This window comes from Aliidiomarina maris, assembly GCF_003987335.1.
In the GTDB taxonomy this organism is placed as follows: Bacteria; Pseudomonadota; Gammaproteobacteria; order Enterobacterales; family Alteromonadaceae; genus Aliidiomarina; species Aliidiomarina maris.
In genome coordinates this window covers 57,672-173,014 of record NZ_PIPK01000003.1, presented here as the reverse complement: position 1 = coordinate 173,014, position 115,343 = coordinate 57,672, and the positions used below count along the sequence as shown (strand labels likewise).

Annotated in this window: 110 protein-coding genes (2 of these 110 cut by a window edge); 95 read left to right on the top strand and 15 right to left on the bottom strand. The window is 50.7% G+C overall.

The window, feature by feature from the left end; genetic code table 11:
* From gspD to CWE07_RS04970, 12 genes are all read left to right on the top strand, one after another.
* Window positions 1-873, top strand: partial view of a type II secretion system secretin GspD gene (gspD, locus tag CWE07_RS05025; protein WP_420836538.1) — the 3' portion only. It extends 1,290 nt beyond the left edge of the window; 873 of the gene's 2,163 nt are visible here — the last part of the coding sequence; its start codon lies off the left edge, out of view; it ends in the stop codon at window positions 871-873.
* 3 nt (window positions 874-876) lie between these two features.
* Complete coding sequence (gene gspE / locus CWE07_RS05020) at window positions 877-2,367, top strand: type II secretion system ATPase GspE (RefSeq protein WP_111568472.1); 1,491 nt, start codon at window positions 877-879, stop codon at window positions 2,365-2,367.
* Between the two features lie 2 nt (window positions 2,368-2,369).
* On the top strand, window positions 2,370-3,590 hold the full coding sequence (gene gspF, locus CWE07_RS05015) for a type II secretion system inner membrane protein GspF (protein WP_111568473.1): 1,221 nt from the start codon (window positions 2,370-2,372) through the stop codon (window positions 3,588-3,590).
* A 2-nt stretch (window positions 3,591-3,592) separates the two neighbouring features.
* A complete protein-coding gene (gene gspG, locus CWE07_RS05010; RefSeq protein ID WP_275541006.1) occupies window positions 3,593-4,033 on the top strand; it encodes a type II secretion system major pseudopilin GspG in 441 nt (146 codons plus the stop codon).
* A gap of 21 nt (window positions 4,034-4,054) precedes the next feature.
* On the top strand, window positions 4,055-4,627 hold the full coding sequence (locus CWE07_RS05005; RefSeq protein ID WP_111568474.1) for a pilus assembly FimT family protein: 573 nt from the start codon (window positions 4,055-4,057) through the stop codon (window positions 4,625-4,627).
* Window positions 4,624-4,995: a type II secretion system minor pseudopilin GspI gene (gene gspI / locus CWE07_RS05000; RefSeq protein WP_111568475.1), complete on the top strand. Its 372-nt coding sequence runs from the start codon at window positions 4,624-4,626 to the stop codon at window positions 4,993-4,995. Before CWE07_RS05005 ends, gspI begins: the two co-directional genes overlap by 4 nt.
* The gene (gspJ, locus tag CWE07_RS04995; protein WP_241974067.1) at window positions 4,992-5,618 is read left to right on the top strand and encodes a type II secretion system minor pseudopilin GspJ; all 627 of its coding nucleotides are present in this window, start codon (window positions 4,992-4,994) and stop codon (window positions 5,616-5,618) included. The genes gspI and gspJ overlap by 4 nt, the downstream gene beginning before the upstream one ends.
* On the top strand, window positions 5,615-6,625 hold the full coding sequence (gene gspK, locus CWE07_RS04990) for a type II secretion system minor pseudopilin GspK (protein WP_111568476.1): 1,011 nt from the start codon (window positions 5,615-5,617) through the stop codon (window positions 6,623-6,625). Before gspJ ends, gspK begins: the two co-directional genes overlap by 4 nt.
* Window positions 6,618-7,871, top strand: coding sequence for a type II secretion system protein GspL (gene gspL / locus CWE07_RS04985; RefSeq protein ID WP_157983223.1), 1,254 nt, complete (start codon window positions 6,618-6,620; stop codon window positions 7,869-7,871). Before gspK ends, gspL begins: the two co-directional genes overlap by 8 nt.
* Window positions 7,871-8,404 carry a type II secretion system protein GspM gene (gspM, locus tag CWE07_RS04980; protein WP_111568478.1) on the top strand — a complete coding sequence of 178 codons (534 nt, stop codon included), beginning with the start codon at window positions 7,871-7,873 and terminating at the stop codon, window positions 8,402-8,404. The genes gspL and gspM overlap by 1 nt, the downstream gene beginning before the upstream one ends.
* Window positions 8,401-9,138: a type II secretion system protein N gene (locus CWE07_RS04975; protein WP_111568479.1), complete on the top strand. Its 738-nt coding sequence runs from the start codon at window positions 8,401-8,403 to the stop codon at window positions 9,136-9,138. The genes gspM and CWE07_RS04975 overlap by 4 nt, the downstream gene beginning before the upstream one ends.
* A gap of 170 nt (window positions 9,139-9,308) precedes the next feature.
* Window positions 9,309-10,229, top strand: coding sequence for a mechanosensitive ion channel family protein (locus CWE07_RS04970; protein WP_111568480.1), 921 nt, complete (start codon window positions 9,309-9,311; stop codon window positions 10,227-10,229).
* 56 nt (window positions 10,230-10,285) lie between these two features.
* On the opposite strand, the gene xseA is transcribed toward CWE07_RS04970, so the two are convergent.
* Window positions 10,286-11,716 (bottom strand): exodeoxyribonuclease VII large subunit, encoded by a 1,431-nt coding sequence (xseA, locus tag CWE07_RS04965; RefSeq protein WP_198679882.1) that lies wholly within the window; start codon window positions 11,714-11,716, stop codon window positions 10,286-10,288.
* Window positions 11,717-11,839: 123 nt separating this feature from the next.
* On the opposite strand from xseA, the gene guaB reads away from it, so the two are divergent.
* The 4 genes from guaB to tadA all read left to right on the top strand — a co-directional run bounded on the left by guaB (window position 11,840) and on the right by tadA (window position 17,357).
* Window positions 11,840-13,306 (top strand): IMP dehydrogenase, encoded by a 1,467-nt coding sequence (gene guaB, locus CWE07_RS04960; RefSeq protein ID WP_111568481.1) that lies wholly within the window; start codon window positions 11,840-11,842, stop codon window positions 13,304-13,306.
* 80 nt (window positions 13,307-13,386) lie between these two features.
* Window positions 13,387-14,964: a glutamine-hydrolyzing GMP synthase gene (guaA, locus tag CWE07_RS04955; protein ID WP_111568482.1), complete on the top strand. Its 1,578-nt coding sequence runs from the start codon at window positions 13,387-13,389 to the stop codon at window positions 14,962-14,964.
* A gap of 15 nt (window positions 14,965-14,979) precedes the next feature.
* On the top strand, window positions 14,980-16,371 hold the full coding sequence (locus CWE07_RS04950; protein ID WP_111568483.1) for a Na+/H+ antiporter NhaC family protein: 1,392 nt from the start codon (window positions 14,980-14,982) through the stop codon (window positions 16,369-16,371).
* Window positions 16,372-16,799: 428 nt separating this feature from the next.
* Window positions 16,800-17,357 (top strand): tRNA adenosine(34) deaminase TadA, encoded by a 558-nt coding sequence (gene tadA / locus CWE07_RS04945; RefSeq protein WP_111568484.1) that lies wholly within the window; start codon window positions 16,800-16,802, stop codon window positions 17,355-17,357.
* On the opposite strand, the gene CWE07_RS14300 is transcribed toward tadA, so the two are convergent.
* Both CWE07_RS14300 and mltF read right to left on the bottom strand, forming a co-directional pair.
* On the bottom strand, window positions 17,354-17,521 hold the full coding sequence (locus CWE07_RS14300) for a hypothetical protein (protein ID WP_157983222.1): 168 nt from the start codon (window positions 17,519-17,521) through the stop codon (window positions 17,354-17,356). The two genes, tadA and CWE07_RS14300, sit on opposite strands and share 4 nt — an antisense overlap.
* Window positions 17,518-19,002 carry a membrane-bound lytic murein transglycosylase MltF gene (gene mltF / locus CWE07_RS04940; protein WP_111568485.1) on the bottom strand — a complete coding sequence of 495 codons (1,485 nt, stop codon included), beginning with the start codon at window positions 19,000-19,002 and terminating at the stop codon, window positions 17,518-17,520. Before mltF ends, CWE07_RS14300 begins: the two co-directional genes overlap by 4 nt.
* 142 nt (window positions 19,003-19,144) lie before the next feature.
* Here mltF and purL point away from each other — a divergent pair, with 142 nt between their 5' ends.
* Window positions 19,145-23,059, top strand: a complete 3,915-nt coding sequence (gene purL, locus CWE07_RS04935; protein WP_111568486.1) for a phosphoribosylformylglycinamidine synthase — start codon at window positions 19,145-19,147, stop codon at window positions 23,057-23,059.
* A 58-nt stretch (window positions 23,060-23,117) separates the two neighbouring features.
* On the opposite strand, the gene CWE07_RS04930 is transcribed toward purL, so the two are convergent.
* From CWE07_RS04930 to CWE07_RS04920, 4 genes are all read right to left on the bottom strand, one after another.
* Window positions 23,118-24,500: an alkaline phosphatase gene (locus CWE07_RS04930; protein ID WP_111568487.1), complete on the bottom strand. Its 1,383-nt coding sequence runs from the start codon at window positions 24,498-24,500 to the stop codon at window positions 23,118-23,120.
* A gap of 49 nt (window positions 24,501-24,549) precedes the next feature.
* The gene (locus CWE07_RS14735) at window positions 24,550-24,657 is read right to left on the bottom strand and encodes a hypothetical protein (RefSeq protein WP_476723713.1); all 108 of its coding nucleotides are present in this window, start codon (window positions 24,655-24,657) and stop codon (window positions 24,550-24,552) included.
* Entirely contained in the window at window positions 24,606-24,983 is a 378-nt protein-coding gene (locus CWE07_RS04925; RefSeq protein ID WP_241974066.1) for a Smr/MutS family endonuclease, read from the bottom strand. The genes CWE07_RS14735 and CWE07_RS04925 overlap by 52 nt, the downstream gene beginning before the upstream one ends.
* 235 nt (window positions 24,984-25,218) lie before the next feature.
* On the bottom strand, window positions 25,219-26,451 hold the full coding sequence (locus CWE07_RS04920; protein ID WP_111568488.1) for a DcaP family trimeric outer membrane transporter: 1,233 nt from the start codon (window positions 26,449-26,451) through the stop codon (window positions 25,219-25,221).
* A gap of 145 nt (window positions 26,452-26,596) precedes the next feature.
* Between CWE07_RS04920 and acs the strand changes: the two genes are divergently transcribed.
* The 7 genes from acs to CWE07_RS04885 all read left to right on the top strand — a co-directional run bounded on the left by acs (window position 26,597) and on the right by CWE07_RS04885 (window position 37,405).
* Window positions 26,597-28,540 carry an acetate--CoA ligase gene (acs, locus tag CWE07_RS04915; RefSeq protein ID WP_111568489.1) on the top strand — a complete coding sequence of 648 codons (1,944 nt, stop codon included), beginning with the start codon at window positions 26,597-26,599 and terminating at the stop codon, window positions 28,538-28,540.
* Between the two features lie 39 nt (window positions 28,541-28,579).
* Window positions 28,580-29,236: a response regulator transcription factor gene (locus tag CWE07_RS04910; protein WP_111568490.1), complete on the top strand. Its 657-nt coding sequence runs from the start codon at window positions 28,580-28,582 to the stop codon at window positions 29,234-29,236.
* Between the two features lie 9 nt (window positions 29,237-29,245).
* Complete coding sequence (locus CWE07_RS04905) at window positions 29,246-32,704, top strand: PAS domain-containing hybrid sensor histidine kinase/response regulator (RefSeq protein WP_111568491.1); 3,459 nt, start codon at window positions 29,246-29,248, stop codon at window positions 32,702-32,704.
* Between the two features lie 127 nt (window positions 32,705-32,831).
* Window positions 32,832-33,098, top strand: coding sequence for a DUF4212 domain-containing protein (locus CWE07_RS04900; protein WP_111568492.1), 267 nt, complete (start codon window positions 32,832-32,834; stop codon window positions 33,096-33,098).
* Between the two features lie 3 nt (window positions 33,099-33,101).
* Window positions 33,102-34,811 carry a sodium:solute symporter family protein gene (locus CWE07_RS04895; protein ID WP_111568493.1) on the top strand — a complete coding sequence of 570 codons (1,710 nt, stop codon included), beginning with the start codon at window positions 33,102-33,104 and terminating at the stop codon, window positions 34,809-34,811.
* A 72-nt stretch (window positions 34,812-34,883) separates the two neighbouring features.
* Entirely contained in the window at window positions 34,884-36,728 is a 1,845-nt protein-coding gene (locus tag CWE07_RS04890) for a DUF294 nucleotidyltransferase-like domain-containing protein (RefSeq protein WP_111568624.1), read from the top strand.
* 5 nt (window positions 36,729-36,733) lie between these two features.
* Window positions 36,734-37,405 (top strand): 3'-5' exonuclease, encoded by a 672-nt coding sequence (locus CWE07_RS04885; protein ID WP_111568494.1) that lies wholly within the window; start codon window positions 36,734-36,736, stop codon window positions 37,403-37,405.
* A gap of 24 nt (window positions 37,406-37,429) precedes the next feature.
* Here CWE07_RS04885 and CWE07_RS04880 read toward each other — a convergent pair whose 3' ends face one another.
* Window positions 37,430-38,629: a flagella assembly protein FlgT gene (locus CWE07_RS04880; protein ID WP_111568495.1), complete on the bottom strand. Its 1,200-nt coding sequence runs from the start codon at window positions 38,627-38,629 to the stop codon at window positions 37,430-37,432.
* A gap of 84 nt (window positions 38,630-38,713) precedes the next feature.
* Here CWE07_RS04880 and CWE07_RS04875 point away from each other — a divergent pair, with 84 nt between their 5' ends.
* Window positions 38,714-39,166, top strand: coding sequence for an LPP20 family lipoprotein (locus CWE07_RS04875; protein WP_111568496.1), 453 nt, complete (start codon window positions 38,714-38,716; stop codon window positions 39,164-39,166).
* Window positions 39,167-39,181: 15 nt separating this feature from the next.
* Here the strand turns inward: CWE07_RS04875 and CWE07_RS04870 are convergent, their stop codons facing one another.
* The 3 genes from CWE07_RS04870 to flgA all read right to left on the bottom strand — a co-directional run bounded on the left by CWE07_RS04870 (window position 39,182) and on the right by flgA (window position 40,749).
* Window positions 39,182-39,607: a flagella synthesis protein FlgN gene (locus tag CWE07_RS04870; protein WP_111568497.1), complete on the bottom strand. Its 426-nt coding sequence runs from the start codon at window positions 39,605-39,607 to the stop codon at window positions 39,182-39,184.
* A 3-nt stretch (window positions 39,608-39,610) separates the two neighbouring features.
* A complete protein-coding gene (gene flgM / locus CWE07_RS04865) occupies window positions 39,611-39,937 on the bottom strand; it encodes a flagellar biosynthesis anti-sigma factor FlgM (RefSeq protein ID WP_241974065.1) in 327 nt (108 codons plus the stop codon).
* Between the two features lie 119 nt (window positions 39,938-40,056).
* The gene (gene flgA, locus CWE07_RS04860) at window positions 40,057-40,749 is read right to left on the bottom strand and encodes a flagellar basal body P-ring formation chaperone FlgA (RefSeq protein ID WP_157983221.1); all 693 of its coding nucleotides are present in this window, start codon (window positions 40,747-40,749) and stop codon (window positions 40,057-40,059) included.
* A gap of 234 nt (window positions 40,750-40,983) precedes the next feature.
* Between flgA and CWE07_RS04855 the strand changes: the two genes are divergently transcribed.
* The 36 genes from CWE07_RS04855 to CWE07_RS04680 all read left to right on the top strand — a co-directional run bounded on the left by CWE07_RS04855 (window position 40,984) and on the right by CWE07_RS04680 (window position 80,266).
* Window positions 40,984-41,943 (top strand): chemotaxis protein CheV, encoded by a 960-nt coding sequence (locus tag CWE07_RS04855; RefSeq protein WP_111568499.1) that lies wholly within the window; start codon window positions 40,984-40,986, stop codon window positions 41,941-41,943.
* A 74-nt stretch (window positions 41,944-42,017) separates the two neighbouring features.
* Window positions 42,018-42,848, top strand: coding sequence for a CheR family methyltransferase (locus tag CWE07_RS04850; protein ID WP_111568500.1), 831 nt, complete (start codon window positions 42,018-42,020; stop codon window positions 42,846-42,848).
* Window positions 42,849-42,966: 118 nt separating this feature from the next.
* Window positions 42,967-45,822, top strand: coding sequence for a TonB-dependent receptor domain-containing protein (locus CWE07_RS04845; RefSeq protein ID WP_111568501.1), 2,856 nt, complete (start codon window positions 42,967-42,969; stop codon window positions 45,820-45,822).
* A 58-nt stretch (window positions 45,823-45,880) separates the two neighbouring features.
* On the top strand, window positions 45,881-47,104 hold the full coding sequence (locus CWE07_RS04840; RefSeq protein ID WP_111568502.1) for a M14 family metallopeptidase: 1,224 nt from the start codon (window positions 45,881-45,883) through the stop codon (window positions 47,102-47,104).
* A 74-nt stretch (window positions 47,105-47,178) separates the two neighbouring features.
* The gene (gene flgB / locus CWE07_RS04835; RefSeq protein WP_111568503.1) at window positions 47,179-47,577 is read left to right on the top strand and encodes a flagellar basal body rod protein FlgB; all 399 of its coding nucleotides are present in this window, start codon (window positions 47,179-47,181) and stop codon (window positions 47,575-47,577) included.
* 2 nt (window positions 47,578-47,579) lie between these two features.
* Entirely contained in the window at window positions 47,580-48,038 is a 459-nt protein-coding gene (gene flgC / locus CWE07_RS04830) for a flagellar basal body rod protein FlgC (protein ID WP_111568504.1), read from the top strand.
* A gap of 15 nt (window positions 48,039-48,053) precedes the next feature.
* The gene (locus tag CWE07_RS04825) at window positions 48,054-48,749 is read left to right on the top strand and encodes a flagellar hook assembly protein FlgD (protein WP_111568505.1); all 696 of its coding nucleotides are present in this window, start codon (window positions 48,054-48,056) and stop codon (window positions 48,747-48,749) included.
* A 33-nt stretch (window positions 48,750-48,782) separates the two neighbouring features.
* Complete coding sequence (gene flgE, locus CWE07_RS04820) at window positions 48,783-50,129, top strand: flagellar hook protein FlgE (RefSeq protein ID WP_111568506.1); 1,347 nt, start codon at window positions 48,783-48,785, stop codon at window positions 50,127-50,129.
* A 262-nt stretch (window positions 50,130-50,391) separates the two neighbouring features.
* Window positions 50,392-51,138 (top strand): flagellar basal body rod protein FlgF, encoded by a 747-nt coding sequence (locus CWE07_RS04815; protein WP_111568507.1) that lies wholly within the window; start codon window positions 50,392-50,394, stop codon window positions 51,136-51,138.
* A 23-nt stretch (window positions 51,139-51,161) separates the two neighbouring features.
* Window positions 51,162-51,950, top strand: a complete 789-nt coding sequence (gene flgG / locus CWE07_RS04810; protein WP_111568508.1) for a flagellar basal-body rod protein FlgG — start codon at window positions 51,162-51,164, stop codon at window positions 51,948-51,950.
* A 25-nt stretch (window positions 51,951-51,975) separates the two neighbouring features.
* Window positions 51,976-52,668, top strand: coding sequence for a flagellar basal body L-ring protein FlgH (gene flgH, locus CWE07_RS04805; protein WP_111568509.1), 693 nt, complete (start codon window positions 51,976-51,978; stop codon window positions 52,666-52,668).
* A gap of 204 nt (window positions 52,669-52,872) precedes the next feature.
* Window positions 52,873-53,925: a flagellar basal body P-ring protein FlgI gene (locus tag CWE07_RS04800; RefSeq protein ID WP_241974074.1), complete on the top strand. Its 1,053-nt coding sequence runs from the start codon at window positions 52,873-52,875 to the stop codon at window positions 53,923-53,925.
* A 71-nt stretch (window positions 53,926-53,996) separates the two neighbouring features.
* On the top strand, window positions 53,997-55,025 hold the full coding sequence (flgJ, locus tag CWE07_RS04795; RefSeq protein ID WP_157983220.1) for a flagellar assembly peptidoglycan hydrolase FlgJ: 1,029 nt from the start codon (window positions 53,997-53,999) through the stop codon (window positions 55,023-55,025).
* A gap of 30 nt (window positions 55,026-55,055) precedes the next feature.
* On the top strand, window positions 55,056-57,149 hold the full coding sequence (flgK, locus tag CWE07_RS04790; protein ID WP_111568512.1) for a flagellar hook-associated protein FlgK: 2,094 nt from the start codon (window positions 55,056-55,058) through the stop codon (window positions 57,147-57,149).
* Window positions 57,150-57,250: 101 nt separating this feature from the next.
* Window positions 57,251-58,474: a flagellar hook-associated protein FlgL gene (gene flgL / locus CWE07_RS04785; protein WP_111568513.1), complete on the top strand. Its 1,224-nt coding sequence runs from the start codon at window positions 57,251-57,253 to the stop codon at window positions 58,472-58,474.
* Window positions 58,475-58,482: 8 nt separating this feature from the next.
* The gene (locus CWE07_RS04780; protein ID WP_126818978.1) at window positions 58,483-58,905 is read left to right on the top strand and encodes a hypothetical protein; all 423 of its coding nucleotides are present in this window, start codon (window positions 58,483-58,485) and stop codon (window positions 58,903-58,905) included.
* Window positions 58,906-59,096: 191 nt separating this feature from the next.
* On the top strand, window positions 59,097-59,954 hold the full coding sequence (locus tag CWE07_RS04775; RefSeq protein ID WP_111568515.1) for a flagellin N-terminal helical domain-containing protein: 858 nt from the start codon (window positions 59,097-59,099) through the stop codon (window positions 59,952-59,954).
* 100 nt (window positions 59,955-60,054) lie between these two features.
* Window positions 60,055-61,245: a UDP-N-acetylglucosamine 4,6-dehydratase gene (locus CWE07_RS04770; RefSeq protein WP_111568516.1), complete on the top strand. Its 1,191-nt coding sequence runs from the start codon at window positions 60,055-60,057 to the stop codon at window positions 61,243-61,245.
* A gap of 14 nt (window positions 61,246-61,259) precedes the next feature.
* Complete coding sequence (locus CWE07_RS04765) at window positions 61,260-62,420, top strand: LegC family aminotransferase (protein ID WP_111568517.1); 1,161 nt, start codon at window positions 61,260-61,262, stop codon at window positions 62,418-62,420.
* Entirely contained in the window at window positions 62,407-63,561 is a 1,155-nt protein-coding gene (gene neuC, locus CWE07_RS04760; protein WP_111568518.1) for a UDP-N-acetylglucosamine 2-epimerase, read from the top strand. Before CWE07_RS04765 ends, neuC begins: the two co-directional genes overlap by 14 nt.
* 35 nt (window positions 63,562-63,596) lie before the next feature.
* Complete coding sequence (neuB, locus tag CWE07_RS04755) at window positions 63,597-64,670, top strand: N-acetylneuraminate synthase (RefSeq protein WP_111568519.1); 1,074 nt, start codon at window positions 63,597-63,599, stop codon at window positions 64,668-64,670.
* Window positions 64,663-65,313 (top strand): acetyltransferase, encoded by a 651-nt coding sequence (locus CWE07_RS04750; RefSeq protein ID WP_157983219.1) that lies wholly within the window; start codon window positions 64,663-64,665, stop codon window positions 65,311-65,313. Before neuB ends, CWE07_RS04750 begins: the two co-directional genes overlap by 8 nt.
* Window positions 65,303-66,355, top strand: coding sequence for a nucleotidyltransferase family protein (locus CWE07_RS04745; RefSeq protein ID WP_111568521.1), 1,053 nt, complete (start codon window positions 65,303-65,305; stop codon window positions 66,353-66,355). Before CWE07_RS04750 ends, CWE07_RS04745 begins: the two co-directional genes overlap by 11 nt.
* Window positions 66,356-66,357: 2 nt before the next feature.
* A complete protein-coding gene (locus CWE07_RS04740; protein ID WP_111568522.1) occupies window positions 66,358-67,047 on the top strand; it encodes an acylneuraminate cytidylyltransferase family protein in 690 nt (229 codons plus the stop codon).
* Between the two features lie 90 nt (window positions 67,048-67,137).
* Window positions 67,138-67,992 carry a flagellin N-terminal helical domain-containing protein gene (locus tag CWE07_RS04735; protein WP_111568523.1) on the top strand — a complete coding sequence of 285 codons (855 nt, stop codon included), beginning with the start codon at window positions 67,138-67,140 and terminating at the stop codon, window positions 67,990-67,992.
* A 217-nt stretch (window positions 67,993-68,209) separates the two neighbouring features.
* The gene (locus CWE07_RS04730; protein WP_111568525.1) at window positions 68,210-69,070 is read left to right on the top strand and encodes a flagellin N-terminal helical domain-containing protein; all 861 of its coding nucleotides are present in this window, start codon (window positions 68,210-68,212) and stop codon (window positions 69,068-69,070) included.
* Window positions 69,071-69,267: 197 nt separating this feature from the next.
* Window positions 69,268-70,125: a flagellin N-terminal helical domain-containing protein gene (locus tag CWE07_RS04725; protein ID WP_111568526.1), complete on the top strand. Its 858-nt coding sequence runs from the start codon at window positions 69,268-69,270 to the stop codon at window positions 70,123-70,125.
* 181 nt (window positions 70,126-70,306) lie between these two features.
* On the top strand, window positions 70,307-71,155 hold the full coding sequence (locus CWE07_RS04720; protein WP_111568527.1) for a flagellin N-terminal helical domain-containing protein: 849 nt from the start codon (window positions 70,307-70,309) through the stop codon (window positions 71,153-71,155).
* Between the two features lie 452 nt (window positions 71,156-71,607).
* Window positions 71,608-72,036: a flagellar protein FlaG gene (locus CWE07_RS04715; protein ID WP_157983218.1), complete on the top strand. Its 429-nt coding sequence runs from the start codon at window positions 71,608-71,610 to the stop codon at window positions 72,034-72,036.
* 13 nt (window positions 72,037-72,049) lie between these two features.
* On the top strand, window positions 72,050-73,456 hold the full coding sequence (gene fliD / locus CWE07_RS04710; protein WP_111568529.1) for a flagellar filament capping protein FliD: 1,407 nt from the start codon (window positions 72,050-72,052) through the stop codon (window positions 73,454-73,456).
* Window positions 73,457-73,507: 51 nt separating this feature from the next.
* Window positions 73,508-73,939, top strand: coding sequence for a flagellar export chaperone FliS (fliS, locus tag CWE07_RS04705; protein ID WP_111568530.1), 432 nt, complete (start codon window positions 73,508-73,510; stop codon window positions 73,937-73,939).
* Window positions 73,936-74,217 (top strand): flagellar protein FliT, encoded by a 282-nt coding sequence (gene fliT, locus CWE07_RS04700; RefSeq protein WP_111568531.1) that lies wholly within the window; start codon window positions 73,936-73,938, stop codon window positions 74,215-74,217. Before fliS ends, fliT begins: the two co-directional genes overlap by 4 nt.
* A 90-nt stretch (window positions 74,218-74,307) precedes the next feature.
* On the top strand, window positions 74,308-77,145 hold the full coding sequence (locus CWE07_RS04695; RefSeq protein WP_111568532.1) for a 6-hydroxymethylpterin diphosphokinase MptE-like protein: 2,838 nt from the start codon (window positions 74,308-74,310) through the stop codon (window positions 77,143-77,145).
* Between the two features lie 21 nt (window positions 77,146-77,166).
* Window positions 77,167-78,393 carry an acyl-CoA synthetase family protein gene (locus tag CWE07_RS04690; protein WP_111568533.1) on the top strand — a complete coding sequence of 409 codons (1,227 nt, stop codon included), beginning with the start codon at window positions 77,167-77,169 and terminating at the stop codon, window positions 78,391-78,393.
* Window positions 78,394-78,544: 151 nt separating this feature from the next.
* Window positions 78,545-79,834, top strand: a complete 1,290-nt coding sequence (locus CWE07_RS04685; RefSeq protein WP_111568534.1) for a UPF0149 family protein — start codon at window positions 78,545-78,547, stop codon at window positions 79,832-79,834.
* Window positions 79,835-79,846: 12 nt separating this feature from the next.
* Window positions 79,847-80,266 (top strand): hypothetical protein, encoded by a 420-nt coding sequence (locus CWE07_RS04680; protein ID WP_111568535.1) that lies wholly within the window; start codon window positions 79,847-79,849, stop codon window positions 80,264-80,266.
* A gap of 92 nt (window positions 80,267-80,358) precedes the next feature.
* On the opposite strand, the gene rpsT is transcribed toward CWE07_RS04680, so the two are convergent.
* Window positions 80,359-80,625, bottom strand: a complete 267-nt coding sequence (rpsT, locus tag CWE07_RS04675) for a 30S ribosomal protein S20 (RefSeq protein ID WP_111568536.1) — start codon at window positions 80,623-80,625, stop codon at window positions 80,359-80,361.
* A 462-nt stretch (window positions 80,626-81,087) separates the two neighbouring features.
* On the opposite strand from rpsT, the gene murJ reads away from it, so the two are divergent.
* The 22 genes from murJ (at window position 81,088) to CWE07_RS04565 (ending at window position 103,426) form a co-directional block, all read left to right on the top strand.
* Window positions 81,088-82,599 carry a murein biosynthesis integral membrane protein MurJ gene (gene murJ, locus CWE07_RS04670; protein WP_111568626.1) on the top strand — a complete coding sequence of 504 codons (1,512 nt, stop codon included), beginning with the start codon at window positions 81,088-81,090 and terminating at the stop codon, window positions 82,597-82,599.
* Between the two features lie 144 nt (window positions 82,600-82,743).
* Window positions 82,744-83,670: a bifunctional riboflavin kinase/FAD synthetase gene (ribF, locus tag CWE07_RS04665; RefSeq protein ID WP_111568627.1), complete on the top strand. Its 927-nt coding sequence runs from the start codon at window positions 82,744-82,746 to the stop codon at window positions 83,668-83,670.
* A gap of 60 nt (window positions 83,671-83,730) precedes the next feature.
* Complete coding sequence (ileS, locus tag CWE07_RS04660) at window positions 83,731-86,574, top strand: isoleucine--tRNA ligase (RefSeq protein ID WP_111568537.1); 2,844 nt, start codon at window positions 83,731-83,733, stop codon at window positions 86,572-86,574.
* Window positions 86,575-86,586: 12 nt separating this feature from the next.
* Window positions 86,587-87,108, top strand: a complete 522-nt coding sequence (gene lspA, locus CWE07_RS04655) for a signal peptidase II (RefSeq protein WP_111568538.1) — start codon at window positions 86,587-86,589, stop codon at window positions 87,106-87,108.
* A 26-nt stretch (window positions 87,109-87,134) separates the two neighbouring features.
* The gene (fkpB, locus tag CWE07_RS04650) at window positions 87,135-87,581 is read left to right on the top strand and encodes an FKBP-type peptidyl-prolyl cis-trans isomerase (RefSeq protein WP_111568539.1); all 447 of its coding nucleotides are present in this window, start codon (window positions 87,135-87,137) and stop codon (window positions 87,579-87,581) included.
* Window positions 87,578-88,522: a 4-hydroxy-3-methylbut-2-enyl diphosphate reductase gene (gene ispH / locus CWE07_RS04645; RefSeq protein ID WP_111568540.1), complete on the top strand. Its 945-nt coding sequence runs from the start codon at window positions 87,578-87,580 to the stop codon at window positions 88,520-88,522. The genes fkpB and ispH overlap by 4 nt, the downstream gene beginning before the upstream one ends.
* Before the next feature lie 166 nt (window positions 88,523-88,688).
* Window positions 88,689-89,222, top strand: coding sequence for a type II secretion system protein (locus CWE07_RS04640; RefSeq protein ID WP_111568541.1), 534 nt, complete (start codon window positions 88,689-88,691; stop codon window positions 89,220-89,222).
* Window positions 89,216-89,716, top strand: coding sequence for a hypothetical protein (locus tag CWE07_RS04635; RefSeq protein ID WP_111568542.1), 501 nt, complete (start codon window positions 89,216-89,218; stop codon window positions 89,714-89,716). Before CWE07_RS04640 ends, CWE07_RS04635 begins: the two co-directional genes overlap by 7 nt.
* A 58-nt stretch (window positions 89,717-89,774) precedes the next feature.
* Window positions 89,775-90,218, top strand: a complete 444-nt coding sequence (locus CWE07_RS04630) for a hypothetical protein (RefSeq protein WP_111568543.1) — start codon at window positions 89,775-89,777, stop codon at window positions 90,216-90,218.
* A 1-nt stretch (window position 90,219) separates the two neighbouring features.
* Window positions 90,220-90,486 (top strand): type IV pilus modification PilV family protein, encoded by a 267-nt coding sequence (locus tag CWE07_RS14685; RefSeq protein WP_111568544.1) that lies wholly within the window; start codon window positions 90,220-90,222, stop codon window positions 90,484-90,486.
* 130 nt (window positions 90,487-90,616) lie between these two features.
* A complete protein-coding gene (flhA, locus tag CWE07_RS04620) occupies window positions 90,617-92,719 on the top strand; it encodes a flagellar biosynthesis protein FlhA (RefSeq protein ID WP_111568545.1) in 2,103 nt (700 codons plus the stop codon).
* A gap of 19 nt (window positions 92,720-92,738) precedes the next feature.
* On the top strand, window positions 92,739-94,163 hold the full coding sequence (gene flhF / locus CWE07_RS04615) for a flagellar biosynthesis GTPase FlhF (protein WP_111568546.1): 1,425 nt from the start codon (window positions 92,739-92,741) through the stop codon (window positions 94,161-94,163).
* A gap of 14 nt (window positions 94,164-94,177) precedes the next feature.
* Window positions 94,178-95,047, top strand: coding sequence for a MinD/ParA family protein (locus CWE07_RS04610; protein WP_111568547.1), 870 nt, complete (start codon window positions 94,178-94,180; stop codon window positions 95,045-95,047).
* Window positions 95,040-95,765: an RNA polymerase sigma factor FliA gene (locus tag CWE07_RS04605; protein ID WP_111568548.1), complete on the top strand. Its 726-nt coding sequence runs from the start codon at window positions 95,040-95,042 to the stop codon at window positions 95,763-95,765. The genes CWE07_RS04610 and CWE07_RS04605 overlap by 8 nt, the downstream gene beginning before the upstream one ends.
* A 112-nt stretch (window positions 95,766-95,877) precedes the next feature.
* Entirely contained in the window at window positions 95,878-96,261 is a 384-nt protein-coding gene (gene cheY / locus CWE07_RS04600) for a chemotaxis response regulator CheY (RefSeq protein ID WP_111568549.1), read from the top strand.
* Window positions 96,262-96,267: 6 nt separating this feature from the next.
* Window positions 96,268-97,035: a protein phosphatase CheZ gene (locus tag CWE07_RS04595; RefSeq protein WP_111568550.1), complete on the top strand. Its 768-nt coding sequence runs from the start codon at window positions 96,268-96,270 to the stop codon at window positions 97,033-97,035.
* Window positions 97,036-97,048: 13 nt separating this feature from the next.
* Window positions 97,049-99,214, top strand: coding sequence for a chemotaxis protein CheA (locus CWE07_RS04590; RefSeq protein ID WP_111568551.1), 2,166 nt, complete (start codon window positions 97,049-97,051; stop codon window positions 99,212-99,214).
* Window positions 99,215-99,223: 9 nt separating this feature from the next.
* Window positions 99,224-100,531, top strand: a complete 1,308-nt coding sequence (locus tag CWE07_RS04585; protein ID WP_111568552.1) for a protein-glutamate methylesterase/protein-glutamine glutaminase — start codon at window positions 99,224-99,226, stop codon at window positions 100,529-100,531.
* A gap of 76 nt (window positions 100,532-100,607) precedes the next feature.
* Window positions 100,608-101,402: a ParA family protein gene (locus tag CWE07_RS04580; protein ID WP_111568553.1), complete on the top strand. Its 795-nt coding sequence runs from the start codon at window positions 100,608-100,610 to the stop codon at window positions 101,400-101,402.
* Window positions 101,399-102,292 carry a chemotaxis protein CheW gene (locus tag CWE07_RS14480; protein WP_111568554.1) on the top strand — a complete coding sequence of 298 codons (894 nt, stop codon included), beginning with the start codon at window positions 101,399-101,401 and terminating at the stop codon, window positions 102,290-102,292. The genes CWE07_RS04580 and CWE07_RS14480 overlap by 4 nt, the downstream gene beginning before the upstream one ends.
* A 25-nt stretch (window positions 102,293-102,317) precedes the next feature.
* The gene (locus CWE07_RS04570; protein ID WP_241974064.1) at window positions 102,318-102,833 is read left to right on the top strand and encodes a chemotaxis protein CheW; all 516 of its coding nucleotides are present in this window, start codon (window positions 102,318-102,320) and stop codon (window positions 102,831-102,833) included.
* 23 nt (window positions 102,834-102,856) lie between these two features.
* Window positions 102,857-103,426 (top strand): DUF2802 domain-containing protein, encoded by a 570-nt coding sequence (locus tag CWE07_RS04565; protein WP_241974063.1) that lies wholly within the window; start codon window positions 102,857-102,859, stop codon window positions 103,424-103,426.
* 14 nt (window positions 103,427-103,440) lie between these two features.
* Here CWE07_RS04565 and CWE07_RS04560 read toward each other — a convergent pair whose 3' ends face one another.
* A complete protein-coding gene (locus CWE07_RS04560) occupies window positions 103,441-103,725 on the bottom strand; it encodes an EscU/YscU/HrcU family type III secretion system export apparatus switch protein (RefSeq protein ID WP_111568555.1) in 285 nt (94 codons plus the stop codon).
* A 3-nt stretch (window positions 103,726-103,728) separates the two neighbouring features.
* On the bottom strand, window positions 103,729-104,790 hold the full coding sequence (locus CWE07_RS04555) for a hypothetical protein (protein ID WP_111568556.1): 1,062 nt from the start codon (window positions 104,788-104,790) through the stop codon (window positions 103,729-103,731).
* Window positions 104,791-104,896: 106 nt separating this feature from the next.
* On the opposite strand from CWE07_RS04555, the gene ccmA reads away from it, so the two are divergent.
* From ccmA to CWE07_RS04500, 11 genes are all read left to right on the top strand, one after another.
* Entirely contained in the window at window positions 104,897-105,589 is a 693-nt protein-coding gene (gene ccmA / locus CWE07_RS04550; protein WP_241974062.1) for a cytochrome c biogenesis heme-transporting ATPase CcmA, read from the top strand.
* Between the two features lie 12 nt (window positions 105,590-105,601).
* Window positions 105,602-106,276, top strand: a complete 675-nt coding sequence (gene ccmB, locus CWE07_RS04545; protein WP_111568557.1) for a heme exporter protein CcmB — start codon at window positions 105,602-105,604, stop codon at window positions 106,274-106,276.
* A 1-nt stretch (window position 106,277) separates the two neighbouring features.
* Entirely contained in the window at window positions 106,278-107,051 is a 774-nt protein-coding gene (locus CWE07_RS04540) for a heme ABC transporter permease (RefSeq protein ID WP_111568558.1), read from the top strand.
* On the top strand, window positions 107,038-107,262 hold the full coding sequence (gene ccmD, locus CWE07_RS04535; RefSeq protein ID WP_111568559.1) for a heme exporter protein CcmD: 225 nt from the start codon (window positions 107,038-107,040) through the stop codon (window positions 107,260-107,262). Before CWE07_RS04540 ends, ccmD begins: the two co-directional genes overlap by 14 nt.
* Before the next feature lie 66 nt (window positions 107,263-107,328).
* On the top strand, window positions 107,329-107,844 hold the full coding sequence (gene ccmE / locus CWE07_RS04530) for a cytochrome c maturation protein CcmE (protein WP_111568560.1): 516 nt from the start codon (window positions 107,329-107,331) through the stop codon (window positions 107,842-107,844).
* Window positions 107,841-109,829: a heme lyase CcmF/NrfE family subunit gene (locus CWE07_RS04525; RefSeq protein WP_111568561.1), complete on the top strand. Its 1,989-nt coding sequence runs from the start codon at window positions 107,841-107,843 to the stop codon at window positions 109,827-109,829. The genes ccmE and CWE07_RS04525 overlap by 4 nt, the downstream gene beginning before the upstream one ends.
* Entirely contained in the window at window positions 109,826-110,422 is a 597-nt protein-coding gene (locus CWE07_RS04520) for a DsbE family thiol:disulfide interchange protein (protein ID WP_111568562.1), read from the top strand. The genes CWE07_RS04525 and CWE07_RS04520 overlap by 4 nt, the downstream gene beginning before the upstream one ends.
* A 1-nt stretch (window position 110,423) precedes the next feature.
* Window positions 110,424-110,933, top strand: coding sequence for a cytochrome c-type biogenesis protein (locus CWE07_RS04515; RefSeq protein ID WP_111568563.1), 510 nt, complete (start codon window positions 110,424-110,426; stop codon window positions 110,931-110,933).
* The gene (gene ccmI, locus CWE07_RS04510; protein WP_111568564.1) at window positions 110,933-112,132 is read left to right on the top strand and encodes a c-type cytochrome biogenesis protein CcmI; all 1,200 of its coding nucleotides are present in this window, start codon (window positions 110,933-110,935) and stop codon (window positions 112,130-112,132) included. The genes CWE07_RS04515 and ccmI overlap by 1 nt, the downstream gene beginning before the upstream one ends.
* Window positions 112,132-113,058 carry an MlaA family lipoprotein gene (locus tag CWE07_RS04505; protein WP_111568565.1) on the top strand — a complete coding sequence of 309 codons (927 nt, stop codon included), beginning with the start codon at window positions 112,132-112,134 and terminating at the stop codon, window positions 113,056-113,058. The genes ccmI and CWE07_RS04505 overlap by 1 nt, the downstream gene beginning before the upstream one ends.
* Before the next feature lie 159 nt (window positions 113,059-113,217).
* Window positions 113,218-114,225 (top strand): response regulator, encoded by a 1,008-nt coding sequence (locus tag CWE07_RS04500; protein ID WP_157983217.1) that lies wholly within the window; start codon window positions 113,218-113,220, stop codon window positions 114,223-114,225.
* Between the two features lie 23 nt (window positions 114,226-114,248).
* Here CWE07_RS04500 and CWE07_RS04495 read toward each other — a convergent pair whose 3' ends face one another.
* Window positions 114,249-114,584 (bottom strand): DUF6170 family protein, encoded by a 336-nt coding sequence (locus tag CWE07_RS04495; protein WP_111568567.1) that lies wholly within the window; start codon window positions 114,582-114,584, stop codon window positions 114,249-114,251.
* Between the two features lie 171 nt (window positions 114,585-114,755).
* Here CWE07_RS04495 and galU point away from each other — a divergent pair, with 171 nt between their 5' ends.
* Window positions 114,756-115,343, top strand: partial view of a UTP--glucose-1-phosphate uridylyltransferase GalU gene (gene galU, locus CWE07_RS04490; protein WP_111568568.1) — the 5' portion only. Its footprint extends 327 nt past the window's final position; only the first 588 of its 915 coding nucleotides appear in the window; its start codon is at window positions 114,756-114,758; its stop codon lies beyond the right edge, outside the window.

Sequence of the window (115,343 nt, the reverse complement as noted above, 5' to 3'; positions counted from 1 at the left end):
AGCCAACCGGGCTCAACCTTTGAGCGTACCGACCCGAATACGGGCCAGACCATTGTTACCAGCGAGCCAGAGCGTCGCGGTGATTACAGTTTAGCGGCGCAGTTACTCAGCCAAGCCAACGGCCTGATTTTAGGCACCGTGCAGGACGGTTGGGGCGCTATTTTGCAGGCGGTGTCTACCAATACCAACTCGAATATCTTGTCGGCGCCAAGCATTACCACGTTGGACAACCAGGAAGCCAACTTCCTGGTGGGTCAGGATGTTCCGACTTTGACTGGTTCAACGGCGGGTTCAAACAACGAAAACCCATTCCAAACCGTTGAACGTCGCGAAATTGGTATTCGCTTACGGGTCACGCCGCAAATTAACGAAGGTGATTCGGTGCAAATGGTCATCGAACAAGAAGTATCAAGCTTAGCCGGTGCCACCAGTGTTGATATCACCATCAACAAACGTGAACTGAGCACCACAGTGTTGGCGCGTGACGGTGAAACCATTGTATTAGGCGGCTTAATTGACGAAGACGTGCAAGAAAGCTTGTCAAAAGTACCAATTCTCGGGGATATCCCGATTTTAGGGCATTTGTTTAAGTCCACCAGTGTGACCACGCGCAAGCGTAACCTGATGGTATTTATTCGCCCGACGATTATCCGTGACGACATTCGTATGGACGAGCTTAGCAGCCGCAAGTACAGCTATATTCGTGCACAGCAGTTAGAACAGCGTGAACGTGGTTTGTCGCTGCGCCAGAATTCACGGATTCCGGTATTACCAGAGTGGGCTGAGCATAAAATGCTACCACCAGGCTTTGAGCACTATTTAGATCGTGACGAGATTCAGGCCGAGCCGCCAGAACGTAACGACGAGGAGTAGGCGATGAGCGATGCAGGTATGCCAGTATTCACGCGTTTGCCGTTTGCTTTTGCCAAACGCAACGGTGTGGTGTTAATGCAAGCTGACGATCAGCTCGTGGTCCATTGTCGGCCAACGGTCAGCCCGCATGCGCTGCATGAAGTGCGACGCTTGGTCGGCCGCGCGTATCGGGTAGAGCAGCACGACGAAGCCGAGTTTGACGCATTACTTACACGGGCGTATCAACGTGATTCGTCAGAAGCCAAACAGTTGATGGAAGACATCGGTAATGAGGTGAACTTATTTTCGCTTGCCGATGAGCTACCCCAAACCGAAGATTTGCTCGAAAGTGAAGACGACGCGCCGATTATCAAGCTGATTAATGCGATGCTCAGTGAGGCGATTAAAGAAGGCGCGTCGGATATTCATATTGAAACCTTCGAAAAAGATTTGCTGATCCGCTTTCGAATCGATGGCGTGTTGCGTGAAATTTTACGCCCCAACCGCAAGCTTGCGTCTTTGCTGGTTTCGCGGATTAAAGTCATGGCGCAACTCGATATTGCCGAAAAGCGCTTACCTCAGGATGGCCGGATTTCACTTTTGATTGCCGGGCGCGCGGTGGATGTGCGGGTGTCGACCATGCCATCAAACCACGGTGAGCGCGTGGTGTTGCGCTTATTAGATAAGAACAATGCGCGCTTGCAGTTGGCACAATTGGGTATGACCCTTGCGAACCGCAAAATATTTGCCGAACTGATTCACAAGCCCCACGGTATTATTTTGGTTACCGGGCCGACAGGTTCTGGTAAAAGTACCACCTTGTACGCAGGCTTGAGTGAGATTAATTCCAAAGATCGCAACATTTTAACCGTTGAAGACCCGATTGAATATGCGATTGAAGGCATTGGACAAACTCAGGTGAACCCACGTGTCGACATGACCTTTGCACGTGGTTTGCGCGCTATTTTGCGCCAAGACCCAGACGTGGTGATGGTGGGGGAAATACGCGACGCTGAAACCGCTCAAATTGGCGTGCAAGCCAGTTTAACCGGACACTTGGTATTATCCACGTTACACACCAATACCGCATCCGGTGCGATTACCCGCCTAGAAGATATGGGCATCGAGCCTTTCTTGTTGTCCTCAAGTTTACTTGCAGTGTTGTCACAGCGACTGGTGCGTACCCTATGCCCGGATTGTCGTGAACCGCATGAGCCGTCTGCCGAAGAACGTGAGCTACTGTTATTGCCCGAGGATGCAGCACAGCCAACCATTTACCGCGCCAAAGGGTGTCCGAGCTGTAATTATTCAGGCTACCGTGGTCGGACTGGCATTCACGAAATGCTGGTGGTGGATGAAACCATTCGCGGACATATTCACCTTGGCCACGGCGAGCAAGAAATTGAAAAGTATGCACGTACGCGGTTCCCAAGTATTCGCCAGGACGGGCGCGACAAAATACTCGCGGGTATTACCAGTCTTGAAGAAGTACTGCGGGTGACGCGGGAGGATTAAGCATGGCGGCATTTGAATACCAAGCCATGGACGCCAAAGGACGGCGTAAGAAAGGCGTATTAGAGGCAGATACTGAGCGCCAGATTCGACAGCAATTGCGCGAAAAAGGCTTAATTCCGCTGACCGTGAGTGAAGCGGGGGCGTCAGACAAAGGCGCTACGCCGAAACGACGCCTGTTTCAGGGCCGCGTCAGTGTCAGTGACCTTGCGTTGATGTCGCGACAAATCGCTACCCTGGTGGCGTCAGGCTTGCCCCTTGAGCAGTGTTTGTTGGCGGTTTCCGAGCAAACCGAGAAGCCGCGTTTGCAAAAGATGCTGATGTCGGTGCGCAGTAAAGTCGTCGAAGGCTATACCTTAGCCGAGGGCATGCGCGATTTTCCCCAAGTATTTGATGACCTGTATTGCGCCATGGTCGCAGCGGGCGAAAAGTCCGGTCACTTGGACGAAGTGCTGGAACGGTTGGCCGATTATACGGAACAACGTCAGCAAACTCGCAGTCAAATTCAGCAAGCATCGGTATACCCTGGTGTGCTAACCGTAGTGGCGATTGCGGTAATTGCGTTCTTATTGGCCTCGGTGGTGCCGGAAATTGTCGATCAGTTTGCGGATCAAGGCCAACAGTTACCAGCAGTGACCGAGTTTTTGATTGCGATCAGTGACTTTGTGCGCGGGTATGGCGTGTATTTAGTGATTGCGATAATAGCCGCCATTACGCTGTTTAAGGCGGCGCTAAACAAGCCCGCGTTTCGCTATAAAGTGCACCGCAAAATGCTGTATTTACCGTTTTTCGGGCGCATTATACGTGGTGTGAACACCGCGCGGTTCGCGCGAACGCTGAGTATTCTGACCGCCTCCGCGGTGCCATTACTCGACAGCTTAAAAATTACTGCGTCCGTGATGAGCAACTTGCGCATGCGTGAAGTGGTTGAGCAAGCCTGTGATCGGGTACGTGAAGGCACCAGCCTGCGTGCGTCACTGGCGGACAGTAAGTTGTTTCCGCCAATGATGCTGCATATGATAGCGTCAGGTGAAAAATCCGGTGAACTGGAGCAAATGCTCAAACGCTGTGCGGACAACCAAGACAATGAATTTTCAAACCTGGTAAATGTAAGCTTAAAAATCTTTGAACCTGCGCTCATCGTTACGATGGCGGGCGTGGTGTTATTTATTGTACTTGCCATTATTCAACCCATATTGGCACTTAACCAACAAGTAGGATTGTAATTATGTTGACAAAAATGCCGGCCAAACAACAAGGCTTCTCACTACTCGAATTGATGGTAGTACTGGTGATTTTAGGTATTCTCGCCAGCCTGGTGGTGCCTAACGTGATGGGGAGCCGCGACGACGGCGAGCGCCAGAAAGTGATTACTGACATCGTTGCGCTGGAAAATGCGCTGGATATGTACCGTCTGGACAACGGCGTGTACCCGACCACGGAACAAGGCATTGAAGCGCTGGTGTACGAGCCACGCATTGACCCAGTTCCACGCCGCTATCGTGAGGGCGGTTACATTCGTCGCTTACCTACCGACCCATGGGGTAATCAATACCAGTTACTCAGCCCAGGCGAACACGGTCGGATTGATATTTTTTCGTACGGCCCTGACGGTCAGCCAGGTACCGATGACGACATCGGCAACTGGAACTTAGATCAGTTTCAATAAGCCGAATCACGAGGTATAGCCATGATGTCCATGCAGCAACGGCAGATGCGCGGCTTTACCTTGCTCGAAATTATTATTGTGGCGTTTATTCTTGCGTTAATTGCAGGGGCTGTGGTGGTCAATGTCACAGCGCCTCAGCGCGATAGCGATGTACAGACTGCCACTGTGGTGTTTAAAGAAAAGCTTGAGCATGCACGGCAGATGGCGCTTATCCGCAACTGGGTGATTGGTGTCGATGTGCAGGAACGTCATTATGCGTTTTATCGCTGGCAAGACAACCAATGGCAGGAAATGGTCGAGCCGCCGTTGCACCGTGTCGACTTTGAGCAACTGACATTAGAGCTGCAGCCGGGCAACTTTGCGTTATTAGACAATATTATCGATGGCGACCGCAGCGCCGTATTTCGCCCGGAGCGCGAGCGTAACGGCAATCGCGACGAGGACGAAATGGTCGTGCCGCGTTTGTTAGTGTTTGAAAGCAGTGATTTCGTGCCCTTTCAATTAGCAATCCGTGACCCATTTACTGGCGATTTTTTTGGCCTGGATGGACGGGATGGTTTACATCTAACTTTGGTTGAGGACGCGCTACGATGAGTCACCGCTCACACACGCGAGGGTTCACCTTAATTGAAGTCATGCTGGCGCTGAGTATATTCAGCCTTGCCGCTTTAGCAGCGCTCTCGGTCGCGAGTGAGCACTTACGCAGCATTACCATGATTGAAGCGCGTGCGTTTGCCACTATGGTGGCGTCGAACCGTATGGCGCAGGTGCATAGCAGTGATACCTGGCCGCCGCAAAATGGTGCCAGTGGGCAAATGCAGATGGCTGAGCAAACCTGGTATTGGCGCCAACAAGTGGTGGAAACGGTGACCGACGGTTTGCGTGAAGTCACTATTATTGTCAGCGATGAAGAAGACGGCGCGGAGAGTGCGCGGCTTGTTGGCTTCGTGGGGCGCCCATGAGCTCAGATGCGCCGATGACATCGCAACAGCAAGGTTTTACCTTAGTCGAGCTGCTGTTAGCTATGCTGATTTTTGCATTGATCGGCCTTGCCAGCGCCTTTGTACTGAACCAGATGTTAGTCAGCGATGAGCGCTCTTACGAGCGCCGTGAGCAATTGCAGCAAACTCAATATGCATTGCTGATGCTAGAGCGCGATGTGCGCCAAATGGTTGCGCGCCCGCTGCGCGCGCAACCAAGTGAAGCGCGCAATATTTATGTGTTATCAGGCAGCCGGATGACCGACAGCGACACCGATGGTTTAGGTTTTGTGCGCGCTGGGTGGAGCAACCCCGGTGCCATGTTGCCAAGATCGATGCTTCAGCCTGTGTTGTATCGCGTGCGTGACAATGTGTTGCAGCGGGTGAGTAGTGACTTTGTTGACGATGTAAGCGGACAGCCGCATGTGCAGGACTTGTTGACTGGCGTAGAAGATTTTCGCGTACGCTTTATTCACCAAGGCGAAGAGCTATTTGAATGGAATGTACGCGATGCATTGCCCGAGGTGGTGATTGTGACCTTAGTCACCGAAGAATACGGTGAAATCGAACGTTGGTTGTTGACTAGCGGTGAGGGCGCGTTATGAGGCCTTACGTTGCAAATCGCCAGCGCGGCGTTGCGCTCATTACTGTGCTGCTGGTGGTTGCCATTGTGGCGGTTATTGCAGTGAGCATGAGTGGGCGCTTAAAAGGTCAGGTAGATCGCGCCCAAGCCATGGAAATGTCAGAAAATGCCTATTGGTATTGGTTAAGTGCAGAAGCGCTGGTGCGCCAGGTACTCACCACCGAGCTTGAGAACGATGGCTACGCCAATCGCGACCAGAACTGGGCCACGCAGCAAGGGCCGTTCCCCGTTGACAATGGCTTAATCGGCGGGCGAGTGCGTGATTTACATGCGTGCTTTAACCTGAATGCGCTGTATCCGGGGACAGAAGAAACGCCGGTGGCGACCGCCGGTTTGGCCCTTGAGCAGTATCAGGCATTACTGACTGCGCTGGAATTTGATGATTTTACCAGCCAGCAATTATCCGCCACGTTATTGGATTGGTTGGACGATGATACGGTGTTAATCAATTCATATGGTGCGGAAGATGCTGACTATGAATCGCTGCCGCGGCCTTATCAAGCTGCGAATAGCATGATGAGCCATGTCAGCGAGTTACGCCAGGTGGTCGGCTACACCCAAGAGGTGTTTGAGCGTCTGCGCCCGCATGTGTGTGTGATCCCACAGCGCTCGGATTTAGCGCTTAATATCAACACCATGGACCCCGAGCGCCCTGAGTTACTCAGCGCTATGTTTCTCGGTGAATTGAGTGTCGATCAGGCGCGCGATATGCTGACCAGCTGGCCCCAAGGTGGCTATGACAGTGTGGACGAGATTTTGGCGTTGGCTGAATTACAAGGTTTAGTGCCTGAAGGCGATGAGCAAGCTCGCGGTGCCGAAAGCCTGACCGTTGAGAGTGAGTTTTTTGAATTACGCGCTGCGGTGCAGTTTGGCAACGCTGAGTTTTTTGCCGTGTCGATAGTGCAAGCGCGGGGCGATGAGACACGTGTGTTACATCGTTCACGCAGAGGATACGATTGGAATGACTAAACAATTAATTATAAGGCTGCCAGGCCATGCCCACAGCCAGGTTCCATGGGTGTTGTGGCAAAGTGGCGAAGCGCAGCATGAGCGCGGTGAGATTGTTGCACAAGGGCACGTGGAGCAGGCCAGTCAGCTGGGCGAGTTAGCGGCGTTGAGCCGCGATGCCAAAGTGACGGTTTTGGTCAGTAGTGCTGAAATTGGTTTTCACCAGTTAGATTTACCCCCCGGTTCGAAGCGCCACTTGGCGCAAGTAGTGCCCTACGCGCTGGAAGAAGACTTAGCCCAGGACATTCAAGAGCTGCACTTTGCGTGGCAAGCCGACGCGTGGCGCACGCCCAAAGGTGGCGAGCCTGCAGGGCTTCCGGTTGCCGTGGTGGCAAAGAAGCAACTACAAGCATGGCAAAGCTGGTTGGATGACGCAGGTGTTAGTTACAACGCCTTAATCCCTGATTTATTTATCTTGCCACAGGCTCCCGATGAATGGACCGCGATGCGAATTGCGGATGAAGTGGTAGTGCGCCACAGTGCCTGGCGCGGTTTTAGTATTGAGCAAACCCTATTTGCCGAATTGGCTGGGCTGTTTAGTGACGCGTTAACGCCACCTCAGCGCATTCGTTGCTTTGGTGACGTACAGTGGCCACAAGCACCAGCAGAGCTCAGTACTGTCGATCAAGCTGAACATGACACCGCACATTTATTGTTGTTAGCTCGTGCGGTGACCGCAGGTCAAAGCATTAATTTACTGCAAGGTGAATTTGCGAAAAAGCGGCAACGTAAAGCAACCCTCGGCGTGTGGCGCTGGCCAGCGGTTGCAGCCGCCGCATTGGTGGCTTTGCTGTTTATCGACAAAGGTTTATATATCTGGCAACTCAACCAGCAGCAAGCTCAGGTGCGGGCACAAATCGAGCAAAGGTATCGCGATACCTTCCCCAACGAAAGCCGGGTGGTGAATGTACGCGCCCAATTAAATCAACACTTAGCGCGCTTACAGGGGGGTGGTGAATCGAGTCAGGTGCTGGCGCTGCTAAGCCAATTGACGCCAGCCTTTGCGGGCACCGAACTGGATATTACCTTGATGCAGTTTGACGCCAACCGCAATGAGCTGCGTATTCAAGCCACCGCCGCGGACTTTGTGACCTTTGAGCGCTTTCGGGAATTAGCTACAGAACAGGAACTTGCCGTCGAGCAAGGGCAGTTAAATAGTCGTGCTGGCCGAATTGCTGGCACCTTAGTGGTGCGAGGGGGAAGCTAATGCGTGCACAGTTAACGCAACAAGTTAAACAATATCAGGCCAAAGGCACCCAATGGTGGCAAAAGCGCGAACCGCGCGAGCGCCAGTTGTTGAGTGTGATGGCGGTTCTCTTACTGGTCGCCATTTTCTGGTACGGCATTTGGCAGCCATTGAATGACGCGACAGTACGTGCAGAAACTCAGTTGGCAGCGCAGCAGGAAACCTTACGTTTTGTGATTGAAAATACACGCCAAATTGAGCAGTTACGCACCAATCGCCCGCAACAGGCACAAGCTCAGGCAGTCAGTAGTGAGCAGTTGAGCAGCTTCGTTAGCCGTACCAGTGGCCAGTTCAACCTTGAGGTGACGCGCTTGCAGCCGCAAAACGACGCCTTACAAGTGGTGTACAACGAGGCTGACTTCGATGCTTTGCTAAGCTTCTTAGCGCTGCTGAACGAGCGTCAAATTCAAATTGAAGCGATTGATATTGCGGAAGCTGGTGAACCTGGCGTGGTGCGGGTACGGCGCTTACAACTTAGAGCGGGAGGCGCATGAAGTATCTAGGAATAGGCGTGGCAGCACTGGTGATTTGGTTGCTGTTCTTGCTCGTGAGTTTGCCAGCGCGCTTCGCGCTGCAGTTTGCGCCCTTACCCCCGAATGTAGCGGTTGGTGGTGTCGAGGGTAGTATCTGGCAGGGTAGTATTGACGCATTATTAGTGGACGATATGCTGTTGCGCGATGTGCAGTGGCAGTTACGCCCGTTGGCATTGTTACGTGGCCAGCTGGCGGCTGATATTCAGTTGGCAGATCATCTGGATAACATCGCAGTCGGCAATGCCCGCGTGCTGTTGTCACGCCAGCAAGTCGAAGTTGAGCAGCTGCAAGTGGAAGCCCGCTTAGTGGATTTAGCTGCCTACGCCCCCGAGCCAAGCCCGTTCCCACTGCGTGGTGATGTGCGTATCGAATTGGCACAGTTCACCTTAGGCCAACCGATTTGTGACACTGCGAGTGGCCAGGTCGAGCTGATTGGTGGCGCCATCCAGGTGGGTCAAAACTGGGAAAGTTTGGGTGTGTTGAGTGCGAACATTGGCTGTGAAGATGGCTGGCTGAGTGCCGAGCTTGGGCCCAATACCTTGGGTCTAACTGCGAGTATGCGTGCAAGTTTAGCGGGTGCACAAGGTGAGTTTCAGATTCAGCCTTCAAGCGAAGCGCCACGCACGATTCGCAACATTGTATCGTTATTACCTGAGCAAGGCCTGCGGCCTCAGCGTTTTCAGGTTCGCTTTTAAGCTACTCGGGTCATGTTTCCGGCTCATGTCTGCGGGTAATGTTTTCGGGGAATGCGCTTAAGTGCTTCATATCGAAAGTTAAATGCGCTGAATGGTTGCATAAGCTAAGTATTTCATTAAGCTGATAGTATCAACTTAGGGATACTCCCCAATATTTAGAAGGATAACACATGAACGAGTTATGGTTGTGGCTGGAAGATAACCAAGGGCTTATCGTGGCATACGCGCTGCGCTTTATCGTTGGTTTGGCGATTTTAATTGGCGGTTTTATTTTATCGGGCATATTAAGCCGACAAATTATCAAGCGCTTAGATAAAACTAAAATCGACAACGCGGTGGTGTCTTTCTTAGCCGGTATCGTGCGCGCCATAGTGGTGGCCGCTGCCATTATGATGGCGCTGTCCCATGTGGGTATTCAAACCACCTCATTCATTGCGATTTTAGGTGCGATGGGTTTGGCAGTTGGCCTGTCATTGCAAGGTTCACTGGCGAACTTTGCCTCCGGCGTGCTGATCATGATTTATCGTCCATTTAAAGCCGGCGATTACGTCGATGCTGGCGGTATTGCGGGTACGGTGATTGGTATCGAGCTATTTACTACCGTACTAAAAACGCCGGACAGCAAAAAAGTTGTGGTACCGAATTCACGGATTACTTCAAGTCCGATCACAAACTTCTCGGAGCACCCGACGCGCCGTGTCGATATGGTGATTGGTGTGAGCTATAACTCAGACCTGCGTAAAGCCAAAGAGGTATTAATGCGGGTGTTGAAAGAAGATGAGCGTGTACTGGAAGAACCTGCACCGCGCGTGTCAGTCACGGAGCTGGCGGATTCGTCCGTTAACTTTATCGTGCGCCCTTGGGTGAAAAGTGAAGACTACTGGCCGTTTTACTGGGACACGATGGAAAAAATTAAACTGACGCTGGACGAAGAAGGCATCGGCATTCCGTTCCCGCAAATGGATGTGCATTTGCATCAGGCAGGCAGTGACGAAGGTCCGATTCGGATCGCGTCTACGGTCACTCAGGCAGTTGCTGATAAAAGCACTGATAGCGCTCAAGCAGACAAACAACATGGTAATCACGGCTAACCGTGCGTAAACCAGATACAAAAAAGCATGCGGCAGCATGCTTTTTTTATGCCTGTTTACTTGTTGTCTGCTGACTTGTTGCCTGTTGAATGGCTCTCTGTGTGCGACTTTAAAGCGGTTACCTGACTTTTAATCGTACCCTCAGCAATGCGCGTGTGAAGCACGTCGCCAACCTTGAGTTGGCTGACGTTCTTAATAACCTGACCTTGCGCGTCTTGGCTAATGCTGTAACCCCGGCTTAAAGTGTTCAGCGGCGACACCATCTGCAACAGTTGCACCTGACTACCAAAACGTTGCTGCGCTTGTTTTAATTGTAGTTGTAGCGCGCGGTTGGCACGCTGGGTTTGCTGCGCTAACTGCTGATTAGCCTGTTGTACAATACGTTGTGGTTGAATTGCGCGGGTGCGCTCTTGGCCGGTGTGCGCACGTTGCTGGAGCTGCTGCAGCATACGGCTAATGCCTTGCTGCATCCGCCGTTGTAAATCATCCAGTTGTTGGCCTTGTTGCTGTAATTGCTGTTGCGGGTGCAGCGGTTGCAGGCGCTGTTGCATCAGCGCAAAACGATGATTGGCACCGCGCAGTTGGTGTTGCCACGCACGCCAAAGTCGCTGCGCCATCAGCTGTTGCTGGGCTTTTAAATGCGAGCGGTCCTGGCTTAATAACTCTGCAGCGGCGGACGGGGTCGCGGCGCGCACATCGGCCACAAAATCACAGATAGAAAAGTCGACTTCGTGGCCGACGGCACTGACAATGGGTAAGCGGCTGGTAAATACCACCCGGGCTAAGGTTTCGTCATTAAAACACCATAAGTCTTCAAGCGAGCCACCCCCGCGGGTCAGCAAAATAACATCCACTTCCTGGCGTTGGTTGGCGATATTCAGTGCGCTAATTAACTGCGCTGGCGCCTGTTCACCTTGTACCTGGGCAGGGTAGACCACCACTTCAACACTGGGGTCACGGCGTTTGAGTACCGCTAGCACGTCGTGTAGGGCTGCACCAGTGGCCGACGTCACCACACCAATGCGCCGTACCGGCTGAGGTAGCGGCTTTTTGTGTTGCGGGTCAAATAAACCTTCTGCCTGCAAGCGCGCCTTGAGCTGTTCGAACTGCTGTTGCAGCAAACCGACACCTGCGTCTTCCATATGCTCTGCAATGAGCTGGTAGTCACCGCGCGGTTCGTACAAACCAATTTTGGCACGCACCAGCACTTGCTTGCCGTTACCGACTTGGGTCATCACGCGTTGGTTGGCACCGCGAAACATTGCGCAGCGCACCTGGGCTTTATCGTCTTTGAGGGTGAAATACCAATGCCCAGAGCTCGGCGCGGAAAAGTTTGAAATTTCGCCGACTATCCAGACGTCGCCAAAATGACTTTCCAGCAAGCGTCGCACCGATGTATTCAGCTTTGACACGCTGAAAATAGTGCGCTGAGGCGTGTTAGCACGCCCTGAATGAGCAAAAAAATCGTCGCTAGGAGTATGGTTCACGCCGTGTCCTCGGTTAAAAAGCCAGTGCTAAATTAAAAAACTAGTTTACTGGAGCTATACAGATGAGTAAAATACCGCCGCAACATTGATTCAGCTCCCACCTTACGAAAGAGAGATGTTGCCATGCTACGAATTGCTCAAGAAGCGCTTACCTTTGACGACGTATTGCTCGTCCCAGCCCACTCAACAGTATTACCACACACCGCCGATTTGCGTACGCGTTTAACGCGCAAAATTGAATTAAATATCCCGATGGTGTCGTCTGCGATGGACACGGTAACCGAGGCGGACTTAGCGATCGCGCTAGCGCAAGAAGGTGGCATTGGCTTTATTCATAAGAACATGAGCATCAGCGAACAAGCCGCGCATGTGCGTAAAGTGAAAAAGTACGAGAGCGGGATTGTCAAAGACCCGGTCACTGTCACCCCAGATATGAGTATTGCAGAGGTCAAAGCCTTAGCCCGTGAACACGGCTTCCATGGCTTCCCAGTAGTACAAAAACAACGTTTAGTCGGTATCGTAACGGGCCGCGACACACGTTTTGAAGACGATAGCCATAAAACTGTTGCTGATGTGATGACTCAGGAATCACGCTTGGTGACGGTGAAGCAAAACGCCACAAGCGAAGAAATCCTCGCGCTGATGCACGAGCACCGCATCGAGAAAATTCTAGTTACCGACGACAACCAAGCCTTGGTTGGCATGATCACCTTAAAAGACTTCGAAAAAGCAGCCAACAAACCGAACGCGTGTAAAGACGAGCAAGGTCGTTTGCGTGTAGGCGCTGCTGTTGGTGTCGGCGCTGGCACCGAAGACCGTGTCGCTGCCTTGGTGGAAGTGGGTGTCGATGTGATTTTGATTGATACTTCCCACGGTCACTCTGAAGGCGTGCTGGAGCGTGTGCGTTGGGTACGTAAAAACTTCCCGAACATTCAATTGATTGCTGGTAACGTAGCGACCAAAGAGGGCGCTTTGGCGCTGGCAGACGCCGGTGTTGATGCGGTCAAAGTAGGCATTGGCCCAGGCTCAATTTGTACCACGCGGATTGTCACCGGTTGTGGCGTGCCGCAAATCACCGCCATTGCCGATGCCGTTGAAGCACTCAAAGACTTGGACATTCCAGTGATTGCCGATGGTGGCATTCGCTTTTCAGGCGATATCGCGAAAGCCATTGTCGCTGGCGCAAGCTGTGTCATGGTCGGTAGCATGCTGGCGGGCACCGAAGAAGCCCCAGGCGAAGTTGAACTGTACCAAGGCCGTTATTATAAATCATACCGTGGTATGGGCAGCTTAGGCGCAATGAACCAAAGCCACGGCTCGTCTGACCGCTACTTCCAAAGCAGTAACCAAGCCGAAAAATTGGTGCCTGAAGGGATTGAAGGGCGCGTTGCTTATAAAGGCCCAATGGCCGCGATTATTCACCAGCAAATGGGCGGTTTACGTTCCGCCATGGGCCTGACGGGTTCAGCGGATATCTTAACCTTGCGCACTAAGCCTCAATTTGTACGCGTAACGTCTGCCGGTATGGGTGAGTCCCATGTACATGACGTGCAAATTACCAAAGAAGCACCGAACTACCGCATGGGCTAGGCCTGTAACAACCGATTAAAACTATGGCAGGCTTGCCTGCCATACATTCGCCGTACATTGAAATACATTCGAGAGAGCACATGACCACAGATATTCATCAACACCGCATCCTGATTTTAGATTTTGGTTCTCAGTACACCCAGCTGATCGCACGCCGCATCCGTGAAATCGGCGTGTATTGCGAACTATGGGCGTGGGACGTCGATGCCGAGGACATTAAAGCCTTTAACCCGCAAGGGATTATCTTATCTGGTGGCCCTGAGAGCGTGCCAGAGCCAGGTTCGCCACGCGCCCCTGCGTATGTATTTGAAGCTGGCGTACCCGTGTTAGGTGTGTGTTACGGCATGCAAACTATGGCTGAGCAATTAGGCGGCAAGGTACAAGGTTCTGACGAGCGCGAATTTGGCTATGCACAAATTGAGCGGGTTGCAGAAAGTGATTTATTCAAGAATATTGAAGACGCCATCAGTGCCGACGGTAAACCATTGCTGGATGTGTGGATGAGCCATGGTGATAAAGTGATTGAAATCCCGCCTGGCTTTGAAACGGTCGCGCGCACTCGTACGTGTCCGCATGCCGCCATGGCAGACACCCAACGTCATTTTTACGGCATGCAATTTCACCCGGAAGTGACCCACACGCGCCAGGGTTTGCGCATGTTAGAGCACTTTGTGAATGACATCTGCGGCTGTGACAACCTTTGGACCCCTGCGACCATTATTGATGACGCGATTGAGCGTATTCGTGAGCAAGTCGGCAGCGATAAAGTGATTTTAGGCTTGTCTGGCGGCGTTGATTCGTCAGTCACCGCGATGCTGTTGCACCGTGCAATTGGCTCGCAGCTAACCTGTGTATTTGTTGACAACGGCTTATTGCGCCTGAATGAAGGCGATCAGGTGATTGAAATGTTTGGCGATCACTTTGGCCTTAATATCGTGCGCGTCGATGCCGAAGACCGCTTCTTGAGTGAATTAGCCGGTGTTACTGACCCTGAGTTAAAGCGCAAAACCATTGGCCGCGTGTTCATTGAAGTATTCGACGAGCAAGCCAGTGCAATCCAAAACGTGAAATGGTTAGCCCAAGGCACCATCTACCCTGACGTGATTGAGTCGGCGGGCTCAAAAACGGGTAAAGCACATGTGATTAAATCTCACCACAATGTCGGTGGCTTGCCAGAAGACATGGCATTGAGCTTAGTTGAGCCATTGCGTGAATTGTTTAAAGACGAAGTGCGCAAGATTGGCCTTGAGCTTGGCTTGCCTTATGACATGCTGTACCGCCACCCATTCCCGGGCCCAGGTTTAGGGGTTCGTGTCTTGGCCGAAGTACGCAAAGAATATTGTGATTTGCTACGCCGCGCCGACCATATTTTTATCGAAGAGCTGCGCAATTCAGGTTGGTATGACAAGGTTAGCCAAGCGTTTGCAGTATTCTTACCGGTGCGCTCTGTGGGCGTCATGGGCGACGCACGTAAGTACGATTGGGTGATTGCAGTGCGAGCTGTCGAAACCATCGACTTTATGACCGCACGCTGGGCACATTTGCCATACGATTTGCTGGAACGCGTTTCTAACCGTATTATTAATGAAATCAGTGGCATTTCACGCGTTGTCTATGACATCTCGGGCAAACCGCCTGCCACGATTGAGTGGGAATAATAAGAAGGACTTACCATGCTGACTGAAGGTAGCTGGTGGAGCCTGTTACCTTCGTTGCTGGCGATTGTATTTGCTATCCTCACCCGGCGCGTCATTCTGGCGCTGCTCGGTGGGGTTATTCTGGCAAATATCCTCTATACCGCACCGGATTTACTGGCCGCCATTGTTGCAAGTATCACTGCCCTTGGCAGTGCGTTGATTGATCTGGGCAATATTCAAATCTGGGCGTTTACGCTAATAATTGGCGCGCTGTTTGGTGTGCTCGAGGGTGGCGGCACTTTCCAGCACTTTGTGCGCGCATTGGAAAAGCGTCAATTGGGCGACTCTCCGCGTAAAGCGCGGCTATTTACCTGGCTGCTCGGAATTGCCGTGTTTATCGAATCGAACGTCTCGATTATGACTTCAGGCACGACGTCGCGGCCACTGTATGATCGCTTGGGCGAGTCGCGCGAAAAGTTGGCCTACATCATTGATTCCACCTGTGCGCCTATCTGTATTTTGATCCCGCTGAATGCGTGGGGTGCGTTTAACTTAGGCTTAATTAGCGCTCAAGACATCGCTAACCCACTAGCGACGTTTGCCCAATCTTTGTTATTTAACTTCTACGCGATTTTGGCCATTTTGTTGGCATTGTTTGTGGCATGGACCGGCTGGAGCATTGGCCCGATGCGCCAAGCTGATGCGGCTGCTCGCCAGCGTGTTCACAATATTCGTGCGCAAGCAGCACCACTGGATGCTATTCAATACGATAGTTTGGCGGCCAAAGGGGTGTTGGCAAGCTTAGTCAGCATGGTAGTGATGGTGCCTGTAATGCTGACCGTGACTGGCGGTGGCAATATCGTACGCGGTGCTGGCACTACAAGTGTGCTGGTGGCGGTGAGTGTTGCTTTAGTGATTGCTCTTGGCTTTACCCGTAAAACCCAAGCCTTGCCATGGTCCGAGATTACCAAGCATGCACTGCGCGGCGCACGGGCAATTTTACCGCTGGCCGTTATTTTGTGGCTTGCCATGGTGCTGGGTGACATGACGCGCGCCCTAGGTACCGCCGACTTTATTACTGGCTTAATTGATGACAGCTTCCCGCTATGGTTGTTACTGCCGATTATTTTTATCTTATCGGCACTCACTGCGTTTGCGATTGGTTCGAGTTGGGGCACGTTCGCGATTATGCTGCCTTTAGCCATTCCTTTAGCGCTGAACTTAGGTTTACCGCCTGCGCCTTTCATTGCAGCGGCGATTTCGGGCGGCATATTTGGTGATCACGCCTCGCCGATTAGCGATACCACGATACTCGCGTCTCTGGCAGCGGGTACCGAGCATATCGACCACGTGCGCACTCAGTTACCCTACGCGTTGTTAGCCGCTGCGGGTACGGTGGTGTTGTACACCCTTTGGGGTCTGGTATAGCGTTTTTATGACCTTCGACTATGATAATAAGCATAGTTAACTATTCTCAACTGACGTCGATCGACGTCAGTTGAATGCTTAAAGCCGACGTTCAAAACCTATAGTAAGTGACGGTTATTTTTAAGTTATTGATATTTATCTGTTTATTATTTTTTAAAAGTTGGCCTAGGCTTTGCAAACATCTGATCGTAGTGACAAGGATTGTTGCACATGGATGTGACGCAAGGACACGCCTCAGGATAGAGGCAAAGGGAATTTACTACGGAAGGTTGCAAGGACCTGAGCTCATGGAGAGCTCCCCGCGAAGGACTCGCAACTAGGGATGCGCAAGGACAGATCAAGGACCAGCCCGCAATGGATGCGGGCTTTTTCTTTTGTGCCCACGAATACGTTATACTAGCCCTCGAACTAGCCGTAGGGTACCCAACATGCCAGCAGACCTCGACCAACAACCCCAGAATCACTCTGAAGCCTCTCACCAGGACATCAGCGCTGAAGACCTGCGTATGATGCAACAAGCATTGGCGTTAGCAGCCCAAGCCGAGGCTTTAGGTGAAGTGCCGGTGGGTGCTGTGGTGGTGTATCAAGGTGACATTATTGGCCGCGGCTACAACCGCATGATCACGGATGCGGACCCCTCAGCCCATGCTGAAATGGTGGCGATGCGCGAAGCGGCAGCGTGGCTAAAAAACTACCGTACCCTCGATACTACACTCTATGTGACCTTAGAACCGTGCCCAATGTGCGCTGGCATGCTGGTGCATAGTCGGGTTAAACGCGTGGTGTTTGGGGCGTATGATGCAAAAACAGGTGCCGCAGGCAGTGTGTTTAATCTATTGCAAGAGCCACGTTTAAATCATCAAGTCGAACTATGTGGCGGGGTGATGGCTGAAGCTTGCGCCACGCAATTATCGAACTTCTTCCGTCAGCGCCGAGCCGCTAAAAAAGCGCTTAAACAAGCAGCAAAAATACAGCCCAGCGACTAATCGCCAGACTCTTCCTGCTCTAATTTTAGATTAAACCCTTGCTGGTAAAACCATTTGGAACGTCGGTCAATCAAGGTTAAGCGATGCTTACGCCAGGTTTGACGACGACGCTCATTGGGTAAAAAGCGCTGGCGCTTGCCCCCTAAACCATTGGCTCGTTTCATTCGTCTACCTCGTCAACACGCATCTCTACTGAATTGGTTGCAGGCTCTTCTGCCACCATTAAGTGTTCAGGATAGGGTATGCGGCCTTGTTCGTCGAGCCAGCGCAAGGTGTCGTAGTAACGTCGAATATTACCGACGTAGGTAACCGGCTCGTCACCGCGCGCAAAACCAAAGCGAGTGTGCTGGTAATGTTGCTTTTGGCGCAACAGCGGCAGGCGCTGGCGCACGTCGACCCAATAGTCTGGGTCACCGCCTTGGCGACGGGTAATTTCACGCGCATCATTTAAATGACCCAAGCCGACGTTATAGGCGGCAAGGGCAAACCAAGTGCGATCAGGCTCGGTCATGCGCGCGGGTAAACGTTCACGCAAGCGGGTTAAATAGCGCGCACCGCCACGAATACTTTGCTCAGCATCCAGCCGACTACGCACCCCCATCGAGCGGGCAGTGGGCAGGGTTAGCATCATCATGCCGCGCACCCCAGTCGGCGAGCGTGCCCAAGGGTCCCATAAACTTTCCTGGTAGCTAACTGCTGCCAGTAAGCGCCAGTCAAGCTCACCGGCGTACTGCTGAAACAGCTCAATGTAGTCTGGTAGCGTGTCATTGACGGCCTGAATAAACAGTTGGGTGTCGACATAATTAAATTGCTTCACATGGCCCCAGTACCGATCAACCAGCTTAATAATTTCGCCGCTGTCATGTTGACGACCAATAAATTCAATCGCGGTGGCATACAGCGAGTCGTCATCGTTTTGTGGAAATGCCCATGCCAGTGGGGCGTCGTTACGCACCGTAAACGCAACGCTTAAATCAGGGAATGCGCGGCGCTTAACGTCCAGGGTATTGGTGTCGGCAATGGTGTAAGCAATTTCTTCGTTAATCACTTTGGTTAACAGCTCATCGGCATCGTATAGCCGTGTGGTGCGCCAATTCAGCTCGGGGTAGTCGCGCTCGATATCGTACAGGTATTCTTCATGGCTACTGCCTGCGACTACCACAAGATCGCCTTCAAGTTCCTGCCAGTCACGTGGGCGTGAGCGCGCGCCTTGTTTGTAGACTAAGCGCTGATCAACCTGATGGTAATAAGGCGTAAAGCGCATGCTTTTGCGCCGTTTTGTAGTGACATCCAAACCCGCGGCAATAAAGTCGATGTCGCCATTGGCAAGGTCGTTAAATAGATCTTCAATGTGTACGCGAGGCTCAACCGATAACTCGACACCAAGTTCATTGGCAAGTTGTTGCGCCAATTCAAATTCGAACCCAGCCTCGCCGTCTTCACGTAAAAAATAACCAGATGAGTTCATTAGCGTGCCCACGGTTAAATAGCCACGTGCTTGCACTTGTTGTAGGTGGTTTGGTTGGCCGCTGTCCTGGCTACAGGCCGCAAGTAACCACGCCGCGGCGAGCCACGCGCTGGCGAGCGCAAAGCCACGTTGGGCGCGCTGGAAAATAAAATTGTGCTGATGAAGTCGCTTAAACATGAATTCCCCTGATATGTACGGCTCTCTTTATACCATGCAAAAACACCGACTGCATTGTCATTTATGTCGCAAAATATGACCATATTCTTTATAATCGAGAGCCACCAGACACTTGCTCAATCAACCTGCGGAGTCCAGACCAGTGCAAATTTTGCGTGGCGCCCCTGCCTTATCCGATTTTCGTCAACAAAAACTCATTCAACGCATGCAGCAATCGGGCCTAGATGTCCGCGCTGTCAGTGCAGAATTTATTCACCTGTACCATGCGAACCCTGCGTTGGATGACGCGCAGCAAAACGTACTGAAGCAACTATTAACCTACGGCCCAGCGCGCCAAGGTAGCACCCAGCAAGGTCGTGAGGTGTTTGTCACCCCACGCGTTGGCACTATCTCGCCGTGGTCGTCGAAAGCGACCGATATTGCCCACAATTGCGGGCTTAACCAAGTGAAGCGCGTTGAACGCGGTATTTTATATCGTGTTGAGGGTGACTTCGACGCTGAGCAATGGCAGCAAGTGATTGGCTTCTTACACGACCGCATGACCGAAAGCAGCTTCGACAGCATCGAGGCCGCTGCCGTGTTATTTGCTAAAGCTGACCCTAAGCCGCTGACAGCCGTTGATATTCTTGCCCAAGGCCGAGACGCGCTGGCGCGTGCCAATATCCAATTAGGTTTGGCACTGGCAGACGATGAGATTGATTACTTAGTCGATAATTTCCGCGCTTTAGGGCGTAACCCCAACGACATCGAACTGTATATGTTTGCGCAGGCAAATTCCGAGCATTGCCGCCACAAAATCTTCAATGCTGACTGGACCATTGATGGTGTGCAGCAAAGTAAATCGTTATTCGGGATGATTAAAAATACCTTCAAAACCACCCCGGATTTCGTATTGTCAGCCTACAAAGACAACGCGGCGGTGATGGAAGGGTCAAAAGCCGGGCGTTTTTTCCCTGCGCCCTTGCATAGCCAAAGCGCTGGTTTCACCCCAGGCGAATATGGTTATGTGAATGAAAACATTCACATTTTGATGAAAGTTGAAACCCACAATCACCCCACCGCAATTTCGCCGTACCCAGGTGCCGCGACGGGTTCAGGTGGTGAAATTCGTGACGAAGGTGCCACTGGCATAGGTGCTAAGCCAAAAGCTGGATTAGTCGGCTTTACCGTGTCTAACTTACGTATTCCCGGGTTTGAACAGCCTTGGGAAGAAGATTTCGGCAAGCCAGATCGAATCGTGACGGCGCTGGATATTATGCTCGAGGGTCCACTGGGTGGTGCGGCATTTAATAATGAATTCGGCCGCCCGAACATTGTCGGTTACTTCCGTACCTACGAAGGCCAGGTCGCCAGCCATAATGGCGTTGAACTGCGTGGTTACCATAAGCCAATTATGCTCGCCGGTGGTTTGGGTAATATTCGAGACAGCCATGTAGAGAAACATGAAATTCCAGTGGGCGCGCCGTTAGTGGTACTTGGCGGCCCGGCGATGAATATTGGTTTAGGTGGTGGTGCGGCCTCGTCGATGACTTCAGGTACCTCGTCAGCGGAGCTTGATTTTGCCTCGGTACAGCGCGATAACCCTGAAATTGAACGACGCTGCCAGGAAGTGATTGATCGTTGTTGGCAAATGGGCGACGACAACCCGATTGTATTTATCCATGACGTCGGTGCTGGCGGCTTATCTAACGCAATGCCGGAGCTGGTGAATGATGGCGAGCGCGGCGGCCGTTTTGAATTGCGCGCGATTCCAAATGACGAACCAGGTATGAGCCCGCTGGCGATTTGGTGTAACGAGTCGCAGGAACGTTATGTACTCGCAATTGCGCCTGAGCGCCTCGAGATATTTAGCCAACTGTGTGAGCGTGAACGCGCGCCGTTTGCAGTCATTGGGCATGCGACAGAAGAACGTCATTTGACCCTGCACGATGACGTATTCGATAACAACCCAGTGGACATGCCGTTGAACGTACTGTTAGGCAAGCCACCCAAAATGCATCGTGACGTGGCTACCTTGAAAGCGCAAGGTGATGCATTTGATGCCCAGCAAGTTGATATTAAAGACGCGGTAGAGCGCATTCTGCGCTTACCGACGGTCGCCGAGAAAACTTTCTTAATCACAATTGGCGACCGCTCGGTGACCGGCCTGGTGGCACGCGACCAAATGGTAGGGCCGTGGCAAATTCCAGTGGCAAACTGTGGGGTGACTGCCGCGTCCTATGACAGCTATGCAGGTGAAGCGATGTCGATGGGTGAGCGCACCCCAGTCGCATTGCTTGATTTTGCCGCGTCGGCGCGATTGGCGGTGGCAGAGTCGATTACCAATATTGCAGCGAACGCGATTGGCGACCTGAAACGAATCAAGTTATCAGCCAACTGGATGGCGGCAGCAGGCCACCCAGGTGAAGACGCGGGTTTGTATGCAGCGGTCAAAGCCGTTGGTGAAGAGCTATGCCCTGCATTAGGGTTAACCATTCCAGTGGGTAAAGACTCAATGTCGATGAAGACCCAGTGGCAAGCGCCGAATGGTGACGACAAAGCGGTGACTTCACCAATGTCGTTGGTGATTACCGCATTTAGTCGCGTCACGGATGTGCGCCAGCATGTCACCCCGCAATTACAACCGGGCGATAGCGCGGATCAGCAACTGTTTTTACTTGACCTTGGTCGTGGGCAAAATCGTTTAGGCGGTTCAGCTTTGGCGCAAGTGTACCGTCAACTTGGCCATACCAGTGCCGATTTAGACGCGCCACAGGACTTACAAGGGTTCTTCGACGTGGTGCAGGCGCTGGTGGCAGAGCAGCAATTACTGGCCTACCACGACCGCTCAGACGGCGGCTTGTTTACCACCATTGCGGAAATGACATTTGCCGGACATTGTGGTGCGCGTATTCAGTTACCTGACAACGCAAACGCGATGGCGGCTTTGTTTAGCGAAGAGCTCGGCGCGGTTTTACAAGTGAATCAGGCAGGGGCCGCACGCATTGAACAGCTATGTGCTGAACATGGCATCAGCGATATGCTGGTTGCGCTGGGTGAAGTGACATCCGGTGATAGCATTGACATTTACCAAGGCGAGCAGTTGTTGCTAAGCGACAGCCGTGCGCGTTTGCGTGCGATGTGGGCAGAAACCACGGATCAGATGCAACGCTTACGCGACAACCCTGCGTGTGTGGACGAAGAATGGGCCAGCAAAACCGATACAAACAACCCTGGCTTACACGCGCATTTAACCTTTGATGTCGCAGAAGACATCGCTGCGCCATATATCAGCAAAGGCGCCGCGCCACAGGTGGCAATATTGCGTGAGCAGGGCGTCAATTCGCACTACGAAATGGCCGCTGCGTTTGACCGTGCAGGCTTTAAAGCCATTGACGTGCATATGAGCGACATATTGTCAGGACGTATCGATTTAGCACAGTTCCAAGCGTTGGCTGCCTGCGGCGGCTTCTCGTACGGTGACGTGCTGGGTGCAGGCGAAGGCTGGGCGAAGTCTATTCTATTTAACCCGCGAGCGCGTGAGCAGTTTGCTGACTTCTTTGCCCGCCAGGACACGCTGTCTTTAGGGGTGTGTAACGGCTGTCAAATGCTGTCGAACCTGCATAGTTTAATTCCAGGCGCTGACGGCTGGCCACGTTTCGTGACCAATAAATCTGAGCGCTTTGAAGCGCGGGTGAGCATGGTGGAAGTGCAGGAATCACCGTCACTGTGGTTTGCCGGCATGCAAGGTTCACGTATGCCTATCGCCGTGTCGCACGGTGAGGGTCGTACCGAGTTCGCTGACGCCAATGGTGCCGCAAAGCTTGACGCGGCAGGTTTGGTGGCACTGCGCTTTGTAGACAACTACGGCAAAGTGACGGAACAATACCCAGCCAACCCGAATGGGTCGGTCAATGGTGCGACAGGTATCAGCAGCCAGGACGGCCGCGTCACCTTGATGATGCCACACCCTGAACGCGTATTCCGGACGGTAGCGAATTCATGGCACCCAGCGACCTGGGGCGAGGACAGCCCGTGGATGCGTTTATTCCGTAATGCCCGCCGCACAATCGGTTAATAGCACTTAGCAAAAAGCCTGCAATAGCAGGCTTTTTTACGGCAGTTATAGGCAACAGTTAATCGTTGGCTTTAATCCATTCAATGAACTGATTCGCGATGTCGCTATGGTCTTGCACGCCGCGGAAATAGTCAGCCCATGGGCCTGCTGCGATAACAGGTACGTCTTCGCCGGTGTGCCCGCCTGTGGTCCAGCCAGCGCGAGTGTGGTAGTTAAGAATATCGCGCAGCACGTCATTAATAGCGACGCGATGGTTGTCGCCCTCGTACTCTGCTACGTCAGCAATGGCCTGTTGTTGCTCGGTGCTGAGTGGGTAGGGTAGGTGCTTTTCAATGTAAGCTTCCCAATCTATCCATGGCATGTCCATCAGCTCGGTGGCCATAGTGCGCAAGGCACGACCTTGACGTTGAATTTCCTGTACACGGAATTGGTAATGACCGTCTGCGCCTAAGGTCAAACCGCCGGTTGAATGGTCTGCTGTTACCACCAAGGCGGTATCGCCGCGCTCTTCAACGTAGGGTACTAAGAACTCAAGCAATTCTTCCAGCTCGCGCATTTCATGCATGGCGCAACCAATGTCGTTACCATGGCCACACCAGTCAATCATCGAAGCTTCAATCATTATCACGAAAGGTTTGTCTTCATTTTCAAGCAGGCGCAAGCTTTCTTCCGTCATTTGCTTTAAACGTGGTTCAGAGTCAATGACGTAAGGCAAATTACGGTCAGCCAATAACCCAATTAATGGCAAACGTTGTTGAGTTTGCAGTGCTTCAAGGCTTTCTACTACGCGCATACCGTTGTTACGGAAATACTCTAAATGGTCGACCGCTGGTTCATCACCGTCCGCAGGGCGCACAAAGAAATCGCGTCCGCCGCCGACTAACAAGTCAAACTTCCACTCACCGTCTTCGTTGCGGGTGGCAAATTGGTCTGCGATCTGGTTTTCCATCCGGCGGCTTTCAGCTTGAGTGAAAAATGCCGCCGGCGTGGCATGGGTAACTTGAACCGTGGCCAAGGCGGCAGTGAGCATGCCACGCTCGTTGGCATATTCCATCATGCTTTTCACAGGTTCACGGTTCGGATCTAAGCCAATGGCACCGTTGTAGGTCTTAATGCCTGATGCCAAAGTGGTGGCGCTGGCGGCAGAATCCGTGACCAGGGTGTCGTCGGCAGGATAGGTGGATGCAGAGCCCACTAAATAACGGTCAAAAATCGTATGCTCGATGTCGGCGCGGTCTGTCATGCCACGACTGTCTTTAAAATAGCGATACGCATGCAAGTAGGGTGAACCCATGCCATCGCCAATCACCATAATGAGGTTGCGCGGGGTTTCGCGCTCAGTCTCGGCATAAGCCGTGGACGTTGTGGCGAAGGTGAAACCAGCAACAGCGAGCAAGCTGGTGCCAGTGATAAGGGTTTTAGCAACAAGTTTATGCAACATGTTAGGTCCTGTGAGTTTTTATCGAATTAAATAAGCTAAAGCAGACCGCCTAGCGCCGGCGGTTACGCTCTTTGTTGGCTATCTTAGCAGCCGTATTTTTCTTTATCATGACATAAGTGGCGCCTGCGCCCCCATGTTCGGGGCGCGCACTGTGCACCGCCAGCACGGGTTCAAGTTCAGACTTGCCCCTGGGGTGTACTGACCACGCTTTAAGCTGCGAAATACGCCGTCCTGAACGCCATTACGGCGCCAACCGATGGGGTCGTCGGGTTCTATCCAATCACTAATAAACTCACTCAATGCATCAGCTGGGTGGTCTTGCGCACTGGCGGCGGCAGCCTTTTGGCGTTCCTTTTGCGCTAACGTGGGGGCAAACGCTTGACGGATTTCCGCCACTTTGTCGCCTTTTAATCGCACCACATCATCGCCAAACAGGTCTGTGAACGAGTGCTCATCTTGCTTTAAGTTGGCATGGTTACTCATGACTACCTCCACCGTACTGAAGTTATCAACGCCTATGATAGCAAAGCTAACCAGCGCTGTTGAGTTCGAATGCGCCCAACGCGGCGTTGCACGCGTTTAGGCGATAGCGACACGAGTCTATGACTCGTATCCCCATGCATACGTAGCAGGCATAAAAAAAGCCGCTGCAAGTGCAGCGGCTAAAGAAAAAAGCTTTTAGGTCAAACCCTTCAAGCTTTGGTCGCTAAAGCGCAACTTAGAAATTGTAAATCGCAGAGAACTGTAGGCGGTCAAGGTTACCGTCGGCACCGCTAATCAATTCGCGGTTAGCGCGGCTCAATTCACCACCTACCACTAAACGCTCGTTGACTTGGTACATCATGTTCACTGCAGCACGCTGTGTGCTGTCGTTTGCTAAAATACCAGTGAATTCAGATGCGTTTTCAACATCAGCACGTGAGTAGATGAAGTTGGTGCGCCATTTTTCGTTCCAAACATGGCGGTACGCAAAGGTGTAACCAGTGACGTCAATCGCGTCCAGGTTAAATTCGTCATTGATGACGGCGCCATTACTTAAGTTAACGCCCACGTAACGACCTAAGCCTTGACCGTGAACTACGCTGGCACGGATATCGTGTGGACCGATGTCCCAACGCATCGCTAAGTTAACACCAAATGCGTTTTCAGTATCGCTGACAGTGCCATCGACGCCGTTAATGGTGGTGTTAAAGTTACGCATTTCAAGGCGGCGGTAAATACCCGCAACTGTGAAGTGAACGTTGTCAACGCGGGTGGTGTATCGCGCGGTGATATCAGGCATCGCGGTGTCACCGGTGGTAATGCGCTGGGTGCCGCCCAAGTATGGGGTGACGGTCGTTTCTGGTTGCTCAACCGAGACCGAGAAGCCGTTATCAAAGGTGTAACGAATTTGCGCTTGACGGGTAAACACAGTGCCGTCTGCAACACCGATAAAGTCAGGTGCTTCTGGAATAATGGCTAGGTCCTGGAAGTTACTCCAAGTCTGGCCTAAGCGCCAGCCACGAAAATCGATATACGCTTGGCGCATACGCGGGGAGTAAGAGTTGGTCACACGCTTGTCAGCGCCAACAGTGCCGATAAAATCGAATTCAAAATAGCCCTCGATGGTTTCGCCGTTGGCTAGCTGGTGTGACGTACCAAAGAAGAAACGTGATTCACGGGCGTGAATGTCGGTCACAGTGTTTGAAGTACCAGCGCCAACAGGTGTGAGGCCAGGAATATACATGTTACGGCCCATACTATCGGTATCAATGGTACCGTTGTCAAAACGGCTAGTCAGCATGTCCAGCTTGATATAACCACCGAAGCGAAAATCGGTGTTACCAACGGTAAATTCAGTGTTAGCACTGGCGCTGCTGGCGCCAGCTAGGGCTGTAAGGCCCACTAAACCTGCGGCTACAGCGCTGGTGACGCGACTTTTCTTAAGGGGTTTAATATGTGCTGTCATCATGATTGACCTTTTTTAAGGATATAAAAACAGAAACTATATGTTGTGCCAAACAGGCTAAGAGTTTCAATCTAGACTATGGTCTAATAGGTTTAACACCCTGTTAACTAGTACAACTAAAGGCACATTTGAATCAGGAGGAGTAGTCATGGCTCAAGCTCAATATCCAATGCCTGCTGCATTAAAAAAAGAAGCACGACTGGATGCTGCCAAGTACCAGGACATGTACACCAAGTCGATTAATGACCCAGAAGCCTTTTGGGCCGAGCATGGTAAACGGATTAGCTGGTTTACGCCATACACCAAGGTCAAAAACACCCACTTTGGTAAAGACGACGTCACCATTGAGTGGTTTCGTGACGGAACTTTGAACGCTTGTTATAACTGCGTCGACCGCCACTTACCTGAGCGCGCCGATAAAACTGCGATTGTATGGGAAGGCGACGATGTGGATGAGCAAAAGCACATCACGTTCCGTGAATTGCATGAGCAGGTGGCGAAACTTGCCAATGGTTTAAAAAAGCTTGGTGTTAAGAAAGGCGACCGCGTGGCGATTTACATGCCGATGGTGCCGGAAGCCGCGTTTGCGATGCTTGCCTGTGCCCGCATTGGTGCGGTGCATTCGGTTATTTTCGCAGGCTTCTCGCCCCATGCGATTGCTGATCGCGTGAATGACTGCGAAGCCAAGGTAATTATTACTGCTAATGAAGGCCGCCGTGGTAGTAAAGGCGTAGCACTTAAAGCGAATGTTGATAAAGCAGTCGCAGACAATGCCTGCCCATCGGTGACCAACGTGCTGGTATTTAAGCACACCGATACTGATGTAGCCTGGAACCAAGGTTTAGATGTCTGGTGGCATGAACTGCTTGGCGATTGTGACAGTGACTGCCCAGCCGAGGTCATGCAAGCCGAAGACCCGCTGTTCATTTTATATACCTCTGGCTCCACAGGTAAACCTAAGGGCGTGCAACACACCACAGGTGGCTACATGGTGTATGCATCAATGACCCATGAGTACGTGTTTGATCTGCGTGAGGACGATGTTTATTGGTGTGCTGCTGATGTGGGCTGGATTACCGGCCATAGCTATATTGTGTATGGTCCATTAGCGAATGGCACCACCACCTTAATGTTTGAAGGGGTACCAACTTACCCAGACGAAACTCGAATTGCCAAAATTGTCGATAAGCATCAGGTGACAATTTTATACACCGCACCAACTGCCATTCGTGCCTTAATGGCTAAAGGCGATGCGGCGGCGCGTGGTACCAAGCGCGATAGTTTGCGAATTCTGGGCTCAGTGGGTGAACCGATTAACCCGGAAGCTTGGGACTGGTACTTTAACCGTATCGGTAACGGCAACTGCCCGATTATGGATACCTTCTGGCAAACGGAAACCGGCGGCATTATGATCACGCCATTGCCAGCGGTAAAAGATATGAAACCAGGCAGTGCGATGACACCATTCTTTGGGGTCAAGCCAGGCTTGGTCGATAACGAAGGTAAGGCGTTACAAGGTGCTGCCGAGGGTAACCTGGTAATTGCCGATTCATGGCCGGGTCAGTCGCGCACCTTGTGGGGCGACCACGAGCGCTTTATTCAGACCTATTTTAGTACCTACCCAGGCTATTATTTTACTGGTGACGGTGCCAAAGTAGACGCCGATGGTGATTACACCATTACCGGCCGTGTCGATGACGTGTTGAACGTATCTGGCCACCGGTTAGGCACTGCGGAAATTGAAAGCGCGTTGGTGGCTCACGAAGCAGTGGCTGAAGCTGCAGTAGTTGGCTTTCCCCACGACATCAAAGGCCAAGGCATTTATGTGTATGTCACTGTGGTGGAAGGTACCGAGGCCAGCGACGACTTACGCAAAGAATTGATTAAATGGGTGCGCACGGACTTAAGCCCGATAGCGACCCCTGACTTTATTCAATTTGCGCCAGGCTTACCAAAAACGCGTTCAGGCAAAATTATGCGTCGTATTCTGCGCAAAATTGCAGCCAACGAATTCGAGAGTCTGGGTGATACCTCTACGCTTGCTGATCCAAGTGTGGTAGATTCACTGATCGATAATCGTCTCAATAAGTAAGGCCGTCAAAGGTTTGGACGGCGCAAGGACTATAGCGTTATGACCAGACTGTTGATAGCCGATGACCATCCTTTGTTTCGCGAGGCGCTGCAAGGTGCCCTCGCGACACATTTTACTGACCTTCAGATTGTTGAAGCCGACAGCTTAGAATCAACCCTTGATGTTCTGGCCAACGACGATGAGATTGACTTGTTGTTGCTGGACTTGCATATGCCAGGGGCGGGTGATTTATATGGTCTGATTCGAATTCGTGAAGACTTCCCACTGTTACCTGTTGCGATTATTTCCGGCACCGAAGACCCTGCGGTGATTGGCCGTTGTATCGGCTTTGGCGCGCTCGGATTTATTCCAAAATCGATGCCGTCGCAGCAAATTGCCGCTGCGATTGGTAGCATTTTAGACGGCGACGAGTGGTTGCCCGAGGGCATGCGATCACAAATTCAGAGCTTGTCCCAGGAAGATATTGAACTTGCAGATAAAGTCGCTGCATTAACGCCGCAGCAATATCGTGTGTTGTACTACGTGCATGAAGGTTTGTTGAACAAACAAATTGCCTACCAGCTTGGCATTACTGAAGCCACGGTCAAGGCACACATGACCGCCATTTTCCGCAAACTGGATGTATACAGCCGCACCCAAGCCGTATTACTGGCTGAGCGTTTGCAGTTGGCACCCCCTGAAGAAGAAGTGAAATAACCGACTGCCATGAGTTGGGTACTGGTAACCACAGGCCTTGCCTACATTGCACTTTTGTTCGCTATCGCCGTTTGGGGCGACCGGCGCAAATCGCGTGGTTATCGCTGGAGCTTGCACCCCAGTGTGTATGCGTTGTCACTCGCCATTTATTGCACGTCCTGGACCTACTACGGTGCGATTGATAATGCCGCCCAGAGTGGCTGGAGCTTCCTGCCTATTTTGTTAGGCCCGATGTTGTTGTACCTATTCGGCCTGCCGGTGGTACGCAAAATGGTGGCGGTGAGTAAGCAACAAAATATTACCTCAATTGCCGATTTTATTGCCTCGCGTTACGGCAAGCAGCATCGCATGGCGCTGGTGGTGACCTTGATTGCTGCCGCATCTATTGTGCCTTACATTGCGCTGCAGCTTAAAGCTGTGGGGGTGAGTTTTTCCGCCTTAGTCGGGCCTGATGACCCGACCGCTGCCTACTCGCTGAAAGAACTAGCCGTGGCATTATTAATGGCGGCGTTCGCGATTATGTTCGGCACTCGCCATATCGACGTCACCCAGTATCGCAACGGTATGATGCTAGCCATAGCATTCGAGTCTGCGGTTAAATTGCTGGCGCTGTTGACCGCAGCCGTGGTCGCGTTTTACTTACTCCGTGGCAGCAGCGATCTTAGCTTTAGTGCGCAACTACAAAGCCTCAACCTGGATGATGGCTGGACCTGGCAAGGTGCGCTCACGCCGGTGTTTATGATCCAGCTCTTCATGGCGGCAGGCGCAATCTTATGTTTACCACGCCAGTTTCATGTCACGGTGATTGATAACGTCCATTTGTCGCACCTGAATACGGCGCGTTGGGTGTTCCCCAGTTACTTACTGCTTACTTCTCTCGCTATCGCGATGATAGCCATCGCGGGTGACGCTTTGCTGCCTGCCGGTGTCGACGGTGGCACTTATTCGCTATTGCTACCGATGAGTGCAGGGCTGGATATGCTGGCGCTGTTCGTATTCGTCGGTGGCATTTCAGCCGCAACTGCAATGGTGGTTATCGCGACGCTAACCTTAAGCACCATGGTCAGTAATGACGTAATTATGCCCTTGGTGCTCAAGCGTGATGTGACGCGCATGCCTCAAGCGCGGCGTTTTTACCGTAAATTGTTGCTGGTGCGCCGGATTGCGATCACCAGTATTTTGTTGCTTGGCTGGGTGTGTTACCACTTTTGGCTGGAACAGCTGAACTTAGTGAGTATGGGCTTACTCGCGTTCTCGGTGGTATTTCAGTTAGTGCCAGCGGTGCTAGGCGGGCTATATTGGCGCCGTGGGCACGCCCAAGGCGTGTATATGGGGCTTGCAGCAGGCTTCGTGGTGCTCGGCCTCACCGTGATACTGCCGCTGGTGAGCGGCCAAGCTTTGAGCGTGGAAGACACAGAAGCGGTGATCACTTATGGCGCGCTGTATAGTTTCCTCGCTAACCTCGCGACGTATGTGGTGTTTAGTTTGCTGGCCGTACCGAGCTTGATTGACCGCATTCAGGCGATGGCTTATACCCGCCCACGCGACACGCAATTGCCTGCAGAAACCAAACGTGCGCACCAGGCCCGTGGGCGCGATCTGAAAATGTTGATGCAAACCTTTCTTGGCCGTGAGCGCACCGAGCAATTAGTGGCGGACTATGGCGCCCGCTATGACTTACAGCTCAATGCCGTCGCCGATGCGCACTTTATTGAATATACCGAACGAGCTATTTCCGGCGTGCTGGGTGCCTCGACTGCGCGTTCACTGGTGAGCGCGGCGCTGGACGACCGCCAGCTTAACTTGGAAGAGGTGGTGCACTTCTTTGATGACACGACCCAAGCGTTGCAAAATCAACAATCTATTATGTTTAGCTCGCTGGAAAACCTCGCCCAAGGTATTTCGGTGGTGGACGCTGACCTGCGCTTAGTGGTGTGGAACAAGCGTTATTTAGATTTATTTGAGTACCCGGATGGCATGGTGCAGCCAGGCCGCCCAATTGCGGATTTGATCCGCTACAACGCCGAACGCGGCGAGTGTGGCCCTGGCGAAGTCGAAGATTTAGTCGATAAGCGCCTGCGCTATATGCAACAAGGCTCGGCCCACCGCTTTATTCGTCGGCGTAGTGACGGCCGGGTGATTGAAATGGTTGGTAACCCCTTGCCCAACGGCGGGTTTGTTACCAGTTTCACCGACGTGACTGAACATATTGAAACCCAGCAAGCGCTGGAAGACGCGAATATCGACCTCGAAGCACGGATTGAAAGCCGTGCGCGTCAGGTGCGCGAGGTTAACCGCGAACTGACTGAAGAGATTGAACGGCGGCGGGATACCGAAGAAGAGCTGAAGCGGGCAAAGGCTGAGGCTGAGGCCGCGAATGCGAGTAAAACCAGGTTCTTAGCCTTAGCCAGCCACGATATTTTGCAGCCACTGAATGCAGCGCGCTTGTACATTGAGGCGATAGACCACGAACAGCTCGATGCCAAGAACAACCAATTGCTTGGCAAGGTCGATAATGCGTTGGATTCGACCGAACATTTGCTGTCAACCTTGTTGTCGATAGCCAAGATGGAACAGGGCGCGTTGCAGCCCAAGCTAAAACACGTTGATCTCGCCCAAGTGCTCACCCCCTTGGTACAAGAATATGCAGTGCTGGCGCAGCAGCGAAAGCTGGATTTTAGGGCGTATATTCGCAGTGGCGTGGTGGTGCATACCGATCCGACCTATTTACGTCGCATTGTGCAGAACTTTTTATCCAATGCAATTAAGTACACCGAACACGGACGCGTAGTGTTAGGCGTGCGGCTGCATGGTCGCCTGGTGGAAATTAGCGTGTGGGACACCGGCCCTGGTATCCCTGAGCAGCAACATGAGCGTATATTTGAAGCCTTTATTCGTTATCACAAAGGCTCAACCAGCGGGGTTGGCTTAGGTTTGTCGGTGGCGCAGCGGATGGCGACCCAGTTAAATAGCCCGATCAGTATTCGCTCAAGCCTTGGTAAAGGAAGTTGTTTCTCGGTGCGAGTGCCAATGGGCGAGGCCGTGCATGTGGTGCGCCAAAAACCGCAACAAGTGAGTCGTACCCAAACTCAGACCATGCACTTTTTATGTGTCGACGATGACCCCGAGAACTTAAATGCACTGCGGGCTTTGCTGGAAAAATGGGGCTCAACCTGCAGTTGCTTCACCCGTGCCAGTGAAGCACTGGAGTACGCTCAAGCGCATCCCAAACCTGATGGGGTGTTACTTGATTATCAACTCGGCCATGGCAGTGACGGCTTAACCTTAGCGGCGCAACTCCAACAGTTATGGCAGGCGCCGTTGCAAGGTGCACTGGTCACAGCAGTGCGCGAAGCAGAGGTGAAAAAGCAAGCGCGCAAGCTGGGCCTGCAGTTTGTGGCAAAACCGGTTAAACCCGCGCAGTTAAAAGCATTATTGCAACACGTGCAGCGCGCGAATCGCCGTTAAGCCAATTACTTACGACCTTAGACTCACCTACGACTAACGTCCAATTCCCCTTTTCTTGTTCACTGATAAAGTCGCTTATGACTACATAAGTATAACTTTCTATCAACAACAACTGGAGGGCGTCTCTATGGCATTTGAATCTCAAGATCATGCCACGGCCTATTGGAAAGAAAACCTTTCGCTCATGCTCAAACTGCTGTTTGTGTGGGCTTTAGTGTCTTTCGGATTCGGCATTTTTCTCGCTGACCTGCTAAACCAAATTCAATTTTTCGGTTTTAAATTGGGTTTCTGGTTTGCGCAACAGGGTGCGATTTACACCTTTATCGTACTGATTTTCGTTTATATCCGACAAATGAATAAGTTGGATAAAAAATACGGTGTCGACGAGGAGTAATCGATGGATATTCAAACTTTAACCTTTATAGTCGTCGGCGCGACCTTTGCTATCTACATCGGTATCGCTATTTGGGCCCGCGCTGGTTCAACCAATGACTTCTACGTAGCCGGTGGCGGCGTTCCTCCAGTCGCTAACGGTATGGCAACAGCAGCCGACTGGATGTCAGCGGCCTCGTTCATTTCCATGGCAGGCTTAATCTCTATCATGGGGTATGACGGTAGCGTTTACTTGATGGGTTGGACCGGTGGTTATGTATTATTAGCCCTGTGTTTAGCGCCGTACTTGCGTAAGTTTGGCAAGTTCACGGTGCCTGACTTTATCGGCGATCGCTATTACTCACAAACGGCACGTACCGTGGCGGTATTCTGTGCCATCGTGGTGTCGTTCACTTACATCGCAGGTCAAATGCGTGGTGTAGGCGTGGTGTTTAGCCGCTTCCTGGAAGTAGATATTACTGCTGGCGTACTGATTGGTATGGCCATGGTGTATTTCTACACCTTGCTCGGCGGGATGAAAGGTATCACTTATACGCAGGTTGCCCAGTACATTATTCTGGCGTTTGCTTATACAGTACCTGCGGTTTTCATTACCTTCCAAATGACAGGCCACATTCTGCCGCAAACCGGTTTCGGTTCAACCTTAGCCGACGGCTCTGGTTTGTATCTGCTTGAGCGCTTAGACGGTTTATCAGAAGAGCTTGGCTTTGCAGCCTATACTGAAGGCACCCGATCGACGCTGGACGTATTTGCCATTACCTTTGCCTTGATGGTGGGTACGGCCGGTTTGCCACACGTTATTATTCGCTTCTTCACCGTACCTAAAGTACGTGATGCACGCCGTTCAGGTGGTTGGGCATTGGTATTTATCGCTGTGGTGTATACCACTGCACCAGCCATTGCATCGATTACCAAGACGAATATCTTGTACACCATTAATGGTGAAGATCAGCAAGGTGTGATGTACGAAGATGCACCGACTTGGATTACTAACTGGGAGCGTACGGGTCTGATTCAAATCAGCGAAGAAGCACGCAGTGGTGCTGAGCCGATGTTCTATTCAAATGATGAGCGTAGTAACACCAATGTAGACGCTGACATCATCGTACTGGCAAGCCCTGAAATCGCGAATTTACCTAACTGGGTTGTGGCCTTGGTGGCTGCTGGTGGTGTTGCCGCCGCGCTATCGACCTCAGCAGGTTTGTTGTTGGTTATTTCAAGTTCAGTGTCCCATGACTTGCTCAAACGCACATTTAAGCCCAATATAACGGATAAGCAAGAGCTGCTTGCAGCGCGTATTGCGGCTGGTTTTGCGGTACTGATTGGTGCGTACTTCGGTATCAACCCACCCGGATTCGTGGCGCAGGTGGTCGCCTTCGCGTTCGGTCTGGCGGCTGCGTCCTTCTTCCCTGCGATTATTATGGGTATCTTCCATAAACGCATGAACAAAGAAGGTGCAATCGCCGGTATGGTGGTAGGTATCGTGTTTACCTTGACGTATATTATCTACTTTAAGTTTATCAACCCAACGGCTGGTCCTGACGAGTGGTTCTTGTCAATCTCGCCAGAAGGGATTGGTACAGTGGGTATGCTATTGAACTTCATCGTGGCGAATATTGTGCTGAAGTTTACCAAGGAATCTCCAGCGGAAATCCAGGAGCTGGTTGAATCAATCCGTTACCCTAAAGGGGCGGGTGAAGCGACTGGTCACTAACATGCCGGGCATGCTTGACATGCAACATGGCTAATAAGGAACCCCTGGGTGCAAACTCAGGGGTTTATTTTTATGGCACTTGATTTAAAAGACATGGCGGACTTTTTACAGCAAACGCCGCCGTTTGATCAGCTTGACGAGCAGCGCCTTGATTATGCGTTAGACCACGCCGAGGCAATGTACGTAAATACCCATAATAGCCAAGATGTGCTGCGCCCTGGCCATCCGCAATTGTTTGTGGTGCGCAGTGGCACCTATGATTTACTGGATAAACATGGCAAGCCCATTGAACGTTTGGAAACCGGGGATATTTTTGGTTTTCCTGCGTTGCTGACCGGGCGCGAAATTACCAACCGTTTGGATGTGCTGGCGGATGGTATTTTGTATTGCTGGGATGCCGCTACTTTTGGTTACTTGCGCCGCTACAGCGAGGCGTTTGAACGCTACTTTATGCAAGCGCAAACGCAGCGCTTATTAACCGAACAGCGTAGCGACAACCAAGCACCCGATTGGAGCGAGCGCGATATTGGCAGCGTGATTCAACGCGACCTGATTGCGATTCCCAGTGATACCAGCATTCAAGATGCCGCTATTTGCATGAGTGACAACAAAGTATCAAGCTTACTTGTGGTGGATGGGGACCAGTTGCGCGGTATTTTGACGGACCGCGATATTCGCACCCGTGTGGTGGCTAAAGGTATGAGCTATGAAGTCGCTGTGACCGCGGTGATGACCAGCATGCCTGAGGCGGTCTACGCGCGCCAAAGCTTATTTGATGCCCTGACGGTGATGAACCAGGCCAACATTCACCATCTACCAGTGTTAGATGACGATGACAAGCCAATTGGCATGTTAACCACCACCGACTTAATGAAACAGCAGCGCAGCGAGCCAGTGTTCTTAATGAATGCGTTGTTTAAAGCCGTGGATAGAGACGCTTTGGTGGCGGAAGCTAAAAATATTCCGCAGTATTTGCGCACCTTTGCAACTCGCGTCAAAGACATTGGCATGGTGGGGCGCTTACTAGCGTCACTGACCGATGGCATGACACGTAAACTGATCCGTTTGTACGAGCAAGAACATGGCGCGGCCCCTGTGGCTTATGCGTGGATGGCATTTGGCTCGCAAGCTCGCGAAGACCAGACCTTGAGCTCAGATCAAGACAATGGCTTGCTGTTGCACGACAATATTAAAGCCAGCCAGCGCGATTACTTTCAAGGCTTAGCCGAGTATGTGTGCCAAGGGCTTGCCGATTGCGGTGTGCGCTTGTGCCCTGGTGACGTGATGGCGATGAACCCGAAGTGGAACAAAACCTCATTAGAATGGCGCGAACAGTTTAAAAAATGGGTGCAGTCGCCGACACCAGACGCGATTATGCACAGCATGATATTTTTTGATAGCCGCATGATAGCGGGCAACGCCCAGTTGTATCGGCAACATCGCGAGCAGGTGGCGAAAATAGCGCAGCGCGATATTTTTATGGCCAACATGGCGCGTCATATTGGTGAACTGAATGTGCCCCTTGGGTTGTTTAACCGTTTACGTACCAAAAGCGAGAAGGGTGGTGATTTTATTGATATTAAAACCCAAGGCGTGGCCATCGTGAACGATATAGTGCGCTTGTACGCCATCGGGGAAGGTTTAACGATGCCAGCAACGCCGGCTCGTTTAGCGGCACTCAAGAATAGTAAGTTATTGACCGTCAAAGACAACCAGAACCTATTAGAAGCCTGGCAGTTTTTAACCCAGTTACGCTTAAGCCATCAGTTACGGATGAAAGGTGATTCCACTCAACCCGTCAATTCGGTCGACCCGGAAAAGCTCAGCACCTTGGAGCGGCGGCAATTGAAAGCAGCGTTTAGTATTATTAAAGACTCACAGCAAGGGGTCGGGTTTAAGTTAGGGCGTGGGTTATAGCTTCGATGTTAAAACAGGTATTGGGTAAGTTATCCAAAGGGATGCATGGGCAGGTGATCAACGCCCAGAGCCCTAAACGCCAAGCGCAATTGAAAGGGCCCTGGCAAGGGGCAAAATATATCGCCCTTGATTTGGAAACCGATGGCTTGGATGCCGATAAAGACGCAATTCTAGCCGTTGGCTGGGTGCCGTTAGCGCCACCGCGTATCCGCTTGTATGAGGCGGATTATGGCGTGATCCACTCGCAGCAACCGCTCAGCCAAAGTGCGGTGATTCACCAACTGTCGGAGCAGGATTTACGTGGCGGCGAGCCGTTGCATAAAGTGTTGCAGCGCTTAGCTAAGCGTCTCGATGGCGCCGTATTGGTTGCCCACCATGCGCCTTTTGATTGGGCATTTTTAGCCCACGCATTTGCCCACCATCAGATTGAGTGCCAGCCCTTGGCTCTGATGGATACCTTACAAATAGAGCGTCAGCGCTTAGCGCGCAAAAAGCAGTGGTTAGACAAAGGCGAATTGACTTTAGGGGCTTGCCGCGAGCGTTACGACCTGCCAGCCATGCGCCAGCACCATGCGTTAAGTGATGCGATTGCCTGTGCCGAAGTGTTTTTGGCACAGGCCTATCGAATTGTTGGCAATCAGCCGACTAGCTTGAAGGCGCTGCTGCGATACGCGTAAGCGCCTGCTGGGGTGGAAGCAGCCTCAGGGGCGCACCACAACCCGATCATTGACTTGAATGTTGCCGCCTGGCTGGTCGTTAACCACACGTGCTTGCGCTGATGATTGTTGCACCTGGGTGACTTCAAGCTGGTAGGGGCTTAACACCCATTGTTCGCGATAAATGCCTTGGTTGTCGACAAAGTTACCCCGATGGTAAATATGCAAGCTGTGCCCTGCCTGTAAGCCATGGTTGGCGCCAAGATTGACGTTGACGTCGCGACCGCTGACACGAATCACCTGGCCACGTGGCTCGACACATTCTAGCTTATCATCCAGCCCAAACACCATGTCTCGCATCGCGCGCTCAAGGGCATCGCCATAGGCGCTTTGCCAGAAGCGTTGGCTGTGTGGGTCAACTTGTTCATGGTAATCAAAGGTCCATGGAATTTGGTCGCGCACATGGGCACGAGTGACCAATTCGCCACTAGCGGTATCGAGCAAATAGATGGTTAACCCTAAATGGCGGTCTTGTTTCGGCTGGGTCCAAAAGGTCAGATTGCGGCCCCGTTGTTGGGTGCTGAGATCATCAAATACACCTGCAATTACATATTGCGCATCGGTTTCGCTGCCTACACGACGTGCAAAGCCCGCCATTTGCTGTTCATTGTTAGCGCGGCGAAAATCACTAAAGCCGACTTTGCGTTCAATTAAGTGCTCTAAAAATGTGCTTTGGCTATGGCGGCCAAGTAGTTGCGCAAAGCGAGCGGAAGCGGCGCGGTCAAGTTGCCACAGTTCGCCGTCACGTACTTGTTCAGCTTGGGCAAATTCAAACGGCACCACCGCAACCCCTTTGCGGAAATCCGCTGCCGCACATTGGGCATGGGCTTGCCGAATGTGCGCGCGCACTGTGACTTCAATGTGGTCATTGACACGGCGCTCACGCACTAAGTGAGCTTGCTCAATGACACCGTCGCTGGCCCACTCAAAATGACTGCCTTGTAAAACCCCATTGACCACATGCTCAACACTACTAAGCCTGCCGCCCGCGAAGTCTAAGCTTTGGCGCAATGCATTTTCAATTGCGTGGGCTCGCGCGCGTTCGGTGTTACCCGCCACAATCGGCGCGGATGCAGAACTTTCGTACCACTCTGCGTGGGCTGGAGAGATAACGCTAGCCGCCGATAACAGCCATAACGCGCAGAAAGCACGCCACAAGTACGGGGTCAGAATGTATGCTCGCATGAAGGCATCCTCGAAAAATTTAGGTTAAGTATGCAGATTCTGTGCCGATAGCATAGCTAGAGTAATAATTAGTGAGGATCTGTCATGTTACGTTACACCGTTCTAGCACTGGGCGCATTATGCTTAAGTGCTTGTGCCAGCACTGATCGCCATGTTGAATATACCACGGTTCAACCAGACAAATACCCGCGCCTAAGTGCAGTGGGTTATGCGCCAGTGGCGCAACAGCGCGGTGAAACCGAGCAAGAGCGTGTGCTGCAAGCCATGCGTGCGTCTCGTTTAGAAGCCATGCGCGAGCTTGTGGAACAAGTGCAAGGTGTGCGCATTGACGGTAGCACCAGCGTGCAAGACATGATGTTGACAGATGATTCGTTTCGCAGCCAGGTCAGCGGTGTGATTCGAGGTGCTGAAGTCGTTCGCAGCTACCCAGTTGGTGACTATTACGCCACTGAGTTGCGTCTGGATTTTGAGCAAGTGCAAAACTTATTTATCGCGACAACCCGCCCAACCCAAGTCAGCCGAGTGCTCTACTATTAAGGTAGAGCATTTTTTTTAAGCTTTGATTGATGAGCCTGAAGGGCCAGACGAGGTTTTACCTTTGCTGGTGTAGGTAATCGTAGTGCCTGAATGCGCGGCTTGCAGGGTTTGCTTCAACTGTTGGATACGACCCAAGGTCACACGCACCAGTTGACCATTCACTTCATTATTGTTCTGGCACGTTTGCATCAGCGCCAAAATGGTTTTGCGCTGTTCTCGTAATTCTGGGTGAGATGACACTAAGTGCTGCTGGGGATGATTCGCTAACGCGTCGTCAAGCCGTTGAATGGTGTCTAAGACTTGTTCTTTTTGCTGGGTAACGACGTCAAGCGCGGGGGCATCGCGCTTAACAAGTAATTCTTTTTCCCGTTGTTGCAATTCAATTAATTGCTCTAACTGGGTGGTTTGCTGACTCAGTAAGTCAGCGAGCAATTCGGACATAAATTAGCGCTCGACGCCACCACGACCAAACATGTCAGCTTCAAAGGTTGCGATGCGAGCGGCTAAACGCTCAGCGTCAATGGCGTAATCGCCAGAAGCTAACGCTTGCTTGATACGAGCGACCTTCGCTTCGTCAACGCCTGAGTCGCCTTCAGCACGACGTTGCAGCTGACTTAATTGCTGTGCTTGTGGCGTCAGTGATACCGCATCTTGGCGTGGCGGTGCCATACCAGTTTGCGTTTGCGCAGGGCGACCTTGCTGGTCTATCTGCTGCTTTGACGTCACTTGGGTGTTATTCACACCTGATTGAATATTGTTAATTGCCATCATTTTGCCCCTTAAAATCTTTCCTACGCCCGTTATATCGACCGCTTATGGGTAAACTTTAGTCTAATTTAGCACTTTTAGTAAGCGAATTTTGCTACTGAGCTCTTTGCCTGAGCTCCTCGCTATTGAGCAATGCGCACTTCATTGCTACCTGAGACCACAGCTTGTACATCTTGGTTCGACCGCGAGTTGCGCACGGTAATGCGGTCACCTAACAAACCGTCGGCGCGTGCGACGCCAGTGGCGCGAATTTCAAGGCCGCCAGCACCTGATATAATAGTAACATCTTGGCCGCGGCAAACGAAGCAGGTATGCCGCGCCTGCAAGGGCTGGTTGGCGCCGATACGACGCTTCACTTGTGCGCCCACTAAGCTGTCGATATCGTCATGGGCGGCATCGCGTAATTGGTGAATGTCAATATAACTCAGTTTTAAGTCACTGCGGCCGATAACCTGTCCAGGCGTCAAAGGGCGAGCAGTCACCACCACTGCACGCAGCTGTTGAATGCGCACGGGAATGAATAGACGCCAGTTGTCGCGGTCATCGCAGGTTAACATGACGGTGGTTTGACGCTCGAGCGATGCGTTGTTCGCAAGCTCGACGCGCAACGGTTGTTCGCAACTGCGCGTGCCCATACGTGGGTCGAGGTTGCCGGCTTGGACCTGGATTTGGTCGTCCTGGTTAGCGGCTAATAATTCATTGACATGATTTTCTGCGAGTTCAGCCAGTTGTTGAGGTTCGTAGGTATTGGCTGCCATTGCCGCGCTTGGCAGGGCTGTGACAACGAGCATAAAAATAAAACTTGCGAACTTCATGCAATAACCCCATTGCGTAGTTAGCTGATATAAAGTGGTGCGAATATGTACTATCAGCATAGTGGCGCTAGGCGACACGGGTAAAAAAAGGTATAAATAAGCGTACGACGTCAAAGTTTCGACTCACGTACGTGGTAAAGTAAAAGGTATGCAAAGACTATGCCTTGTTATCAAGGCTCCTTTGGCGCCGCATAGCGTATTGCACACCACAAGCAGCACATCACGGAGAGCACTATGGCAGGTATTTTAGATTCAGTGAACCAGCGCACTCAGTTGGTTGGGCAGAACCGCTTAGAGTTGTTATTATTCCGCCTGCGTGGGCGCCAGCGTTTCGGCATTAACGTGTTCAAGGTCCGCGAAGTGCTGCAGTGTCCGCGCTTAACTGCGATGCCTAAACGAAACGCATTTGTGCGTGGAATTGCACACATTCGAGGCCAAGCAGTGTCGGTCATCGACTTAAGCATGGCCACCGGCGGACGACCCCTTGAAGATATCCACGACAAGTTTATTATTATTTCTGAGTACAATCGTACAGTGCAGGCGTTCTTAGTGGATGGCGTTGAGCGCATTGTGAATATTAACTGGGAAGCGGTGATGCCACCACCCAAAGGGGCGGGGCGCTATAGTTACCTGACCGCAGTGACAGAGATTGAGAATGAGCTGGTCGAAATTCTTGATGTTGAAAAAATTCTTGATGAAATCACCCCAGTCAACACTGAAGTAAGCGAAAGTATACTTGAGCGAAGCAGCGCACGTTCACTGCAAGACCTGACGATTTTGGTTGCTGATGACTCGACTGTCGCGCGTAACCAAGTGAAGCGCGCGCTCACTTCCATTGGTGCGAATATCGAGTTGGTGAAGAATGGCCGCGAAGCCCTTGATTGGTTACGAGCTAAAGCTAAAGAAGTGGGCGGCGATATTTCAACCCAAGTGCCGCTGATGGTCTCCGACATTGAAATGCCAGAAATGGACGGCTACACCTTAACAGCAGAGGTCAAAGCTGATCCGCTGTTGAAAAATATGCATGTGATTTTGCATACGTCGTTAAGCGGTGTATTTAACCAGGCGATGGTGAAAAAGGTCGGGGCGGATGACTTTATTGCAAAGTTCCACCCTGATGAGCTTGCAAGCGCGGTGCAAAAATGGATGTTCACTGATGAGCCGGCTGCACAGCTTAACCAAGACGCTTCGTAACGGAAGTTTCAACCGATAGGGGCGGCCAGCGTTTGCTGGCTGTCGCATCTTGAGAATACAAGGAATATCATTGCGTGACTGACCGCGAACTTGATCTTGCCGATTATAATCAGTTCAGAAAATTTCTGGAAACCCAAAGCGGAATCGTGCTGGGTGATAACAAATTGTACCTGGTCAAAAGCCGCCTTGGGCCGTTAATGAATAAATACGGTATTAGTACGCTCGCTGAATTAGTGCGCCGTTCTATGTCGATTAGTGAACGCGCCTTGCGTAGTGACGTGCTTGACGCGATGACCACCAATGAAACCCTTTGGTTTCGTGACGTGTACCCGTTCGAATTATTGAAAACGCGTTTATTCCCGGAATTTGATAAGCTAAATCGGCCGTTAAAAATCTGGTGTGCGGCGTCCTCAAGTGGGCAGGAACCTTACTCCATTGCGATGAGCTTTATTGAATTTAAGCAGCGCAACCCAGGTGCACTGCCGCGCGGTATTCAAATTATAGGCACTGACATTTCGAATAAAGTACTCGAGCAATCAAAGCTTGCCGAGTATGACAGCTTGTCGATTGGCCGCGGGCTTAGCGAAGAGCGCAAAAAGCGCTTTTTTGAAGCGGCAGATGGCGGCAAACTTAGAGTAAAGAAAGAAGTGCGTGACATGGTGTCGTTTCGTCACCTGAACTTGCTCGACAGTTATTCGCTGCTGGGTAAATTCGATATTATTTTCTGCCGCAACGTACTGATTTACTTCTCCCCCGAGATTAAGAAGAAAATTTTATCGCAGTTTAGAACCTCGTTAGACACCAATGGCTACCTTATTTTAGGCGCCTCTGAGTCGATTTCTGGCTTGAGTGACGACTATGCGATGGTGCGTTGCAACCCAGGTATTATCTACCAACGCAAGTAAAGCGGCATTAAGCCGCTGCTTCGGCGCAGTTGTAAAAATAATGTAATTGAAGTAACAGCTAGGTAAGAATTGAGGTAGTTGTTCATAACACACAAGTTATGTTCAACGAGGCCTCAAGATGAATGCTACGCTACCACCTTCCAGAACGCCTGTTCTTAAGCCCCTTGCTTATGCAATTAAACTAGCATGTGCCATTGTGGCGGCGGGGGCAACAGTATGTGTATCAGTTGCCCACGCGCAGTCGTCCGATAACGAGCAGGCGGATACCCCATCCGTTGAGCGTATTCAGGTCATCGGGTCTAACATTCGAGGCGCGCGCGCAGCCGGTAATTTGCCAGTGACCGTGCTTGATGAAGAGGCTATTCAAGACACTGGCGCAGCAACTGGAGATGAGTTGCTTCGCTCGATTCCTCAGATTGGTGATATAAGTTTTAACAACGAACGTACCATTGGCGGTGTCAACGATGCGCGCGGCGATGTGGCATCCATCAATTTACGCGGGATAGGTACGGGTAATACGCTCACGCTGCTCAACGGACGGCGGCTCGTGTTGCACCCGGGTACGCAGACCGAGAATTTTGTGCCTGTCACCACGGTGAACTCCAATACCTTGCCCGTACGTGGTTTAAGCCGACTTGAGGTGCTGCGAGACGGCGCAGCGGCTATCTATGGCTCAGATGCCGTTGCAGGGGTCGTCAATTACGTGCTGAAAGACAATGTTGAGGGCACCGAACTGGCCGCAAACTATGGCTTTAGTGACGGCACTTCATTTGACCAACTGACATTGACTGCATTACATGGGCGCACCTTTAATCAAAATCGCACCTATGTTGGTATGTCCGCTGCCTACTACACGCGCACTGGCATGATGGCGAATGAGCGTGAATATTCGCGTAACAGCGACAGGCGTTTTCACCCAGATATTCCGGCTGGCTTTGAAGGTAACCCTTCCCTTGATAACCGCCTAATTGCGAGCCCCTGGGGGCACTTTATCGGTGATTCCATAGGTACTGTGCATATTCAGCCTGCTAGCAGTGACGCATGTAGTATTGCTATTAATGACGCGGTATGTGCGGTGAGTGGCACAGCATCCGTCGATCGCTATTACGACCCTGCACTGGAAGATCAGTCGATGACAGACGATGTCGACCGTTTGAACCTTTTTGCATATCTGACACATCAAATTAGCGACAACGTTGAGTTATTTGCAGAGGGCTTATGGTATCAAGCTGAATCAACTCGGTTGCGTGAACAAAATGCCAACTTAGCAGCACAGCGCTTCACGATTGCGGCAGACGCCGCGTTTAATCCCTTTGGCGAGGATATCTTGCTGCGTAATTACCGGGCGGTGGATGCAGGTAATCGACGCGTCGAAGTCGAAGACCATAGTTATCGTTTACTGACTGGTTTGCGCGGTATGTGGGGTAGTTGGGACTGGGAAAGTGCGGCTTTGTACTCACGGGCCAACACCTTGGATACGGATTACAACCGAATTCGGGTGGATGCATTCCAAAATGCTATCAACCAAACCGACCCAGCGCTGGCATATAATCCTTTTCTTGGCGGAAGTATCAGCAACCCAGCGACGGGTATGCCACAACGCAACCCACAAGCGGTGATTGATACCTTCACCGTCGATGTGTATCGCGAAAGTACCAGTGAATTAGCACTGTGGGATTTCAGTGTATCCAACCCCGCGATTATGGATTGGTATGCAGGGCCTATTGGTGCTGCATTTGGCGTCGAATACCGGTATGAGGGCTATGCCGACGACCGCGACCCACTACTGAGTGGAGAGATCCCGCTGGTGGACCAAGTGACCGGTGAATGGCTATCGGATAGTGCGGCGATGGGAACCAGCGCAACGCCGTCCGCCAGCGGCAGTCGCAACGTGCGCTCGGCGTATGTTGAGTTTGCTATTCCTTTGCATGCCACCGTAGACATGCAGCTAGCCGCACGGCTCGAGGATTTTTCTGACGTGGGCGATGTGATTAAACCCAAAGTCGCACTGGCATGGGCGCCGACAGATTGGATACAACTACGAGGGGCTTATACCGAAGGGTTTCGAGCGCCCAACTTACCCCAAGTGGTAGAGCAGGGCGTGACCCGTTCAAATACCCGCTATGACCCGCTACTAGATGCACGGTACGGGGTGGCGGAAGTGCGCGGTGGGAATGTCGAGCTGGCGCCTGAAACCAGTGAGAACTTGTCCTATGGTCTGGCATTGGCACCGATGGATAATCTGCTTATTACTGTGGATTGGTGGAACATTGAGCAGGTCGGGACGATAGGCATTTTAAATAGCCAAACTCATCTACTCTATGACGCTCTGCTGCGTGCAGACGGTGAAGTTAATCAGGCGATTACACGTAACCAAGCTGGCGAAGTGTTATTTATCGAGAACCAATACCAAAACCTCAACCCCAGAACCATTGAGGGTATGGATGTTAGCCTTAGTTACTTTGTGGATAGTGACTTGGGGCGTTTTACCTTCAACCTGAATGCCGCACAGCTCACCAAGTTTACCCAGGAACCGGACCCCATTAGCGCGTTGGTGCTGGATGAGCTAGCAGCCGGTAACCCGGCATTACCGCAAGACATTGCAGTGCTCGGTGCGGGTGATTTGCGGCGTTCAAATGGCAACCCTGAGTGGCGGGGGCTTGCGTCTGTCGGGTGGCGATATGAGCAGTGGGCGGCCCAGTTGCGGGCTAACTACGTCAGTAACTTTGAAAATACCAGCGTAACCAATAGTGATGGGGAGGCAATGCCGATACCCAGCTGGACGACCTTTGATGCATTTGCGGATTACAGTATTCGCAGCAATAATTGGTTAAATGATAGCCGTATTCGTGTGGGTGTGCGCAACTTAACCAATCAGGATCCCCCCATTGCAAGTGCAAGCTTTGGTTATATTTCCGATGTGCACTCTAATCGAGGGCGTTATATCTATGTGGATTACAGCATTGCGTTCTAAGTGCGTAAGGACATCGGAGAGCTTGGGGCTCGCGAGGAGGTAACAAAGGAGGTGGGTCATGGTAGCAAGCCTTTACTGGAGCTTCTTAGTTCACTGCATACCACAGGCTGCCTGCGCCATTGATCGGGACATTGTAGCGCGCGTGGTGCTGCCGTTTTCGCAAGCCAACGCGCCTGCGAACCATGTCACTTGTGACTTCAGTGATATTCGCTTCAGTGCGCAGTTTCCGCAAGGCAGGTTCGGGCGCTGTGAACGTGGCAGTGACGGCCGGTTAATTGTCCACCTGGAGCCTGAGAGTTACCCGATTAACCCAAGCCCCTGGCACGCCTTTACGGTTGAAGCCGATAGACCCCGACACATTGATATTGAAATTCGCAGTGAGCATGCCAACACCCGCTACTCACCAAAATTGAGCTATGACCGCGATACATGGAAAGTGATGGAGTACAAGCGGCAAGGCAGCTCGCAATTTTTTAGCCTTGAAGTGGGCGAGCAGTTGGTTTGGATTGCAGGCCAAGAGTTGTTTGATAATAACGATTACGCCGAATGGATGCGGCGTATTCATGATGAATACCCATCTTTGGAAAAGGTAGTGCTTGGACAAAGTGTCGAGGGGCAAGATATTGCCGCTTTTGTTCATCATGGACAGTCGCACGAATGGCTCATTGTGTTGGGGCGTCAACACCCTCCCGAAGTGACAGGAGCAATGGCATTGCAAGCCTTCGTTGAGTTTATGTTGCAGCCTTCAGAGACTAGCGAGGCATTTCTCAGGCGCTACAACATACTGATTGTTCCGAATATGAACCCTGATGGCGTCGCCCTTGGTAACTGGCGTTACAATGCCAACCAAGTCGACCTCAATCGCAACTGGCTTAAGCGTGATCAGCCCGAGGTGCAAGCGGTTCATGCATTCTTGCGTGATCGAGTCGACGAGGGCGCACGCTTAGTGTACGGGGTCGATTTTCATTCGACCTTTCGCGACGTGTTTTACACCACGCCGGGTAGCTATCTTACCAATGAACCCGATTTTAGCTACGACTGGCTCAACCTTCTTGCCGCGGCCGCTGCGCCTAATGCCATCGTCGAGCAACCCAGTGCGAACCCTAACCTTGGTAACTTTAAACAGTATATGGCGGACTATTTCGGTGTGCATGCGGTGACGTACGAAGTGGCTGATAACGCAGACCGGCTGGCTATTCGGCTGATTGCGCGCCACGCCGCAGATACCTTAATGATGTATATGCTCACTCGCGAGATGCCGATTTTGATCCCCAGCTACTAAAGTGGCATGACTATTGCTTTACCTTAACCAAGCATTTCACTCCAATGTGTTATTAAGGTTACGGCGAGGTCATCATGGCAATTAGTATCGATAAAGGTTTAGGCATTCACCCGCAGGCGTTATTGGCCCGCGAGGCGCGTGCGAGCGTTATCGCCAGCAATTTAGCTAATGCCGACACGCCAGGCTACAAAGCCAAAGACATTAACTTTCAAGACGCGCTGAATGCGGTGTCTAAGCGCTCTGGCTATAGCCTTTCAAGAACCCACAGCAAGCATTTCGAGCTTAACTTAGAAGCGCGGCCACGTGAGCTATTTCGTTCGCCACATCAACCAGATACAGGCGATGGCAACACAGTGGAAGTAGAAGTGGAACGAAATTTGTATATGAGAAATGCAATGGAATACCAAGCCAGTTTACGCTTTCTAACTGACCGTATTCAGGGTATGCAAAAAGCCTTAAGTGGAGGCCGCTAACAATGAGCTTATATAACGTATTTGATGTGTCTGGCAGCGCCATGAGCGCGCAAAACCTGCGTTTAAACGTGACTGCGAGTAACTTAGCTAATGCTAATACGGTGAGCAGTTCAGCAGGTGAAACTTATCGTGCTCGTCATCCTGTCTTTGCCACTCAATTGCAAGAGGCAATGGATGGCCGCCCTAGTCGTCCTGGCCGTGAAAGTATGATGCGCCAAGATGGCAATGTCGGGGTCCGAGTTGTAGGTGTAGTGGAAGACCAAAAACCATTGGTGGTGGAGTATGCGCCCAACCATCCAATGGCAGATGCAGATGGCTACATTTATAAGCCGAATGTGAACGTAATGGAAGAGATGGCGAACATGATGTCAGCCTCGCGCTCCTACCAGACCAATGTGCAAATCGCTGATGCAACCAAGCAGTTGTTAAGCCGCACATTGCGTATGGGTCAGAACGCTTAATTGAGGTAACCGAGCATGGTTAACAATATAAATAACTCCAATCCACTACAAGACCTGTACTGGACGCCTGAGGAAGAAGCACGTGCGGCGACTAAGGATGATTCTCGTTTAGGACAAGAAGACTTCTTCAAGCTGCTGACTCAGCAGTTGAGTATGCAAGACCCGACTAAGCCGGTTGAGAACGATCAGATGATCGCGCAGATGACTAGCTTTACCATGGCCGAAGGTATTACTGATTTAAGCCAACAGTTTAAAGAATTTGCCGACAGCATGACGTCGAACCAGGCCTTGCAAGCCTCTACTTTGGTGGGTCGCCAGGTGTTGATTCCATCGGATGTGGGTTACTTCAACGGTAACAACCCAGTTGAAGGTATGATAGCGACCGAGCAAACCACACAAAATGTGGTGATTCGAGTCGAAAACGAAACGGGCCAAGTGGTGCGCACCATTGATATGGGCACACTGCCAGCTGGCCAGCATCGTTATTCATGGGACGGTTTGAATGCAGACGGCAATCCGTTGCCGCCTGGTGATTATAAAATTTCTGCGAACGGACGCGTGGGTGGTGCGAGTGAAGATTTAATAGCACTCACCTACGCCAATGTAGAGAGTGTCAGCACAGGTGGTCAACGCGGTGTCGTGCTGAACTTGGAGTCGATTGGTCGAATTGATCTAAAAGACGTGATTCAAATTACTAACGGCAACGGCTAACGCTGCCGAGCCGAAGATTCAATGAGGTGACTTATGTCATATTATATCGCTCTTAGTGGCTTGGCTGCGTCGCAACGTGACCTTGACACCAGTTCAAACAACATTGCCAACGTTAACACCACTGGCTTTAAAGGCTCCCGTGCTGAATTTGCTGATGTGTACGCATCGTCATTATTCACTAACAGCCGCACTAAAGTGGGTGATGGTGTACAAACTTCGCGGGTTGCACAGCAGTTCTCGCAAGGTACTTTGGACTTCACTGAAAACGCCCTCGACTTAGCGATTAAAGGCAACGGCTTTTTTGTGACTGCGCCAGCTGAAGGTTCGCAAGAATTAAGTTACACCCGCGCCGGTGCGTTTAAGCTGAACCGCAACAATTTCATTGTGGATAACAATGGTGATTTCTTGCAGGCGTACCCAGTTAACCGTGAAACCGGTCAAACGTCGTCTACTGCATTAAGCACCACACGAGCGATTGAAATTCCATCGACTGCAGGGCAACCAGCACCGACTGCGAATATTTTCCAGTCAGTAAACTTAGATTCGCGCGAAACGCCAATTCCTGAAACTGCGCCAGGTGAGTCTAACTTTGACCCTGCTGATCCGTCGTCTTATACCGACTCAACCTCTGCGACTGTATATGACTCATTAGGTGAAGCGCACACAGTCACGACTTACTATGTCAAGCGTGACGCCAACGAATGGGACGTGTACCAGACTGTGAATGGTCAGATGGTCGACTTCGTGCCGCCTGCAGGCTATGAAGGCGCTGATTCAGGCTTAATCGGTGGCGTGAACTATTCCGGCATGCGGATTACGTTTGATGCCAGTGGTAACCCATCCGGTCCAGGCGCGTTAACTCCGGGCGGCACCTTTGAAGCTGGTAGCTTCACCTTTACGCCAACCAGTGGTGCTGAGCCGTTAGATGTTGACTTTAACTTCCGCTCACAAGGTGGTGCAGACCGCCCAACGCAGTTCGCATCGGCGTTTGAATTGACGGCATTGGATCAAGACGGTAGCACGGTGGGTCGCTTGACTGGGGTTGATATCAATGAGCGTGGCGTGATTGCAGCGACTTACTCGAATGGCCAAACTCAGTTCTTAGGCCAGGTTGCGATGGTCAACTTCAATAACGAGCAAGGCTTAGAGCAGGCGGGCGGTACTAAGTGGCGCGCAACCATTGACTCTGGCGAGCCGATTACTGGTATCGCAGGTCAAGGTACTTTGGGTGCGATTGAATCGTCGGCGCTGGAAAACTCTAACGTCAACCTGACTGAAGAGCTGGTGGATATCATTGTTGCTCAGCGTAACTATCAGGCCAACTCACGTGCGCTTGAAGTGAACAGCACACTGCAACAGACTATCTTGCAGATCCGTTAATGGGTAAGGCATGCTTTGCATGCCTTGTTGCCCTAATTCGGCCACAATCGGTCACCGTGCGGCAAGATACCGCCCCAAAAAAACGCCATTGCCGTGTTGCAATGGCGTTTTTTGTTTTGGTGTTTGGTGTTTGGTGTTGTGTTGAATTCTCTATTGGCTGTGCGGCATGCACGGCATGCCCTTGGTTCCCTCCTTTAAAAATTAAGTTGGCACGTGTTCTGCATAGTCTTTGCTAAGACCGTTAGCAAGTAAGAGGCTACCAATGGATAACATGCTGTATATCGCCATGAGCAGTGCGAAAGAGAACATGAACGCCGTGTCGGTGCGGGCTAATAACTTAGCCAACGTCAACACCACGGGTTTTCGTGCCGACTTATCGCAGGCTCGCTCAATGCAGGCGTATGGCGAAGGCCACCCAAGTCGCGTGTTCGCGCTGACTGAACGTCCAGGGCAAAACTTTGCCGAAGGCGCACTGCGCACCACCGGCCGTGATCTGGACGTTGCCGTTGTAGGGCAAGGCTGGTTACACGTGCTGGATGACAACAGCGAGGAAGCGATGACCCGCAACGGTAGCCTACAAGTGACTGAAGGCGGCATGCTGCAAACTTCGGCGGGTCAGGCGGTGATGGGCGAAGCAGGCCCGGTATTTATCCCATTGCCGATTACCAATATCACCATAGGCAAAGACGGCACTGTATCGATTCAACCTCAAGGCGCACCTTCAGAGGTCCGTGAGGTGATTGACCGCATTAGCGTGGTCAACCCACCGAATGGCGAAGTAGAAAAAGGTACTGACGGCTTATTTCGAATGAAAGGCGGCGCAGAATTTCCGCTGGCTGATTTCAATGCTCGCTTGGAAGTTGGTGCATTGGAAAGCAGTAATGTGAATGCGATTGAAGAAATGACGCAATTGATCGCGTTGCAGCGTAATTACGAGCTGAGCGTGAAGATGATGAAGACCGCTGAAGAGAACGATCAGCGCTCTGAACAGTTACTCAGAATTTATTAAATTATTTAAGGCGGAGGTGGATTATGCATCCAGCACTGTGGATTTCAAAAACTGGTTTAGACGCTCAGCAGCGTGATATCTCTATCATTTCAAACAACTTGGCGAACGCGAGCACTATAGGGTTTAAAAAAGACCGCGCCATTTTTGAAGACTTGTTGTATCAAAATATCAACCAGCCGGGCGGCCAGTCGACCCAAGACACTGAGCTGCCTTCAGGCTTAATGATTGGTGCAGGTGCCAAAGTGGTTGCGACACAAAAAATCTTTGGCCAAGGCAACATGCAAACCACCGATAATTCGCTGGATATTATGATTAATGGCCCTGGCTTTTTTGAAATTCTCATGCCAGACGGCACCATTGCGTATACCCGCAATGGTCAGTTCACCTTGAACAATGAAGGTGACTTAGTTACGCCAGGTGCCGGCCACCCATTGCAGCCTGCGATTAATATCCCCGATGACGCGCAGTCAATTACCATTGCTAAAGACGGTGAAGTATCGGTGAAAATTGCCGGTGATGCGCAAAACCAGGTCGTTGGCCAAATTAACCTGGCGATGTTCATCAACCCAACAGGTCTGGAGCCGCGCGGTGAGAACTTGTATGTCGAGACCGCAGCAAGTGGTCAGCCTCAGGTCAACGTGCCAGGGATTGATGGTACAGGCTCGATAGTGCAGGGCGCCCTTGAAACCTCGAACGTGAACGTCACAGAAGAGCTGGTGAACTTGATCGAAAGCCAGCGTGTTTACGAAATGAACTCAAAAGTGATTTCGTCGGTTGATCAGATGCTTGGCTTCGCTACGCAGCAGCTTTAATGACCTTATAATGCAGGTGAATGTTATGTTTACATCCTTATGGCAAAAATTAGCCATTGCGGCTGCCGCGCTTAGCTTGGCTGCTTGTGCGAGTGCACCGCAACCAACGCCGATGCCAGACGACCCTTATTATGCGCCAATGATGCCTGAAGAGCAGGTAGAGCCAGCAGTACCGAATGGTTCGCTATTTCGCGGGCAAGCGGTCAACGGGCTCTACTCGGACATTAAGGCTCGCAACCTAGGCGATATCATTACGGTGCAGCTGCAAGAGCAAACCACCGCATCGAAGTCGGCTAACACAGGCACATCGCGTAACACCAACATTGACTTGCCGTCGCCGACTTTATTTGGCCGTGAAGTGCGGGTGGCTGGCAACCCATTGTCAGCACAGATTAACGGTGGCAGTGATTTTTCAGGCGCATCGTCAGCCGACCAAAGCAACCAATTGCAAGGTGAAATTACGGTAACCGTGATCCGCGTGTTACCCAACGGCAACCTGATTGTGCGCGGCGAAAAATGGTTAACTCTGAACAACGGTCAGGAATATGTGCGTTTGACCGGCATTATTCGCCCTCAAGACGTGCGTTCAGACAACACCATTCAGTCAAACCGTGTGGCCAATGCGCGCATTGAATACTCAGGTACCGGCAGCTTAGCCAACGCCCAGCGCGAAGGGTGGCTGACCCGCTTCTTTAATGGCCCAATCTGGCCGTTCTAGTTGCGAGCGCTTACCAGATAAAAAAACGGCAGGTTTGACCTGCCGTTTTTTTATACTTTCAGGCAGAGAACACTTTGGCACGAATTGTGAATAGCTTCCCATGTGAACAAACTTTGAGGTTTCGGGGAAGCAATTATGTGGTATTTACGCGCAAAATTTTGGCAGGTGCTTGGCTTAATTGTCTTGCTGTTAAGCACCACCACCATGTCGCAAGTGGCGCAAGCCCAGCGCATTAAGGACGTCGCCCAAGTAGCAGGGGTGCGGTCTAACCAACTGATGGGCTATGGCTTAGTGGTTGGTTTACCAGGCACGGGCGAACGTACACCCTTTACCGACCAAACCTTCCGAACCATGCTTGGCAATTTCGGCATTAACTTGCCGGAGAACCAGCGCCCACAAATTAATAACGTTGCCGCTGTTGCCGTGCACGCAGAGATACCTGCGTTCGCCAAGCCAGGGCAACAAATCGACGTGACCGTATCGTCCGTCGGTGAGGCCGACAGCTTAGTTGGTGGCACATTATTACAAACCTTTTTACGCGGTGCTGATGGCGAAGTCTATGCAGTTGCTCAAGGTAACCTTGTCGTAGGCGGCCTTGGCGCGCAAGGTGCCGATGGCTCAAGAATTGTGATTAACACCCCAACCGTCGGCCGGATCCCCAACGGTGCTATGGTTGAGCGCGAAATTGAAACCAGCTTTGCACAGAGTGAATTTATTACCTTTAACCTGAATCGTGCCGACTTCACCACGGCTAAGCGTATGGCTGAGGCGATCAACGACTTAGTCGGACCTGGCAGCGCATCACCAATGGATGCCGCGTCCGTTCGAGTGATTGCACCTCAAGACACGGCCCAGCGCGTTGCTTACTTAGCGACTTTGGAAAACATTAGTATTACCCAAGGCGAAGCGCCGGCGCGCATCGTCGTCAATAGTCGCACCGGTACCATTGTGGTGGGCAATAATGTGCGCTTGCACCGTGCCGCTGTAGCTCACGGCAACATGCAGGTCAGCATTATGGAGAACTGGCAGGTCAGCCAACCGAATGCCTTCGCCCAAGGCGATACCGTGATTACGCCCAACACCACCATTGAGGTGCAGCGTGACGATGCCCGCATGTTCGACTTCAACCCAGGTGTATCACTCAACGATTTAATCAATGCAATTAACCAAGTAGGCGCGGCGCCCGGCGATATTATCGCAGTGCTTGAAGCGCTGAAACAAGCTGGCGCGATTGACGGCGAGCTGGTGGTCATTTAATTGGTATTGAAATTGCATTGTTAGCAGATATGGCAGTATCAAACGGCAAACTTGGGTAACGACTTATGATCATGGATAGCTTTACATCTAACCATTTAGAGCAGGCACGCAATAACTCTGTGTATGACCTGTCTCAACTCGATCAGTTACGTAAACGTGGCTTAAGCAACGACGAAAGTGCGTTGCGCGCCGCGGCCCAGCAGTTTGAAGCCTTGTTCATGAACATGCTGATGAAGAGCATGCGCCAGGCCAACAAGGTGTTTGAAACCGAAGACAACCCATTGAGCTCGCGCGATGTAGAGTTCTTTCAGGACATGTACGACAACCAGCTGACCAGCGAGTTGTCGAGCCAAGGTACCCTTGGATTAGCGGATTTAATGGTGCAGCAATTAAGCCCCACTGCGACCAGCAACCATACGCCGGCGTCGATGTTGCCTGTGAACCGAGTGCCGGGTGCTGTGCATAGCACGCGTCATGCAGAAGCGGATAGCGCGAGCGTAGAATTTGCCAAGCCGCAGCAGTCCGTAACCGTGCCGTATCAAGCGGCAACAGCAATTACGGGAGAGGCAAGCAATGGCCGCAGTGACCGCCTGAATCTGAGCCAAGGTGAATGGCGCGCCAGTAACCCAATGGAATTCTTAGAGCAGTTGGCGCCGTACGCCCAGCAAGCCGCTGAACAAGCCGGTATCGCGCCAGAATCTGTATTGGCGCAAGCGGCACTTGAAACCGGCTGGGGCCGCTATGTGGTGGCACATGGTGATGGCAGCAGCAATAACTTATTTAATATTAAAGCTGATCACCGCTGGCAAGGTGAGGCGGCACAAACCCGCACTACGGAATATTACGACGGCAAGCCTCAGCGCGAGCAAGCATTTTTCCGCGTGTATGACAGTGTGGCGGAGAGCTTTAATGACTATGTTAATTTTCTCCAGTCTAACCCGCGTTACCAGCAAGCATTAAATGTCGGGCAGCAACCGCAGCAGTTTGTTGAAGCATTGCAGCAAGCAGGTTATGCCACAGACCCTAGTTACGCACGCAAGCTACAAACGATTATGAACAGCGATGTGATGCAGCAAGTAAGAGCAAAATTTGGTTTTTAAGTGTGTAAGCACGCTTAAAGGAGCGTTAGCATGTCATTCGATTTATTAAATTTAGGCAAAAATGCAACTTTGGCGCACCAGCGCTCGTTGCAGATTACCGGTAACAATATTGCTAACGTCAACACGCCAGGCTACGTGCGTGAACGGCCAATGTATACCCAAGCCAATTTCGGTCCCGGCTTGGACCGCTTGCAAGTAGAGCGCATGGTGGACCAGTTCACTCAGCGCCAAGTGCGCATCGACACGTCGCGGGCGGCATATACCGCATCGTATCTTGATCAAGCACGTCGTATCGACACGGTATTAGGCAATGACATTGGCTCAGTGATCACCTCTATCGAAGACTTCTTTGATTTGATGCAGGACACCAACAATGACCCTGGGTCACTGACTTACCGTGAGCTGCTTTTGACTGAAGGTGCGGCAGTGACTGCGCGCATGCGCGACTTTGCCGATTTTCTGGATAACCAATACGAACAGTTTAATGAGCGCTTAGAGCTGGAAGTTGATCGTGCGAATAGCTTGGTGGAGAGTATTGCAGCGATTAACCGTGAAATTTCCGCGGTTCAGAATGACAACGCGCTAGCGCAGGGTTCATTGAATAGTTTACTGAACGAACGCGACGAAAAATTACGTGAGTTGTCAGAATATGTACAGATTAATGTCAAAGACTTTGACAATGGGCGTCAAAATGTCACCTTAGCGGGTGGTCAAAGCCTGATTATGGAAGACGGCACTTTCAACCTAATTGCGCTTCAGGGGAACCCGAACCCGAACCGACTGGAGTTAACCACCCAAACCATTAGTGGCGGCAACGTCGTTAACATTCCTGTCGACATCGCAGCCCTTGGTGGAAAAATTGGCGGTATGGTAGCGTATCGTGACGAAGTGCTAGAGCCGACGCAGTTTAAGTTAGGCCAGTTAGCCTTAGGGTTTGCAGACGCACTGAACCAGCAATCGCGTTTGGGAATGGATTTAGACAACGAGCTCGGTATCGATATGTTCGACCTCAGCCGTACTGAAATTCAAGCCTTACCTTACACCAATATTAATAGTGCGCCGGGTCAAATTATTAACGTACGCCTCGAACCCGGTCAAGCAGCGGAATTAACCGCTCATCGCTATGAATTGCGCATGACTGGCACCGATACATTTCGCGTGGTCGCCCTTGACACCAATGGCCGCATCATTGGTAACGAAAGCGATTACACCGAAGCGAACTTTGCCGATGCAGATGCAGATGGCTGGATAGGTGATTTAGGCATTGGTTTGCAGTTTAATATTAGCGCTGGGACCTTCGCAGAAGGCGACAAGTTTGAGGTCAATTTCACCCAAAACGCCGCATCGAACATTTTTATGGGCATTACCCGCCCTGAAGATCTGTCGTTAGCCGCGCCGGTGCGTGTGGCTGAGGGCAGTGAAAATTCAGGCGGTGGTGTGTTGTCATTTAATGGCATGCAATCAGTGGATAACTTCTTTGATGGCAACGCGCTGGCGGGCGATGCCCCAGTACAACTTGAATACCTTGGTTTTGCCAACGGACAACACCAACTAGCTGTGCGCACTAATGACGGCGATATTATTGGCTATTACGAAGGCACCAATATGAATAACGTACTGTCGCGGGCGGTCGAGTGGGACGGCGTTGGTCCGCAGCCGACCGATGCAGCTTTTGCAGCGACGCCGCAGCTGTATGATTTTACGCCCGACTATGATGTAACGATTGTCGGAAACCCGGACACAGGCGACACTTTCAATATTGAGTACAACACTAATGGCTTTGCCGACAATAGCAACAGTGTCGCTATGAGTGAATTGCAGCGCGAAAAAACACTGCGCCGCAACCCTGTGGTTGAAGGTGAAAAAAATATGATGACCTTCAACGAAGGGTATGGCCGCTTAGTGTCGGACGTGGGTAACAAAGTTGCCCAAGCGCGCACGGCCGATGAAGCAGCAAGGGCTTTGTTGGAGCAGTCCACCGGATTCTACGAGTCAGTGTCGGGTGTGAGTTTGGATGAAGAAGCCTCGAACTTGCTCAAATACGAGCAGTCGTTTAATGCTGCAGCGCGCATTATTACGGTGTCACAAACCATATTTGACACCTTATTGAACGCGACCCGTTAACTGTTTACCCAAAAGCGCCGATAACGACGTAGGGCGGGTCATGCCTGCCGCCGCGCAAAACCAGACAACAAACACCGTTCCCCACGAAAGGAGGAATCAACATGCGATTATCCACCAGCCAAATTTATGATAAGGGCTTGAGCTCAGTCATTGACCGCCAGAATAAGCTGGTTAAAGTGCAAGACCAGATCGCACGCGAAACCAAAATTCTGACGCCCGCTGACGACCCCGCAGGTAAAGCACAAACCTTAGCGCTGACCGACCGGATTAAGCAGAACGAGCAGTTTCAGAAGAACTCGCAGTTAGTGCTGAATGACTTGTCGCGGCAAGAGTCGGTAATGTCGAATATCTCAGAGTCGCTATTCCGTGCGAAAGAGCTATTTGTGCAGGCTGGTAACGGGGCATATGACTTCAATGACCGCCAATCACTGGCGCTGGAAATTGAAGTGCTGCGCGACAATGTATTAGACATGATGAACGCGCGTAACGAAAACGGTGATTATTTGTTTGCTGGTTACCAAACCGAAGTAAAGCCGTTCGAATTAAACCCAGTGACTGGCGTGTACGATTACCTTGGTGACAACGGTGCCAAGCAAGTGCAGGTCACTTCTAGCTTACAAATTCAATCAAGTACGTCTGGCGCTGAAGCTTTTCAGCAAACCCCAGTAGAATTACGTGCACGGGTGGGCAATGTCGGCGGAGATGTGACTGGCGCCTCCACACTACTGACCGATCGCGCTCAGTTTGAGGCATTTCACCGTGCGAATTATGACAAGCAAGATCCGGCTAATAATCTGTATCAGGTAGCGCTTGATGATGGTGCGGGTACCTTTAGCGTGACGGATAGCGGCGGCAACGTGATTGCAACGGGACCGTATGTGGCAGGTGAAAGCATCGAATTTAATGGTGTACAAGTCAATCCTGAAGGCACGGCCGCAAATGGGACTATTGAAATCCGTTTAGGGCAGCCACAACAAAATATTGCCACTGTATTAAATGACATGGTGAATTTACTGAATAATCCGAACATCAATGATGCTCAGTTAGCCGAAGGAATTGAATTTGCGCTGGCTGACCTTGATGCTGCTGAGACCAGTTTAGGTAGTGTGCGAGCACGCACTGGTAGCCGTATGAATAGCGCCAACACAGCGATACTTACCAATGCAGACTTTGCCATTGCGAATAAAGACACGCGGTCACGCATTCAAGACGTCGATTACGCTGAGGCGATGACGGAATTGATCAAGCAAGATACAGCCTTACAAGCTGCACAAGCCACTTTTACTCGAATCACGCGTTTAAGCTTGTTCGATTATTTACGATAGAAGAGTACATGATGACGATTTCAGGGCAAGAATTAGCTGATTTAATGCAGGCAAGTGCACAGGACGCCGTGGTGTTTGCACGCAACGAATTTGATATTGAACTGGATGGCAGTGATGTCAGTGTTGCTTTAGCCGATGAGGCGCTAAGTAAGGCGTCGGCTCGAATCAAAAGCGCAAGCGAAGAGCAGACTATTTTCACCATAAGTACGATTTTTGGCGCTTACGTGGGTGAGGTATTTCGGCGTCAGCATGGTGGTGAGTGGATTTATGACACATCGATTGCTGATGCGCCGGCGGTGTATTTGCAATTTAATGAGTTAACCTTTGCATTTACTGGCGTTGCGTATCAACGTTTAATGCATGAGCCTCACGTCAGTTTAGCCAAATACCTTGAAGCGGCACGCAAGCAAGCTGGGCTCGCTGCTCATTAAATGGTTGTCAGATTTTGATTCGTGAGAGGCATCACTGAATTTAGGTGATGCTTTTTTGTTTTTAGCTGGAAAAAAACTAAAAAAAATACAAATCCCCCTCAAGAAAAAAAAATTCCTGCCGTTAACTTAAACAAGCAAGGCGACAGCGCCGAAATAAAATTAACGCCGCCATTATGGCCAGGAGAGCAATTATGTCTTTATATGTAAACACCAACGTATCGTCATTAAATGCACAGCGCCAATTGATGACTTCAAGTAATGGTTTGAACACTGCGTTCGAGCGTTTATCGTCAGGTTTTCGTATTAACAGCGCAGCGGATGACGCAGCAGGTCTTCAGATCACCAACCGTCAAACCTCGCAGATCAATGGTTTGAACCAAGCTGTTCGTAATGCCAACGACGGCATTTCATTAGCGCAGGTTGCTGAAGGTGCTTTGCAAGAAACTGGCAACATGCTACAGCGCATGCGTGAGCTGGTAGTCCAAGCGGACAACGGTATCAACGAAGCTGAAGATTTAACCGCTATTCAGGAAGAAATTGACCAGCTAAAACAAGAGATTAACCGCGTTGCGTCTACCACTGAGTTTTCTGGTAAAAACGTGTTAGATGGTCAACTGGATGTGGGTTTCCTTGTGGGGTCACGCGGAACCGCTGAAGAGCGCATTGAAATCACTTTGTCAGCGGGTGGCGCAGCTTCAGGTGCGTTCTCAGCCTCAGGTTTAGAAATTGACGCTGTCAACGTATCGGCATTAGACAACAGTGCGTCGAGCCCAGTTGAAGACTTCCTGACAAGTATTGACGACGCTATTGCTACCGTTGGTTCTGCGCGTGCTGAGTTGGGTGCGATTCAAAACCGTTTCCAATCAACCATTGCGAACTTGAGCAATATTGTTGAAAACGTGTCGGCAGCCCGCTCACGCATCATGGACACAGACTTTGCAGCAGAAACCGCGAACTTGACTAAGTTCCAGATTACGCAGCAGGCAAGTACTTCGATTCTTGCCCAGGCGAATCAGCGTCCACAGGCAGCGTTGTCACTGCTGGGTTAATCCCAACAAACTGTAACAAGCAATTTTTAGAAGCCGAGTCTTATACGACTCGGCTTTTTTGTATAAGCTTTGAGTCAGAATACAACATAGAGGTATTGCAATAATGGATATTCTTGGTTTGATAGGTCGCAACCAAGGGCTATTTGATTCAGATATCAATGCGCACAGCAAACAATTAATTGACTTAGTCGGCAGTAATCGTTTTTTGGTTATCGGTGGCGCGGGTTCAATCGGCCACGCTGTCACCAAGGAGATTTTTAAGCGCCACCCACTTAAACTGCATGTTGTTGATATCAGTGAAAACAATCTTGTAGAGTTAGTGCGAGATATCCGCAGCTCGTTAGGCTATATAGAGGGCGACTTTCGGACTTTCGCACTAGATGTCGGTAGTTTGGAATATCAAGCATTCTTGCAACAAGAAGGCGGATACGACTACGTGCTCAACCTTTCGGCGCTCAAGCATGTACGCAGTGAAAAAGACCCTTTTACCTTAATGCGTATGCTGGAAACGAATATATTCAATACCGAGAAGACCTTAAACCAAGCCATCATGGGTGACGCCCGAAAATACTTTTGTGTGTCAACGGATAAAGCTGCAAACCCTGTCAATATGATGGGTGCCTCTAAGCGCATTATGGAAATGTTTTTAATGCGCGGCAGCCAACATATCGACATTTCTACCGCACGATTCGCCAACGTGGCCTTCTCGGATGGTTCGTTATTGCACGGGTTTAATCAACGAATACAAAAGCGCCAACCTATCGTTGCGCCAAAAGATATCAAGCGTTACTTCCTAACTCCTGAGGAGTCAGGACAGCTGTGTTTGATGTCATGCATGCTGGGCGATAACCGCGACATATTGTTTCCGAAGCTAAGTGCTAAGTTGCACTTGACCACGTTTGCAGAGATTGCCGAGCGCTATTTAAATGCCCTTGGGTTGGAGGTCGCTGTTTGTCAAACTGAAACACAAGCGCGGCAGTTAATGGCGACGTTGCCGCAAAATAATCAATGGCCTTGCTTGTTCACGGATAGTGATACCACTGGTGAAAAGGATTTTGAAGAGTTCTTTACTGCTCAAGAAACCCTTGATATGAGGTGGTTTGAAAGCATAGGCGTGGTTAAAAGCGCATTGAACTTTGATACTGAGCAGCTTGATGTGTTCGCTCAACGTATTGCACAAATGCGCACAAACTTGGCATGGTCTAAGCAGGATATTCTCGATCAAATTCAGATATTACTACCTGAGTTCCAACATCAGGAAAAGGGGCGGTACCTTGATGATAAAATGTAAGCGATGGATATAAAATGTCACCCCATGTTACTAAATTTATCCGTGATTTATTCAATACTAACGATGCTATTCCGCTACACGCACCAGCGTTCGGTGAGCTTGAAACAGCACTTGTAGTTGACACGCTCACGACAACGTTCGTGTCGAGTGTCGGTCAGTATGTGGATGATTTTGAGCGTGGTGTGCGCGAGTACACGGGCACTAGCCAAGCCGTCGCGACCGTGAATGGAACCGCTGCGTTGCATACGGCATTAAAGCTAAGCGGGGTGCAGGCTGGCGACTTTGTGATTACTCAAGCGTTAACGTTTGTCGCCACATGTAACGCTATTCATCACTTAGGTGCCACTCCAGTTTTCGTCGATGTCAGTGAAGCGACGCTTGGACTGTGTCCAAATGCGCTTGATAGCTACTTAAATGAGCATGCCAAACTGACTGCCGATGGTTGCGTTGACACCAAGAGTGGGCGGCCTATCCGTGCGGTTGTACCTATGCATACATTTGGTCACCCTGTGCATTTGCGTGAAATACACGCCATTTGTAATCAATGGCAACTGGAATTGATCGAAGATGCGGCAGAGAGTTTAGGCTCATTTTATGATGGCCAACACACGGGCACGATAGGCCGCTTTGCTGCATTAAGTTTTAATGGCAATAAAATAATAACCACGGGTGGGGGAGGTATGCTGTTATGCCGAGATCAAGCAAGCGGGGCTCAAGCTAAGCATTTAACCACAACCGCTAAAGTTGCGCACCCGTATGAGTTTTATCATGACCAGGCTGGTTTTAATTACCGCATGCCGAACCTGAACGCCGCCCTTGGCTGCGCACAATTGACGCGACTCCCTAGCTATCTCACTGCTAAGCGGAAGCTTGCGAATGCTTATCGTACGTTTTTTGCTGACAGTGACTATCGATTCGTAGATGAACCAGCACATGGTCAGTCGAATTTCTGGTTGAATGCGGTGGTTTGCGCAGACAAAGCGTCAAGGGATGAGTTTTTGGTCAACCTGAACCGGGCTGGCATTATGTGCAGGCCGGTGTGGCAACTGATGCATCGCTTGCCGATGTATGCTCACTGCCCGGCAGGCAACTTGCAAGTATCAGAATACCTGGAAAGTCGTCTTGTTAATTTACCGAGCTCTCCCATTATAGGTCAGCAGCATGAACCCACGTAAAATAGGCGTATTCACCGCGACCAGGGCGGAGTATGGTTTGCTGTATTGGACGTTAAAAGCTATCCAGCAAGCACCCGATTTAACCCTGCAATTATTTGTGTCAGGTACTCACCTGGTGCCTGAATTTGGGTTCACCGCAAAGGAAATAGAAAAAGATGGATTTGTCATTGATGAGACTATTGAGATGCTGCTGGCTTCTGATAGTGCCGCAGCTACAGTAAAAAGCTCAGCGCTTGGGATGATCGGGTTCGCTGATGCATTGGCTCGACAACAGCCTGATGTGATGATTATTTTAGGCGACCGATATGAGGCTTTAAGCATGGCCCAAGCCTCAGTCATGATGCATATTCCGATTTTGCATGTGCACGGTGGTGAAATTACCGAGGGTGCTTATGATAATGAATTTCGGCACGCAATCACCAAGTTGAGCCATTTACATGCGGCTTCGACCGAACGCTATTGCCAGCGCATCATTCAGATGGGAGAAATGCCCGAGCGCGTTCACCACGTCGGAAGCTTAGGCGTCGAGCATTTACATAAAGTCCAATTACTCACCCGTGACGAACTTATTGCTGCACTGAACTTTGAGTTAGGTGAGGATTATGTCGTCTTGGCTTATCATCCTGAAACTCACGGTGAGTTGGATGGGGTCGAAGTTTTAGATAATATTTTTCAGGCGCTGAACCACTACCCTGAGCTGCGGGTGTTAATGACGTTTCCAAATGCAGATAGTGGTGGCAGAGCGCTGATACAGCGCATGCAAACTCAAGCCGGTCTATATCCCGAGCGCTTTTACGTGACATCATCGTTGGGCCAGTTGCGCTTCCTGAGCGCATTAAAACATGCTCAAGTTATGATCGGTAATTCGTCAAGCGGTATTATTGAAGCACCCTCGGTTGGTACTGCAACTGTGAACATCGGTAATAGGCAAGCGGGAAGAATAGCCGCCCAATCGGTGTTCCACAGCGAGACAAGCATCAGTGCGATTAAAACCTCAATAGATCAGGCTTTGACGTTTAGTTCTTCGATGAGTGAGCCGATACATAATCCATATGATGCTGGTTGCGCTAGCGAAAAAATGCTGAACATCTTACGTAAGCCTTTGGTGAGTAAATACAAGAAATTCTACGATATTAATTAGCTGAAAGTGATGAGTCTGGCCAATTAGAGGTGAGTATGACGTTTATTATAGCTGAAGCAGGGGTCAACCATAACGGCTGTGTAGAGCGCGCTCATGCATTAGTGGACGCTGCCTATAAGGCTGGCGCTGATGCTGTGAAGTTTCAGACATTTACCGCTAACGCCCTTGTGACCGCTGAGGCCAAGCAAGCGAGCTATCAGGCTCGCAATACGGGAAAGTCCGAATCTCAATCGAAGATGCTACAACGCCTGGAGCTAGATCGAAGTGCACACCGCGCTTTGCTGGAACATTGCAAAAGTCTGAATATTGAATTTCTTTCTTCAGCATTTGATACCGATAGCTTAGATTTTTTGACCGAAGACTTAAGTCTACGTCGGCTAAAAGTAGCATCGGGCGAAATAACGAATGCACCTTTTCTCATTCGGCACGCGCAAAAGGGTTGCGATATCATTCTGTCTACTGGGATGTGTTCGTTAGCCGACGTTGAGTGTGCGTTGAGTGCGTTGGCGTACGGCTTTTTGAATCCAGATACATCAGTGAATCAACAGCCAAATTTTGCTGCGGCATATGCTAGCCCAGCTGGTCGGCGCGCGCTGATTCAGCATGTGACAGTTCTGCATTGTACGACAGAATATCCGGCGCCTATTAATGAGGTTAATTTACGCGCCATGCAGACTTTGGCTGCATCTTTTGGGTTACCAGTTGGATATTCCGACCATAGTTCGGGAATTACCATTCCCATTGCTGCAGTAGCGTGCGGCGCGCAGGTGATTGAAAAGCACTTTACCTTAGATCGTACGTTACCCGGGCCCGATCACAAGGCATCATTAGAGCCACCTGAATTGGCAGCGATGGTGCAGGCGATTCGACAAGTTGAATCGGCATTGGGGGACGGCATAAAACGTGCAACGGATTCCGAAATTGCGAATAAAGCGGTGGCGCGTAAGAGTTTGGTGGCAAGTCGAGCGATTAAGCGAGGTCAATTAATTCAGCCTGAGGACCTAGTTTTAAAACGGCCAGGTACAGGCTTGAGTGGTTTCGATTATTGGCGAGTTGTCGATAGAGCTAGCCGCCGGGATTACCAAGCAGGGGACATTATCATTGAATAAGCCAGTGGTCATAATAGGAGCAGGCGGCCATGCGAAAGTTGTTTTTGAGATAGCTTGCGCACGAAATGTCGAGCTGATCGCATTGATTGATCCGCAAATATCAATTGCGCCTATGTTTGACGGTATTGAGCATTGGTTAAGTGACACTGAAATTTCCAAGTATTCCAGCAATGATTTTGAGTTAGTTAATGGTTTAGGTTCTCTACCAGGACAGCCTCGACGACGTGAACATGTATTTTGCGTGGCAAAAAATTCAGGTTTTAAATTTATTACTTTGATTAGTCCGCAGGCTTTTGTCTCACAATATGCGCAGCTGGATGAGGGTGTGCAGGTTGTAACCGGTGCTGTCATTCATAGTGCTCAAATTGGCGCAAATACATTAATTAATAGTGCAGCGGTGGTCGAGCATGATGTCGTTATCGACAAACACTGCCATGTGGCGCCAAATGCGACTTTATGTGGGGGCGTTACACTCGCTGAAGGCGTCCATGTGGGAGCAGGTGCTGTGATATTGCAAAATATTCGAATAGGGAAGCACGCTGTAGTGGGTGCAGGCGCAATCGTCACGCAAGATATTCCTGCCTATGCGACCGTGTTTCCGGGCCGAGCAACGATACGATTAGGTGCTAAAAATGAGTTTTAATTGGGTCGATACCGTGGTTACACCTGAATCCAGCGTGCAACAAGCGTTGGTTAAGTTAAATCAAACTGGGTCAAGAATCGTCCTAGTTTGCCAGAACAATAGGTTGCATGGGGTCGTTACTGACGGTGACATTCGACGCTCGTTGTTAGCAGGTCAAGGTTTAGATGCACCCGTTAGTCAGGTTATGAACGATAAACCACTTACGCTAGGTAAACAAGTGCCACGTAGTGAGGCATTGCGCTTGATGCGAGAGAAGCAAGTGTTAGCGATTCCTATCGTGAGTGATGTTAATGAGTTGCTTGGGTTATACACACTGGCCGAATTAAGTACCTCCAAAAGTATCGATAACCCTGTTTTTATTATGGCCGGTGGATTTGGCACTCGCTTGAGACCACTCACTAATATAACGCCAAAACCTATGTTAAATGTGGGCGGCAAGCCTGTGTTAGAGACTTTAATTTTACGTCTTAAGCGGCACGGCTTTGTAAACTTTCATATTTCAACGCATTACCTTCCTGAAGTCATACATCAGCATTTTGGGGACGGTCAACAGTTTGGGGTAAGCATTCAGTATGTTCATGAAGAGTCACCGCTTGGTACCGCTGGTGCACTGGGACTATTAGATCCGGAGCATCTTAAATTACCCATGCTGGTCGTGAACGGCGATATCTTGACTGCGATTGATTTTGAGCGTTTGCTGGAATTCCATTTGCAAAATAATTTCGCCGCTACCATGTGCGTCCGCGAATACGAACATCAGATTCCATATGGCGTCATTCAGGGGGAACAAGGTCGAATCTGCAGCATTGAAGAGAAGCCAACTCAGCGTTGTTTTGTAAACGCTGGAATGTACGTATTGAACCCCGAAGTGATTGATGCATGTGTATCAGGTGCGCATATCGATATGACCGATTTATTGGCCACTCAGATGCAAAATCAGCAGGGAGTCGGGATGTTTCCAATCCATGAGTACTGGTTGGATATTGGCCGTATGGACGATTTTCAGCGCGCACAATCTGACATCGAAAGCTTAGGTTTGTGACCATGAATATAGCGGTTATTCCTGCACGTGGTGGCAGTAAGCGATTGCCAGGTAAAAATTTACGGTTGTTTGCCGGTAAGCCGCTCATTGCGTGGACGATAGAATGCGCGCTAACCAGCGGTTGTTTTTCGAAGGTATTGGTAACTACTGATGACCCGGATATCGCATTAGTAGCGAAAAGCTGGGGTGCTGAAGTTCCTTTTTTGCGTCCCGCGCATTTAGCCACCGACGCAGCGAGCAGTCAGGATGTTCTAGCGCATGCTATTACCGATATGTCGGACGGAAATGGCGCTGACGTTAATTATGTTATGTTGTTACAACCCACCTCCCCGCTACGTCAGGTGAGCGATATTCATGCTTCATTTCGGTTGTTAGAGGAAAAAAATGCGGATGCGATAGTCTCAGTTTGTGAGTCGGCAGTGCCTTTGAGCTTGTGCAACCAGCTGCCAGACAATCACGTAATGACTAACTTCGTCACGCCAGCATCGACTGGCACACAAAAAGCACTTTACTATCAGTTGAATGGTGCGATTTACCTCATGACACGAGCGGTCGCCCTTGACCTTAGTCAATTGTACGAAGCACCCACTCAAACCTTTGCTTATATAATGCCCCAGAGTCGCTCCGCAGACATCGACACTGAGTTAGATTTTTTGTGGGCTGAATTCTTGGCACAGCAAAAAATTCGCTAAAGCTTTTCTACTTCTGGCCGTTAACTTTACCAAGCAAGGCGTATCGCCGCTAATAAGTTTCAACGCCCCATTGAGGCCAGGAGAGCAATTATGTCTTTATATGTAAACACCAACGTATCGTCATTAAATGCACAGCGCCAATTGATGACTTCAAGTAATGGTTTGAACACTGCGTTCGAGCGTTTATCGTCAGGTTTTCGTATTAACAGCGCAGCGGATGACGCAGCAGGTCTTCAGATCACCAACCGTCAAACCTCGCAGATCAATGGTTTGAACCAAGCGGTTCGTAATGCCAACGACGGCATCTCGTTAGCACAGGTTGCCGAAGGTGCCCTACAAGAAACTGGCAACATGTTGCAGCGTATGCGTGAACTGGTTGTGCAGGCAGATAACGGCATTAATGAGCAGGAAGACTTGACTGCAATTCAAGAAGAGATTTCTCAACTTCAGCAAGAAATAGACCGTGTTGCAAACACGACCGAGTTTTCTGGCAAGAATGTTTTGGACGGTCAGTTAGACGTGGGCTTCTTAGTTGGGTCACGTGGTACATCAGAAGAACGTATCACCATTGCCTTGAGCGCCGGCAGTGCCAATGAAGCTTTCGACCAAGCCGGTTTAGGTATTGACGGGATTGATGTATCAAGTATTGATAACAGTGACGCAAACCCAGTCGAAGGCTTCTTAAGCAACATTGACGCAGCAATAGCCACAGTTGGTTCTGCTCGTGCTGAGTTAGGTGCAATTCAAAACCGTTTCCAATCAACCATTGCGAACTTGAGCAATATTGTTGAAAACGTGTCGGCAGCGCGTTCACGCATTATGGACACTGACTTTGCGGCAGAAACAGCGAATTTAACTAAGTTCCAGATTACGCAGCAGGCTAGTACGTCAATTCTTGCCCAGGCGAATCAGCGTCCACAGGCAGCGTTGTCACTGTTGGGATAAGCAGTTTTGGAAGATCCCAGTTAGCAAGTTAAGGGAAATGGGGCAACTTGCTAATTGGGTTGACAGGGAAAGCCGGAATCGTAAAGATTCCGGCTTTTTTTGTTAAAGATTTAAATTCTCTGGCCGACACAATAACCGTAGGGGAAAAAATGAGCTCAGCAATTGAGCTTAATACGATAAAAAATGGCAGCGAGTTAACCCTCGCAAAGGAGATGTTATGTCTTTATACGTAAATACAAACGTATCATCGCTTAACGCCCAGCGTCAGTTAATGACATCTGGTAACGGTTTAAACACCGCGTTTGAGCGTCTTTCTTCAGGTTTTCGTATCAACAGTGCGTCTGACGATGCGGCAGGCTTGCAAATCACGAATCGTCAAACGTCGCAAATCAATGGTTTGAACCAAGCGGTTCGTAACGCCAATGACGGTATTTCTTTAGCTCAGGTTGCTGAAGGCGCGTTGCAAGAAACTGGTAACATGCTTCAGCGTATGCGTGAGTTAGTAGTGCAAGCGGATAACGGTATCAATGAAGACGAAGACTTGATCGCAATCCAGGAAGAGATCACTCAGTTGCAAGCGGAAATTGATCGTGTTGCAGGCACCACTGAATTCTCTGGTAAAAATGTACTCGACGGCGAGTTGGATGTAGGCTTCCTGGTTGGGTCTCGTGGAACATCAGAAGAACGCATTACCGTGCAACTATCGGCCGATGGTTCAGGTACGACCGTAGCGTTTGACTCATCAGGTTTAGGTATTGATGACAGCGTGATTGACGTGACTGGTTTAGGTTCTGGCGCTGCGCCTGTTCAAGCTGCATTGAGTGCCATTGACTCTGCGATTGCGACGGTTGGTTCAGCCCGTGCGGAATTGGGTGCAATTCAGAACCGCTTCCAATCTACCATTGCGAACTTAAGCAATGTCGTTGAAAACGTGTCTGCTGCGCGTTCACGTATCCAGGACACTGACTTTGCTGCTGAAACTGCGAACTTAACTAAGTTCCAGATCACCCAGCAGGCTAGTACCGCAATTCTTGCACAGGCGAACCAGCGTCCACAGGCTGCATTGTCGCTACTGTAAGCTACGTTCCCCTCGCAAAAAAACCGAGTTTCGACTCGGTTTTTTTGTGCCTGATTTTCATTAAATATTTATGCCATAAAAAATGCCTAAAGAATAAAAAAATATCGCCGATACATCTAACGTAGGGGATACATGCAAGCTAAGAGGTTGGCTTGTATTTTTAATGGCAGCGAGTGCAAGCTCGCGAAGGAGATGTTATGTCTTTATACGTCAATACCAACGTGTCATCGTTGAATGCGCAGCGTCAGTTAATGACGTCAGGCAATGGCTTGAATACTGCGTTTGAGCGTCTTTCATCAGGCTTCCGTATCAATAGTGCGTCAGACGACGCGGCGGGCCTGCAAATTACCAACCGTCAAACATCGCAAATTAACGGCTTGAACCAAGCTGTGCGCAATGCCAATGACGGTATTTCACTAGCCCAAGTGGCCGAGGGCGCATTGCAAGAAACTGGCAACATGCTGCAGCGTATGCGTGAGCTCGTGGTGCAAGCTGACAACGGGATTAACGAAGCTGAAGACTTGACCGCTATTCAAGAAGAAATTACCCAACTGCAAGCGGAGATTGATCGCGTTGCAGGAACCACTGAGTTTTCTGGCAAAAACGTGCTGGACGGTTCGTTAGATGTCGGCTTCTTAGTCGGGTCACGTGGCACCGCTAACGAGCGTATCAGTGTAACCCTTTCAGCAGGCACAGCCGCATCGGGTGCTTTTTCATCAGAAGGTTTGGGTGTCAATGCATCAGCGATTGATGTGACCAACTTAGGTAGCGGTGCGAATCCAGCGGAGGCGGCATTAACTGCAATCGATGCAGCAATTCAAACCGTTGGCTCTAAACGTGCGGAGTTGGGCGCGATTCAAAACCGCTTCCAATCTACCATTGCTAACTTAAGCAATGTGGTTGAAAACGTGTCCTCAGCGCGCTCGCGTATCCAGGATACTGACTTTGCGCGTGAAGCAGCGAACTTAACCAAGTTTCAAATCACGCAACAGGCCAGTACGGCAATTTTAGCCCAGGCGAATCAAAGACCGACGGCAGCATTGTCATTGTTATAAGTACGATACCCTACCGAGAAGACCGGGCTTTGCCCGGTTTTTTTGTTTTTGCACAAAATAATGCTAAAGCTTTGCAGTGAGCATCCGATATCGATGATGTAGGGGATTGTATGCAAGCTTGTGGTTGGGCTTGCATTAAATAAAAAATGGCAGCGAGTGAAGAGCTCGCAAAGGAGAAGTTATGTCTTTATACGTAAATACAAACGTATCATCGATTAACGCTCAGCGTCAGCTAATGACGTCGGGTAACGGTTTAAGCACCGCATTCGAGCGCCTTTCATCAGGCTTTCGAATCAACAGCGCGTCTGACGATGCGGCGGGTCTGCAAATTACGAATCGTCAAACATCGCAAATTAACGGCCTCAATCAGGCTGTGCGAAACGCGAACGATGGCATTTCATTGGCTCAGGTTGCTGAGGGCGCGTTGCAAGAGACTGGCAATATGCTTCAGCGTATGCGAGAGCTAGTAGTTCAAGCTGACAATGGCATTAATGAAGACGAAGATTTAACTGCAATTCAAGAAGAAATCACTCAGTTACAAGCTGAAATTGACCGTGTTGCTGGTACCACTGAGTTCTCCGGGAAAGAGGTACTTGATGGCTCTCTAAGCGTCGGCTTCTTGGTAGGATCGCGCGGCACTTCAGAAGAGCGTATCACTATTTCTTTGGGAACAGGATCAGGCGGCAGCGGTAGCTTTGACTCGGCAGGCTTAGGTGTCGACGGCGTTAGCGTATCAGGCTTAACCGGAAGCGCGCCAGTGGAAGGCATTTTGAGTAATATTGATGCGGCAATCGCTTCTGTAGGATCGGCGCGTGCTGAACTGGGTGCAATTCAGAACCGCTTCCAATCTACCATTGCGAACTTAAGCAATGTGGTTGAAAACGTGTCTGCTGCACGCTCGCGTATTCAAGATACTGACTTTGCTGCAGAGACTGCGAACTTGACTAAGTTCCAGATTACTCAGCAGGCAAGTACCGCTATCTTGGCGCAGGCGAACCAAAGACCGCAAGCGGCGCTTTCTTTACTGTAAACAAGTTAAAACATCCCCTCGCGAAAATGCCAAGCAATTGCTTGGCATTTTTGTTTATATGGTTTGGCGTTTTGAATGAAAGAACCGACTAGTCAGGAAAAGGAGGTTGTAGGGGGGCATCCTGACTAGCCGGTTGACAGACGTTGTAAACTTCACATTTTAAATACTGCATGCAGTGTGCCAAAGTTTTAAGATTTTTAGATTTAAATGTATTTATATTTGAAATCAACTACTTACGATTCATTTAAAATTATCGCTTTATTCGCAGCTAGCTGAGTAAAGCCAATTAAGGCGAAGTCCGCCAGCATAGGTATGTTGTGCCAAGGGCAATTTATTGCCTCTGCGATGTAAGTCTAGGCAGAATATTGCCGCAAAAACAACTAAAGTTGTTTAAAATACGACCGATATAGATATGGGTACATATTTTCCACATGCTAATTGGGGGGCATGTTATGAGTGTAGAATCATCGAATACTGGGTTTAGCGACGCCGCGCGGATAGTCGCTAACCAATCACGAGAAGAAAAAGTAATTGAAAATCAGCCGGATAAAGGTGCGCTGCTGGTCGAGCAGGAAAAGCTCGCAGTAAAAATGGCGGAGCAGGCTAAACGTTCAGACAACGAAGTCGATATACAAGATACTGTGCAAGCTGCAGAAGCGTTATTAAGAGTGGCACAAAACCTGAATCAAGATATTCAGTTTTCGTTGCAAGAGGCGCCCAACAGTTCGCCCATTATACAAGTTATCGATCGGGAAACGGGCGATGTCATTCGTCAAATTCCGTCTGATGACTTTTTGAAGCTTGCTGGGCGCATGCAGTCGCTCACACAGAATGAACAACTAGACAGTGCGACAGGTCTGTTGATCGATAGTCGAGTTTAGTTAGGAGGAAGTTATGGGAATATCATCGTTAGGCGTAGGCTCAGGCATAGACCTGGAAGGTTTGGTACGCCAGCTCGTTCAGGTGGAGCGCGCTCCAAAACTTGAGCGTTTGGACAAACGTGAGAACGAGGCCACGGTCAGCTTGTCAGCCTTGAGTCGTTTCAAAAGTTCAATGACCAAAGTTCTCGATTCGGTGAGTGTCCTATCGGACCCGCGACAAGTCTCAGCACGCTCGGCACAACTAAGTGGCCAAAGCGAAGAAAATCCTATTTTATCAGCAACGGCTTCGACGTCGGCTGCACGTGGTAATTATAACATTTCGGTCGAGTCTCTTGCGGTGGGTTCGCGGGCAGAGAGCCAGGGCTTCGCCTCGGGTAGTCAGGTAATTGCTGATACAGCCGGTTCTCTAAGTTTTGAAGCAGGGCCGGATAACCAATTCACTGTGGATATTGAAGAGGGCGCAACGCTGGAGGACATTGCGCGCGCAATCAACCGTCAAAGTGATAATTTTGGCGTCAGCGCGAGTATCGTGAATACGGGTGGCAGCAACCCGCAGACATTTTTAGTGTTTGATTCGACTATCACTGGCGCCGCCAATGAGCTTTCGGTTAGCAATAACAACGCCGACCTTGATGTGTTATCGACGGTTGCGACCGGTACCACGGCTGGCGTAAATATAACCCGAAGTGCTGCCGACGCCGAAATCGATATTGACGGGATTCGTGCCTTTAGTTCTACCAATGATTTCAAAAATAGCATTCAAGGCGTTGATTTGTCAGTCGAGCGAGCTTCGCCAGGGGAAACAATCCGCTTGGCGGTTGACGTCGACCGCGAAGGCATTCGGAAGAATGTTGACGATTTTATTGCCGCGTACAATGGCATGATTGATGAAGTAAACAGACTAACCGCTTATAACGAGGGTGGCGAGAATGGCGCTCTGATTGGTGACTCGTTAGTACGCTCTGCGCGCAGCAAGTTAAGTAGCATTATTATCCGCCCTGTAGCCGGAGCTGACGAACAACTGAATTCGTTGTTTAAGCTCGGTATAGTAACGGATAATGATGGCAAGCTAGCGTTCGATACCCGCAATATCGGTGGCGGAACGGGTGAAGAGCGTTTCACGAACGCACTGGATAATAACTTTGCGTCAATTGAATCGTTATTCGCAGGCGAAAATGGCTTGGCAACGCAATTAAAGAATACCATTGAGGAATTTACCAAGCCTGGTGGCTTAATTGACGGACGAGAACGTATTTATGAAAATCAGAAAAAGCGTGTCGAAGCAGACCGTGTGCAGTTTGAACGCTATATGGAAAATTATGAGCGCACACAGCGGCAAAGGTTCTTGTCTTTAGATAGTCAAATTGCGCGTTTAAATCAGAGCACTGACTTCTTGTTTCAGAGTTTAGCGCAAATGTAAGTGTGGATAATGTATCAAGAAACGCAATTTAAGTAACCCTTGAGGTGGATTATGTATAACAAAGGTGTGAAGGCGTATCAAAATGTTGGCGGGCGAGATCAGGCCAGCACTGCTGATCCTTATGAGATTATTCAAATGCTGATGGCTGGCGCGATTCAAAAGCTAGCGATTGCTAAAGGTGCGATTGAGCGTAAGGACTACTCAGTTAAGTCAGAAAACTTAACTAAAGCGCTGTCAATTGTGACCGCACTTCAAGATGGTTTAGATATGACCGTTGAGTCAGAGTTAGTCACCAATATGTTTGAGCTGTATGACTTCGTTAAGCGCCAAATAATTGATGCGAGTGCTCAGAACAGTATTGCTGCTGTCGATACATCTATCCGCATCATGCGGGATTTGAAAGAGGGGTGGGATTCCATTCCTTATGAAGCGCGTATGCAAGGGTATGCAGAGCGCGAAGCGAAAGGGGTTATGTCACTGTGAAGCAGACTTTAACTGCGATCACTGAGCTCAACGATGCTCTGGAACATGCGCTTAAACTTGAGGAGCCTGATTGGGACGCGTGTGCTGAGTTGGTCGACCAGCGTGATCAGGTTCTAGCCACCATCGAGTTGACGGTGATTGGGCTGAAAGCGGAGGTTGAGCGCAGCATTGCGCTCAACCAGCAACTGACTCAAGGCATGCAAAAAGCACAACAGCAGATTGAGCAGTCTTTGGTGCAAGTGAATAAAGGCAAGAAAGCACGCGCTTCCTATGAGTAAGGTTTGTTATCTCGCTTGGGTTCCCATATAGTTGTGGCATTCAACCATACGAATGCACTGACGTAGCCACGCGAGTTGGAACCTTCAAATATGTTTCAAAAGAAAACTTTTTTTACGCCTTCGCAAACTGATATTCATGCACACACACTTAAAGCGGTCACTTTGAGTGCCACGACTAAACTAAAACTTAACAGCCTTTTTTTTAGTCAAACCTTGCCAGCGTTACACCAGCAAATACAGCGTGTAGATACGCCCCGCTTTCGTACTTTCTATACCAAGTATGGAAATTTGAACTTACTTGACGAGGCAAGTCAGCAGGTACTGTATGGTCGTAAGCCAAGCCTGCAAAGTGCTGAAAGTGGACGTGCGTTTATTAAAGCACCGCTTACTCAACCGATGTCGAATGACAACCGGCCCCTACAACCTTTGCTAAGTAAAGCTGCCAAGCCCTTTGCAACTAAAACTTGTAAGTGGCAGCAAGTCGGTGAAATTGACGACGATAGCGTGGTTGTGGTGTTAGGTTTAGGTTTAGGTTTATTTCTCGAAACCTTGATTCAGAGTTCACGTGCCAAAGCCATTGTTATCTATGAAAAGCATGTAGATATGTTGCGTGCCTCGATGGAGCTTATTGACTGGCAGACATTGTTTCAGCAAGCAACAGACAAAGGCATCGCGCTATTTATTCAAGCTGGCAATAATGCGCATAGTTTGAATGAAGACTTAGTTGAATTAGCACAAGCGATACCTTTCCAACGCGTGCATTACTATCGTCATTATCCGGACATCGATTATGATCGTGCGCTTCTGGCAAGGTTCGGCCAAGCGCTCGACATCAACACATGGGACTTTCCGCTGCAGGCGTGTTTGGATATCGCGCCTGACCAAGAGGGTACTAACGGCGAACGCTTTAGACACAATCAAGCGCAGTCACTGGCTTTATTGCGAGACTTAAAGCCACACATGGCAGACTTCTTTAAACAAGTGAAGTTTGTCCGTTGGCAACCTTATGTGAATCAGCAAGGGCAATTGAATTTACTTGATAGTGCCACAGGGTGGCCACTAAAATCAGATAACCAAGATGCTGAACTAACAAACTTAAGCATTGCGCAACTGAGCCGCACGCCTGGTACTTATCGCACAGATGGGGCCGTTACCGAAAGCATTCGAAAGAATTACCGTTATTATCAGCTGTTGACGAGCTTTGACACCGAACGGGCTAAACTTTCTGCACTGCCGAGTAAAACCATGGAAGGGCGTTCTTTACCATTTCCAGGCCTGCTATTGAACGGAGTTGGCCTTGGTGATGAGTTGTGTGCTTGGCTTGAGCAAGTTGAGTTACCGAATTTATCGGTAGCGCTTTTGCTGGAGTCAGACGAGGAAAAACTCTATGCGTCATTTGCAGCTAGCCCTTGGTTGAGTAAGCTGAGTCAGCGCTTAGACCTAGGTAATGCGTTTACGTTTTTACTCGACAACCCAAGTTTTGGCTATAAAGACAGTATGGCGTCGGTGTTTTATACATTGCCAGGTGCCGGTATTGCGGCTTCGCTTTATTTAAACTTCAATAACAGCGCTCATGGTAGAAAGGCAATGAATAGCTTTATCCAAGCGCACCAGCGCTTGCTCTATGCCGCTACTTACGACGATAACCTTTATCATATTAACCATGCGGTCGCTAATTTGCGCGCGGGCACACGGGTGTTGAGTAAGCGCGTGCAGGATCGAGAGACGCCAATTATTTTAGTTGGTAACGGGCCATCGCTCGACCAAAATATGGCGTGGCTGAAAGCACATGCTGACCAGGCTATCGTAGTGTCCTGTGGTACGAGCATTTACACATTATACAAAGCAGGCTTAGTACCTGATTTTCATAGTGAAATTGAAATTGTCAAAGTGGTTGCGGAAATGAAGCAAAGCATGCCCACTGACGTGCTTAAACAGATAGATTTATTGGCAACTATTTCCGCGCACCCTGATTTGATTGCGCAATTTGGCCAAGCGCATCTAATTGCTCGTAAAGGCTTAGAGGTAACTAACTTACTGAAACTGCAACAAGCGTTACCAGAAGGGCTGATAGAAACCCTGGACGGGGCGCCGACTTGTGTGAACCTTGCAGCATGTGTTTTTGCCGAAGCAGGCTACCAGAACTTGATTTTCTGTGGAGTCGATTTAGCGGCCCGCGAAGACGGCGCCCACCACGCTAGTAATTCCTATTATGACGACGTGAATTTGAAGTTACTGCATGGTTTTGCGGAGAAGTCTAAAGTTGCCGAGCATATGTTGGTGGAAGGTTTTGATGGTTCGCAAATGACTTCTAAGGGGGAATTTATATTTGCTCTTGATGCATTGGCGCAAATATTTAAGCGTTTTCCGGCAATCAAAGCGGTTAACTTAAGCCGTGGCGCGCACATTCCAGGCACTACTTGGCGCGACGACAACGAGTTTCAATTAGCCGTAAAGCAGATCGATAAAGGTAGGTTTAAAACTCGCTTTGGTAAAGGCTTTGCACCAACTCAGCCACAAGGCGAGTTGTATTCTGCAGCGCATCTGGTTGAGCTGGTGGATTATTTGGCGAGCCAGATGCAACGTTTAGAGGCACAGGTGGAGCGTCTTGAGCTGGGTGTCTTTGATTACTTTAAAGCGTTTCGGCAACTACTTGTTCACGCCGAGGCAGACCCTGCGCAGTGGTTAATCGCGTTGTTTGCTCGAAGTTCTAAGTTTTTTGAAGCGCAAGCACTGGCTTATGCTACAAGGTACTATGAAACCCATGAGGTCACGGCTCAGGAGGCTTTCGAGCAAGCGTTTCTCATCGCATTTAAGCATTGGCAGCAATTTTACCGTAACGCGATAGCCGATTTACAGGCTGAGCCTTATCACTTTGAAAATAGCTCGCTAAAAGCCAATAAGATGCTTGCAGCAGATGCAGGGTAATCGAGAGGTAACGGCCATTCAATGAGTACCTTACAAGCTTATCTAGCCCAGTTTAATGACAAAGCGCAGCCCCGCGTTCACAGCTACGCCACCAACGTCAACAGCACGCAAACCTTCCGTGCGGTGGCTAAACAAGCCTCAAGTCTGCGTCAACAGCTAAGCCAATTGGCGGGCGCACGCGTGGCGTTGACCATGACAGCGAGTAGTGATGTGCTTACAACCTTGGTGGCACTGGATGGCTTAGTGGAAGAGTTGATTGTATTGCCGGTGGACGTCAACCCGCCGTCAGGCTGCCATTTTCACATTAATGAGCGTGGCGCACTACGCGAGTTAGAGCCGTGGTCGGCCAACCCCATGCCGGTGCAAACCGGGTGGTCGCTGCGTGACGAGCAAGGCCAATTGGTGAGCTTTACCCTGGCCGAGCTATGCAACAACCCATTGGTGGCGAGTGGCAACCGCGACAAACCGCTGCGTTGGGGCGTGCTGCAAGAGCCTGCGCAGCTTGCGGGCTTAATGGTGTGGTTGCGGGCACTTAAGCATGGCGAAGATATTGTGTTGGCCCAAGCAGATAACCTTACGGCTTTGGCTCAGATGTTTGCCCACGCTGGCGTGACCGCGATTGCAGCACCGCCGCGTCTATGGCGTAGCTTGCTGGCATCGAACGAGCCGCTGCGCTTACCGTTGCAACTTGCTATCGTCAACAGCGCTATGGCGGATGCAAGCACACTGCAACGTATTCAATATAGTTTTAGTGGCGTGCATGTGGCCCATGCATTTTCACACACAGGTGCTGGCTATAGCTGGTTAGTGCGTGACGGTGAACCGGGTTTTCCTGCACACTTGCTGCAAGTAAGCGACGCGCCGGTGAAACTTAACGTCGTAGACGATAGCTTGTGGATTGAGCTTGGCGAGAGTGGGGCGCGGATCCAAACCGATTATGTGGTGGAGCGAAATAGTGATGGCCGCGTGATGATTGTTGGCGAACACAGTCACAAGGTCAATGTTGGCGGTCGTGATGTATTTGTACAGCAAGTTGAGCACGCGCTGTTGGCAGTGCCTGGTGTGGTTGACGTGCAAGCGGGCTCGATGCCCAACCCTGTGTTGGGTGAGCTGATTCGTGTTGATATACTGGCGCCACAGCATCGCACGGTGGCAGAACGAAAAGCGTTTAAACGCCAGCTTCAGGATCATTGCCGCGCTGTGTTACAGCCGTGGCAACGCCCCGCGCGTTATGACTTTCATGGTTGACAGTCAATCGTCATAGCGGCGCGATAGACTTGCCAAGGCATGCCCTATGCGTTTTATAATAGCCACGTAAATTTGTTTAAAGTGATACACTTATAAAACTTAACAGGTCCTGGTATGTGGACTTTGCACGCAACACCTCGGGGATAACAGCATGGCGCAAAGCGCACAACAGCTAGCAGAGCAGTTGGCAGATAAAATTAAACGTGCGGGCACCAGCGCAGAGGCGCCAGTGGTTGAGTTACAGGTTAGTGAGTTGGGCCCGGCGCTTGAGCTGTTGCAGGCACCTTGGGTGGTTGAACAGCGCAACCTGGCTAAGCAAGCTTTTAAAGCGGTGATTGCCACCCATGATGCGCAAATTATCGCTCAAGCGCTGCGTTATGCGGATGAATCTTTATTGGTGTCGATGCATGACTATGTATTGAACCATGGCGTGCCGTTCTTTGATGCCAACGTGATTGGCGAACTGGATGGTCTAATTCAAGACCATAGCTTATCCCCTCAGCGACGTCTGCAGGCGGCACAACTGCTGCATTGCCACGTCAACTTGCACCCTGAATATTACGGTCGCATCGTCGCGGTGCTGGGTGCGCGCCTACAAGATGCTGAGAACAACCCCGCCAAAGTGAATGCTGAGTTGGTCGATACCTGCGTGAATTTACATGCGGACGAGCTGATGCCAGCGATTGATAAGGTATTTGCCAGCGGCAACGTGCAACACCCAACGTATACAACGGCAGAGGCTGTGCACGCAGCGATGCATGTTCCCAGCACTGCATTTGAGCAAGGTCTTGAGCTCTTCATGGTCACTAAAGAGCTGGATGAGGTGCGCCATGACATCGATGAGTTGATTAAGCAGCGCTTAACCAGTCGCGACTCAGCCCAAGCCGAGCAGGATTTACCGTTAAGTCACTTGGGTGAGCTGGATGGCTTTTTACATGCGCTCGCGACCAGCCCAGTGCCTGTAGCCCGTTCATTATGGGTGGAGCAGTTATCTGCCTGCTTATTGCATGCGCTCGACAGTGATGAGTCGCGCGATCAGTGTTTAGAGAAAATCACTACTTACTATGCGCAAATCAAAGATGCGATGACCGTGGGTGAGGCTGATCCGCACTTTGAAGGTGCGTACGCAACCGGTGTCAGCCATATGCAAAGCATGCAGCCGTGGGCACGGGGCTATTTGCTCGGCTTAGAATTATGGCAAGCGGATGAGCGTGCCCAAGCCGAAGCCTTTGATTCTTTTGCTGAGCTGCAGGAATTTTTGCAGGCGCTGGCACAAGATCAGCGTTTGCCTGAGCAATATCAGTCAATGGCCAATAGCGATTACGCGATGATAGTCCAGCTGATGACGCAACGGGTGTTTAGCGACTTACATGATACCTTGAACGACAGTTTTGATGCCGATGAGGATGATTTACAAGGCTTCTTCGACAACTTTAACTAAGTTGAGAGAAACATGACGTATTCAGAATTGGAATTGGCGTATATGTTGGTCAGTGCGAAAGGCACGGGTCTTGAGGTCAACGCCTATGTCGATCGCAGCAATGGTGACATTCATATCGATAATATCGAACTTAATGAAGGTGACGAGATTCCTGCTGACTTAGCCGACGGTGCTAAGTACGCCAAAGTGCCAGGCCAGCAAGATTTACTCAACGAGTTAGAGTTGATGCAGTTACTGGTTGAGCGCTACTTGAATGGTGACGAACAAGCGGACTTTGATCAAGCGACTATGGATCGTGCCGACGACGAGGCGGTCAGAGCCGGCATTCAGTATCTAAGTTCAATTGGTAAGCTGGCAATGTGGCGAAAGTTGGTCAGTGGAGCGCAAGAGCGCGCGCTACGTAACTGGGCTACCGAAGAGGGGCTGCTTTAGGCAGACAATCCCAGCAGGGCATGATGCTTGAGGTCAAATTCCAGACACAAAAAAACCGGCAACAGCCGGTTTTTTCTGATTCAAGCGCGTAATTAAGCAGCTAATGCTTTAATTTGTGCGTTCAAACGGCTCTTGTGACGAGCAGCTTTGTTTTTGTGAATCAGACCTTTGGCCGCGTAACGGTCAAGGATAGGCGTCAATTCAGCATAAGCAGTAGATGCTTTGTCTTTGTCGCCCGCAACGATAGCTGCGTTAACTTTCTTTAAATACGTGCGCATCATTGAGCGACGGCTTGCGTTGTGCTGACGGCTTTTCTCGGCTTGAACCGCACGTTTCTTAGCAGACTTGATGTTAGCCAAGGTAAACTCCTAAATTCTGTAGATGGTGTGACGTTTGTGCCTTTATTCATAAAAGACGGCATTAACTGACAAGAAGTTAGATGCAATGCATGTAACGTCATCATTAAAGGCCGCGGACTATATCCGAAGACGGGCGCAAAAGTCAATTACGTTGATAAATTTTGTGCGCATATTCTACCCACGCAAGGCATGAACCGCAACAGTTATTTGTATATCATTTACGCGCTAAAGCTATGCCTTGGCAACACATGCAGCTACTATAGGCAGCTTGCATAGGGTTACACCGCACAACGCAATACGATGCGGCGGCTCATGAACAAATAATAACAGCAGGACGCCCCTTTGAGCGACAATGTAGACAACGCCGGTAAGCAACCGAACGCTGGTGCCGGGAATGCCAAACCAGCGACACCAAAAGCAGCCGCACCGCGCTTACTGAGATCTGGTTTAGTCGTCAGTGCAATGACGTTTATTTCGCGTGTGCTCGGCTTAATACGTGACATTGTGATTGCGGCTTTAATGGGCGCGGGCCAAGCGGCCGACGTTTTCTTCTTTGCCAATAAAATTCCTAATTTTCTGCGCCGTTTATTTGCAGAAGGCGCTTTCGCGCAAGCGTTTGTGCCAGTCCTGACTGAATATCATCGCGGCAAAAGTATGGACGAAACGCGCTTATTGATTGCGCGGGTGGCAGGTACCTTAGGCACTATTATTACGGTGGTGACCTTGTTGGCGGTGATTGGCTCGCCGGTGGTGGCAGCGATTTTTGGGTTTGGGTGGTTTTTGGACTACTGGCAGGGTGGCCCAAATGCTGAAAAATTCGAGCTGGCGAGTTTACTGCTTAAAATCACCTTTCCTTACTTATGGTTCATTACATTTACCGCATTGGCGGGGGCCATTTTAAATACCATTGGCCGCTTTGCGGTGGCGGCGTTCACCCCGGTCTTTCTAAACATCGCGATTATTGCCGCTGCGCTGTGGTTAGCGCCCCAGTTAGCCCAGCCTGAAATTGGCTTGGCAATCGGCGTATTTGTTGGCGGCTTTGCACAGTTTGTATTTCAAATCCCATTCTTAAAGCGCGCAGGCTTCCTGGTGCGTCCGCGTTGGGGCTGGAATGACCCTGGGGTCAAACGCATTCGCATTTTGATGTTGCCGGCAATATTTGGCGTCTCGGTGAGCCAAATTAACTTGTTGTTTGACACTTTAATCGCCTCATTTTTAATGACGGGTTCGATAAGTTGGCTGTATTACGCCGATCGGTTGCTGGAATTTCCCTTGGGCTTATTTGGTATCGCGATAGCGACGGTGATATTGCCTGCGTTATCGGCACGCCACGTCGACCAATCTCTGCAGCATTTTCGCGCCACCTTAGACTGGGGCGTGCGCGCTGTCAGTGCGTTAGGCTTGCCGGCGATGGCGGGTTTGTTTGTGCTGGCGCAACCGATGCTCATGGTGTTGTTTATGCGTGGTGAATTTAGCCCTGACGACGCGCGCATGGCGTCTTATAGTTTAATGGCGTATGCCAGTGGGCTGTTGAGCTTTATGTTGGTGAAGGTTCTTGCCACGGCGTTTTTCTCGCGTCAGGACACGAAGCGGCCGGTGAAGTACGGCATTATTGCGATGGTCACCAATATGGTGTTTAACGTGGTTCTCGCCATTCCCTTTGGTTACGTTGGGCTGGCGCTAGCGACCGCTTTATCGGGTAGTGTGAATGCATTGCTACTTGGTTGGGTGTTGCACCGTGAGGGCGTGCTTGAGCTGCCAGCGAAGACTTGGTTGTTCTTTGCCCGCATTGGTGGTGCGACACTGGCGATGGTAGGTGCATTAGTTTGGGCGTCGCCTGATATCAGTCAATGGTTAGCGGTGGGTAATGCCACCCGAAGCGCTTGGTTGGCTGGTTTGATTCTTGGCGGTGGGGCTGTGTATGGGGTTACTTACTTGGTACTCGGTGGCAGGCCGCGGCACTTACGTCACTAGTAAGCGCCATTAGTAAGCGCCATTAGTAAGCGCCATTAATTACGCGATGCTAGCGCGCGACGTAATTTCCTGTGCTTAATCCCGTGATACTGCATGTATTAGTGGATGAAACCTAGTAGCGCTTTGCGTTATACTCGTGCGCTTATGGAACTGATTCGCGGATTACATAATATTGCGCCGGCACACCGCCACTGTGTTTTAACCATTGGCAACTTTGACGGCGTGCATTTAGGTCACCAGGCAGTATTGCAGCGGGTGCGTGCGCGCGCGCAGGAATTACAGCTGCCAGCAGTGGTGATGACCTTTGAGCCACAACCGTTAGAGTTTTTTCGCCCTGAGCTTGCACCAGCGCGCTTAACCACGTGGCGCGAAAAGCATGCATTGCTGGCTGAGCAGAATATTCAGCGTATGCTTTGTACACCGTTCAATGCCAAATTTGCCAGCCAGTTACCGGAAGATTTTGTGCGTGATGTGCTGGTGGCTAAATTGGGCGTGAAGCTTTTGGTGGTGGGGGATGATTTTCGCTTCGGTAAAGACCGTGCTGGCGATTTTGAATTTCTGCAACAAGCCGGTGCGCGTTATGGGTTTGCTGTCGTTGATACCCAAAGCTACCGTCAGGAAGCCCAGCGGGTATCATCCACACTGATTCGCGATGCGCTGGCCGAAGGCCAGTTTGGCTTGGCCAAAGACATGCTCGGACGCGAATTTACGTTGTCTGGCCGGGTGGCGCACGGCGCCAAAAAAGGTCGCACGATAGGCTTTCCAACTGCGAATGTCGCGCTAAAACGGCTGCGCTCGCCTTTACAAGGGGTCTTCGGGGTGCAGGCTGAAGTGGCTGGTAAGCGCTATCAAGGGGTAGCGAATATTGGACGGCGACCCACGGTGAATGGACTTGGGGTGCAGTTAGAAACCCATTTATTTAATTTCAGCGGCGATTTATATGGCCAGCAGATGCAAGTGACCCCCCTGCACAAAATTCGCGACGAGATAAAGTTTGATTCATTAGAGGCGCTGCAACAGCAAATTAAGGCCGATGTTATGCAAGCACAGGCATACGCGAGCCAAAATTAGTGCACCGCCCTTATATTTATTTGATCCAGATATAACTGACATAGAGCGACGGACAACAGCATGAGCGATTACAAGCACACGTTAAACTTACCTGATACGCCGTTTCCAATGCGCGGTAACCTTGCGCAACGCGAACCGAAAATGCTTGAACAGTGGTACGCCGATGATTTGTATGGCGAAATCCGTAAAGCCCGTGCAGGTCGTGACAAATTCATTTTGCACGACGGCCCTCCGTACGCCAATGGTCAGATTCATATCGGCCACGCCGTGAACAAAATTTTGAAAGACATGGTCGTGAAATCAAAAACCTTAAGTGGTTTTGATTCACCTTACGTGCCTGGCTGGGACTGTCATGGTTTGCCGATTGAGCTTGTGGTTGAGAAAAAATACGGCAAGCCTGGGGTTAAGTTGACGGACGCGGGATTCCGTGAAAAATGCCGTGAATTTGCATTGAGCCAAATTGAGGCCCAGCGTGAGGACTTTAAACGCTTGGGCGTGTTAGGTCAGTGGGACAAGCCCTACATGACGATGGCCTTCAAACAAGAAGCCAACACGATTCGCGCGATTGGTAAAATTATCGAACGCGGCCACCTGCAGCAAGGCTTCAAGCCGGTGCACTGGTGTACCGACTGTGGCTCTGCGTTGGCGGAAGCTGAAGTAGAATACAAAGACAAGACGTCACCAGCGATCGACGTCAAGTACCCAGTAGTGGATACCCAAGCATTCGTTGATGCGTTTGAGCACCCGGTGGATCACGCGGGTGAAGGCAAGATCAGCGTGGTGATTTGGACCACAACACCATGGACAATTCCGGCGTCGCAAGCGGTCACAGTTGCGGCGGATCTTGAATACGCTTTGGTTCAGGTCGAAGCGGGTAACGCTGATAAGCCGGTTGAGCGCTTAATTGTCGCCTCTGACTTAGTCAGTGACGTGATGGACAGATTTGGGATTACTAAGTATCACAAGCTGGGCTTCTGTAACGGCGCCGCGCTTGAGAATCTCGCTTTGCACCACCCGTTATTCGAACGTCAGGTGCCGGTCATTCTTGGCACTCACGTCACCACCGATTCAGGGACCGGCTGTGTGCACACCGCACCAGGCCATGGTGTGGACGACTTTTTAGTCGGCCAGGAATATGGTCTAGAGGTGTATAACCCAGTCAATGACCGTGGCGTCTATAAAGATGACACGCCGATGTTTGCTGGTCAGCACGTGTTTAAAGCCAACGACGTCATTACTGAAGCCTTGCTGCAAGCGGGTAATTTGGCGCACCATGAAGCCTATTTGCATAGCTACCCGCATTGCTGGCGCCACAAGACGCCGATTATCTTCCGTGCGACCCCACAGTGGTTCATCAGCATGGACAACAAGAACTTGCGCCAAGACGCGCTGGAACAAATTAAACAAGTGCGCTGGGTGCCAGAGTGGGGCGAAAACCGTATCACCAGCATGGTGGAAGGCCGTCCAGATTGGTGTATTTCACGCCAACGTACCTGGGGCGCGCCACTGACATTGTTTGTCCATCGTGACACCGAAGCCTTGCATCCGCGCACGCTGGAGTTACTTGAGCAAGTCGCGCTACGCATCGAGCAAGAAGGTATTCAGGCATGGTTTGATTTAGATGCAGCCGAGCTTATGGGTGATGAAGCTGCTGACTATCGCAAGCTGACTGATACCATGGACGTGTGGTTTGATTCTGGTGTGACCCATTACTGCGTGCTTGATCAAGACGAGCATTTGGCTTGGCCTGCAGATTTGTATTTGGAAGGCTCTGACCAACACCGCGGTTGGTTCCAGTCGTCGTTGATGACGGGTGTCGCGACCAAAGGTAAGGCACCTTATAAGCACGTGCTGACCCACGGTTTTACTGTCGATCAAGATGGCCGCAAAATGTCGAAGTCACTGGGAAATGTGGTGTCGCCGCAAGAGGTGATGAACAAGCTAGGTGGCGATATTTTACGTCTATGGGTGGCATCGACGGATTACACCGCTGAAATGACAGTGTCGGATGAAATCTTAAAGCGCTCAGCCGATGCGTATCGTCGTATTCGTAATACCGCGCGCTTCTTGTTATCTAACTTAAAAGGCTTCGAACCGGCCAAGCATGCGGTTGAGAGTGCCGATATGGTTGAGTTAGACCGCTGGATTGTCGGCCGCGCGCAAGCACTGCAAAGTGAGATCATTGATGCCTACGACAACTATCAGTTTTTAAGCGTAACCCAAAAGCTGATGCACTTTTGCTCGATTGAACTGGGCAGCTTCTATCTCGACATTATTAAAGATCGCCAGTACACCGCGAAGAAAGACAGTGTCGCGCAACGTTCGTGTCAGACTGCGTTGTGGCACATTGTTGAAGCGTTAGTGCGTTGGATGGCGCCGGTCACCAGCTTTACTGCCCAGGAAATCTGGGACTTGATGCCAGCCGTGGCTGAGCGGGAACGCTATGTATTTACGGCTGAATGGTATCAGGCATGGCCACAGCAGGACGGCCAAGCAAAGCTTAGTGACGCAGATTGGCAGCGTCTTGTGGCGGTGCGTGGTGAAGTGAACCGCGCCCTTGAGCAGGCACGCCGCGACGAGCGCATTGGTGGTTCGTTGCAAGCTGACGTGATGCTGTATGTGGATAGTGAGCTGTATGACGTATTGGCAAAACTCAAAGACGAACTGCGCTTTGTGTTACTGACTTCCCATGCGGACATTCAGGTGCTTGAACAAGCGCCAAGCGAGGCAGTGAAGACTGAGTTATCAGGGCTAAAAGTGGTAGTCAATAAGTGTGCGCATACCAAGTGCGCGCGTTGCTGGCATCAGCGTGAAGAAGTAGGCACCATTGCTGAACACCCTGAGCTTTGTGGTCGTTGTGTCACCAATGTGGATGGTGACGGTGAAGTGCGTCAGTTTGCCTAAGGAGCGGCACCAATGACTCAAGCAGTTCAGCCAAGCGCCGCAAAACCTGCGCGCTGGCAAGACAGTGGCTGGCACCTGTGGTGGGTGCCAGTGCTGGTGATTTTGCTCGACCAAATCACCAAGCAAACGATTTTAATGACAATGTCATTGTATGAACGAATCAATGTATTGCCGTTTTTTGACATTGTGTATGCGCGTAATTTCGGTGCTGCCTTCAGCTTTTTAGGTGACGCTGGAGGTTGGCAACGCTGGTTTTTCACCGTATTAGCGATTGTGATTTCGTCGCTGTTGGCGTTTTGGATGCGCCGTCAGGGCCTGCATCAATGGCGTTTAAACTGGTCGTTTGCTTTGGTGATCGGCGGTGCCCTTGGCAATGTGCTGGACCGCTTACAACACGGCTTTGTGGTCGATTTTTTAGATTTTTATGTCACCATTGGTAGTAACACCCATCATTGGCCAGCCTTCAACGTCGCGGATAGTGCGATTGTTATTGGCGCTGGGTTAATGATTTGGGACAGCTTCAAAAAGCCTTAGGGCAATGGTGCAAAACAGGTAGATGTATGAGTGAATTAGCAGTCATTTCAAGTAATAGCCGCGTGGTGATGCATTTCTCGATTAAGTTAGAGGATGGCAGTGCCGCAGATAGCTCCAAAGTGCACGGCAAGCCAGCCCGGTTTCAAATGGGCGATGGTAATTTAACTGCCAACTTTGAAAAGCACTTATTGGGCTTAAAAGCCGGTGATGAGCGCGAATTTACTCTGGAGCCTGAAGAGGCCTTTGGCCAGCCGATTGCTGAGAACATCTACCAGGTTGACTTAACCAAATTTAGCAGCGATACGCCCGCTGAAGTGGGCGCGATTATCGCGTTCACCCAGCCGGATGGCCGTGAAGTGCCGGGTATTGTGCGCAAGATTGAGGGTAATCAAGTAACCATCGATTTTAACCACCCATTGGCAGGCCAGCGTATCGTGTTTGCAGTCGAAATTTTAAGTGTGGAGGATGCATGAAAATCATACTCGCTAACCCACGCGGATTCTGCGCTGGGGTCGACCGCGCCATTACTATTGTAGAGCAAGCACTCGCGATGTTCTCGCCACCGATCTATGTGCGTCATGAAGTTGTACATAATAAATATGTGGTTGATGGATTACGAGAACGCGGCGCGATGTTTGTTGAAGAGCTTGATCAAGTCCCTGACGACAGCATTGTGATTTTCTCTGCCCATGGGGTGTCAAAAGCGGTGCGCCAAGCTGCAACAGACCGGGGTTTAAAAGTATTTGATGCAACATGCCCGCTGGTTACCAAAGTGCATATGGAAGTGACGCGCGCAAGCCGTCGTGGTCATGAATGCGTGCTTATTGGGCATGCGGGCCACCCTGAAGTTGAAGGCACCATGGGCCAGTACTTGAACCAAGACGGTGGCATTTACCTGGTGGAGTCGGTGGGCGATGTAGCGACCTTGCAGGTGAAAGATGAGAACAACCTGCATTACATGAGCCAAACCACTTTGTCGGTAGATGATACCGCGGATGTCATTGATGCCTTGCGTACGCGCTTCCCCGCGATTCACGGGCCGCGCAAAGATGATATTTGTTACGCAACCCAGAACCGTCAAGATGCGGTGCGGGAAATGGCGGATGAAGTAGACGTGATGTTGGTAGTTGGCGCGCGTAATAGCTCGAATTCAAATCGCTTACGAGAGTTAGCGGAAAAAATGGGGACGCCTGCGTATTTGATCGATGACGCTAGTTGTATGCAGTCAGCTTGGTTTGAAGGCGTTCAGACTGTTGGTGTCACTGCTGGCGCGTCTGCCCCTGATATTCTGGTGCAAAATGTGGTTAGCCAATTAAGTAGTTGGGGTGGCCATCAGGTGGAAGAACGTAGTGGTCGCGAAGAGAACGTGACCTTTTCAATTCCTCCAGAATTACGTGTCACCCAAGTGTCGTGACTTTCATGTTGTCAGCTATCGCTTCAAATGAATGATTTAAGCCCGCATTAGCGGGCTTTTTTGTACCTAACGCGCATACTTGTGATGACTGCTGTATGTCATTGTTTCATTCGACATAGGCAGCATAGCTCAAGATAGCTCAACATAGCTCAGCAAGGAGGCTGCTATGGGACAACGTTCAGGTCATTTTCCAAGTCAATTTTCAAGTCAATCACTATGGCGAAAAGCGCGCGGCTTTACCTTGCCTGAGGTCATTGTGGTGACCCTATTGATCAGCATACTGAGTGCCCAAGCACTGCCGCGCTTAAGCCAAAGCTGGAATCAATTACTTGTCAGCCGTCTCGTCGCTACCTTGCATGTGGTGATTCAGAATGTGCGCCAGCATGCGATAGTGGAAGAGCGCGGCACCCTGATTGAGTTTAGTCAGCAAACATGGTGCGCACGCTACACCGACGCAGACGACGATTCATGTGCGCTCGCATTCGGACACCTGCCAAGCCCTTGGCTATTCATGCTTGGAAATCGCACCAAGGCGGTGTTCGAGTACTCTGCAGGTCGCGGTTTCTCGCCGTTAAGTGCTGGGCAAATACAAATTGCCCGTGCCAGTAGTGGCGAGCCAGCCATTCATATCTTTAATAGCACCTTGGGGCGCGCGCGGGTATGTGCCAGTTTTGCGCATATCAAGATCCCAGCATGCTAGGGCGTCAACGTGGGCTGAGCTTACTAGAGCTCGTCTTAGTGATGGGGGTCTCAAGTGCTTTGGTGGTGGGGTGGACCGCATTGGTTAGCCGCCATTTTGTTGACCTCGATAAACAAAGCCAGCAATTAAGGGCAGAGCAAGGTCTATATCAGTTTGGGATCTGGTTGAGCCAAGAGCTCGAACGAGCCCGCGATCAAGGCGACTGGGATTGGCATTGGAATGACGCCGAGCAGTGTTTGCTGTATAGCGAGACTGGCGGCGTGCGCTTACGACAAGGTCAAATGCAATGGCGCGGTGGCTCACGCTTATGTCATCAAAATGGTTGGGTGGCACTGACTGATGCAGATACGTTTTACGTGACTCAGTGGCTGGTGCAGGCGGATTTCCGAACTCAGCTTAATATTGAGGCATACGCGGGTGAGCGCTTGATGCTATGGCAATATCGCTTTAACGGTGTGCTCCCAAATGACCAAGGCGGCATCATTGTTTTATAGTGACACACATCCCCCATATTCCTGCCGGTGCCGATACCAGCAGCAAGGTGCAGCACTATTGCTGACTATTCTAGTATTGCTAGGCATTTCATTGGCGATGGTAGCAACCCATACCCAGCAAACGGTGATGCAGGCGCAACAATTGCAATTACAACAGCAGGGCATGCAGCGTCAGCAAGATATTGAAGCAGTGTTTAGTGGCCTTGCAGACAATGTGTTTACTGCGCCATTTGGCACCTCGCATGGCGCTCTTGACTTAGACGGTGACGTTGAAGGGATTGATTGCTCGCACGGGTTTGATACTGCCAGCCGATGCTATCAAATACGGGTAACGGACCGCCGGAACAGTTTGATACGTCAACGCACCTTGGTGGTGCCAGAAAGCTGCTCGCCACCATACTGGCACGCACCGCTATTCCGTAGCTATTACTTTGATCTGACAACCGGTGGGCCGCCGATAGAGCCCATCAAGCCATTACCGCCAAGTCTGAAGGACAACTAGCATGATAAAACGACGTGTAGAGACGACATGTAGGGCAGCAAATATACATCGCCGAGCAAAGGGCTTTAGCTTACTTGAGCTCAGTGCTGCAACTTTGGTTATGAGTGTCGGAAGTTTGGCAGTTTTTACGCTTTTCTTGCAATGGCATGCCAGTTTAATTGCGGCGGAGAACTACCAACAAACTCTGCAACAGGCTCAGCATGCTCGCCCTGAGCCCAAGTATCAAAGGCGATTCCAGCATTTACCATGCGAGCTGGACAAGGGTTAGCCAAGCTGGCCTAATTATTGAATAACTTAAGGTTATCGCGTGGGCTGACGCTTTCTTGACACTTCCTTTACACAGAGTATCAAGCAAGGGGGAACGTCAGCTTTGGCAGTTTTTAAGGACCTTAAGTTAGATGCAGCAGTTCGGCGCGCTCAAGAATTTTTATCAAAACAATTCGCAACACATCAAAGGGGTAGGCACACCGCTATTCGTTTTGGCGGTCTTGGCGATGGTCATCTTACCGATGCCGCCATTCCTGTTGGACACCCTGTTCTCATTTAACATCACCTTGTCGATGATTGTTTTGCTGGTTGCCGTATACACCAAGCGCCCACTCGAATTCGCTGCGTTCCCGACTATTTTGCTGGTAGCTACTTTACTTCGTTTGGGCCTTAACATTGCGTCCACGCGCGTTGTATTACTCAATGGTCATGAGGGCCCTGACGCTGCGGGTAACGTAATTGAAGCATTCGGTAGCGTGGTAATTGGCGGCAACTACACCGTTGGTTTGGTGGTATTCGCAATTCTTATCATTATTAACTTTGTGGTTATTACCAAAGGTGCCGGGCGTATTTCAGAGGTGACCGCACGCTTTACTCTTGATGCGATGCCGGGCAAGCAAATGGCAATTGACGCCGATTTGAACTCAGGGTTGATTAGCCAGGAAGAAGCTAAAACACGCCGCAAAGACGTCACTCGCGAAGCGGACTTTTACGGTTCGATGGATGGTGCGAGTAAATTTGTGAAAGGTGACGCCATTGCAGGTATTTTGATCTTACTGATCAACCTGATTGGTGGCTTTATCATTGGTATGGTGCAGCATAACTTAAGCTTTGGCCAAGCCGTTGAAGTATATACCTTACTGAGTATTGGTGACGGCCTTGCAGCCCAAATTCCCGCTTTATTATTGTCGGTAGCTACCGCGATTGTCATCACCCGCGAGAACGATGAAAAAGAACTCAGTGAGCAAATGAACCTGCAGCTGGTGTCCAACCCGCGCATTCTGATTATTGCCGCGGGCATCTTGTTTATCATGGGTATTGTGCCAGGCATGCCGCACTTTGCGTTTCTCAGCATGGCCCTGGTGCTGGCTGTGATGGCGTACTTGCGCATCAAAACAATTAAGGCCGAAGCCACCACCAGCGTGGTGAAAGCGGAGCAAAGTGCGCAGGCTAAGGCCCTTGAGCCAGCACAAAAGGAAATTGGCTGGGACGATGTACACCAAGTCGACACGATTGGCCTTGAAGTGGGCTACCGCTTGATTCCAATGGTGGATAAAACCCAAGGGGGCGAACTGTTGGCGCGAATTAAAGGTGTGCGCAAGAAGTTATCTCAAGAACTGGGTTTCCTGGTCCCCGCCGTGCATATTCGTGACAACCTGGATTTAGGACCAAACCAATATCGCATTACCTTAATGGGGGTGACGTTCGGGGCTGCGGATATTCGCCCTGAATGGGAGATGGCGATTAACCCGGGGCAAGTGTTTGGTGAACTAAAAGGTGAGAAAACTCAGGACCCTGCGTTTGGCCTGGAAGCCGTTTGGATTCGAGCTGAAGAGCGTGAACATGCGCAAACCATGGGCTACACCGTGGTAGATTCTGCGACTGTCATTGCCACCCACTTAAGCCAAATTCTGACGAATAATGCAGCACAACTATTAGGCCATGAAGAAGGTCAGCAGTTGCTTGATTTACTCGCCAAACAAACACCGAAGTTGTCCGAGGCGTTGGTGCCAGACACCCTGAATCTCGCCACTGTGGTGAAAGTGCTACAGAATTTATTGGCAGAGGGTGTACCGGTGCGAGATTTTCGTACTATTGCACAAACCTTGGTGGAATATGGCGCGAAGAGCCAAGACACTGATGTGTTAACCGCCGCAACCCGTATTGCCTTGCGCCGTTTGATTGTGCAGGAAGCGGCAGGCGGCATGGACGAACTGCCCGTCATTACCTTGGCACCTGAGCTGGAACAGATGTTGCATCAGTCTATGCAAGCTTCTGGCAACGAGGGCGCAGGCATTGAACCGAATATGGCAGAGAAAATTCAGCAAGGTCTGCAGCAAGCACACCAACGTCAGGAAATGAATGGGCAACCGTCGGTGTTATTAACTTCGGGAATTTTACGCACCACACTATCGCGCTTTGTGCGCAATACCATACCGGGTATGCATGTGTTGTCTTATCAAGAAGTGCCTGATGATAAACAAATTCGAATTGTCAGCTCCATCGGCCAGTAGTGATTGGGGGAAATAGAAAGTGAAGATCAAACGTTTTTTCGGTAAAGACATGCGTTCAGCCTTAGCTGAGGTGAAGGACGTGTTAGGCCCAGATGCTGTGATTATGTCCAACAAGCGCGTCAATGGCGGGGTGGAAATCATGGCTGCGTTTGATCAAGACGTGGAACCCCGTCAGTCTGGTCGTGCCGCACCTGTGCAAGGGCGTGCAGCCCAACGTGAACCTAAGTTAGACGAGCAGCAAATCGCGGATTCATTGCAGGCATTGCTGCAGCGCCAGCAAGACACAGAGCAGGATTATGTGCCGTCACAGCGTGATGTGCCAAGTCGTGACAGCCAGCGTGATCAAGCTGGGCGTAGCGCTGCTGAACGCGTGCAAGATGAACAGTACCAAGACATGCAACGTAAGATGCAGCGCCCAGCCGCACGCCAGGACGCCGAATCTGGCTATGGGGCTGAGCCATCGCGTAAGCCTTCATTTGAACCGCGCCAAGACCCGGAGAAAGACGTTTTCACTCAACGCTTGAGTGCGCAAGACGCCACCATTAGTGCAATGAAATCCGATATGTCCGCGATTCGTGAGTTACTGGAAACTCAAGTATCTGGCCTGATGTGGCAGGATATGGAGCGCCGTGAACCGACACGCGCGATGCTGATGAAACGGTTGGCCAAGCTTGGTTTTACCGATGAAGTAGCAGATCAAATCAGCTGTTTTATCCCTGAAGGGCTGAGCAACGACGAGGCCTGGGACCAAACCCTGGATTTGTTGCAAGGCCAAATTGGTACCACCCGCAATGATATTCTTAGTCAAGGTGGTGTGGTGGCCCTTGTGGGGCCAACGGGCGTTGGCAAAACGACCACGATAGCTAAACTGGCGGCCCGTTACGCACAAATTAATGGTCCAGACAGTGTCGCGTTAGTGACTACGGATACCTTTAGAATTGCAGCCAGTGAGCAGTTACAAACGTATGCGCGCATCATCGGGTGCCCGATTAAAGTCGCGCGCGACGCCGAAGAGCTGAATGCGGTGCTGGTGCAATTTAGGCAACGACGCTTGGTGTTAATCGATACTGCGGGCATGAGCCAACGCGATATTCGACTCAGTGAGCAGCTTGCCACCTTGATGGAGAATTCGCGGTTACGAATTCGTCCATATTTGGTGTTGTCAGCCACGGCGCAAGCGTCGGTGCAGAATGAAATCGTGCGTCAATTTAAGCGTATTCCGCTGACGGGGTGTATTTTTACTAAGCTGGACGAATGCCTAAGTTTAGGCGAGGTGCTAAGCACTTCGATTCACAATAGTTTACCGATTAGCTATCTGACGGATGGTCAACAGGTGCCTGAAGACATTCAAATTGCGGATTCGCGTGTACTCGTGCGTCAAGCTGCAGCGATGGATACTCAGGATGAGTCACGTTACGCCGCCTCTGCGCGGACGTCGCGGTAGGAGAGGGATATCTCATGGACCAAGCAAGCGGATTACGCAAAATGATGAAGCAGCATATGGTGAAAGTCATTGCTGTCACGGGTGGTAAAGGCGGCGTGGGTAAAACCAATGTGTCGCTTAATATGGCGGTGTCGATGGCACAGCAAGGTCAACGCGTGTTAGTGCTTGATGCTGATTTAGGTCTGGCCAACGTGGATGTGATGCTCGGGCTACGGGTGCGTCGCAATATTGCCCATGTGTTGGCTGGGCAATGTGAATTAGCCGATATTTTGGTGGAAGGGCCGGCAGGGATTAAAATTGTTCCCGCTACTTCGGGTACGCGCAGCATGGTCGAGTTGTCGCCCGCGGAACACGCAGGTTTAATTAGAGCTTTCAGTGCTTTACAAGATGACTTTGATGTTTTAATTATTGATACTGCAGCAGGTATTTCGGATATGGTGCTAAGCTTTGCACGTGCCAGCCAAGATGTGGTGCTGGTGGTGTGCGATGAGCCAACCTCAATTACCGATGCCTATGCACTGGTCAAGGTGCTGAGCCGCGAACACGGGGTGTTTCGCTTTAAAGTGATTGCCAATATGGTTCGTAGTATGCGTGAAGGGCAGGTGCTGTTTAATAAATTAACTAAAGTGACAGACCGATTCTTAGATGTCGCATTAGAGCTGGCGGCAATTGTTCCTTTTGACGATAATTTGCGTAAATGTGTGCGTAAACAAAAGCTTATTGTTGAGGCGGCGCCGCGCTCGCCATCAGCGTTGGCTTTTAAAGCACTCGCGCATCGCGCCGCACGCTGGCCTTCGCAGTCGCAGGCCAGTGGCGACCTGGAATTTTTCCTCGAGAAATTGGTGGCAAAGCCAACGGTGATGAAAGGGGTAGCCAATGAATAAAGCTGCGGCGTATGCGGCCACTTCCGACAATCGTACGCGCATTGTCGAACAACATACGAATTTGGTGAAACGTATCGCGCATCATATGGTCGCGCGGTTACCAGCCAGCGTTCAGGTTGACGATTTGATTCAGGCCGGAATGATAGGTTTGCTGGAAGCCGCAAGTAATTTTGACCATGGCAAAGGCGCGAGCTTCGAAACCTTTGCTGGCATCCGGATTCGTGGTGCTATGCTGGATGAAATTCGCCGCGGAGATTGGGCGCCGCGCTCGGTGCATCGCAATAGCCGAATGATAGCGGATGCCATTCGTGAAGTTGAAGCGGAAACAGGGCGTGATGCTCGCGACCTTGAGGTGGCGGCTAAATTAGATATGAACTTGGACGAATATCATCATATTTTGAATGATGTGCGTTCAGGGCGTATGATTGGCATCGAAGATTTAGGGGGGACGGATGACGCCTTATTGTCTGACAAGCAGGATGCTTCGTTTGATGGCCCGTTTAATGATATTGAGCAAGACGCTTTTCAACAGGCGCTGGCGGGCACAATCCGCACTTTGCCAGAGCGTGAAGCACTGGTATTGTCACTGTATTACGATGAGGAATTAAACCTCAAAGAAATTGGTGAAGTGTTAGGTGTGAGTGAATCACGGGTCAGCCAAATTCACAGTCAGGCGATGGTGCGATTAAAGTCGCGCATGCAGGACTGGACGTCATGATCGGCTAACTGCTTGTTTGCGTTAGTTTATGCTGATATGACATTGCTATGAATTCCGACGGGTACGCAGAGCGTGGCCAGATTTTAATAATAAAGCCTCAGTGGAGGGTACTTTGGACAAAAGTATGAAAATTTTAATCGTGGACGATTTCTCCACGATGCGTCGAATTATCAAGAACTTGTTACGCGATTTAGGCTTTAGCAACATTGAGGAAGCTGACGATGGCACCACAGCGTTACCTATGTTGCAAAGCGGTGACTTTGATTTTGTGGTAACGGATTGGAACATGCCAGGCATGCAGGGCATCGACTTGTTGCGTGCGATTCGCGCAGACGACGAATTGAAAGATATTCCTGTACTGATGGTAACTGCGGAAGCCAAACGTGAGCAAATCATTGAGGCAGCGCAAGCCGGCGTGAATGGATATATTGTAAAACCATTTACGGCAGCAACGTTGAAAGAGAAGCTAGATAAAGTTTTTGAGCGGTTGGGTTAAGTTGCGATGGGGGATTCAGCGCAACACACCACAGGCAGTATCAGTCTGGAACAAGCACGTGAACTGGTCTCGTTATTAGAGGCCGGTGAACAAGCCCAGGCTGACCAACTTTTTCTAAGTCTCAAAGACGCGTCCAACGAAGGCTTGTTTAATTCAGTCGGGCGCTTGACCCGGCAATTGCACAATTCGTTGCATGATTTCCAACTTGATCCGCGCATTGAACAATTAACTGCGGACGAGCTGCCTGATGCGCAAAATCGTCTGCAGTACGTCATTCAGCGCACCGAAGATGCGGCAAATCGCACGATGGATGCTGTTGAGGCAAGTTTGCCGTTGGCGGAAAAGCTCAATACCAACTTGGGTGATATTGCGCCCCAGTGGGAAAAGCTCATGAGTCGGGACATTGAACTCACTGAATTTAAAGCTCTTTGCCATCAGGTCGATACATTTATGCGACAGGCGTCTGGTGACTCGTCACAGTTACAGAGCTTATTGACTGAAGTGTTGATGGCCCAAGACTTCCAAGACTTAACCGGTCAGGTGATCCGTCGCGTGATCGAATTAGTGCAAGAAGTGGAAGTGAGCTTAATTGAGTTGCTCAAAGTCTTTGGCGATCAAGAACGCGCCCGAGCAGAGCGACGCCAAGACGGTGAAGCGCCGAAAAAATCTGATCCCATTGGTGCTGAAGGCCCAATTATAAACCCTGAAGAACGCAAAGACGTCGTACAGGGACAGGATGAGGTCGACGACTTACTGTCCAGTTTAGGATTCTAGGAGCAACGCGCGCATGAGTTTTGATGTAGATGAAGAAATTCTACAGGACTTCTTAATCGAAGCAGGGGAAATCCTTGAGCAACTTTCCGAACAACTTGTTCAGCTTGAGAATGAGCCTGACAACCGTGATTTGCTGAATGCAATATTTCGTGGTTTCCACACCGTGAAAGGGGGCGCAGGCTTTCTGTCATTGACAGAGTTGGTGCACACCAGCCACGCAGCAGAGAACGTGTTTGATACCTTACGTAATGGTCAGCGCAGTGTGAATTCTGAGCTGATGGACGTGATCCTGCAAGCGCTTGATACCATCAACGCTCAGTTTGCCCAAGTGCAAGCGCGCGAAGAGCCTGTTCCTGCCGAAGACAGCTTAATTGCTGCCTTGGAGTACTTCACCCAGCCTGAAGGTTCTGAGCAGGCGGAAAAGCTATCGACGAGTTCACAGTCCGCCGAGGACGAACCTGCAGCGTCTGACTCTGCCTCAAGTGTCACTGAAGTGTCTGGTGACGGCGGGGTCGATGAAATAACTGACGACGAATTCGAAGCCTTACTTGATGAACTGCATGGCAGTAAAAAGCCCGCAGCGAAGCCTCAATCAGAGGCACCTAAGGGGGCTCAAAGTAACGCCAAACCATCGCCTAAGAGCAATAACGATGATATCACCGACGATGAGTTTGAAGCATTGCTGGATGAAATTCATGGTAAGGGCAGCAAGCCAGCGGCAAAGGCAGATAAACCGGCGGATAAGCCCGCTGCGCCAAGTAGTAAGCCAGCCGCTAATACGCAGCAAAGCAATGAAATTTCAGACGATGAGTTTGAGGCATTGCTAGACGATTTACATGGCAAAGGTTCCTTTAAAGGCGCCCAAAGCAGTAGTAGCGATGCTGCAGCCAAAGCGTCACCTGCCAAAGCGGCTGACAAGCCAAGCCCAAGTGCTCCAAAGCCAGCGCCAGCACCTGCGAATGAGGCTAAGCCTGCGGCGAAAGCGGCCAGCGCGCCAGCTGCCGCTGCGGACACAACGGTACGGGTTGATACCAAGCGTCTTGACGACATCATGAACATGGTCGGTGAACTGGTATTGGTGCGAAACCGCTTGCTAAGTTTGGATAACAAACAGGATATCGATTCGGAAGAGCTCAGCAAAACCATTGCCAATCTGGATGTGGTAACTGGCGACTTGCAGGGCGCGGTGATGAAAACCCGCATGCAGCCGATTAAGAAAGTGTTTGGTCGCTTCCCGCGCGTGGTACGTGACCTTGCGCGCACATTGAAAAAAGAAATTAATTTAGAATTATCCGGTGAAGACACTGACCTGGATAAAAACCTCGTTGAGGCATTAGCGGACCCACTCGTGCACTTGGTGCGTAATGCGGTGGACCACGGCATAGAATTGCCAGACGAGCGTGAGAAAGCCGGTAAACCGCGCATTGGTAATGTCAAGTTAGCTGCGTCACAGGAAGGCGATCACATTTTGCTGAGCATCACTGATGACGGTGCCGGCATGGATGCGGAAAAGCTCAAACGTTTGGCGATTAAGCGCGGTGTATTAGACGAAGATTCAGCCGCACGTATGAGTAACGAAGAAGCCTACAATTTAATATTCGCAGCTGGGTTTTCCACCAAAGAACAAATTTCTGACGTCTCAGGCCGTGGTGTTGGCATGGACGTGGTGAAAACCAAAATTAATCAGTTGAATGGCTCGGTGCGAATTGATTCAGAGCTTGGTCGCGGTACCCGTTTGGAAGTTAAGTTACCTCTGACCCTGGCGATTTTGCCAACCTTAATGGTGCTAGTGGCGAAGCAAACCTTCGCGTTACCTTTGGCGCAAGTGAGCGAAATCATTAGTTTGGATTTAGATTTAATTAACACCGTTGACGGCCAACGCACCATGATTGTGCGGGATAAAGCGATTCCATTATTCTATCTGGAGCATTGGCTTAAACGTGGCGCGGACCGGTCGAAGCGGCCATCAGAAGGTCACGTGGTGGTCGTTCAGTTAGGCACGCAACAAGTGGGCTTTGTGGTCGACGGATTGATCGGCCAGGAAGAAGTGGTGATTAAGCCGCTAGATCGTTTATTGCAAGGTACGCCGGGTATGGCTGGGGCAACTATTACCAGTGATGGCGGTATCGCGTTGATTCTCGACGTGCCAAGTTTGTTAAAACGCTATGCGAAGCGTTAGGGTAATACTATGACAGTTCGAGTTTTAGTCGTTGATGATTCGAGCTTTTTTCGCCGTCGGGTGAGTGAAATTCTGACCATTGACGGTGAGATGGAAGTGATCGGCACGGCCGCAGACGGTCAAGCTGCAGTGGATCAAGCAAAAGCATTGCGCCCCGATGTAATTACCATGGACATTGAAATGCCGGTGTTGGATGGCATCAGCGCGGTGCGTGAAATTATGGACCAGTGTCCGACGCCCATTTTGATGTTTAGTTCGCTAACTCACGATGGCGCGCGTGCGACGCTGGATGCATTAGAGGCGGGTGCGCTGGATTTCTTACCCAAGAAATTTGAAGATATCGCGCGAAATCGCGATGAGGCGACGTCGGTTCTGCAGCAGCGTGTGATTGAATTGGCACGTAAGCGTGTCAGTCGCATTAGTAAGCGTGCAAGCACTGATAGCGTGCGACCAGCGCCGGGCAAACCTGAGCCGCGCCCGAGTGCAGGCCTAGGCACAAGCCGCGCAACATCAAGTCCTGACACAAGTCGCCGCACGTCGTCATTCGGCCAATCGCAGCCAAGCCATTCGGCGCCGGGTACGCGCAGCGCAAGCCCATCGGCACGCTTAAGTGGTCAAGATTCGAGTGAAGCTCGCCGCAGCGATACGGTTGCGGCACGAGCCGAGAGCAGTAAAAGCGATGGCGACAAAGCTGAGGTCGATAAAGCAGTCGATAGCACGAGTCTTCAGGCAAATACGCGCTATAAATTGCTCGCAATCGGCACCTCGACGGGTGGGCCTGTGGCGTTACAAACGATTTTGACTCAGTTGCCAGCGAATTTTCCTTACCCAATTTTGCTGGTGCAACATATGCCAGCCGCTTTTACTAAAGCTTTTGCGCAACGCCTCAATGGGCTGTGTAAAATCGAGGTGAAAGAAGCCAGCGACGGCGACACCCTGCGCCCGGGCGTCGCTTATTTAGCCCCGGGCGGCACTCAAATGTTGGTCGATGGTCGCAGTGGTCAAGCGCGTCTGCGTATTCGTACTGACGATAGTGAACGCATTACCTACCGCCCAAGCGTCGATTTAACCTTCGCTTCGGCGAGTAAGGTGTTTGGCGGGCAGGTGCTCGGGGTGATTTTGACCGGTATGGGTGCAGATGGGCGTGAAGGCTGCCGAATGTTGAAAGATAATGGCGCGACAATCTGGGCGCAGGATCGCGATAGTTGCGTGGTCTATGGTATGCCTCAAGCGGTGGCTGCGGCTGGTATTTCGAGTAAAGACATTGCACTGAATAGAATGGCGGCATCGATTTTAGCCGAAGTTGGCTACAGCTGAGTAGGCTTGTAGCAGTCGCCGTTGGCGCTTTCGACGTTGAGATGAAAGTTTTGATAGCCAAAGTAAAGGACATGCTGTGATAGTTTGGGCGATTGCCAATCAAAAAGGTGGGGTAGGTAAAACCACCACAACGGTAAGCTTAGGTGGCATGCTAGCGGAGCGTGGCAAACGCGTATTGCTGATTGATACCGACCCTCACGCGTCACTGACCTATTACTTTAATATCGACGGTGACGATGGTGCAGCCACCTTATATGACCTGTTTATGGCGGGTAAAGACACTGACAAAACACTGGTCGATGAAGCGATTCGCCCGACTCAGTTTGATAATTTAGCCGTGTTGCCAGCCACGATGGCGCTGGCAACCTTAGACCGTAAGTTAGGTTCACAAAGCGGCATGGGTTTACTATTGCGCCGCGTACGCAAGCTGGTCGCTAGCGACTTTGACTATATTCTGATTGATGTGCCGCCGATACTCGGGGTGTTGATGATTAATGCATTGGCGGCGGCAGATCGCGTCATTGTGCCGGTACAAACTGAGTTTCTGGCGCTTAAAGGTCTGGACCGCATGATGAGTACGTTGCGAATGGTGCAGGATTCAAAAGGCCTGAAGCATAATGTCACTATCGTCCCCACGATGTACGACAAGCGTACGAAAGCGTCATTGGAAGCGTATCAGGCATTGCGGCGCCAGCATGGGCGCTTAGTCTGGAATGGGATGATTCCAACGGACACCAAGTTTCGTGACGCCAGCACGGCACAAACGCCGATTTCTATGTATGCCAAGGGTAGCCGCGGTGCATTTGCCTATAAAGGCTTGCTGACCAGTTTATTGTCGCAGGGTGAGAGTGTGCGTGAGGTAACGCCATGAGCCGGGTTGATCAGCAACGTGCCATGCACGAATATTTAGACGCATTGTTGTTTGAAGAGGACAGTGCTGAAACAACTTTACAGCCGCAGCGGCTGGCAAAAGACGCCAAAGCGCCGAATTTAGGCGTTGGCGTTGCAGAACCAGACACGCAACAGCTCGAGAAGCTGCTGGCCCAAGCAGCACTTAAGCAGAGCGCTGACCTTGAAGCTGAGTTTGCCCGCGCCGCAGAGCTTGAGCGCGAGCAGCAAGCGCGTGCCGAGGCGGAAGCGGCTGCCAAAGCTCAACGCCTGGCGCAAGAACGGCTCGAACAAGAACGGCTCGAACAAGCACGGCTTGAACAAGAACGGCTTGAACAAGAGAAAATTGAGCAAGCACAACGTGAGCAACCAGCCGTACTGGCCGAGGTACCACCACCGCCCGTGAGTAATATGAAAGATTACCAAGAGGGTAACTTTCAGGCGTTGTTTTTTAGTGTTGCAGGGCTCAAACTGGCAGTACCATTGAAAAGCTTGGGTGGCATTCACCAATGGAAAGAGCCAAACACCATTTTCGGTAAACCGGCTTGGTACTTAGGGATCATGACCAATCGCGAAGAGAAGCTGAACGTGGTGGATACTGCGCAATGGGTGATGCCGGAGAAGTACAATGATGCTATGGCTGAAGCGATTGATTATCAGTATTTGATTATGTTGGGCGAGAGCCGCTGGGGGCTTGCATGTGAAACCTTGGTGACCACTCAAACATTATCACCGGATGATGTACAATGGCGTCAGAATAGTGCAGGTAAACGCCCTTGGTTAGCGGGTGTGGTGCGTGAAAAAATGTGCGCAATTTTAGACGTAGACGCCATGATCGATATGCTCGAACAGGGTTTAAACAGTCAGGGCTAATGTCCGCTGATGCGATGGAGCAACAATGACAAAGACAAATGAAAAACACGACAATCGCAGCCTGAAGAACCAAACTGCGAAAGAAGGCAACGACCAGATTTTACAGTGGGTCACCTTTCAGCTTGAAGACGAAACCTATGGCATTGCGGTGATGCAGGTACAAGAAGTGCTGCGTTACACTGAAATTGCACCAGTGCCAGGCGCACCTGACTACGTGTTAGGCATTATCAATTTGCGTGGCAATGTGGTGACCGTGATTGATACGCGTACGCGCTTTGGCTTGCCTGGGCATGATGTCACCGACAATTCACGGATTGTGATCATTGAAGCTGAACAGCAAGTGATTGGTATTTTGGTCGACAGCGTTGCTGAAGTGGTTTACCTGCGTTCGTCAGAAATTGACAGTGCACCAAATGTGGGTACTGAAGAAAGCGCGAAATTTATTCAAGGTGTTAGCAACCGTGAAGGCGAATTACTCATCTTAGTCGACTTGAACAAGTTGTTGAGCGACGATGAGTGGGACGAAATTTCTCGCTTATAAACTGTCCAAGGCTGGAGCACGACATGCAACTCATGTTTCATCATTGGTTAAGTTTGAGCTTGGCAATTGCTGCCCTCGCGGGGGTTGTGGTGATAGTGATTGCATTAGTTCGCCAGCGTCAGGATTTTGCCGCGACTGCGCAAGCTTTGGCTGATTCGGCTGCGCAGTCTGCAGCCACTGCCGCGGCGCGTGCGGCGAAGCAAGCGGCCAACAAAGCGGCCAAGCTGCAAAGCGAAAAATACACCAAGCCATTGGCGTCAGCCCACCAGGATATTTTGCAGCAGTTTGCTGACTTAGAACAAAGCCAGCATGAATTAACTCAGCAGTTTAGCGACTTGCAGCAGCGCCAACAAAGCCTTGCGGAGTCGCAGCAACAACTGCACGAGTTGCAACAAAGCCTGCAAAGCGCACAAAAGGCGTTACAGCAACGCCAAGCAGAGATTGAAGAGCAGACACCGGAAAGTCGCTTCTATCAGCGTGCCGCCAAATTAGTGGAAAAGGGTGCCAGCGTGGAAGAGCTGATGGCGGAATGCGAGATTCCGCGTAATGAGGCAGAACTACTGATTTCACTGCACCGACGCAATGACGCTTAACGGGGGCGCGGTGCTTAAGCTTTCAGGTCGAGCCAAGTTGCGAAAGCAATAATCTCTGCCACCAACACGTAAAGTGCTGGTGGAATTTCATCCCCTACCTCCAACCGTTGCAGGAATTCAGCTAGCTCAGGGTCTTCGTGCACCAAAATATGATGTGCTTTGGCCGTGGCAATAATCTCTTCCGCCAACTCGTTGTAGCCTTTCACCACCACATTAGGTGCACCCTTGGCCGTTTCGTCGTGCAATTTTGCATAACGTAATCCAACAGCGGTTTTCGATTTTTTATCCTGTTTAGCCATGTGCTATGTCGACCTTGTCACATGATGTTGTTGCGCTAGTTGATTGGGGCTGGGTGCCAATGAATCAGGCACCGGCGCTAAATACACTTCTGGCTCAATGCCGGCCAGTCCCGCATCGGTTAAACGCTGAGTCAGTTGCTGCAAATGGTGCTGAAAAGACTCAATGCGAGTCGGCTCTGGATGCTGGTTATCGAGATAAAAACGCAGCGCGCGAATAGGCGACTCTTCAGCCTGTTCCACAGTGCCTTTTACCAGCATGCGACCGTAGCGTTGCGTGTCAAACTTAAGACTAAAATGCCACTGCTCGGTGGTTTGGTTTTGCGCTTTGCGCGCCTCGCGTTTAAGCAGCCATTCCAGCTCGCGCGTGTGCTCACCACTTTGATAAGGCACCACTAAAAAATACTCACTGTGTTGCTGGGCACTGGTGTCCGCTAAATGCACTTGGCTTAAGCGGATGTCCTGCAAGCTACCTTGCATGGTTTGCGCTAACGCAGCCCATTGAGGTGGCAGCACAGCGGCGGTTTGTGTGCTTGTTGCCCCCGTGTTGGCAAGGCCCAGGCTTTGGCCTAGTAGGCGTGCTATCACACTGGCGGGATCTCGTTGTAGCAATAACCATTGAATGGCTAATCCTAACCCTCGGCTCAAACCTTGGCTGGCTTCCACCGGCTGAGTCAGCGCGCGTATCGGGTTAAAGCCAAACCATTGGCTGACCCACTGCTGCAACTGCGTGGGCTTAATGTCACTACCTAGGTTGGCGAACTGAGCCTGCAGTAGCGGTAATACGGCGCTTAATACTTGGCTGGCGAATGAACTTTGTGGGCCAATGTGCGCCGAACCCTGTGTCATTAGGTTTAATTGCGGCAATAGCGTATGTATTTGCCCATGCTGCGCCAGTAATTGTTGTAACGCTAAAGGTAGCCGAATACTGGCGTCGGTTGCCACCATATTGGGTGCAGGCGAGGCTGCGGTTTGCACTAGTTTAGCGTCCAGAGGGCGCGACGCTTGGCTGGCTTGCTGGATAAGTTGCTGCAACAAACTTGCAGTGGCAATTGGTTTTTCCATCATCTTGGCATAGTGCCTGCGATCCGCGTAGCTGTAAAGTCGCGTATTGGGTGCAACTTATGGTAAAATCCGCCACATTTAACGACCCGACCGACAAGGTATAAACGACGTGAGCAAGCAGTCAACTCTGGCTTCAAATCAGGCGGTTTCTGCACATGCCGGGGCCGCAGAGCAAGCCCCGCTACTAGACATCGTTCATATCACCTCAATTCGTGGTGAGCGCACCTTGTTTAGTGACTTTAACTTGCAAGTTGAAGCCGGCCGGATGTATCAGATTGAGGGCCCGAACGGCGCGGGCAAGTCGAGTTTACTACGGATTATTGCGGGTTTATTGCGGCCCCAAAGCGGAGAAATTCGCTATCGGGGTGAGCTAAGTCAACACGTACGTAGCGAATTTTTGCAAGACTTGTTGTTTATCGGGCATAAAGCGGCGGTCAAGCCAGAGCTCACGGGGCTGGAGAACTTGGCTTTTTTTGCCGCGGTACAAGGTCAACCTTGTGCACAACCGCCGTTTGATTTACTTGAGCAAGTCGGGTTAGTGGGGTTAGAAGATATTCCAGCAGGTAATCTGTCAGCTGGGCAGCAGCGACGCATAGCGTTAGCGCGTTTGTGGGTAAGCTCGAGCCGTTTATGGATTCTTGATGAACCCTTTACTTCGCTGGATGTCGCTGGCATTGAGATGCTGCATCAGCGGTTTAGCCAGCATTTGGCCGCAGGTGGCGCGATTATCTTAACCTCGCATCAGCCACTCGATTGGGCGAGTCAGTCGTTGGTACGTATCCAACTTGAATATAACTGGTAAGGCAAACGCGCTATGAGCCAAACACGTATTCTGCTGCAAGTCGTGCGGCGCGACTTCCAGGTCGCGATGCGTAATCGCAATGAACTGCTGAATCCGATTATTTTTTTGCTGGTGGTGATTACTTTATTTCCGTTGGCGGTTGGCCCCAGTGCTGGTACTTTGAGCCAAATTGCGCCTGGGGTGATTTGGGTCAGCGCGTTGTTATCGGCAATGCTGGGCCTTGAACGCATGTTTCGTGATGATTTTCGCGACGGGGCGTTAGAACATATGCTGCTATTGCCCTGTGCAATAGAACTCGCGGTGTTGGGTAAGATTATTGTGCACTGGGTGACCACCGCAGTGCCGTTGTTAGTGATATCGCCATTACTGGCATTGCTGCTGAATTTACCCATGCATGCACTACCGGTGTTGCTATTGACCCTGTTATTGGGCACGCCCGTATTAAGTGCTGTAGGTGCTATTGGCGTTGCGTTGACAGTGAGCTTGAACCGCGGTGGGGCGCTATTGAGTTTGTTGTTATTACCGCTATTGATTCCGCTATTAATCTTTGCGACCGCAGCGATTGAAGCGGCCAGTATGAATATGAGTGCCGGCGGGCCTTTGGCCTTAATGGCAGCGTTTTTAGTGTTGTCGGTAGGGCTGTCACCATTGGCAATCCGTGCGGCTTTACAAGTGAGTGTAAATTAATATGTGGCGTTGGTTACACCCGTATGCAAAACCAGAAGCAACCTTTGGTTTGAATCAGAAAATCTTACCTTGGTTGCTATGGCCAGGACTTACCCTGATGTTAGTTGGTGTCGTGTGGGGCTTAGTCTTCGCCCCCGCAGACTACCAACAAGGTGACAGCTACCGAATTATTTTTATCCACGTGCCGGCTGCGATTTGGTCGATGGGCTTTTATGTGGGTATGGCGATTGCCGCGTTAATTGCATTGGTTTGGCAAATTCGTACCGCGGAATGGGCTATCAGTGCGATAGCGCCAGTTGGTGCCATGCTGACATTTATCTCCCTGTTTACCGGTGCTATTTGGGGCCAGCCAATGTGGGGCACTTGGTGGGTATGGGACGCGCGTTTAACCTCCCAGCTTATTTTATTGTTTTTGTATTTGGGTGTCATGGTGTTACACATGGCCTTTGAAGACCAACGCACCGGGGCGAAGGCGGCGGGCATTCTTGCTCTGGTCGGGGTTATTAATATTCCCATCATCCACTACTCGGTATACTGGTGGAATACGTTGCACCAGACCTCCACCATTACCCAAATGGTGACTCGCTTAGAGGCGCCTGCAATGCCTGGCGTGATGCTGTGGCCGTTACTCACCTGCGTATTTGCCTTTATGCTGGTGTGTTCGGCGTTTATCGTCATGCGGTTAAACAACCTTATCCTGATCAACGAAGTGCGTCGGCCTTGGGCGATTAAAATCCTGGCGGGCGAAAAAGGAGGGAAGCATGGGACAGTTTGATAGTTTGGCTGATTTCTTCGCAATGGGCACATATGGTGTCTATGTATGGTCTGCTTACCTTGCAACCTTAGCCTGCTTCGGCGTGCTGACTTGGCACACTTTTTATGTGCGCAAAATATTTAAAAGCGAAGCTTTGAAGCAATTTGCGCGCGCTGAGCGGATAAAAGCCGCGCGTGCCAAACGCGGTAAGCCAAGCGCACCAGGCGCTTAAACCAAGTTAGGCCTGAACGTGCGCAGCCCAAACCGATTTCAATTTAGCAAATAAGATGTCGAGATTATGAACCCAAGACGTAAACGCCGCTTAACGGTAGTAAGTATTATTCTGTTCACGCTCGCCAGCGCTACTGCGTTGGTACTGTATGCGCTGTCCCAAAACATTGATTTGTTTTATACGCCAACCGAAATTGTCGAAGGCAAGGGGGCTGCTCAGGTTAAGCCGGAAGTTGGCCAGCGCTTGCGCATTGGTGGCTTGGTGGTACCGGGCAGTGTTGAGCGCATCGGCGACGGCTTGACCGTGGCGTTTGACCTAATCGATCAAGGACCCGCTACAGTGACTGTAGAATTCACGGGTATCCTGCCAGACCTGTTTCGTGAAGGCCAAGGTATTGTCGCCCAAGGCGAGTTGTTAAGTGCGAACCGTGTACTTGCGCACGAAGTGTTGGCGAAACACGATGAAGAATATATGCCGGCCGAGCTTGCAGAAGCACTTAAAGGCATCCGTCATGTACCACCTTCGCAGTGGCAGCAAGGCGAGGGTACTCCTTACGGTAGCTCTTATGGAGGCCAGCAATGATCGCTGAGATAGGCCACTTTGCGCTGGTCATTGCCTGCGCGTTCTCACTCCTGCTCACGGTCATTCCTTTGGTCGGTGTCGTACGTCGCCACGGTGGCCAGATGGCGCTGGCGCGGCCGTTGACCTACGGCATGTTCGTGTTTACGTTAATTTCGTTTATTGCGTTGTGCTGGGGCTTTTTAGTCAGCGATTTTTCAATTTTGAACGTCGCTCAGAACTCGAACACCGCATTGCCAAGCATTTATAAATTGACCGCGGTGTGGGGTTCACACGAAGGCTCATTCTTATTGTGGATGTTGGTGCAAGCCAGCTGGGCAGCTGCGTTAGCGGTATTTTCTAAGCGCTTACCGTTAATTTTCGCTGCGCGCGTATTGGCTGTGATGGGGATGATAGGCGTCGGTTTCTACTTTTTCATGCTACTCACGTCAAATCCATTTGACCGCACGATTCCGCTGATCCCGGTGGATGGCCATGACCTCAACCCGTTATTGCAAGACCCCGGCATGATCATTCACCCGCCATTATTGTACATGGGCTATGTGGGTTTCTCGGTGGCGTTTGCATTTGCCATTGCGGCCTTACTCGGTGGCCGCCTTGATAGCTCCTGGGCACGCTGGTCGCGCCCTTGGACCATTGCGGCCTGGATATTCTTAACCTTAGGCATTGCATTAGGTAGTTGGTGGGCATACTACGAACTTGGTTGGGGCGGCTGGTGGTTCTGGGACCCGGTGGAAAACGCTTCGTTTATGCCGTGGTTAGTCGGTACCGCGCTGATGCACTCGCTGGCAGTGTCTGAGAAGCGAGGCAGCTTCAAGTCATGGACAGTATTACTGGCTATTTCAGCCTTTAGTTTAAGTTTGCTAGGTACGTTCTTAGTCCGCTCAGGGGTTCTGGTGTCGGTGCATGCCTTCGCCACAGACCCTGCACGAGGCACCTTCTTGTTGGCTTTCCTTGGGGTCGTCATTGGTGGTTCGTTGCTGCTCTACGCACTGCGCGCATCAAAAGTATCAAGCTATTCGCGCTACGAACTATTCTCGCGCGAAGTCATGTTGCTCGGTAACAACATCCTGTTGGTGGTTGCCACCATGGTGGTGCTGATTGGTACGTTATTACCGTTGGTACACCAAGAGCTAGGGCTTGGCACCATTTCTATTGGTGAGCCTTTCTTCGACGAGCTATTTATGTGGCTAGTGGTGCCGTTTGCGCTGATTTTAGGCCTTGGCCCATTAGTGCGTTGGCGCCGACAGCAATGGCCAGAGCTGCAAAAGTCAGTGCTACTTGCATTTGGCTTAGCGGTTGGTCTTGGGTTTGCGTTACCTGCTATTTTTACCAGTCAAATCAGTGGCCTCGCGGTACTTGGTTTAATTTTAGCGTTGTGGATTGTATTTGCGACCGTGGCCGAACTGCGCATGCGTGTGGCGCAGCGTGAAAACAAAATGCAGGGCTTAGTCAAACTCGGTCGTAGCCATTGGGGTATGGTGCTAGGCCATTTAGGTTTTGCTATGACTATCGTCGGTATTGCGATGGTGCAAAATTACGAAATTGAGCGTGATGTGCGTATGGCCGTAGGCGATACCTTCGAACTGCAAGGGTACACCTTTGAGTTTCAGGAAATGCGCGAAGTTGACGGGCCAAATTACCATAGCGACAAAGCCGTGATGCGAATTAGCCGCAATGGTCGCGAAGTTGAAACCTTGTTTACCGAAAAGCGTTTTTACCATGTACGGCGTCAAGTGATGACACAGGTTGGCTTGCAGGTGCGCCCGTTCCGCGATTTATACGTTGCTTTAGGCGATGAACTCGGTGACGGCAGTTTCGCTTTCAGAATCCAGTATAAGCCTTTTGTACGCTGGATTTGGTTGGGCGCTTTGGTGATGTCCATTGGCGGCGCGCTGTCGATTTCAGACCGTCGCTATCGATTGGGCAAACGCGACAACAAGGTCATGGGTAAAGCAACACCTAACCAAGTTGGGGGTAACTTATGAACCAGCGTGTGAAGACGATGATTTTTATGCTGCCTTTGGTCGCATTTATGGGCTTAGCGGTGTTCTTGTACTCAGGGTTATTTTCAGACCCCACCAAACTGGAGTCGGCATTAGTTGGGCGTGAGGTGCCGGCGTTTGAATTGCCGGACCTGTATAACCCAGACCGCACTCACGACCAAAGCATTATTGGTGGCCGTCCGATGCTGCTCAATGTATGGGCCACCTGGTGCCCGACGTGCTATGCCGAACACACCTTTTTAAATCAGTTGCGTGAAGACGGCGTGTACATCATTGGTCTGAATTACAAAGACGATTCACGCCGTGCCGCGGTGAATTGGCTGCAAGAGCTGGAAGACCCTTATCAAATCAATCTGTTTGATGAAACGGGCATGCTGGCGCTTGATTTAGGCGTGTATGGCGCGCCAGAAACCTATGTGATTGACGCTGACGGTATAATTTTGCACCGTCATGTGGGCGACATGAACCAGCGCGTATGGGATAGCACCGTCGCTCGGTTGTATTACCAGGCGATGGCAGATGCGGGTATGCAAGTGCCTGAACGTTATCAAGCAATGTTGAGTGGAGGCCAATAGCATGCTGTATACACGTATTCTGACTGTGCTGCTGGTTGGCCTTAGTACGCTGCTGCTTGGTTCCTTTGCAGCGGGCGCAAACCCCAGTTCTAATAGCGCGCAATATGAGTTTGAAACGGACGCCCAAGAGCGTCAATTTCGCCAACTGGTGAATGAACTGCGCTGTCCCAAATGCCAAAATCAAAGTATTGCGGACTCAGACGCGCCGTTGGCCGTTGACCTGCGCGATAGGGTGTACTTGATGACCATGGAAGGCCAAAGTCGCGAAGACATTATTGAATTTATGCGTGTTCGTTACGGTGATTTTGTACATTACAAGCCACCTGTGAATGCCAGTACCTTAATACTTTGGGTAGGTCCTGCTGCAGTGCTGCTCGGCGGTGTGTTGACGATAGTACTGATGACACGGCGCCAACGCCGAACGGTTGATTTGTCGGCAGATGAGCAGGCTCGACTGGATGCGTTATTAAACGCAGATGACTCTGAACAGGCTAAGGAGCAACGCAAATAATGTGGTATGCAGCGTTAGCAATATTATTAATCGGTGCGGTCGCGCTGTTATTGTTGGTCAAGCGCCAGCAACGAGCGACCTATGGCATGCATGCAGCGAATCGCGAGTTGTATCAATCGCGCTTGAGTGAACTGGAAAGTGAGCGCGCGGAAGGCACCTTAAGTGACGCCGATTATGAGGCGGCACTACTCGAATTGAAAAAGACATTTGTGGCTGACAACGCAGATGAAGAGCGGCCGATTACCGAACAACCAGCTGGCATGCTGGTGCCTGTGGTGGCCTTAGTCGGCTTAAGCTTAGTCTTGTACTTTTGGGTCGGTGATAGCTGGCGGCAACAGCAGCAAGCCGATACGGCATTAGCACAATTGCCTGCGTTGTCAGAGCGGATTATGGGCGATGCCTCTGCAGAGGCGACCCAAGAGGAAGTGGAATTATTTGCATTGGGCTTGCGCCAACGTTTACAACAGGACCCCGATGCGGGCGCGTGGATGCTATATGGCCGCGTGATGATGCAGATGCGCCAAGTGGAGCAGGGTATTGATGCGTTTGAACGCTCACTTGCACTCGATCCGAACCGCACATCGACCCTGATTGCACACGCGCAAGCTTTAATTATGATGGGTAGTGATAACGAACTTGCACAAGCTGCGCGTAATATCCGACGCGTGCTTGAGAACCAGGCGACCAACGTGGAAGCACTCGGTTTACTCGGTATTATTGCATATGAACGTGGTGATTTTGAGCAGGCAGCTCAAGCTTGGCGCCTGACCTTACGCTTGTTGGATGAAAGCGACCCACGTTATGCCTCTATCCAACGCTCCCTTGAAAGTGCAGAGCAACGTGCTTCGGGTGAGCTGATGTTTATTACTGTCACGGTGGATATTAGCGATGAGTTGCGCAATGAAATGCCACCCCATGCAAATATCTTTGTATTTGTGCGTGACCCGGACGGTCAACGTGCGCCAGCGGCGGTGGTGCGTCAAGGTGTTTCTGACCTGCCGGTAACTTTGACATTAACGGAAGAAGACGCCATGGTAGATGGCCACACCCTGGCAACTATCGATAGTTGGCTGGTAAGTGCGCGCCTGACCGTAGGCGATACGATAGACGTCGTGCCTGGCGTGATGGAAGCGCGGCCACGTCTGGTAAACAAGGAATCTGGTCAGCAAATTCGGCTGACAATTAGTGAGATGCATTGATGAAAACATGGTTGAGACTGCCGCTTGCGGCAGGTTTAGCGTTGATGTTAGCGGCTTGCTCTTCAACCCCAGATGAACAAGCCGTTGAACCTGCAGAGGGTGATCAGCCGCAGGCTGAACATGCGATGTCCGAGCCAGAATTTGATTTTCGAGACGAGCGTGACCCTTGGGAAGAATTCAACCGACGCATGTGGAGTTTGAACCGCAATATTCTTGACCCGTTCTTTATTACCCCAGCGGCCAATGCATATGCCTATGTGCCCCAACCGGTGCGGACTGGTTTATATAATATTACCGAAAACCTGACGGAGCCCGCGTCAGTGGTGAATAATTTGCTGCAATGGAAGCCGAAAGCTTCGTTGGTCAGCGCGGGACGTTTTGTGGTCAACTCAACGGTTGGCTTACTGGGTTTCTTTGATGTGGCTAGTCACGTTGGCTTAGAGCAGGAACGGGAAACCTTTGGCGAGACTTTAGCCGTATGGGGCACTCCTGATGGCCCCTACGTAATGCTACCTGGGCTGGGTCCGACTGTGGTGATTGACCGTGGTGGTGACTTAGTCGATGACCTGTATTCACCGACACAATTCATCAATATTTATTTGACCGCTGCACGTTTTCTTATTCGTGGTTTAGAGCAGCGCCTGGAGCTGCGTGAAGTCGAGCCTATGCTTGAGAACTCGTTAGACGAATACGCCTTTGTGCGCGACGTTTATTTCTCGTATTGGCAGGATAAAGTATACGACGGTGAGCCACCGCGTGACGACCGCTGGGATCAAGATCTGGATGGCTGGGACGACGATTGGGACGATGGTGGCTGGGCACAGGTTGAGTCCACGGATGTGCAGTGGCAGAGTCATGACTGGATTGTGCAAGGCTGGCCTGACAGCGACCATGCTTGGGCGTGGCAAATGCTTAAGCGTCGCTAGCCATCGCACCAACCGTAGTGAATACTTTCAATGGCGGCCATAAGGGTCGCCATTTCTATGAGTAAAGTAATATTCCATGTTAACATTTATCAATGAACATTGACGAAACCCCATTGCTGAACGATGCTTAAGCCACGATATACGCAATTGGAGGCAGGTATGCTCAGTACACAGGTACTGCTAATAGAGGATGACCCAGTGTTTCAGTCACTGGTGTGCAACTTCTTAGCGCAGCGTAGTTATCATGTGATCTGTGCAGACAACGGTGAGCAAGGACTAGTGCTGGCAAAAGAACATGACATCGATGTCGTGATCTGCGATTTGGGCTTGCCCGATATGAGCGGGTTGGAGGTGCTGCAAACCATGATGCACACCTTTGCTCAACTGCCCGTGATCGTCATCTCTGCTTCGGAACGTATGTCTGATATCCGCGAGGCGGTGCGCCTTGGTGCCTGGGACTACATGGTCAAGCCCATTGAGCAGCTCGAAACCATTGACGTAGCCATTCAAAACTGCCTCAATCGCACTTCGTTAGAAGCGAGTTGGGAGCGTGAACGCTGGGAGCTTGACGACCATATTGACGTGCTTTTCGACAGTGATCAGATGGTGCAGCAACTGGCAGAAGACTTAACGCCCCACGAGCCTTTGCAGCTTGGAGCCTTCGAAATCACTCACAGCATTGCTGATGATGACCTACAAAACTATTGGGTCGACTATCACCGCTTACCCAACAATAAAGCCTTGGTGATTGTGTCCAGTGCCCAGGCCTTAACGGGGCAGAGTCTGTTGTCGTTGTTGGTACTGAAAACCATTCTGAATCCGATAGTACGCACGGCGACGGCCAATCATCCAGCGATGCTTTCAAACCCGCACAAAGTGTTAGAACGCTTAAATGCAGAATTATGCCATTCGAAAATGAAAGCTGCTTTTGACATGGTGTTGATTTGGCTCGATGGCGATAGCGGCGCAATTCACTGGGGGCATGCGGGTGACAGCTTACGCATGTCATTAGATAGCAGACCTGATCTTGCACTTGGTATCTGGGCGCATGCCAGCTACACCAGTCACCAAGGTCAGGTGCGTAGCGGCGATCAGCTGCGCATCGGTGATGGCTCTACCCACGTGCAAATTGTGCATAATCAGCGCAGTGCGGCGTCTGCCGCTTAATACCGAATGGTCATCAGTCCGGTTTAATCGGAATCTGTCGTTGCTTGCTCACGCTGCTGCGCCTCGTAAGCCTTGACCGCTTCGTCTAAATACGGACGGGCCAGGTTCAGCGTCAGCGGATGCAGTAGCAAGGGGTAGAGAAGACCTGCAGCGAGCAGCGCAACGATCCGTAAGCCCCAACCTTCCACACTCACCAATTGCCAGAATAGCGCAATCAGCACCACTAATTTAAGCGTATTGGTCAAATAGCGACGCGGTAATGGCATAGCGCGAGCGGCCATTTGAATAATCACCGCACGCTGGGTCGCCCGATAAGGCGTTAATGCGGGTACTTTTCGTGCACTCAAATAAAATTTCATTCTGACCTCTAAAACTTACAACGCTTAAACATTGCAATCATATCATTTTTGCGCCCGTCAGTGGTAAACTGACCAAACTGCGTTGCGCATGCGCTATTGGTCATTCTACATCGAATAGCAAACGCTTGTGCGCCCTCATACTAGGTTATCGAATTAAATAAAGGATTGAATATGTCTGAAGTTGTGACTCAGTCAGGCCAAAAGGTCAGCAAAGTAATTATTCCCGTGGCAGGCTTAGGTACACGCATGCTGCCGGCAACTAAGGCGATTCCCAAGGAAATGTTGCCGCTGGTGGATAAACCACTGATTCAATATATCGTTAATGAGTGTGCTGCAGCAGGGTTAACGGAAATTATCTTAGTCACCCACTCGAGTAAAAACTCAATCGAGAACCACTTCGACACCAGCTTCGAATTAGAAGCTACACTGGAAAGCCGGGTTAAACGTCAGTTACTCGAAGAAGTACAAAGCATTTGTCCGCCTGGTGTGACTATTATGCATGTGCGTCAGGGCGTGGCTAAAGGCCTTGGACACGCAATCTTAACCGCGCGCCCGCTAGTGGGTGACGAGCCTTTTGCCGTGGTGCTACCTGACGTTCTGATTGACGATGTGGCCTCTGATCTCAAGCAAGATAACCTGGCAGAAATGGTGACTAGCTTCACCAAGCAAGGAGTCAGCCAGGTGATGGTGGAAAAGGTACCGAAGGAACTAGTCAGTAGTTATGGTATTGCTGATATCGGCGGCGTTGAGCTAAACGCA

Bases quoted from the DNA above. Each gene is read 5' to 3' on its own strand.
- gspE (WP_111568472.1), top strand. From the start codon at position 877: ATGAGCGATGCAGGTATGCCAGTATTCACGCGTTTGCCGTTTGCTTTT.
- gspF (WP_111568473.1), top strand. From the start codon at position 2,370: ATGGCGGCATTTGAATACCAAGCCATGGACGCCAAAGGACGGCGTAAG.
- gspG (WP_275541006.1), top strand. From the start codon at position 3,593: ATGTTGACAAAAATGCCGGCCAAACAACAAGGCTTCTCACTACTCGAA.
- CWE07_RS05005 (WP_111568474.1), top strand. From the start codon at position 4,055: ATGATGTCCATGCAGCAACGGCAGATGCGCGGCTTTACCTTGCTCGAA.
- gspI (WP_111568475.1), top strand. From the start codon at position 4,624: ATGAGTCACCGCTCACACACGCGAGGGTTCACCTTAATTGAAGTCATG.
- gspJ (WP_241974067.1), top strand. From the start codon at position 4,992: ATGAGCTCAGATGCGCCGATGACATCGCAACAGCAAGGTTTTACCTTA.
- gspK (WP_111568476.1), top strand. From the start codon at position 5,615: ATGAGGCCTTACGTTGCAAATCGCCAGCGCGGCGTTGCGCTCATTACT.
- gspL (WP_157983223.1), top strand. From the start codon at position 6,618: ATGACTAAACAATTAATTATAAGGCTGCCAGGCCATGCCCACAGCCAG.
- gspM (WP_111568478.1), top strand. From the start codon at position 7,871: ATGCGTGCACAGTTAACGCAACAAGTTAAACAATATCAGGCCAAAGGC.
- CWE07_RS04975 (WP_111568479.1), top strand. From the start codon at position 8,401: ATGAAGTATCTAGGAATAGGCGTGGCAGCACTGGTGATTTGGTTGCTG.
- CWE07_RS04970 (WP_111568480.1), top strand. From the start codon at position 9,309: ATGAACGAGTTATGGTTGTGGCTGGAAGATAACCAAGGGCTTATCGTG.
- guaB (WP_111568481.1), top strand. From the start codon at position 11,840: ATGCTACGAATTGCTCAAGAAGCGCTTACCTTTGACGACGTATTGCTC.
- guaA (WP_111568482.1), top strand. From the start codon at position 13,387: ATGACCACAGATATTCATCAACACCGCATCCTGATTTTAGATTTTGGT.
- CWE07_RS04950 (WP_111568483.1), top strand. From the start codon at position 14,980: ATGCTGACTGAAGGTAGCTGGTGGAGCCTGTTACCTTCGTTGCTGGCG.
- tadA (WP_111568484.1), top strand. From the start codon at position 16,800: ATGCCAGCAGACCTCGACCAACAACCCCAGAATCACTCTGAAGCCTCT.
- CWE07_RS14300 (WP_157983222.1), bottom strand. From the start codon at position 17,521: ATGAAACGAGCCAATGGTTTAGGGGGCAAGCGCCAGCGCTTTTTACCC.
- mltF (WP_111568485.1), bottom strand. From the start codon at position 19,002: ATGTTTAAGCGACTTCATCAGCACAATTTTATTTTCCAGCGCGCCCAA.
- CWE07_RS04930 (WP_111568487.1), bottom strand. From the start codon at position 24,500: ATGTTGCATAAACTTGTTGCTAAAACCCTTATCACTGGCACCAGCTTG.
- CWE07_RS04925 (WP_241974066.1), bottom strand. From the start codon at position 24,983: ATGAGTAACCATGCCAACTTAAAGCAAGATGAGCACTCGTTCACAGAC.
- CWE07_RS04920 (WP_111568488.1), bottom strand. From the start codon at position 26,451: ATGATGACAGCACATATTAAACCCCTTAAGAAAAGTCGCGTCACCAGC.
- acs (WP_111568489.1), top strand. From the start codon at position 26,597: ATGGCTCAAGCTCAATATCCAATGCCTGCTGCATTAAAAAAAGAAGCA.
- CWE07_RS04910 (WP_111568490.1), top strand. From the start codon at position 28,580: ATGACCAGACTGTTGATAGCCGATGACCATCCTTTGTTTCGCGAGGCG.
- CWE07_RS04905 (WP_111568491.1), top strand. From the start codon at position 29,246: ATGAGTTGGGTACTGGTAACCACAGGCCTTGCCTACATTGCACTTTTG.
- CWE07_RS04900 (WP_111568492.1), top strand. From the start codon at position 32,832: ATGGCATTTGAATCTCAAGATCATGCCACGGCCTATTGGAAAGAAAAC.
- CWE07_RS04895 (WP_111568493.1), top strand. From the start codon at position 33,102: ATGGATATTCAAACTTTAACCTTTATAGTCGTCGGCGCGACCTTTGCT.
- CWE07_RS04890 (WP_111568624.1), top strand. From the start codon at position 34,884: ATGGCACTTGATTTAAAAGACATGGCGGACTTTTTACAGCAAACGCCG.
- CWE07_RS04885 (WP_111568494.1), top strand. From the start codon at position 36,734: ATGTTAAAACAGGTATTGGGTAAGTTATCCAAAGGGATGCATGGGCAG.
- CWE07_RS04880 (WP_111568495.1), bottom strand. From the start codon at position 38,629: ATGCGAGCATACATTCTGACCCCGTACTTGTGGCGTGCTTTCTGCGCG.
- CWE07_RS04875 (WP_111568496.1), top strand. From the start codon at position 38,714: ATGTTACGTTACACCGTTCTAGCACTGGGCGCATTATGCTTAAGTGCT.
- CWE07_RS04870 (WP_111568497.1), bottom strand. From the start codon at position 39,607: ATGTCCGAATTGCTCGCTGACTTACTGAGTCAGCAAACCACCCAGTTA.
- flgM (WP_241974065.1), bottom strand. From the start codon at position 39,937: ATGATGGCAATTAACAATATTCAATCAGGTGTGAATAACACCCAAGTG.
- flgA (WP_157983221.1), bottom strand. From the start codon at position 40,749: ATGAAGTTCGCAAGTTTTATTTTTATGCTCGTTGTCACAGCCCTGCCA.
- CWE07_RS04855 (WP_111568499.1), top strand. From the start codon at position 40,984: ATGGCAGGTATTTTAGATTCAGTGAACCAGCGCACTCAGTTGGTTGGG.
- CWE07_RS04845 (WP_111568501.1), top strand. From the start codon at position 42,967: ATGAATGCTACGCTACCACCTTCCAGAACGCCTGTTCTTAAGCCCCTT.
- CWE07_RS04840 (WP_111568502.1), top strand. From the start codon at position 45,881: ATGGTAGCAAGCCTTTACTGGAGCTTCTTAGTTCACTGCATACCACAG.
- flgB (WP_111568503.1), top strand. From the start codon at position 47,179: ATGGCAATTAGTATCGATAAAGGTTTAGGCATTCACCCGCAGGCGTTA.
- flgC (WP_111568504.1), top strand. From the start codon at position 47,580: ATGAGCTTATATAACGTATTTGATGTGTCTGGCAGCGCCATGAGCGCG.
- CWE07_RS04825 (WP_111568505.1), top strand. From the start codon at position 48,054: ATGGTTAACAATATAAATAACTCCAATCCACTACAAGACCTGTACTGG.
- flgE (WP_111568506.1), top strand. From the start codon at position 48,783: ATGTCATATTATATCGCTCTTAGTGGCTTGGCTGCGTCGCAACGTGAC.
- CWE07_RS04815 (WP_111568507.1), top strand. From the start codon at position 50,392: ATGGATAACATGCTGTATATCGCCATGAGCAGTGCGAAAGAGAACATG.
- flgG (WP_111568508.1), top strand. From the start codon at position 51,162: ATGCATCCAGCACTGTGGATTTCAAAAACTGGTTTAGACGCTCAGCAG.
- flgH (WP_111568509.1), top strand. From the start codon at position 51,976: ATGTTTACATCCTTATGGCAAAAATTAGCCATTGCGGCTGCCGCGCTT.
- CWE07_RS04800 (WP_241974074.1), top strand. From the start codon at position 52,873: ATGTCGCAAGTGGCGCAAGCCCAGCGCATTAAGGACGTCGCCCAAGTA.
- flgJ (WP_157983220.1), top strand. From the start codon at position 53,997: ATGGATAGCTTTACATCTAACCATTTAGAGCAGGCACGCAATAACTCT.
- flgK (WP_111568512.1), top strand. From the start codon at position 55,056: ATGTCATTCGATTTATTAAATTTAGGCAAAAATGCAACTTTGGCGCAC.
- flgL (WP_111568513.1), top strand. From the start codon at position 57,251: ATGCGATTATCCACCAGCCAAATTTATGATAAGGGCTTGAGCTCAGTC.
- CWE07_RS04780 (WP_126818978.1), top strand. From the start codon at position 58,483: ATGATGACGATTTCAGGGCAAGAATTAGCTGATTTAATGCAGGCAAGT.
- CWE07_RS04775 (WP_111568515.1), top strand. From the start codon at position 59,097: ATGTCTTTATATGTAAACACCAACGTATCGTCATTAAATGCACAGCGC.
- CWE07_RS04765 (WP_111568517.1), top strand. From the start codon at position 61,260: ATGTCACCCCATGTTACTAAATTTATCCGTGATTTATTCAATACTAAC.
- neuC (WP_111568518.1), top strand. From the start codon at position 62,407: ATGAACCCACGTAAAATAGGCGTATTCACCGCGACCAGGGCGGAGTAT.
- neuB (WP_111568519.1), top strand. From the start codon at position 63,597: ATGACGTTTATTATAGCTGAAGCAGGGGTCAACCATAACGGCTGTGTA.
- CWE07_RS04745 (WP_111568521.1), top strand. From the start codon at position 65,303: ATGAGTTTTAATTGGGTCGATACCGTGGTTACACCTGAATCCAGCGTG.
- CWE07_RS04740 (WP_111568522.1), top strand. From the start codon at position 66,358: ATGAATATAGCGGTTATTCCTGCACGTGGTGGCAGTAAGCGATTGCCA.
- CWE07_RS04735 (WP_111568523.1), top strand. From the start codon at position 67,138: ATGTCTTTATATGTAAACACCAACGTATCGTCATTAAATGCACAGCGC.
- CWE07_RS04730 (WP_111568525.1), top strand. From the start codon at position 68,210: ATGTCTTTATACGTAAATACAAACGTATCATCGCTTAACGCCCAGCGT.
- CWE07_RS04725 (WP_111568526.1), top strand. From the start codon at position 69,268: ATGTCTTTATACGTCAATACCAACGTGTCATCGTTGAATGCGCAGCGT.
- CWE07_RS04720 (WP_111568527.1), top strand. From the start codon at position 70,307: ATGTCTTTATACGTAAATACAAACGTATCATCGATTAACGCTCAGCGT.
- CWE07_RS04715 (WP_157983218.1), top strand. From the start codon at position 71,608: ATGAGTGTAGAATCATCGAATACTGGGTTTAGCGACGCCGCGCGGATA.
- fliD (WP_111568529.1), top strand. From the start codon at position 72,050: ATGGGAATATCATCGTTAGGCGTAGGCTCAGGCATAGACCTGGAAGGT.
- fliS (WP_111568530.1), top strand. From the start codon at position 73,508: ATGTATAACAAAGGTGTGAAGGCGTATCAAAATGTTGGCGGGCGAGAT.
- CWE07_RS04695 (WP_111568532.1), top strand. From the start codon at position 74,308: ATGTTTCAAAAGAAAACTTTTTTTACGCCTTCGCAAACTGATATTCAT.
- CWE07_RS04690 (WP_111568533.1), top strand. From the start codon at position 77,167: ATGAGTACCTTACAAGCTTATCTAGCCCAGTTTAATGACAAAGCGCAG.
- CWE07_RS04685 (WP_111568534.1), top strand. From the start codon at position 78,545: ATGGCGCAAAGCGCACAACAGCTAGCAGAGCAGTTGGCAGATAAAATT.
- CWE07_RS04680 (WP_111568535.1), top strand. From the start codon at position 79,847: ATGACGTATTCAGAATTGGAATTGGCGTATATGTTGGTCAGTGCGAAA.
- murJ (WP_111568626.1), top strand. From the start codon at position 81,088: ATGACGTTTATTTCGCGTGTGCTCGGCTTAATACGTGACATTGTGATT.
- ribF (WP_111568627.1), top strand. From the start codon at position 82,744: ATGGAACTGATTCGCGGATTACATAATATTGCGCCGGCACACCGCCAC.
- ileS (WP_111568537.1), top strand. From the start codon at position 83,731: ATGAGCGATTACAAGCACACGTTAAACTTACCTGATACGCCGTTTCCA.
- lspA (WP_111568538.1), top strand. From the start codon at position 86,587: ATGACTCAAGCAGTTCAGCCAAGCGCCGCAAAACCTGCGCGCTGGCAA.
- fkpB (WP_111568539.1), top strand. From the start codon at position 87,135: ATGAGTGAATTAGCAGTCATTTCAAGTAATAGCCGCGTGGTGATGCAT.
- ispH (WP_111568540.1), top strand. From the start codon at position 87,578: ATGAAAATCATACTCGCTAACCCACGCGGATTCTGCGCTGGGGTCGAC.
- CWE07_RS04640 (WP_111568541.1), top strand. From the start codon at position 88,689: ATGGGACAACGTTCAGGTCATTTTCCAAGTCAATTTTCAAGTCAATCA.
- CWE07_RS04635 (WP_111568542.1), top strand. From the start codon at position 89,216: ATGCTAGGGCGTCAACGTGGGCTGAGCTTACTAGAGCTCGTCTTAGTG.
- CWE07_RS14685 (WP_111568544.1), top strand. From the start codon at position 90,220: ATGATAAAACGACGTGTAGAGACGACATGTAGGGCAGCAAATATACAT.
- flhA (WP_111568545.1), top strand. From the start codon at position 90,617: ATGCAGCAGTTCGGCGCGCTCAAGAATTTTTATCAAAACAATTCGCAA.
- CWE07_RS04610 (WP_111568547.1), top strand. From the start codon at position 94,178: ATGGACCAAGCAAGCGGATTACGCAAAATGATGAAGCAGCATATGGTG.
- CWE07_RS04605 (WP_111568548.1), top strand. From the start codon at position 95,040: ATGAATAAAGCTGCGGCGTATGCGGCCACTTCCGACAATCGTACGCGC.
- CWE07_RS04595 (WP_111568550.1), top strand. From the start codon at position 96,268: ATGGGGGATTCAGCGCAACACACCACAGGCAGTATCAGTCTGGAACAA.
- CWE07_RS04590 (WP_111568551.1), top strand. From the start codon at position 97,049: ATGAGTTTTGATGTAGATGAAGAAATTCTACAGGACTTCTTAATCGAA.
- CWE07_RS04585 (WP_111568552.1), top strand. From the start codon at position 99,224: ATGACAGTTCGAGTTTTAGTCGTTGATGATTCGAGCTTTTTTCGCCGT.
- CWE07_RS14480 (WP_111568554.1), top strand. From the start codon at position 101,399: ATGAGCCGGGTTGATCAGCAACGTGCCATGCACGAATATTTAGACGCA.
- CWE07_RS04570 (WP_241974064.1), top strand. From the start codon at position 102,318: ATGACAAAGACAAATGAAAAACACGACAATCGCAGCCTGAAGAACCAA.
- CWE07_RS04565 (WP_241974063.1), top strand. From the start codon at position 102,857: ATGCAACTCATGTTTCATCATTGGTTAAGTTTGAGCTTGGCAATTGCT.
- CWE07_RS04560 (WP_111568555.1), bottom strand. From the start codon at position 103,725: ATGGCTAAACAGGATAAAAAATCGAAAACCGCTGTTGGATTACGTTAT.
- CWE07_RS04555 (WP_111568556.1), bottom strand. From the start codon at position 104,790: ATGATGGAAAAACCAATTGCCACTGCAAGTTTGTTGCAGCAACTTATC.
- ccmB (WP_111568557.1), top strand. From the start codon at position 105,602: ATGAGCCAAACACGTATTCTGCTGCAAGTCGTGCGGCGCGACTTCCAG.
- CWE07_RS04540 (WP_111568558.1), top strand. From the start codon at position 106,278: ATGTGGCGTTGGTTACACCCGTATGCAAAACCAGAAGCAACCTTTGGT.
- ccmD (WP_111568559.1), top strand. From the start codon at position 107,038: ATGGGACAGTTTGATAGTTTGGCTGATTTCTTCGCAATGGGCACATAT.
- ccmE (WP_111568560.1), top strand. From the start codon at position 107,329: ATGAACCCAAGACGTAAACGCCGCTTAACGGTAGTAAGTATTATTCTG.
- CWE07_RS04525 (WP_111568561.1), top strand. From the start codon at position 107,841: ATGATCGCTGAGATAGGCCACTTTGCGCTGGTCATTGCCTGCGCGTTC.
- CWE07_RS04520 (WP_111568562.1), top strand. From the start codon at position 109,826: ATGAACCAGCGTGTGAAGACGATGATTTTTATGCTGCCTTTGGTCGCA.
- CWE07_RS04515 (WP_111568563.1), top strand. From the start codon at position 110,424: ATGCTGTATACACGTATTCTGACTGTGCTGCTGGTTGGCCTTAGTACG.
- ccmI (WP_111568564.1), top strand. From the start codon at position 110,933: ATGTGGTATGCAGCGTTAGCAATATTATTAATCGGTGCGGTCGCGCTG.
- CWE07_RS04505 (WP_111568565.1), top strand. From the start codon at position 112,132: ATGAAAACATGGTTGAGACTGCCGCTTGCGGCAGGTTTAGCGTTGATG.
- CWE07_RS04500 (WP_157983217.1), top strand. From the start codon at position 113,218: ATGCTCAGTACACAGGTACTGCTAATAGAGGATGACCCAGTGTTTCAG.
- CWE07_RS04495 (WP_111568567.1), bottom strand. From the start codon at position 114,584: ATGAAATTTTATTTGAGTGCACGAAAAGTACCCGCATTAACGCCTTAT.